This window comes from Paucilactobacillus vaccinostercus DSM 20634, from assembly GCF_001436295.1.
GTDB lineage: Bacteria > Bacillota > Bacilli > Lactobacillales > Lactobacillaceae > Paucilactobacillus > Paucilactobacillus vaccinostercus.
Map to the genome: position 1 here is coordinate 1 of NZ_AYYY01000007.1, position 91212 is coordinate 91212.

General features: G+C 41.5%; 85 protein-coding genes and 1 pseudogene. 16 read left to right on the forward strand and 70 right to left on the reverse strand.

Features of this window, described 5'->3' with window-relative positions:
* Positions 1 to 49 precede the first annotated feature (49 nt).
* The 4 genes from FC26_RS02415 (at position 50) to FC26_RS02430 (ending at position 2674) form a co-directional block, all read left to right on the forward strand.
* On the forward strand, positions 50 to 922 hold the full coding sequence (locus tag FC26_RS02415) for a site-specific integrase (RefSeq protein ID WP_057777576.1): 873 nt from the start codon (positions 50 to 52) through the stop codon (positions 920 to 922).
* The gene (locus FC26_RS02420; protein WP_057777578.1) at positions 923 to 1351 is read left to right on the forward strand and encodes an HIT family protein; all 429 of its coding nucleotides are present in this window, start codon (positions 923 to 925) and stop codon (positions 1349 to 1351) included.
* A gap of 1 nt (position 1352) precedes the next feature.
* Positions 1353 to 1592 (forward strand): hypothetical protein, encoded by a 240-nt coding sequence (locus FC26_RS02425; RefSeq protein ID WP_057777580.1) that lies wholly within the window; start codon positions 1353 to 1355, stop codon positions 1590 to 1592.
* Between the two features lie 143 nt (positions 1593 to 1735).
* Positions 1736 to 2674 (forward strand): peptidylprolyl isomerase PrsA, encoded by a 939-nt coding sequence (locus FC26_RS02430; protein ID WP_057777582.1) that lies wholly within the window; start codon positions 1736 to 1738, stop codon positions 2672 to 2674.
* 59 nt (positions 2675 to 2733) lie between these two features.
* Here the strand turns inward: FC26_RS02430 and FC26_RS02435 are convergent, their stop codons facing one another.
* From FC26_RS02435 to FC26_RS02470, 8 genes are all read right to left on the reverse strand, one after another.
* The gene (locus FC26_RS02435) at positions 2734 to 3693 is read right to left on the reverse strand and encodes a 3'-5' exoribonuclease YhaM family protein (protein WP_057777584.1); all 960 of its coding nucleotides are present in this window, start codon (positions 3691 to 3693) and stop codon (positions 2734 to 2736) included.
* A 9-nt stretch (positions 3694 to 3702) separates the two neighbouring features.
* Positions 3703 to 6213 carry an ATP-binding protein gene (locus FC26_RS02440; protein WP_057777586.1) on the reverse strand — a complete coding sequence of 837 codons (2511 nt, stop codon included), beginning with the start codon at positions 6211 to 6213 and terminating at the stop codon, positions 3703 to 3705.
* A gap of 1 nt (position 6214) precedes the next feature.
* On the reverse strand, positions 6215 to 7423 hold the full coding sequence (locus FC26_RS02445) for a metallophosphoesterase family protein (RefSeq protein WP_057777588.1): 1209 nt from the start codon (positions 7421 to 7423) through the stop codon (positions 6215 to 6217).
* Between the two features lie 61 nt (positions 7424 to 7484).
* Positions 7485 to 7829, reverse strand: coding sequence for a YlbF/YmcA family competence regulator (locus FC26_RS02450; protein WP_057777590.1), 345 nt, complete (start codon positions 7827 to 7829; stop codon positions 7485 to 7487).
* 87 nt (positions 7830 to 7916) lie between these two features.
* Positions 7917 to 10055, reverse strand: a complete 2139-nt coding sequence (locus tag FC26_RS02455; RefSeq protein WP_057777592.1) for a PBP1A family penicillin-binding protein — start codon at positions 10053 to 10055, stop codon at positions 7917 to 7919.
* 184 nt (positions 10056 to 10239) lie between these two features.
* Positions 10240 to 10713: an arginine repressor gene (locus tag FC26_RS02460; protein WP_057777594.1), complete on the reverse strand. Its 474-nt coding sequence runs from the start codon at positions 10711 to 10713 to the stop codon at positions 10240 to 10242.
* A 101-nt stretch (positions 10714 to 10814) separates the two neighbouring features.
* Positions 10815 to 12503, reverse strand: a complete 1689-nt coding sequence (argS, locus tag FC26_RS02465; protein ID WP_057777596.1) for an arginine--tRNA ligase — start codon at positions 12501 to 12503, stop codon at positions 10815 to 10817.
* A 303-nt stretch (positions 12504 to 12806) separates the two neighbouring features.
* A complete protein-coding gene (locus FC26_RS02470; RefSeq protein ID WP_057777598.1) occupies positions 12807 to 13646 on the reverse strand; it encodes a Cof-type HAD-IIB family hydrolase in 840 nt (279 codons plus the stop codon).
* A 157-nt stretch (positions 13647 to 13803) separates the two neighbouring features.
* Here FC26_RS02470 and FC26_RS02475 point away from each other — a divergent pair, with 157 nt between their 5' ends.
* Complete coding sequence (locus FC26_RS02475; RefSeq protein ID WP_057777600.1) at positions 13804 to 15510, forward strand: hypothetical protein; 1707 nt, start codon at positions 13804 to 13806, stop codon at positions 15508 to 15510.
* 53 nt (positions 15511 to 15563) lie between these two features.
* On the opposite strand, the gene FC26_RS02480 is transcribed toward FC26_RS02475, so the two are convergent.
* The 18 genes and pseudogenes from FC26_RS02480 to FC26_RS02565 all read right to left on the reverse strand — a co-directional run bounded on the left by FC26_RS02480 (position 15564) and on the right by FC26_RS02565 (position 35039).
* A complete protein-coding gene (locus tag FC26_RS02480) occupies positions 15564 to 17639 on the reverse strand; it encodes a DNA topoisomerase 3 (protein ID WP_057777603.1) in 2076 nt (691 codons plus the stop codon).
* Between the two features lie 109 nt (positions 17640 to 17748).
* Positions 17749 to 18210 (reverse strand): AP2 domain-containing protein, encoded by a 462-nt coding sequence (locus FC26_RS02485; RefSeq protein WP_057777604.1) that lies wholly within the window; start codon positions 18208 to 18210, stop codon positions 17749 to 17751.
* A gap of 176 nt (positions 18211 to 18386) precedes the next feature.
* Positions 18387 to 19781: pseudogene (locus FC26_RS02490) on the reverse strand (FAD-dependent oxidoreductase).
* 12 nt (positions 19782 to 19793) lie between these two features.
* Positions 19794 to 21248 carry a helix-turn-helix domain-containing protein gene (locus FC26_RS02495; RefSeq protein ID WP_057777606.1) on the reverse strand — a complete coding sequence of 485 codons (1455 nt, stop codon included), beginning with the start codon at positions 21246 to 21248 and terminating at the stop codon, positions 19794 to 19796.
* A gap of 180 nt (positions 21249 to 21428) precedes the next feature.
* Positions 21429 to 22628 (reverse strand): NRAMP family divalent metal transporter, encoded by a 1200-nt coding sequence (locus tag FC26_RS02500; RefSeq protein ID WP_057194632.1) that lies wholly within the window; start codon positions 22626 to 22628, stop codon positions 21429 to 21431.
* A gap of 21 nt (positions 22629 to 22649) precedes the next feature.
* Positions 22650 to 23399 carry a LamB/YcsF family protein gene (locus FC26_RS02505; protein ID WP_056988604.1) on the reverse strand — a complete coding sequence of 250 codons (750 nt, stop codon included), beginning with the start codon at positions 23397 to 23399 and terminating at the stop codon, positions 22650 to 22652.
* Between the two features lie 12 nt (positions 23400 to 23411).
* Positions 23412 to 24200: a putative hydro-lyase gene (locus tag FC26_RS02510; RefSeq protein WP_057777608.1), complete on the reverse strand. Its 789-nt coding sequence runs from the start codon at positions 24198 to 24200 to the stop codon at positions 23412 to 23414.
* Positions 24193 to 25518, reverse strand: a complete 1326-nt coding sequence (locus FC26_RS02515) for an acetyl-CoA carboxylase biotin carboxylase subunit (RefSeq protein WP_057777610.1) — start codon at positions 25516 to 25518, stop codon at positions 24193 to 24195. Before FC26_RS02515 ends, FC26_RS02510 begins: the two co-directional genes overlap by 8 nt.
* Before the next feature lie 17 nt (positions 25519 to 25535).
* On the reverse strand, positions 25536 to 25952 hold the full coding sequence (locus FC26_RS02520) for an acetyl-CoA carboxylase biotin carboxyl carrier protein (protein ID WP_057777612.1): 417 nt from the start codon (positions 25950 to 25952) through the stop codon (positions 25536 to 25538).
* 16 nt (positions 25953 to 25968) lie between these two features.
* Positions 25969 to 26970 carry a 5-oxoprolinase subunit C family protein gene (locus tag FC26_RS02525; RefSeq protein WP_057777614.1) on the reverse strand — a complete coding sequence of 334 codons (1002 nt, stop codon included), beginning with the start codon at positions 26968 to 26970 and terminating at the stop codon, positions 25969 to 25971.
* On the reverse strand, positions 26909 to 27703 hold the full coding sequence (pxpB, locus tag FC26_RS02530; RefSeq protein ID WP_076655075.1) for a 5-oxoprolinase subunit PxpB: 795 nt from the start codon (positions 27701 to 27703) through the stop codon (positions 26909 to 26911). The genes FC26_RS02525 and pxpB overlap by 62 nt, the downstream gene beginning before the upstream one ends.
* A gap of 307 nt (positions 27704 to 28010) precedes the next feature.
* Positions 28011 to 29336, reverse strand: coding sequence for a uracil-xanthine permease family protein (locus tag FC26_RS02535; RefSeq protein WP_057777616.1), 1326 nt, complete (start codon positions 29334 to 29336; stop codon positions 28011 to 28013).
* 13 nt (positions 29337 to 29349) lie between these two features.
* Entirely contained in the window at positions 29350 to 30687 is a 1338-nt protein-coding gene (guaD, locus tag FC26_RS02540) for a guanine deaminase (RefSeq protein WP_057777618.1), read from the reverse strand.
* Between the two features lie 132 nt (positions 30688 to 30819).
* Positions 30820 to 31473, reverse strand: coding sequence for a bifunctional 2-keto-4-hydroxyglutarate aldolase/2-keto-3-deoxy-6-phosphogluconate aldolase (locus FC26_RS02545; RefSeq protein ID WP_057777620.1), 654 nt, complete (start codon positions 31471 to 31473; stop codon positions 30820 to 30822).
* Complete coding sequence (locus tag FC26_RS02550; RefSeq protein ID WP_057777622.1) at positions 31470 to 32444, reverse strand: sugar kinase; 975 nt, start codon at positions 32442 to 32444, stop codon at positions 31470 to 31472. The genes FC26_RS02545 and FC26_RS02550 overlap by 4 nt, the downstream gene beginning before the upstream one ends.
* A 41-nt stretch (positions 32445 to 32485) precedes the next feature.
* Complete coding sequence (kduD, locus tag FC26_RS02555) at positions 32486 to 33310, reverse strand: 2-dehydro-3-deoxy-D-gluconate 5-dehydrogenase KduD (protein ID WP_057777624.1); 825 nt, start codon at positions 33308 to 33310, stop codon at positions 32486 to 32488.
* Positions 33311 to 33327: 17 nt separating this feature from the next.
* Complete coding sequence (gene kduI, locus FC26_RS02560) at positions 33328 to 34173, reverse strand: 5-dehydro-4-deoxy-D-glucuronate isomerase (RefSeq protein ID WP_057777626.1); 846 nt, start codon at positions 34171 to 34173, stop codon at positions 33328 to 33330.
* Between the two features lie 101 nt (positions 34174 to 34274).
* The gene (locus FC26_RS02565) at positions 34275 to 35039 is read right to left on the reverse strand and encodes an IclR family transcriptional regulator (protein WP_057777628.1); all 765 of its coding nucleotides are present in this window, start codon (positions 35037 to 35039) and stop codon (positions 34275 to 34277) included.
* 162 nt (positions 35040 to 35201) lie between these two features.
* Here FC26_RS02565 and FC26_RS02570 point away from each other — a divergent pair, with 162 nt between their 5' ends.
* Positions 35202 to 35885 (forward strand): GTP pyrophosphokinase, encoded by a 684-nt coding sequence (locus FC26_RS02570; protein WP_057777629.1) that lies wholly within the window; start codon positions 35202 to 35204, stop codon positions 35883 to 35885.
* A gap of 79 nt (positions 35886 to 35964) precedes the next feature.
* Here FC26_RS02570 and FC26_RS12955 read toward each other — a convergent pair whose 3' ends face one another.
* From FC26_RS12955 to FC26_RS02615, 8 genes are all read right to left on the reverse strand, one after another.
* Positions 35965 to 36780 (reverse strand): transporter substrate-binding domain-containing protein, encoded by an 816-nt coding sequence (locus FC26_RS12955; protein ID WP_057777631.1) that lies wholly within the window; start codon positions 36778 to 36780, stop codon positions 35965 to 35967.
* Between the two features lie 18 nt (positions 36781 to 36798).
* Positions 36799 to 37935, reverse strand: coding sequence for an aminotransferase (locus FC26_RS12960; protein ID WP_057777633.1), 1137 nt, complete (start codon positions 37933 to 37935; stop codon positions 36799 to 36801).
* A 240-nt stretch (positions 37936 to 38175) separates the two neighbouring features.
* A complete protein-coding gene (locus FC26_RS02585; RefSeq protein ID WP_057777635.1) occupies positions 38176 to 39867 on the reverse strand; it encodes an alpha-glucosidase in 1692 nt (563 codons plus the stop codon).
* Positions 39860 to 41203 carry an SLC45 family MFS transporter gene (locus FC26_RS02590; protein ID WP_420835215.1) on the reverse strand — a complete coding sequence of 448 codons (1344 nt, stop codon included), beginning with the start codon at positions 41201 to 41203 and terminating at the stop codon, positions 39860 to 39862. The genes FC26_RS02585 and FC26_RS02590 overlap by 8 nt, the downstream gene beginning before the upstream one ends.
* Positions 41204 to 41323: 120 nt before the next feature.
* Entirely contained in the window at positions 41324 to 42265 is a 942-nt protein-coding gene (locus FC26_RS02595) for a LacI family DNA-binding transcriptional regulator (RefSeq protein WP_057777639.1), read from the reverse strand.
* A gap of 165 nt (positions 42266 to 42430) precedes the next feature.
* Entirely contained in the window at positions 42431 to 44659 is a 2229-nt protein-coding gene (locus tag FC26_RS02600) for a glycoside hydrolase family 3 C-terminal domain-containing protein (RefSeq protein WP_057777641.1), read from the reverse strand.
* A gap of 104 nt (positions 44660 to 44763) precedes the next feature.
* On the reverse strand, positions 44764 to 45315 hold the full coding sequence (locus FC26_RS02605; RefSeq protein WP_057777643.1) for an NAD(P)H-dependent oxidoreductase: 552 nt from the start codon (positions 45313 to 45315) through the stop codon (positions 44764 to 44766).
* Positions 45316 to 45567: 252 nt separating this feature from the next.
* Entirely contained in the window at positions 45568 to 46293 is a 726-nt protein-coding gene (locus tag FC26_RS02615; protein ID WP_057777647.1) for a hypothetical protein, read from the reverse strand.
* A 122-nt stretch (positions 46294 to 46415) separates the two neighbouring features.
* Between FC26_RS02615 and FC26_RS12660 the strand changes: the two genes are divergently transcribed.
* Positions 46416 to 46574, forward strand: a complete 159-nt coding sequence (locus FC26_RS12660) for a hypothetical protein (RefSeq protein ID WP_157061013.1) — start codon at positions 46416 to 46418, stop codon at positions 46572 to 46574.
* A 12-nt stretch (positions 46575 to 46586) separates the two neighbouring features.
* Here the strand turns inward: FC26_RS12660 and FC26_RS02620 are convergent, their stop codons facing one another.
* The 4 genes from FC26_RS02620 to FC26_RS02635 form a co-directional block, all read right to left on the reverse strand.
* The gene (locus FC26_RS02620) at positions 46587 to 47078 is read right to left on the reverse strand and encodes an AP2 domain-containing protein (RefSeq protein WP_057777649.1); all 492 of its coding nucleotides are present in this window, start codon (positions 47076 to 47078) and stop codon (positions 46587 to 46589) included.
* A gap of 739 nt (positions 47079 to 47817) precedes the next feature.
* Positions 47818 to 48567 (reverse strand): LPXTG cell wall anchor domain-containing protein, encoded by a 750-nt coding sequence (locus tag FC26_RS02625; RefSeq protein WP_235809458.1) that lies wholly within the window; start codon positions 48565 to 48567, stop codon positions 47818 to 47820.
* A 44-nt stretch (positions 48568 to 48611) separates the two neighbouring features.
* Positions 48612 to 49562 (reverse strand): asparaginase, encoded by a 951-nt coding sequence (locus tag FC26_RS02630; protein ID WP_057777700.1) that lies wholly within the window; start codon positions 49560 to 49562, stop codon positions 48612 to 48614.
* A 119-nt stretch (positions 49563 to 49681) separates the two neighbouring features.
* Positions 49682 to 50614: a C40 family peptidase gene (locus FC26_RS02635; RefSeq protein WP_083483721.1), complete on the reverse strand. Its 933-nt coding sequence runs from the start codon at positions 50612 to 50614 to the stop codon at positions 49682 to 49684.
* Between the two features lie 462 nt (positions 50615 to 51076).
* On the opposite strand from FC26_RS02635, the gene FC26_RS02640 reads away from it, so the two are divergent.
* Complete coding sequence (locus FC26_RS02640) at positions 51077 to 51742, forward strand: response regulator transcription factor (protein ID WP_057777653.1); 666 nt, start codon at positions 51077 to 51079, stop codon at positions 51740 to 51742.
* Here FC26_RS02640 and FC26_RS02645 read toward each other — a convergent pair.
* Positions 51679 to 52362, reverse strand: a complete 684-nt coding sequence (locus FC26_RS02645) for an ABC transporter ATP-binding protein (protein WP_083483722.1) — start codon at positions 52360 to 52362, stop codon at positions 51679 to 51681. The two genes, FC26_RS02640 and FC26_RS02645, sit on opposite strands and share 64 nt — an antisense overlap.
* 204 nt (positions 52363 to 52566) lie before the next feature.
* On the opposite strand from FC26_RS02645, the gene FC26_RS02650 reads away from it, so the two are divergent.
* On the forward strand, positions 52567 to 53028 hold the full coding sequence (locus FC26_RS02650) for a hypothetical protein (RefSeq protein WP_057777655.1): 462 nt from the start codon (positions 52567 to 52569) through the stop codon (positions 53026 to 53028).
* A 62-nt stretch (positions 53029 to 53090) separates the two neighbouring features.
* Here the strand turns inward: FC26_RS02650 and FC26_RS02655 are convergent, their stop codons facing one another.
* From FC26_RS02655 to FC26_RS02730, 16 genes are all read right to left on the reverse strand, one after another.
* Positions 53091 to 53438, reverse strand: a complete 348-nt coding sequence (locus FC26_RS02655) for a hypothetical protein (RefSeq protein ID WP_057777657.1) — start codon at positions 53436 to 53438, stop codon at positions 53091 to 53093.
* 119 nt (positions 53439 to 53557) lie between these two features.
* Complete coding sequence (locus FC26_RS02660; RefSeq protein ID WP_057777659.1) at positions 53558 to 53923, reverse strand: hypothetical protein; 366 nt, start codon at positions 53921 to 53923, stop codon at positions 53558 to 53560.
* A 227-nt stretch (positions 53924 to 54150) separates the two neighbouring features.
* Positions 54151 to 55305 carry an MFS transporter gene (locus tag FC26_RS02665; RefSeq protein WP_420835216.1) on the reverse strand — a complete coding sequence of 385 codons (1155 nt, stop codon included), beginning with the start codon at positions 55303 to 55305 and terminating at the stop codon, positions 54151 to 54153.
* A 168-nt stretch (positions 55306 to 55473) separates the two neighbouring features.
* Positions 55474 to 55986, reverse strand: a complete 513-nt coding sequence (locus FC26_RS02670; RefSeq protein WP_057777661.1) for a transcription repressor NadR — start codon at positions 55984 to 55986, stop codon at positions 55474 to 55476.
* Positions 55987 to 56105: 119 nt separating this feature from the next.
* Entirely contained in the window at positions 56106 to 57341 is a 1236-nt protein-coding gene (locus tag FC26_RS02675; RefSeq protein ID WP_057777663.1) for a hypothetical protein, read from the reverse strand.
* Positions 57342 to 57408: 67 nt separating this feature from the next.
* Complete coding sequence (locus FC26_RS02680; protein WP_191978872.1) at positions 57409 to 58830, reverse strand: nicotinate phosphoribosyltransferase; 1422 nt, start codon at positions 58828 to 58830, stop codon at positions 57409 to 57411.
* Between the two features lie 88 nt (positions 58831 to 58918).
* Complete coding sequence (locus tag FC26_RS02685) at positions 58919 to 59722, reverse strand: fumarylacetoacetate hydrolase family protein (RefSeq protein WP_057777667.1); 804 nt, start codon at positions 59720 to 59722, stop codon at positions 58919 to 58921.
* Between the two features lie 108 nt (positions 59723 to 59830).
* Positions 59831 to 60754, reverse strand: a complete 924-nt coding sequence (locus FC26_RS02690) for an NADP-dependent oxidoreductase (RefSeq protein ID WP_057777669.1) — start codon at positions 60752 to 60754, stop codon at positions 59831 to 59833.
* A gap of 123 nt (positions 60755 to 60877) precedes the next feature.
* Positions 60878 to 62224 (reverse strand): NADP-specific glutamate dehydrogenase, encoded by a 1347-nt coding sequence (gene gdhA / locus FC26_RS02695; RefSeq protein WP_057777671.1) that lies wholly within the window; start codon positions 62222 to 62224, stop codon positions 60878 to 60880.
* A gap of 411 nt (positions 62225 to 62635) precedes the next feature.
* Positions 62636 to 64006, reverse strand: coding sequence for an FAD-binding oxidoreductase (locus tag FC26_RS02700; RefSeq protein ID WP_057777673.1), 1371 nt, complete (start codon positions 64004 to 64006; stop codon positions 62636 to 62638).
* A gap of 42 nt (positions 64007 to 64048) precedes the next feature.
* Positions 64049 to 64711, reverse strand: coding sequence for a methionine ABC transporter permease (locus FC26_RS02705; RefSeq protein WP_057777674.1), 663 nt, complete (start codon positions 64709 to 64711; stop codon positions 64049 to 64051).
* Positions 64708 to 65730, reverse strand: coding sequence for a methionine ABC transporter ATP-binding protein (locus tag FC26_RS02710; RefSeq protein ID WP_057777675.1), 1023 nt, complete (start codon positions 65728 to 65730; stop codon positions 64708 to 64710). The genes FC26_RS02705 and FC26_RS02710 overlap by 4 nt, the downstream gene beginning before the upstream one ends.
* A 10-nt stretch (positions 65731 to 65740) precedes the next feature.
* Positions 65741 to 66577, reverse strand: a complete 837-nt coding sequence (locus FC26_RS02715) for a MetQ/NlpA family ABC transporter substrate-binding protein (protein ID WP_057777676.1) — start codon at positions 66575 to 66577, stop codon at positions 65741 to 65743.
* Positions 66578 to 66973: 396 nt separating this feature from the next.
* Positions 66974 to 67600, reverse strand: coding sequence for an HAD family hydrolase (locus FC26_RS02720; RefSeq protein ID WP_057777677.1), 627 nt, complete (start codon positions 67598 to 67600; stop codon positions 66974 to 66976).
* Positions 67601 to 67618: 18 nt separating this feature from the next.
* Complete coding sequence (locus tag FC26_RS02725) at positions 67619 to 68620, reverse strand: LacI family DNA-binding transcriptional regulator (protein ID WP_057777678.1); 1002 nt, start codon at positions 68618 to 68620, stop codon at positions 67619 to 67621.
* A gap of 79 nt (positions 68621 to 68699) precedes the next feature.
* Entirely contained in the window at positions 68700 to 69989 is a 1290-nt protein-coding gene (locus tag FC26_RS02730; RefSeq protein WP_057777679.1) for a hypothetical protein, read from the reverse strand.
* Between the two features lie 254 nt (positions 69990 to 70243).
* Here FC26_RS02730 and FC26_RS02735 point away from each other — a divergent pair, with 254 nt between their 5' ends.
* The 3 genes from FC26_RS02735 (at position 70244) to FC26_RS02745 (ending at position 73182) form a co-directional block, all read left to right on the forward strand.
* Positions 70244 to 71110 (forward strand): DegV family protein, encoded by an 867-nt coding sequence (locus tag FC26_RS02735; RefSeq protein WP_057777680.1) that lies wholly within the window; start codon positions 70244 to 70246, stop codon positions 71108 to 71110.
* A gap of 101 nt (positions 71111 to 71211) precedes the next feature.
* On the forward strand, positions 71212 to 71619 hold the full coding sequence (locus FC26_RS02740; RefSeq protein WP_057777681.1) for a hypothetical protein: 408 nt from the start codon (positions 71212 to 71214) through the stop codon (positions 71617 to 71619).
* A gap of 78 nt (positions 71620 to 71697) precedes the next feature.
* On the forward strand, positions 71698 to 73182 hold the full coding sequence (locus FC26_RS02745; RefSeq protein WP_268872646.1) for an MFS transporter: 1485 nt from the start codon (positions 71698 to 71700) through the stop codon (positions 73180 to 73182).
* A 25-nt stretch (positions 73183 to 73207) separates the two neighbouring features.
* Here FC26_RS02745 and FC26_RS02750 read toward each other — a convergent pair whose 3' ends face one another.
* Positions 73208 to 73441, reverse strand: coding sequence for a hypothetical protein (locus tag FC26_RS02750; protein ID WP_057777682.1), 234 nt, complete (start codon positions 73439 to 73441; stop codon positions 73208 to 73210).
* 201 nt (positions 73442 to 73642) lie between these two features.
* Here FC26_RS02750 and FC26_RS02755 point away from each other — a divergent pair, with 201 nt between their 5' ends.
* Positions 73643 to 74581 carry a nucleoside hydrolase gene (locus FC26_RS02755; protein WP_057777683.1) on the forward strand — a complete coding sequence of 313 codons (939 nt, stop codon included), beginning with the start codon at positions 73643 to 73645 and terminating at the stop codon, positions 74579 to 74581.
* A gap of 111 nt (positions 74582 to 74692) precedes the next feature.
* On the opposite strand, the gene FC26_RS02760 is transcribed toward FC26_RS02755, so the two are convergent.
* From FC26_RS02760 to scrK, 6 genes are all read right to left on the reverse strand, one after another.
* Positions 74693 to 75145 (reverse strand): universal stress protein, encoded by a 453-nt coding sequence (locus FC26_RS02760; protein ID WP_057777684.1) that lies wholly within the window; start codon positions 75143 to 75145, stop codon positions 74693 to 74695.
* Between the two features lie 362 nt (positions 75146 to 75507).
* Positions 75508 to 76185, reverse strand: coding sequence for a ribose-5-phosphate isomerase RpiA (rpiA, locus tag FC26_RS02765; protein ID WP_057777685.1), 678 nt, complete (start codon positions 76183 to 76185; stop codon positions 75508 to 75510).
* 16 nt (positions 76186 to 76201) lie between these two features.
* Positions 76202 to 77122 carry a ribokinase gene (rbsK, locus tag FC26_RS02770; protein ID WP_057777686.1) on the reverse strand — a complete coding sequence of 307 codons (921 nt, stop codon included), beginning with the start codon at positions 77120 to 77122 and terminating at the stop codon, positions 76202 to 76204.
* A gap of 116 nt (positions 77123 to 77238) precedes the next feature.
* Entirely contained in the window at positions 77239 to 78252 is a 1014-nt protein-coding gene (rbsR, locus tag FC26_RS02775; RefSeq protein ID WP_057777687.1) for a ribose utilization transcriptional repressor RbsR, read from the reverse strand.
* A 78-nt stretch (positions 78253 to 78330) separates the two neighbouring features.
* Positions 78331 to 79662, reverse strand: a complete 1332-nt coding sequence (locus FC26_RS02780; RefSeq protein ID WP_057777688.1) for a replication-associated recombination protein A — start codon at positions 79660 to 79662, stop codon at positions 78331 to 78333.
* Positions 79663 to 79714: 52 nt separating this feature from the next.
* Positions 79715 to 80587, reverse strand: coding sequence for a fructokinase ScrK (gene scrK / locus FC26_RS02785; protein ID WP_057777689.1), 873 nt, complete (start codon positions 80585 to 80587; stop codon positions 79715 to 79717).
* A 105-nt stretch (positions 80588 to 80692) separates the two neighbouring features.
* Here scrK and FC26_RS02790 point away from each other — a divergent pair, with 105 nt between their 5' ends.
* Positions 80693 to 81034, forward strand: a complete 342-nt coding sequence (locus FC26_RS02790) for a DUF1648 domain-containing protein (protein ID WP_057777690.1) — start codon at positions 80693 to 80695, stop codon at positions 81032 to 81034.
* A gap of 45 nt (positions 81035 to 81079) precedes the next feature.
* Here the strand turns inward: FC26_RS02790 and FC26_RS02795 are convergent, their stop codons facing one another.
* From FC26_RS02795 to FC26_RS02810, 4 genes are all read right to left on the reverse strand, one after another.
* A complete protein-coding gene (locus FC26_RS02795) occupies positions 81080 to 82429 on the reverse strand; it encodes an FAD-dependent oxidoreductase (RefSeq protein WP_057777691.1) in 1350 nt (449 codons plus the stop codon).
* Positions 82430 to 82450: 21 nt separating this feature from the next.
* The gene (locus tag FC26_RS02800; protein ID WP_057777692.1) at positions 82451 to 83131 is read right to left on the reverse strand and encodes an EAL domain-containing protein; all 681 of its coding nucleotides are present in this window, start codon (positions 83129 to 83131) and stop codon (positions 82451 to 82453) included.
* A gap of 217 nt (positions 83132 to 83348) precedes the next feature.
* Entirely contained in the window at positions 83349 to 84134 is a 786-nt protein-coding gene (locus tag FC26_RS02805; protein ID WP_057777693.1) for an alpha/beta fold hydrolase, read from the reverse strand.
* Positions 84118 to 84837 (reverse strand): nucleoside/nucleotide kinase family protein, encoded by a 720-nt coding sequence (locus FC26_RS02810; RefSeq protein WP_057777694.1) that lies wholly within the window; start codon positions 84835 to 84837, stop codon positions 84118 to 84120. Before FC26_RS02810 ends, FC26_RS02805 begins: the two co-directional genes overlap by 17 nt.
* A 41-nt stretch (positions 84838 to 84878) precedes the next feature.
* Between FC26_RS02810 and FC26_RS02815 the strand changes: the two genes are divergently transcribed.
* Complete coding sequence (locus tag FC26_RS02815) at positions 84879 to 85781, forward strand: LysR family transcriptional regulator (protein WP_057777695.1); 903 nt, start codon at positions 84879 to 84881, stop codon at positions 85779 to 85781.
* On the opposite strand, the gene FC26_RS02820 is transcribed toward FC26_RS02815, so the two are convergent.
* The 4 genes from FC26_RS02820 to FC26_RS02835 all read right to left on the reverse strand — a co-directional run bounded on the left by FC26_RS02820 (position 85778) and on the right by FC26_RS02835 (position 90051).
* Positions 85778 to 87370, reverse strand: a complete 1593-nt coding sequence (locus FC26_RS02820; RefSeq protein ID WP_057777696.1) for an acyl CoA:acetate/3-ketoacid CoA transferase — start codon at positions 87368 to 87370, stop codon at positions 85778 to 85780. The genes FC26_RS02815 and FC26_RS02820 overlap by 4 nt on opposite strands.
* Positions 87371 to 87382: 12 nt before the next feature.
* On the reverse strand, positions 87383 to 88594 hold the full coding sequence (fabV, locus tag FC26_RS02825; protein WP_083483728.1) for an enoyl-ACP reductase FabV: 1212 nt from the start codon (positions 88592 to 88594) through the stop codon (positions 87383 to 87385).
* 74 nt (positions 88595 to 88668) lie between these two features.
* Positions 88669 to 89103, reverse strand: coding sequence for a MaoC family dehydratase (locus FC26_RS02830; RefSeq protein WP_057777697.1), 435 nt, complete (start codon positions 89101 to 89103; stop codon positions 88669 to 88671).
* A 207-nt stretch (positions 89104 to 89310) separates the two neighbouring features.
* Positions 89311 to 90051 (reverse strand): MIP/aquaporin family protein, encoded by a 741-nt coding sequence (locus tag FC26_RS02835; protein WP_057777698.1) that lies wholly within the window; start codon positions 90049 to 90051, stop codon positions 89311 to 89313.
* A 268-nt stretch (positions 90052 to 90319) separates the two neighbouring features.
* On the opposite strand from FC26_RS02835, the gene FC26_RS02840 reads away from it, so the two are divergent.
* The gene (locus FC26_RS02840; RefSeq protein WP_057777699.1) at positions 90320 to 91105 is read left to right on the forward strand and encodes an enoyl-CoA hydratase-related protein; all 786 of its coding nucleotides are present in this window, start codon (positions 90320 to 90322) and stop codon (positions 91103 to 91105) included.
* Positions 91106 to 91212 lie beyond the last annotated feature (107 nt).

The window sequence follows — 91212 nt, forward strand, 5'->3', positions numbered from 1 at the left end:
AAAAACCTACAATTTTAAACCGCCATAAAACGACATTTTATCGCCGCTATTGACAACGGAACATCTTTATAAGCATCGAATTGTCGTTATTCGTGATCTATTTGGCAATATTACCCTCTCACAGCTCTCTCACGCAATTCTGCAAAAGAAGATAGATGAGTATGGTGAAACACGTCAGAAGACGACAGTGAACGTTTTATTGATCACTGTGAAAGCGTCCTTGAAAGACGCATTATATGATGGCTATATCCCAAGAGATATTTTTTCGCGAGTAAAACCCCATAGTGATCTTGAACCAGTCAACAAGATTAAAGCTTTGTCAGCCACTGATTTTGAAAAACTACAAAATTATTTGTTTACTCACTACGCAGAATACGACGCAAACTTGGCGCTCCTAGTTTTATTGGAAACGGGTATGCGAGTTGGCGAAGCTCTTGCTTTGAATTATAATGACATTAATGCCTTATTTGATTCAATTGCGATTACTAAGACATATTCGACCGCAATCCACACAATGACCAAACCTAAGACTAAAACAAGCACACGTAACGTGAAAATAACTCATGAGTTGGCTCAACTACTGGTAGATCAGAAAGATCGTAAGAATTCAGAACGGTACTTCACAAGTACACTCTATCCAGTTGAGCAGCATCTTAAAAGCGTGTTAAAAGCTCTTAAACTTCCACAAATTACTGTGCACGGTTTACGTCACTCACATGCGTCATATCTGTTGTATAAAGGTGTCAGTGTTAATTATGTATCCGAAAGATTGGGACATGCAAACACTGCAATTACACAATTGGTATACTCGCACATGCTATCCGAGGAACGGTCAAAAGAAGCGGACAAAACGGTCAAAATATTGTCAAAGTCCCCAATTGTCCCCAAGGCACAATCAAAACACCGGAATGGAGCGATTTAAATGGACGATTGTATTTTTTGTAAAATTATCGCGGGTGAAATTCCCAGTTACACGGTTTATGAAGACGATGTTGTTAAAGCATTCTTAGATATTTCTCAAGGAACTCCTGGTCACACCCTTGTAATTCCGAAAAAACACGTTGCCAATATTTTTGAATATGATGCTGAACTAGCCAGTGAAGTGTTTGCGCGGATTCCAAAGATTGCTAAGGCACTGAAAGCATCTAATCCTGCTATTCAGGGACTTAATATTCTCAATAACAATGGCGAAGTAGCCTACCAGTCTGTTTTCCATTCACATTTCCACTTAATTCCACGTTACAGTGATGATGATGACTTTAAAATGATCTTCAAGGATAACTCCGGCAACTATGACACAGCTCAATATCAAAAGATTCAAAAATCAATTACTGATCAGTTAGGTGATTAATATGAACAAGCTTGTAAATACCGTTAAGGACCTTATTCAAGATATCAGTTCAGTTCAAAACGCGGGTCAGGACCTGAGTGAAAGTATCGCTCGGTTACAAAAAGCACTTGCAGATTCCCAGGAACAGGTGGACGCAATCAACCACAGCATTGATGAGTTTAAGTTCAAGACACAACCCCGACTTGAACATATTCAGCAATTGCAGGCTAAAATGCAAGACGAGCTTAATAAATTTGAGTAACGATAAGACGTTTATTTTATTAAACATTGAATTTTTTGTAAACTTTGGTATTAGTGCCTTAACCTTTCAGCAGATTGTGGTATATTGAATTGGTGAGTTTCACAGGTACCATACAAATTTTAAGAAATGGATGTGTTTAATACATGAAAAAATGGCTTGCAATATTAGCCGGGATTGTTTTGATGGTCCCTCTAGCAGCCTGCGGTAGCAAAGCCGTTGCGACAACTAGCGGTGGTAAAATTACTGAAAGTGCTTATTATAGTAGCTTAAAGGGAACTTCAAGTGGTAAACAAGTATTGCAACAAATGATTCTAAACAAAGTTTTGGAAAAGCAATACGGCAGCAAAGTTTCTAAGTCAGCAGTGACAAAGGAATACAACTCATACAAGAGTCAATATGGTTCATCATTTAGCAGTGTTCTCTCACAAAACGGAATGACTACCTCTCAATTAAAAGATGAGATTCGGTCTAACTTACTTTTGAAGGCCGCTGTTAAGGACCATACAACCATTACAACTAAGGATATCAACAAGCAGTGGAAGAAGTATCAGCCAAAGGTTCAAACTGCTGAAATTCTTGTTTCGAAAAAGGCCACTGCTCAAAGCATTATTGATCAATTGAACAGCGCTTCATCTGCTGATCGCTGGAAGACATTTAAGAAACTCGCTAAGAGCAAGTCAACCGATACAACCAACAAGAGCACTGGTGGTAAGGTATCGGCCTTTGACAACACTGACTCTTCACTAGATTCGTCTTACAAGAAAGCCGCTTTCGCACTCAAAACAAACGAATATACTACCTCACCTGTTAAGACCAGCAGTGGTTACCAAGTTATTTACATGATTAAGAACCCTGGTAAGGGAGCTAAGAGTCAACACATTGCCGACTTGAAAGAACAAATCATTGAAACTGACATGAGTAACAGTACCGTATTACACAATGTTGTTTCGAAGGTTTTGAAGAAGGGGAACGTTTCGATCAAGGATAACGATCTTAAGAATATTCTTGACGATTACCTCACTTCATCAAGCAGCAGTTCAACCACTACAACTACAACAACTAGTTCATCATCATCAAACTAATTGAATAGGTATCAAAAAGGACACGTCATATGTTGGACGTGTCCTTTTTGATATACTAATTAATTTTGATTCGGTTCTTCGGGTTTATAAAAACTCCGTTGATCCATGCCAAAAATTCGTTCAGAAAACTCACCAGACTCAGTATGCTCCAGTGCTCCTTTGACCATCATAATTGAAGCATCCATTTCGTCTAATCGGTGCAAGATCTCTGCCTCGAGCATTCTCGGCCGAACAGGAGAGCCATATTCTAACAAACCGTGATGGGATAAAATCATATGACGTAGCATCAACACATCTTCTTGATTGGGATCAATCTTGAGTGTCTGACATGCAGCCACAATCTCACCATCAACAATCGAAATATGACCAACTAGGTTGCCAGCAACCGTATAACTGGTTGAAACAGGGCCAGACAGTTCGGTTGTCTTACCGACATCATGCAAAATTGTGCCCGCATATAGTAATGGCGCATTAATTCCATCGTACTGATGGACCACCGCTTTTCCCAGTCTCAGCATCGATAGCGTATGAAATGACAATCCACCAGCAAATGCATGATGATTCGTCTTAGCTGCCGGATACGTAAAAAATGCTTCACGATGCTTTTGTAAAAGATTTCGAACGATTCGTGCCCATGTTGGTTGCGTGATTTCAAAAATATACTGGTTAATTTCATCTTCGATATCGTTGCGCTTTTCAGGAGCATGCTGCATAAAGTAACTTGGATCATGTGGTTCATTTTCGGTAGCAAGACGTAATCCCATTATTTTAACTTGTGGTTTGCCCTGGTAATTTTCTCGCTTAGCGGATAATCGCACTACTTTTCCAGGGACAAATAGCGCGACGTCCTCGTCACTCGCACCCCAATACATCCCCGGTAATTCTCCAGACTGATCCTCAAAAACAAGCGATAAAAATCGTTTGCCGTTTTTCGCAACCCGAACATCAACGCCTTTGATCAACACATAAATGTCCATCACTTCGTCTACCTTAAATTCATATAACTTTGCCTGTGTCATTTCTATCACCTACATTTGATTTAAATTAACAACGGTTCCATTTGAATATTGTAATGTCTGGCGATCAGTCGTTAAATAGATCACCTGTTGTTTTTCTCCAAGCAACTCTAGTAGTTGTAACACATTTGCCCGACGATCGGCATCAAAATCAACGAAGCCATCATCAATCAGTACTGGTAACTGAATCCCATTTTGATTACTGATCGACGTCACAAAACTCAATTTCAAGGCAACATACAATTGCTGAGCCGTTCCCTGAGATAACTCTCCGACTTGAAAAGCACTTCGATCTTGAGCAATCACGGAAATTCGATCATTCTCGAACTCAATCTTAGTATAGCGATGGTTGGTTAATGTTTCAAAATATTTTTGTGCTTGTTGAATAATCTTCGGAAAACGATCTGCCGAAGCTAATTGTAAGGCTCGATTAATCCAATGATAGCTCAGTTTATGCGTTAACCAGTCTCTTACCAGTTCCAAAATTTCAGTCTGAAGGTCAGCACGTTGTTGTCTTAGCATTGTCAGCGTCCCATTTTCGGAAAGCTGTTTGATTTCCAGTTGTGCAGCTGTTTGATTTTGTTGAAGTGTTTGTAAACTAACTTCTAAATGCTTAACGTCATTCGCTAAACTAGTCACTCGCTGTCTTAAGTCATCATTCGAGTTCACCATTTTCAGTGCACTAATCTGCTTGTCTGTTAGCTGACTTCCGAGCACTTGCGATCGTTCCTCGTTGGCGATTGATCGCAGCGCACTATCGTAATATTGGTCAAATTCATGATCATCCTGAACGTCATATCGGTGATACAGCGTTGCTTTCTTTTGAATAACCTCATTCAGTTTATCTGACAATTGCTGGGCCTGATCTTCAAGCAATCGTTTTTGTTGTCTTTGACGCTGCCAGACATCTCTGGCGCCTTGCTGCCGATCGATAAACATATTAATATGCTTAATCAACGCTTGTGGTGACTGCTGGACATCAATAACCTCGGCCGAAAATTGAACGTGTTCTCGATACTGTGTGGTCTGATTATCAATAGTTTTGATCTGAGTTGTTATCTGCTGAATTTGCCGATTTAGCTCTTCTAATCGCCGCAAATCTCCCTGCATTCGGAGCCACTGACTCTGTGGAAATTGATTAAACCCATGTTCAATTCCAAAATGACGCAACGCTTCATCAGATGTTCCTTGAACTGCATTGTGCAAAGTACCCCCACTACTTTGTTCTTGATACCAGATAGCCGCCGCACATCCCATTAGAATCAAACCTAATAGCTTCATGAGCCAAGCACTGCCAGTCACGAGTAATAAAACTCCGATTACACTCAGTATGATAAGCAATAAAGGACGTTTAGGCGTTGTTTGCTGCCGCTTGGTACGAGATTGATCCCCATGTTGACGATCATCAATTAACCGCTGCAGTCGATTTTCTTCAGAATAAGACAGTGCACTTGGTAAGTGCGAATCTGGATAACGTTGCAATAGCTCACGTCGCTCTTGTTGCCAACTTTGAAGTTGTGAAACAAGCTGATCATACTGATTCAGGTGCAACGTAAGTGTGGTTCCATCGTCTTTCAGCTTGGTAAATCTGTCAAGATTCTGGAAATAAAAGTCTTGCTGGTCTGTCAAGGAAGATTCCGCATCAATCACGCCCAATCGTGCGTTAACATCTGTGAGTTGACGATGATATTCATCTTGTTTAGCACGTAAAGATTGGATTACAGCAACGTCATTATTGCTTAGTGTGGATGATTTTTCTGTATCAATACTTTGCAAGCGTTGATACGTTGGCCACAACCGTAGTAGATCCTGCGCATCATGCCAGTCATTTCGTTTTTGAGGCAATTGCTGTTGAATCTCTTGGATTTGGCGATCACTTTGCCGAACATCATCCAACAAATGTCGATAATGTGTATATTTTTCAGACTGCTGATCAATTTGTTCATTCAAATCATGGTATTGTTCCAGTTTTTGATTGATGACTGGATTTCGCCCCCGCACCTTGTAAAGGCTATCTGCTTCCTTATCCAGATCCGTTAATTTTTCCAACCAGCGATCACTATTAACCGCACCAAAGTGCTGCAATTGATTCTGGAAGTCGTTTTTTGAAAGTGCAAAGATTTGACTAAGTTCCTGCGTATCTATCCGATAGATCGCATGAAATAGTCCCTGATCGACTTCGCCAAGCATCATTTTCAAGAAATGATTGGGCATCCGCTTTCCTGACTCATCGGTAATCGTCAGAAGACCACCGTTTTTTCCTTGTGTTCTCCTTAAGACATAGCGTCGATTACGGTGTTCAACAACTAGGAAGCCGCCATACTGGCCACCATTTTTTGGTAAATATTGCTCGTAAGGCTGATGTCCGTTCGCAAATCCAAACAAGATACTTTCAATAAATTTTGCTAATGTTGATTTACCTGCTTCATTATCTCCCAAAAATATTGTAATACTTGAGGCCAGATTGAAATCTCGATTTTGCCACTTTCCAAAACCATCGATATGAATTTGTTTAATTTTCATTTCAAAATCCCTTCGATTTTTTTCCATTTAGTTGTTCAATGGCGGCAAGTCGGACTTTTTCAATTGCCTCATTCGAACTAAAATATGATTCAATAAAATCATATGCAAATAATTTATCTGCCACAGTCGCAACCTGAGCCTTGGTAAATGTCTCTGTTTCAGCTTGCTGCCATGAATCATGATCAAAATCATCAAAACTCATTTTTTTCGGTGGCGTCTCCAAAACAAGTTCGTAAGGCCACATTTCTTTGTGCTGAGCGCCTAATTGCCGTTGAAGCCGCAAAAGCAATGTCCCATTGTCAAGTTGAATTTGAACCTCTTGCGAAAGAGCCTCAGCCTTAAGGACCACAGAAATTAAACTCAATTCATGAAACACACCATCCGTCTCAACAGCGGATTGCACGTCACTTAAAACATCGGACACCGTTTCTGTTGGCCTAACCATCACTTGGATAGATCGCCAAATTGCCGCCTCGCACTCATGAAATTCAGGTACTAGCGTATCACCTTGACTCGTCACCAAGTAATAGCCTTTTTTACCAGCTTCATTTTTATGACGTCCCTGGGTATTACCACTATATATGATAGGGGGCTGCTGATTCAGTACCTGACGTTTATGAATATGCCCAAGTGCCCAATAATCATATTTTTTTGCCAATAATTCTTTTAGCTGAAACGGCGCATAATTTGCGTGGGGACTTTTCAGTCCGCTTAATGCACCATGTAATAGACCAATCTGCCAATCCACTTGACGATTTCTCGATGGAAATTCAGAAAGGCGATCGTCGGTGATCCACCGTGTTTCATAGCTAAACCCTGAAATTGCAACTCGCTGTCCGTCAGCTAATTCCAACACTTTAGTTTCCACATGATTATCAAAAACAGTCACATTATCTGGAAATTGCAACTGATTGTCGACCTTCTGGTAATCATGATTCCCAAAACTTAAGTATACTGGGATACTAGCTTCTTCGAGTCGTAAACACTGCTCATTAAAGAAGCTTTCCGCCGCGATGCTATGCTGATCACGATCAAAAATATCACCGGAAATACAAATGAAATCCACCTTAAATTGAATCGCGTCATTCACTAAATTTTGAAATGCCTGAAATGTCGATTGATAAATTGTTTTCGCAAATTCTTGGGGAACATCCTTAAGCCCTAAAAACGGACTATCTAAGTGTAAATCCGCGCTATGAATAAATTTCATTAAAATCACCACTTTATTAGTTCAAAAAAGCTGAGCACGACTTCTCGCCTCAGCTTTTGTATTAGTCTTTATATAATTCTTGAATTGGCTTGGTAATCACATTGTTAATACCACTTAGTAATTCATCAATGCCACGTTCTTTTTCCATTAAGTTTTGAATTGACTTAACGTCGCGAACCTTATCAGCAACACCTTGGATTTCTTTAATTTCATCGTCCGTTGGTTGTTGACCGGAATATTGCTTTTGTTGTAACTGCATCTGCAGATTTTGGAATTGTCTGAATAACTTAAACGTTTCATCATCCTTCTTTAATTCTGCATATGCTTCTTCAAGCGCCTTAAATTCTTGTGTCCCGCGTAAATCCCGCTCCATTTGGTTAGCGGTATCGTAAATATTGACAACCATGTTGTTCCTCCTCAAAAATTGTTATATATCATTCTAACATAGTAACCGCTTAAATAGATATAGATTCCATGAAATCCAGCATATTATCTACTGTCCGATAATTGACTTCGCATTACTCCATAATTCTGATGCTTTTTGTTTGATGCTTTGCGCACCTTGGGCAACTTTATCGCCAAATTCAGATGTATTATTTTCAAGATTGTCCCAAATATTGGAAGAACTTGATGATTTGTTACCAGCAAGTGTTGCCGCATCTTTGGTATCAAAGCTGGTTTGTTTTGTATTAGGTAGCATTTGTGTCAATTCATCTTTAAATAAAGTGTTTGTGTTGGTATACGTTGTTTCTGCCAAGGTATGACTTTCATTTGTGCTATCATACCCTTCCCAAGTTGCAACTACGATATCGGGGGTATATCCAATAATCCACTTATCACGCTCTGAATTTTGACCATTCACAACGTCAGATTCAGTACTGCCAGTTTTCCCGGCCACGGAATATCCAGATGGTTTAGCCGTCTTACCTGTACCGTAATTGAAGACCCCAAGCATCATGCTCGTCATCTCCTTTGCAACTTTCTTAGAGATGATTTGCTTTCGTTTTACATTAGTATTATTAACAATCACTTTACCAGATGCATCCACAATTTTGGTGATGTAATGTGGCGTCGTCTTCTTACCATTGTTGGCAAAAGCAGTATAGGCGCCTGCCATCTGCTGAGGAGAAACACCGCTTGATAAACCGCCTAACCCTAAAGCAAGATTTTTATCTTTTTTGGTGACTGGCAATCCAAATTTTTTAACAGATTCGTAGCCTTTAGTAACACCAATTTTATTCAACAGCCAGACTGTCGGGGCATTCAAGCTTTCAGCCAGTGCCTTATACATGGTCACTTTACCACTGTATGTGTCATCGTAATTTTTAGGTGTGTAGTCATTCGTGCCATACGATTGCTTTTTATCCTGTAAAATCGAATCGTAGTAGTACCCATTTTCTAACGCCGGAGCATAGACTGCGATTGGCTTCAACGATGACCCTGGTTGACGTTTCATCTGTGTTGCACGGTTAAATCCTCGGAACACATGCGCACCACGGCCACCCACCACAGCTAAAACGCCGCCATTATTAGGGTTCACAGCGATCGAAGCAGATTGCACTTCGGTCCCGTCGGATGCATTACTTGGAAAGTTATTATCGTTTTTATAGATATTTTGCATGATCGTCTGCTGCGTTTGATCCAGCGTTGTATAGATTTTATATCCCTTATTCATAATTTCAGATTCGGTTAACCCATATTTACTGATTGCCTCGCTGATAACAGCATCAAAGAAATACGGATACTTATACGTATTGGTCTGCTTGTAGCCGTTCGAGACTGTCAGTGCTGTCTTCTTGTAACGGTTAGCCTGTGATTGCGTTAATTTACCATTTTCAACCATTAGTTGTAGAACAACATTTCTTCGCTGTTTGGAAGCCGTCGGATGGGCAACTGGATCATAACCACTCGGCGATGTTAGCATTCCCGCCAACACAGCAGCCTCTGGCACTGTCAGATCACTTGCATCCTTATCAAAATATCGTTTAGACGCGTCTTGAACACCCCAAACGCCATTACCAAAGTAAGCATTATTTAAATACATCGTCAAAATATCATTCTTGGAATAGATGTTTTCTACCTCAATGGAAATAAAGATTTCTTTTGCCTTTCGTGTAAAGGTCTGTTGCTGAGTCAGATAAGCGTTCTTAACAAGTTGCTGGGTTAGTGTACTCCCACCACCAGAAATGTAATTACGCCCTAAAACTTTATTTTTGGCATATAGCAAGGCTGCTCGGGCAATCCCCTTAACCGAAAAACCATGTTCATGATAAAAATCACGGTCTTCCGTCGAAAGCACAGCATTCGGAATATTCTTTGAAATTTTATTTAGCGAAACATAAGTTCCTTTTTGTGAGTATAAACTACCAGCTGACTTATTATGACGATCATAAATCATCGTTGGTGTTTCCAGTGTCGCCTTTAAATTGCTCACGTGCGACGTCTTGGCAATAAAGGTAAGATACCCGCTAACTAGTAAAAATAACGTCAAGCAGACAACAATGATCCACCTAGTTATTTGGAATCGGTGCCATCCTTTTTTCAGTAACCGTTTGAACTTTTGCCATAAGGGGGCAAACCAGTCCCTCAATTCTTGAAGCCACCGCTTAAACCGTGATGGTTGATCATTCATATCTCTATTCCCCATCTCTTAAGTAATCACCTTCCATTTTAGCATAATAACTTTAGACGCCACTTCTTGATGACCTTTTTTAGTGGAATTTAAGAAAAAATCGTTAATTTTTAAAATTGTATATAGCAACTAAATAAATTGCTATATACAAAAAGCCAAAAACTGCATTTTGCAATTTTTAGCTTTATTTTTCAAGATATAGATCAGCATTCACATGTTCAACGATTTTTTGATTAAATTGTTGCGCAATTTTCGTACTTGGACTCACAATAAAAATTGTGTCATGACCAGCTAAAGTTCCTGCAACCTCTGGTAAATTCAAATCGTCAATAATGGCAGCAAGTAAATTACCGTCACTCGGAAGCGTCCGAATAATATTCATAAACTCAACTTGCGACACATTTGTCACGACTTCATGAATCGTATCATATAGCCGTAACTCTTCACTTTTATTACCAGCTTTAAAAATGGTGTATCGCAAATTACCATTACCATCAGCGGCTTTCACAATTTGCATTTCGCGAATATCCCGTGAAATGGTCGCTTGAGTCGCAGTAATCTCATTATCCTTCAATCGTTGCATTAATTCTTCTTGCGTTGTAATCGTATATTGACTAATAAGTTGCTCAATTTTTGCTTGACGAGTCGATTTTTTCATTTCTAACCAATTCCTCCGTAAATCATGTCCATTAAGTTATTAGTTGAATAATAATACATTATTTACGAATAATCAAGCGAATAGATTAATATTTATACAAATTACATTTCATCGGGAGCTTGAACTCCCAACAATTCAAGGGCTGATTTCAGCACATCACTAACTGCTTCAACGAGTGCCAAGCGTGCCATTTTTTCATCATCTTCAACTAAAATCTTTGTGTGCGCGTAGTACTGGTTAAACTCTTTAGCCAGTTGTAATGCATATTTTGCAATCACTGATGGCTCGTATTCACGTGCGGCCCGTTGAATAATTTCACCAAACTGTCCTAGAGACTTGATGATTTCCCAAGCTGCTGGATCCCCCAATGCCAAGTTAGCCGTTGTAAGATCTGGGTTCCCAGCTTTTCGTAAAATACTTTGTGACCGTGCATGCGCATACTGAACATATGGTCCCGTTTCACCTTCGAAACGCACAACTTCTTCTAAATCAAAGTCAAAATTATTAAGCCGTTCATTCTTAAGATCATGGAATACAACGGCCCCCACTCCAACTTGTTGGGCAACTTCCTCAGCATTTTTAAGATCTGGATTCTTTTCGGCAATTTGTTTACGTGCTAACGAGATGGCATCATTCAGCACATTCTCCAGCAAGATCACGCGGCCCTCACGAGTTGAAAGTTTACGGCCACCTTGCGTAATCAAACCAAATGGAATGTGATGAATATCGTCTGCCCAGTCAAACCCTAATTCCTTTAGAACCGCCTTCAATTGTTTGAAGTGATTTTGTTGTTCATTTCCTACAACGTATAATGATTGAACAAAATCATAGGTCCGTTTTCGGTAAATAGCTGCCGCTAAGTCACGCGTAATATATAAAGTCGCACCATCAGTTTTCTTAATTAAGGCTGGATTCAGATTATACTTTTCAAGGTCAACAATTTCGGCACCCTTACTTTCTTGGAGTAAGCCTTTATCTTCCAACATTTGTACAACTTCGTCCATCTTATCATTGTAGAATGCTTCACCATTGTATGAATCAAAATCAATTCCAAGAAGATCGTAAATCTTCATAAACAATTTTAGTGATTCAGAACGGAACCACTTCCAAAGATGAGTCGCTTCCTCATCCCCGTCTTCCAGTTTTTTAAACCATGCACGCGCATCATCATCAAGCTCTGGGTTTTCCTTATCTTCTTGATGAAAACGAACATAATACTTCTGTAAGGTATTGATGGGATCCGCTTTGACTTCCTCTTCGCTTCCCCACATCTTGTAGGCAGCCATTAACTTTCCAAACTGAGTTCCCCAGTCTCCTAAATGGTTAATTTTAATTGGATTATAATTTACCTTCGTTAAAATTTTAGCAAGTGAATTTCCGATTACCGTTGAGCGTAAATGTCCCATCGACATTGGTTTAGCAATGTTTGGTGATGACATATCAATTGGTACGTTACCGGCATTGCCGAGATCCGAGTTACCATAATTTTCCGGATCAGCCAAAATTGCCTGTAAAATTTCAGCAGCAATTTGTCCTTTATCAAGGAAGAAGTTGACGTATGGTCCTGCAACAACGACCTTTTCAAATCCATTTTGATCGATTGCTTCAATTAAATCAGCAGCAATCATTTGTGGCGCTTTATGTTGCGTTTTTGCCAAAAAGAAAGTTGGAAAAGCGAAATCACCATTTTGACTATCTTTTGGCCGCTCAATTTTTGTTTCAATATCATGTGCATCTACATCTGGCAATGCTTGTGCTAGTGCCTGAACAACCTGCTGTTTTGCATCCATTGTAATTCCTCCAAATTAGTGTTTTTCAATCGTGATGAGACGAAAAAAGTCCCCAATAAGTCCTAGAACTTATCAGAGACGAGATTTCCCGCGGTACCACTCTACTTGAAATTAATCCACTTTAAATTATTCAACTAGTTATTAATCAGAGACACGCTTCGGTAAAGATCGTTATCTGCCTTTCACCATCACAGATTCGCTAAAACGATTTCGACACCTACTACTTCTCTGGCTTGAAACTTACATACCCGATTCATTATACCAAATTAACGCTTAAAAACAAGCGTATTCCCCAACTAATCATTACCCGTTAAATTGGCTCCCACCTAACAGTTCATCTATTACGGTCAAAACCCCGTCATGGTTATTGGATGGTGCTTGACGCGTTACAGCGCTTTTGATGCTATCGTTCGCATTTGCCATCGCAAATCCGTATGGCGTCATTGTTAACATCGCCAAATCATTTTCGTTATCCCCAAAGGTCATCACTTCTTGGTCGGCGATGTGATACTTAGCCTGTAACGTTTTTAATCCAGTTCGTTTATTAACACCCGCTGGTCCGATTAACTCAGTATTAAATCCTGAGTTCAAGCTCGCAAGGCCGCTAGGCAATAAATCTCGTAATAATTGAATTTGCTGCTTTGTATCATCACCTGGTGCAAAGGAAAGGCCCACTTTGACTAACTGATCCGCAAATTTGTCGGCCTCATACTCTAGTATTTCAGGAACCCGCTTTAACGTTGAATAGTAGCGATTTTTAAGATCAAAGTACGCCTGTGGTTCCTGATCATCAACATAGGCTGCTTTCTCACCAGTAATTGTCGTTGATGCAATTGGAATATTAAAATGCGTTTTGATAATTTTCAGTAATTCCTCTAGTAGGTTTATAGGAATTTCTTTAACAGACAATAATTTATCGCCGCTTGCAACAATTGAACCATTTTCGGAAATAAAATCAACAGCCCCCTCAAATCCACTAAATTGTTGTTTTAACCGGTCCAATTGCGACCCACTGGCAGCAACAAAATGGATGCCTCGATCTACCAACTGTTGTAGTTGACGACCAAATCGTTGTTTATCGTAACTATTATCATCTCTTAAAAATGTCCCATCCATATCAACAGCAATTAATTTAATTTTCATTGTTCCACGTCCTTTATATTCATGTCGTTCATTATACGTACTTTTCGTAAGTCATGCTAGTTATCCGCCAAATCTAACCGATCTCTAGTAGTATATCAGTCCGTGATCTATTATAATGAACTGTGGTACCGCATTCATTTACATTGGGAGGATTTACATGCTTTACATACTACTACTGAGTTTTATCGCACCCATTTTGGTGTATCTTACTTTCATTTTTCATTCGCGCGTCACTAAGACATTCGCCAAATACGGTCTTGGTATTTTAGTTGCCGAGGCCATTGTTTATTGCGTGGTCATTTACTTTGAATTACCGTCACGAAACGCACTCTCCATTTTAACGGTCAATCTCATGCTAGGGATCGTAACCACATTAATCATGAGCGCACTCACCCTTGTAATTAACGACCAAGGATTAGTTGTACCACGACTAGCCGCTGCAATTCTCTTGATCATCTTGATCGTATTTGTCGCTGGTGAATGGCACTCAAACTTTTTCATCAAACCAGTTGCCAAAAGCGTTCAGTCAACCATCAAGAAAAGTAGTCAGGCCCCTACTTTCAAGAAGGGGGTCACTCCCGTTGCGTTAGCTCCCAGCACGATTAAAAACCGGATGAACAAGAACATGAGTAAAGTGCCCAACTCACAGTACTACCATCTCGGTGAGATTCAGGCCCAATATTACCATGGTAAGCCAGTCTATATTGCACCAGTGGAGTTTGACACCATCTTCAAGTACTATTCGGCAGGACAAGCAACGCCTGGCTACTTCATTATCGATGCAACTTCACTCTCTGCAGAACCTAAATTTGTGAAAACCAAGCTAAACTATACTAATACTTCCTACTTCAACCGTAATGCCCAACGGATCATGTACCGCCACTTTCCAAGCTGGTTGGTTGCGGATAATAGCCAGCCACAGCTTGAAATCGATGAAAACGGCACCCCTTACTACGTTCAAACCATGTACAAACCAATTCCCCTCAGTCATCGGGTTAACTACTCAAAGCTTCACGTCGTGGTCTTAAACGCCAAGACTGGTAAGGCCAAGCTTTATCAACTCAAGCATCTTCCTAAATGGATTGATGAAGGAATCACAACTGAAGTAGCTGATTCAATGAATCAAGCATTCGGCGAGTATCAAGATGGCTGGTTTAACTTCACCTTCTTCAAAAAGGGTGTCCAACAGCCAACCAAAAAGAATGTTATCTCAACTTTCAACAATAAGGGCGAAGTTGAATACTTCACTGATTTTACCAACCCTAAAACCGAAGCAGATAGTGCGCTTGGTTATTCAATGATTAACGCCCGGACGGGTAAACTAAGCTATTACAAGACAAGCGGTATCATGGACTCTGACGGTGCTGCCGATAACGCCAACAATAACTATAAGGCACAGCAATGGACTGCAGCAATGCCCGTTATTTATAATATTTCCGGTCATCCAACTTGGGTGCTTTCAATTCTTGATAACACGCATGCCTTCCGAAATTATTACTACATTAATGCCGCTGATCAGTCCATTCATGCGACTGGCGACACCGCCAATGAAGCCTTGGAAAACTACAATCAGGCCTTAATTGATGGCAATGAAAGCAGTGCCGCCAACACCACTAACAGCACCAAGAAAACACTCACAGGAACCGTTGATCGTGCCCAAATCACTACGAGTGACAATAAATCATTGCTCCTCTTTACGCTCAAAGATGATTCTCACCAGACCATCTACACGGTTCAAAGCGATGACTATAAGAGTTCGGCCTTAACTCAATCTGGTGATAAAGTCTCCTTTAAAGTTCAAATTGAAAACAATAAGGCCGTCGGCTACGTTTCAAATTTCAAAAATACAAACTTTACTAAATAACCTTCAACGATAAAAGCCTACAGAAAAACACGTCAAATTTGACGTGTTTTTTATTAATTCTGATAAAAATTTTTCAAAGCTGCTGCTAATGGACTTTCTGCCTCATCATCTTCTTGATTAATTTGATTCATCAATCGTTGTGTTTCGTGCTTACCCATTTTCTTCTTACGGGTCTTTTTATCCATCATCTTCTCAGTCGTCCCATCGTACTTACACCGAAAGAACGCACCTTTTGGGCCGTCAATAATTTGCATTTTACGATGACAATTAGGGCACCGATGATTCGAAGTTTTGGGATCTTTTCGTCGCCGATACTTGCAGTCGGGATTGCTACAAATATAGATTTTTCCGTCTCGAGTATTCCGTTCACGCAATTTTTGACCACATTCTGGGCAAATTTTATTGGTCAATGCATAATCGTGATACTCTGCTGTCGAAGACTTAATTTCTTTCACCAGCTGTCGAGTATCAGCCTCAATCCCCTGGATAAATGTTTCTGGTGACTGATCACCCTGAGCAATTTTTTCTAAACTAGACTCCCAACGAGCCGTTAATTCTGGCGTCGCTAATGACGGATTCACTAATTTAAGTAGTTGTTGGCCTTTAGGGGTCACATGTAATTGTCGTCCTTGGCGCTCCATCAGCTCGGATTTAATTAACTTTTCAATGATTTCCGCGCGGGTTGCAGGTGTCCCCAAATGATGTTGGTCCATCTGACTTAACAGTTCACCTTCACTGATTAAGTTCGGTGCTTTGGTGTACTCCTTTTTAAATTCATACTTAGGCGTAACCGTTTGACCTTCAGTCAATTTTTTAACAATCGGTTGTGCCGTCTGTTCAAATTGCCATCCAGGTTCAACGATCCGCTGATATTGAAAATTAAATTGGTATTGGCCAGTTTTAATCGTTGTTTTTGTAATTTCCGAACGTTCTGGCTCAGCAAATAAGCCTAAAAAGCGCTCAACGATTAACCGATACATGCGTGTTTCATCGGTCGACATTTTATCAAACCGCGGCCGCTCCTCTGTCGGTATCAAGGCATAATGGTCACTGACCTTTTCATTGTTGAATACTGAAGTCAGTCGAATTTGGGCACCAGTCTTAAGCATTTGCTGTGCATCCTCGTTAAAACCGGCCACCACTCGTAAGCGATCTTTCATTGTTGCCTTCAAATCTGTTGATAAATACCGAGAATCCGTTCGTGGGTAACTGACGACCTTGTGAGTTTCATAAAGACTTTGAATCAAAGACAATGTCTTATGAGCTGAATATTGATACTTGACATTCGCCACCCGTTGAATCTCCGTTAAATCGTAGGGCAGTGGTGCGGGAATAGATTTTTGCTTCGTTACCACATGTTCTACAATTGCCTGACTCGATTTAAGCTGTTTAATCAAATCCTCTGCTTTTTCACGCGTATCAAGGTCTAACGCATGTTGCAACTGGACTTTGGTACGAGCGCCATCGACCAGCATGTATACCCCATAAAATTCCTGTGGCTTAAACTGTTCCACCTTTATCTGCGCCTGATTCACCAAACTGAGTGTCGGCGTCTGAACCCGGCCAGAATTTAAATTATCATCATACTTCAACGTTAGTGCTCGGGTCACATTCAACCCAATTAACCAGTCCGCCTTGGTTCGAGCTAACTCTGAACGATACAAATTATCGTAATTTTTAGCTGGTTTCAGATTGGCAAATCCAGCTTTCACAGCTTGTTCAGTCTGTGACGAAATCCAAAGGCGTTTCAACGGTTTATTAAATTTAACCCATTGTAATATCCAACGGGCCAATAGTTCACCTGCCCGGCCAGAATCAGTTGCAATAATGCCTTCGGTTACATCCGATCGCTTGGACAATTGTGCGATAGCCTTTAATTGGTTTCTAGTTTTAGGAAGTGGCTTAATTCCAATTTGTTTTGGAATCATTGGTAATTGTTCCATCTGCCACTGTTGCCAGTCCTGATTTAAATCTTCGGGCATTTTAAGAGTCAGCAAGTGACCAAAAGCCCAGGTCACAATGTATTGGTCACCTTCAAAATAGGTTTTGTGCTGCTGTGTTGCCTTCAATATTCGGGCTAAATCCTTGGCAACACTGGGCTTTTCAGCCAGAACTAAACGCTTTGTCATTTTTACCTCCACGGATCATTATTCAACTCTTCATACTACTGAATTTTAACGACAACCGCAAATTTCTTTAAAAAAAAGATATTCTTATTAACCAAGAATATCCGGAGTTCTACTTATATAAATATTTTTTTTCGGCGGTTTTCCGTGCGGCAACTGCCTCTTCAAATTGGTCAAAACTTTTTAATAATACGTACCGATTATGAATCATCAGGCGTGCAAACCACTTACCAGTTTTACGATCTAACGACACTCCTACGACACCGGTATGATTTCGTTTAGAAGCTCGTAACGATGAATAAGGTAATCCAGTTTCCGTATAAAAATGATCCCGCCGACCTTTGTTCCGACAAATTTTAGGATCTGTCTTGAACCTTTCTCGCGCAATCTCCGACCGCAAACACCCACAGCTACTTGTAATCCCACTTCGTAAACGGGTGCCATCGACCGTACAAACGACCCCACAATCACACTGACATAACCATCTTGCACCACCATTAGAGCTGTTGCCATCACGCTTTAATACAACCAACCGGCCATAGCGTTTACCAACCATATCAATCGCTTTTGACAAAATTTATCACCTACCAAATCATAATTGCATGTTCGTTATGCGTAGTTTTCCAATGAGTTTACTATAAAATAATAACCACTACTTATCAATTTTACGGTTAGTAATATAGTATAAATCCCGATTTTTCTGGTTAAGTGCCATAAAAATCGGGATTTTTTAATTTAGTTATTTAATTTTTAGTTGTGGAAATTGCCAAGTGCCGTATAGCGTGGATGATGATTCCCAGCTTGACGTTCTTTTTCAACTGCCATCTGTGCCACCAAATTTAAATAATTAAATGGATCATCGAAATGTGGTTGAAACAGCATATCAACAAACGCAAGATCATCAATTGTATTGTTGTTTTGAATTGCAATTGAAATGGCGTTCGCAGACTGCGATACATCGTGCTGACAATAAAGCTGAGCACCTAATATAAGACGACTTTTTTTATCATATACTAAAGTAATCGTCAATTTATCCGTGGTTGGCATGTATTCTGGCCGCCAAGTCCCTTCAAACTGGACACAGTCAGCATCAAATCCATTTTTACGCGCGTATTCAATCGTTAACCCAGTAGATGCAATGGTTTCACCAAATAGCGACATGGCTGACGTAGCCTGTGTCCCCACGTATGGCATTGTATTCCCAGCTACCACGTTATTACCAACGATCATCCCTTGGCGGACCGCATTCGTCGCTAACGGGGCATACACTGATTCGCCCGTTGGATTAAAATGACTGACACAGCAATCTCCCGCTGCATAGATGTCTGGATTGGACGTTTGACAAAACTCGTTAACTAAAATCGCACCGTGACGGTCCATATCCACCTGATATTCCAGTAATTCGGTCACTGGCATAAAACCAGTTGTCACAATCGCAATATCAGCTTCAAATTTTTCATGATTCGTATTAATTGCAATTTGATTCTCGTCGCCCTACTCGAAGGAACGAACACGATGATTTAAGTACACTTCAACCCCATGTTGATGTAATAAATCGATCAATCGTGTAGAACCATCACGATCAATATAATGTTTAAGTATTTGATCGTGTGATTGAAATAGCAACACCCGATGTCCCGTTCGAGCATAGCTTTCAGCTAATTCAACACCTACATAGCCGCCACCAATTAAAGCAATTGTGTCGGCATCTTCAGCAGATCGCTTAATTTCCTTTGCATGATCATATGTTTTACACATCAATACCCGTGAGGCATCAATTCCTCTTAATGGTGGTACAATCGCGTTCGATCCGGTGGTCATAATTAACTTGTCGTAATGATCGTCGAACACCTCATCAGTACGCATATTAACAATGCGTAACCGCTTCTTAGCTGCATCAATCTCTAGTACATTATGTTCAGTTTTAACAGCTACCCCCATTTTTTCAAGGGCTTCTGGAGATGAATAAAACATATCTTCCAGATGTTTAACCGTCTGATCTAGGTACAGAGCAATGCCACATGACAGAAATGAAATGTTAGTATCACGTTCATAAATTGTCACCTCTGCATCAGGATTCGCTGCAATAATCTGCTGTGCCGCCATCGTTCCTGCATGCGTACACCCAACAATAACAACTTTCACCGTAACCACTCCTCACAAGTTTTTAAACACGTTATATCGATATTTATTGATTAATAATAATAGCCTTGAGTAATTTTCAGTCGCCGGAAGCTGCTGAACCCATCTTAAACTAATCATGTTCGGATGAGCCGCTAAGAAACGATTTACTTTATCATTTTGTTGATTGTACACTAATATTGATACTACTTCTTCCGGTTCATACTCGTTGATCATTTTAACAGAAACGACGCCCTGAAATAAGTAACTAATAATATCCGTTTGTGCATCATATGCATCATCATTCACATAGACGGTAATCTTATGTGAAACGTCATCAATCACCTGCTCCAGTGCCTCAAATAGTTTTGCTAATGAATTAATCCCATCAACAGTCGTGATTTCCAACTGTAATTCTTTGATCATCGTGTTAACTTGATCATAATACTTTGAAATTCGCGAATCACTTACCTTTTGCAGATAATCATTCACATAATTATTACGTGAAATCGGAAAATTGCCAAAATAATCCAATGAAATAATACATCCCACTAATCGCAACTTCATTTTCGCTGTTAGGCCTGTGGGTGTACCGGTTTCAATTCGCCGCCAAAACTGCTGCCATTGCGGCGATGATTTCAACCAATCATCAATCATCCGTTTCTCATCATCACTAATTTCAATGATAAAATTAGGCCCAAATTTAAGGCTAAACTTTAATAAATTAAATTGGTTCTGAGCCTCAACATCCGTTAGATCACAACTAACCTTAATGTAGTCTTTAACGACACCATCGCTACCGTTAATAAATTTGAGCCCAAAGTGTTGATCAATTGGATGGGCAATCTGATATCGATGTCCCTGCGAAAGTCGTAAAAGTGCAATACCGACAAATCGTCGCCGTTGTGCAACTAAAATACTATTTTTAAACGCCATTGGTGTCAAAAAGCCATCAGTTAAATGACTAACTAGGGACTGCCAGCGGTCATCCAAAAATTCACTAATGTTAGTACCCGTTTCATTTAAGAACGCCAGTAGAAAATTTTGAATTAACGTCTCGTTTCCGGTTAAACAAAATTCAGATAAATTAACTGTTACCCCAAATTGCCCGATGTATTTTCGTAAATCAGAGGTTAATCGGTATAACTTGGTTCTTGAAATCTGTTGCCGCTCTAAAAATTCGTTAGTCGTGTGGTCGGTCTGTGTAATGAGAGACATTAGCATTTTATATCCAACTTGCCGGTTCATAATGATATGTGAGTACTGATCAAAATCGGCATCCGCAATAAGTTCCGCAATAGTTAAATCATCATCTTCGAATTCTCGTAAATCTGCAATCAATTTATGATAGATATACAACACTTTATTGTATGGCAAATCTTTAGCGAGGAAGAAATTATATAAACTACTACTGGGATTTTCTTTCAGAAAAACTAGCAGTTGAATTTTTTCATTGTCCTGTGATGACAACAAAATATTATTAATATTCATCCTGTCACCTTCTCTTTCTGTGTTAACTTAAAATTCACCCAGTTAACTATTGTATAATCCTTATAACATCATGATAGCATCTAACGATCATCAAAAAAATAGCTTAAGCGCAGAATTATACTAGACCGTCCTATTATGCACATAAAAAAAGCCATCTGCAACAGATGACTTGGATTTTATTTAAAATTGAATTGTTAATAATGTTCGAATACCAGCGTAGGCCATAAATAAAACAACAATCCAGCCTGTCACTAACAGCCACCGAGGGTGCCGGTATTGCGCCCCCATGATTTTATGACGTGTAGCTGCAATCAGCAAGATGGCAAGGGCGATTGGCAAAATCAGACCGTTCAACGCACCAACAATGACTAAGACCTTAGCGGGACTACCAATAAAGTAGAAAATAATTGTTGAAAGTGCGATGAATCCAACAATAATCCACGGACGCCAGCTTTCGTGGCCTTCCTTGTTCACATTGTAATCCAAAAATGAAATCGACGTAAACGTAGATCCAAGCGTTGAGGTCATACCCGCGGCAAACAGCAATAGTCCGAAGAATTTATACCCAAAATTGCCAGCAGCCACTTTAAAGATCGTAGCAGCCGGGTTAGTTGGATCCAACTGGTGTCCAGCCAAAACAACGGCTAAACCAGCTAAGAACAACATTACTCGAATTACTGACGCTACACCAATTCCAGTTAAAGCACCTTCGTTTACATACTTAATGTTGTTAATACCACGAACGCCGCCTTCAAGTAGTCGGTGACCACCAGAAAATGAAATGTAGCCGCCGACCGTACCACCAACAATCGTGACAATCGAGTAGAAATCGATGGATGTGGGCATAAAGGTATGGTGAACCGCACTCTGAAGAGGAACGGTCGTGACTGCCAAAATATAAATCAAAATCAGCACTTTAACAACGGCTAAAAGTTGAACCGTTCGATCAACAACCAGCATAGCATTACGTACTAAAAAAAGCACGATTGCAACGGCTGCTGCAATTAACGCACCGTTCTCTGGTGAGATACCAAAGAGTACATTCAACCCTAATCCAGCACCCCCAATATTACCAATATTGAAGAAAAAGCCTCCGATCACAATCAAAGCGGATAAAACATAACCCAATCCTGGCACAACCTCATTTGCCAAAACCTGCGCGTGGCGCCCTGAAACGATAATAATTCTCCAAATATTTAACTGAACCACGATATCAACTAAGATACAAATTAAAATTGCAAATCCAAAATCTGCCCCCATCTTACTGGTGAAGGTTGCTGTTTGGGTCAAAAATCCTGGACCAACCGCGGCCATCGCCATCATAAATGCGGCACCCATCGCTACGTTAAACGGTGATCGTTTTTTTGTTTTCTTTTCCATCTCTCAAATGCCTCCTCAAGCCTACATCGATTTCACTTCTATTCCTTCTTGATCTAATGCCGAATGGATTTTTTTGACAAAGGCCACCGCTTTAATGCCATCCCCGTGAACACATACCGTATCCGGGTTAATTGTCAAAATAGAACCATCAACTGCTTTAATTTGGTGTTCTTCTACCATTTGAATAACACGCTTAACAGCCACGTCCTCGTCAGTAATCACCGCATTAGGTTTCGTTCGTGAAACTAAGCTACCATCTGGTTCATATTGGCGATCGGCAAACACTTCTTGCGCGTATGGCAACCCAATTTCTTGAGCGGCACTTATTAACTCACTATTTGCTAGTCCAACCAAAATCAAAGTCGGATCAACGGCATAAATGCCTTCACAAATGGCTCGTGCCAGCTCGTGGTTAGCCGCTGCCATGTTGTACAATGCACCATGTGGCTTCACATGATGGAGTTTTCCATCTGGGGTGAAAGCCTGTAATGCACCCACTTGATATTGAACATCAGCTTTTGCAGCCAGCGCGCTAATTTGCATTCTTCGGCGACCGAAGCCCTCCAAATCATGTAATCCAGGATGCGCCCCCAACGCAACGTGATCCTTGGTTGCCAATGTGACTGTTTGTGCCATCACTTCAGGATCGCCAGCATGGAATCCGCAAGCGATATTAGCTGAAGTAATGTACGGTAATACGTCCTCATCTAATCCCAGCTTGTAACGTCCAAAACTTTCACCAAGATCACAATTCAAGTCGATTTTTGCCATCTGATTACCTCCCTACAAAATATCTGCCAATTGATTATCACGAATATCCGTTACTAACATATGTCCTGGTGCATGTGTAATCACAAATTCAGGCTTACTCTCCATCACCACCGCTTGAGGTGTCACCCCGCAGGCCCAAAATACTGGCACTTCCCCGGGGTAAATTTCAACAGCATCCCCAAAATCTGGTTGATCAAGATTTTGAATCCCGATGCGTTCGGGATCACCAATTTGAATTGGGGTCCCATGGACTTGTGGCAGCCGCTCTGTAATCGTGATCGCTTTAACGACCTGTTCTTCGGGAATTGGTCGCATACTGACAACATAATTACCATGAAATTGACCAGCAGATTTAGCCTTTATGTTAGTTTTATACATTGGTACATTTCGCTTCATAGTAATATGCCGCATTTCAATTCCAGCTGCAATGAGGGCTGCTTCGAACGAAAAACTGCATCCAATCAGGAAGCTAACAAGATCATCACGCCAAATATCGGTGACATCAGTAGGCTCAGACACTAATTCACCATTTTGGTAAACGCGATACTTTGGAAAATCCGTTGCCAGATCAACATCCTGTGCGAACGTTTGAAGTCGTTTAGATCCCGCATCCGCAACTTCCAAAATCGGACAGGGTTTGGGATTTCGTTGTGCAAATAACAAAAAATCGTATGCTTCTTTTTTCGGTAAAATGACTAAGTTAGCTTGTGTGTAGCCCGGGCACATGCCACTTGTTTGTCCCGTGAAAGCACCAATTCGTGCTTGTTGTCGAATCTGTTTTGGCGTGACGAATTCAGTCATGGGCATCCTCCTTTATCAATCGATCAATAAATTCAATATCAAACTTATTATCTAAAACATCCTGGTTATTAAGTAACCGATACAAGAAATCTAAGTTGGTACCAACCCCTTCAATTACGGTTTCATCGATCGCAACTTGCATCTTTTTTACCGCAATTTCTCTGGTCGGTGCATAGGTAATAATTTTTGCGAGCAGTGCATCATAGTTTGCCGGTACCTGATAGCCTTGATATAGTGCTGTATCAACCCGCACACCATTGCCACCTGGTAAGTGAAGCCCCTTAACGGTTCCCGGAACGGTTGCGGTAATCCGACACTCAAGGGCATACCCGTTTAAGGTAACTTTCTCCTGACTAATTCCCAGCGCCATTCCCGCAGCAATTCTCAGTTGGCCCCGAACGAGATCTACTCCAGTAATAAACTCGGTAATCGGATGTTCCACCTGAATTCGTGTGTTCATTTCCATAAAATAAAATTGACTGGGGCCAGCATATAAAAACTCGATCGTTCCAGCGCCCAAAAAGTTTAGCGCCTTAGCAGCTCGACGAGCGGTCGATAACATTTCATAGCGCGTTTTGTGATCAATTGCGCTCGGTGCTTCTTCCATCACTTTTTGGTGATATTGCTGTAAAGAACAGTCCCGTTCCCCAAGTGACACGGTATTACCAAAGCTGTCCGCTAAAATCTGCACTTCAATGTGTCTAGGACGGACAATAAACTTCTCTAAGTACATTTCGGGATTGCCAAATGCCTTTTGCGCTTCCCCTTGGGCCATCGTAAATTCATGCTTAAGTTGCGCTTCACTATGAATCAACCGCATTCCTTTACCACCGCCTCCCGCAGCAGCTTTTAGCATCACCGGATAGCCAATTTCATTGGCTTGATACAGGGCAGTACCAAGCTCGGTGAACCCTTCTGCACTTCCCGGAATCACTGGTACATTCGCATTTTGCATCACCTCACGCGCACGAGCTTTATCACCTAATAATGCAATTGTCTCTGAATGTGGCCCAATAAATGTAATTCCCTGAGTCTCACACAATTTTGCAAATTCCGCGTTTTCGGATAAAAAACCGTATCCGGGATGAATTGCGTCAGCTCCTGTCCGTCGAGCAGCCTCGATAATATTGGTTTGATTAAGATAACTTGCCTGTGGATTAGCTGGTCCAATACAAACCGCCTGATCAGCCATCTTAACATGTAGTGCCTCTCGATCAACGGTTGAATACACCGCAACCGTGCGCAAGCCAATTTCATGACAAGCACGAATAATTCGAACCGCAATTTCACCACGGTTCGCAATCAAAATTTTATGCATGTGATCACGTTCCTTATCTAATCGATTTCGATTTCAAATAACGGTTGGTCAAATTCCACGTTTTCCTCGTTGGCCACCAATACCTTGGTAATCTTTCCGGCGTGATCAGCGACGACATCATGCATCATTTTCATTGCTTCAATGACACCAATCGTCTGCCCCTTTTCAACTTGATCTCCAACCTTCACAAAAGCTTTCTCGTCCGGACTAGGTGCCTCATAAAAGATGCCAACCATCGTTGCGTTAATGGTCGTTGGTTCATCAGCCACCGGTGCCACCGCCTCTTCAACTGGAGCAACAGGTTGCGTAGTTGGGACCCCTTGCGTGCTACCACGCTTCAGTTTATAGCGTTGTTCGTCATTTTCGTATTCAAACTCTGTCACATCATTTTGCTTCATTAACGCCATTACAGCCTTTATTTCATCAAGGTTCATCGTATCTCCTCCTATTTTATCTAAACAGTCTACTAATCTTAGTGGCTGTTTTTCGACTTACTTTTGGGTTTAAGGCGTCAAACGTTTGTTTGATCTGCTTGAGTTGCGCTTTCTGGTCGGCTAGTGCTTGTTGACTCTGCGTCAAACTAATCATTTTGAATCGAACTACCTGACCTGGTACCAGCTGAGCTATCGTTGGTAAGTCGACAGATGCGACAACGCCAATGACGGGATACCCACCGGTCGTTTGCCGATCCGCCATCAAAACGATCGGTTGACCGTTCTTAGGAACCTGAATGCCGCCAGCCACCGTTGCTTCGGACAGCATCTCTGGCACATTAGCCACTGATAATGGTTGGCCCTCTAGCCGTAACCCCATTCGATCCGCATTCTTTGAAATTTTAAACTGTTGGTTTGTAAATGCTGTGATTGTTTCAGCCTCAAACTGAGCAAACTGCGGTCCTTCCGTCACACGAATTGAAACCGTTTGATCTGTATAATGTGAGCTAACAGCAATTTTTCGCTTTTCCGGTTCCGCAATCACAGGCTTCGGCTCTACCGTTGCTAGAAAATCCCCCGTTTTAAGTGCGCGGCCCTTAAATCCACCCAGTCCGTAACGCAAGCTAGTTGCCTTACTGGCCAAAATTGAATCTACTTGAAGTCCACCCGAAACCGCCAAATACCCATAGCGTCCCTGCGTCAAAGGACCAATTTCTAAAACATCCTCCGAATTAACCTCAATCGCCTGATTTTCATGAATCTGAGTACCATTTAGTTTGGCATTAACCACACCACCCGTCACAGCAATGACGGCCGGTGTTGAAAATGTCACAGTTGGTCCTAGAATGCTATATTCAAGGACGGCTTCATTTTCAACGTTATTAACGAGCAAGTTCCCCTGGATCGCGGACCACTGATCCATGACACCAGATGGTGAAAAGCCTTGCGCAAGGCCTTTAGTTCTTCCCAGATCCTGAACCGTCGTCAGTAATCCCGGCTGTGTCACTCGAATCCCCATCTTCAGTCACCTTCCTCGTCTCGATATATACTTGATAGTGCCCTTCATCCACCATTTTCTTTATCTGTTGATACTCAAAATCAGAAACTGGATCAAAGTGGATATAATCCCCAGCATGATAGTAAAATGGCTCATCTTGATCAGGCTGAAATAATCTTAATGGAGTTTGCCCAATAATTTGCCAGCCGCCTGGAGATTCAATCGGGTAAATTCCCGTCTGCTCCCCTGCAATTCCGACAGCACCGGGTTCAATTTTCAATCTGGGTGTTGCTAATCTGGGCGTCGCAAGTTGTGGATCTAGTCCTCCCAGATAGACAAACCCGGGTAAAAAACCCAGCATGTAAATCAGATAGTTGGGTTGGCAATGACGTTTAACAACTTCTCTCGGTGTCAATTTGGCATGATTAGCAACATTCTTCAAATCAGGACCAAAATCTTTCCCATAACAAACTGGAATATGCACGATACGAATTGCCTGCGTTTGAAGCGTAGATGCTTTCAATGATGCCTGATGAATCACACGCTTCAACTGTTCAAACGTCACCAGTATCGGATCATAAAATACCGTCAACGTTCGAAAAGCTGGAACAAACCCAGTAATTCCAGTCTGTTGCATAGACCGCAAATTTTCTTGAAGTTGCTGAATCGAACGATTAATTTGTGGGTCAACACGATTGCTAAACGTAACATTAATCGCACAGTCTCCAGCTGGATATAATTTATATTCGTCCAATTGTTATCACCTCATTTATCAACATTAAAAAAACATTAGAGAAAAGTTTAACATATTTTGATTAATAAAGCAGTTTACGATTCGATACAATCGTAAAAATGCAACGATTACATATCACTTTTATTTATAATCGAATGTTTAAAATAAAACTAATCACGGTAATTGCTTAACTATTTAAAGTAAAGACACCCTTTTACTTTAGAAATAACTTAAATCATCAATTAATTATCTCTATAACTATAGTTAATAAAAATGAGAGGGTTTTAACCTCTCATGATATTGAATTGACCTATTTAATTATCAGCTTTTAAACTAACGGGTGCCGTTTAGGCATTACCAAATTTAGAATAATTGCAGCAACTGCTGCCACTGCAATTGGGGAACCCAGTAAATATTGTACCATTTGGGGTGCCTCATTCATCACTTTTGATGGTAGTAAAACTAACGCAATCGTCAGAATAATTGGTAACCCAATCACGTAGAGGTCACTTTCGTTAGTTTTCAAGCGCCGAATCACATTTAACCCATTAAGCATAATGGTGACACAAATGATTGCAAATACCCCACCAATAACAGCAGCTGGAATCGCTGAAAGAAACGCAGAGACCTTACTAAAGAAGCCGAGTAAGATAAACCATAGTCCTGCAGCAATGAAAACCCGTTTACTGGCGATTCCCGTAATTGAAATGACACCAGCGTTAGTAGAATAACCCGTAACAGGTGTTGTTCCAGACAGTGCCGCAACCAAACAACTAATTCCTTCACCAATAATCCCGCGGTTCCACTGCTTGTCAGTAATCTTATGATCAATAACCGCGCCCATCGCAAACCAAGTTCCGGTCGTTTCTGTCGTTAAAATTGCATAGATAATAATGAAGGTAAGGGTTGCGGATAACGAAAAATGGACACCGTAATGAAAAATCGTACGGCTTGGTAGGCCAAACCAAGGGGCTGAGCTGACGGTCTGCCAGTCAAACCGGCCCATCAAAGCGGCAACACCAGAGCCAACCAACAACGCTAATATAATAGAACCCGTTTTGAAAACTCGTTGAAGCTGTGGAAAGCGAATACTAATTGCCACGGCCACCAGCAAGGTCAAAGCCGTAATTGAAGCTAACAAAATATTTTGATTAACATTGCCACTTGCTTCGAAAACATTGTCATTCAGGGCTGATGGAATTAATGATAATCCCACGCATGTAATAATCGTACCACCAACAATTGCCGGTACGAGCGCGGAAATAATTTTCTGGAACATTCCGCTAAGCCCTAACACGATCAATAACAGTGCACCAATAATGGAAGCTCCGATTAAAGTTCCCATCCCTTGATTAACACCCCCAGAAGCCAACACTATTCCAGCTGCCGCCCCCAATGGTACAAATGACGGTCCCTGAGAAACCGGCATCTTCATAAACAGCCATGTTTGAATAATCGTCCCAATTCCGGCCGCCAAGAAGGTGGATTGCAGCAAGCCCGATGTATCTGCCGCTCCCATTGATAGCGCACCAGCCAAAATTACCGGTGGCACATAAACATCCATAGCCAATACATGCTGCAGGCCAAGCAAGCCAGCTTGACTGGTTTTGATTTTATCATCTGGTCCAATTAAAATTCCGTTTTCAACTTCCATGTCAATTCTCTCCCTAATTTTGATATACCAAGGTTCCACCAATGAAAACTTGTTTAATATCACTACGCTCTGTTTGGTAAATTAGCTGTTCAAAGATATCGTCAGCTTGCGTTTCGATTAAACTAGTCCGTTTATTGATGACCTGCATATCTGCTTTACAGCCGACCTTGATCGCGCCAGCATTTAAATGTAGCGCTTTAGCACCGCCTAACGTTGCCAGATAAAACGCATTTTTAATTGAAATTCGTGAATCAGTAACCCCACGATGATCCGCAACAATGGTCTGATCAACACCATCTTCCAGCATTTGGGAGGCCATTACCGCCTGCTGCATATTACGGTACAAACTTGGTGAATAACCGCCAGAAATATCGGTTCCCAAGCCCACTTTATTACCGTTTTTCAAGATTCGTTTTGTTGGTAACACCGCATTACCGAAAAAGGCGTTAGAGATTGGGCAATGGGCGATGGCCGTACCCCGAGCCTTAAACAAATCAACATCATCATGATCGAGCATTGTCGTATGAGCCATCACAGAGCGCTCCGTTAACAGGCCAAAATGGTCAAGGACTTGAGCATCCGTCATTTTGAAGCGCGCCATTGCGTATCCATGTTCCCAATCACTTTCGCTACAATGTGACTGGATCGGCAAATCATATTTATGCGCCAAACGCCCCAGTCCCGCCAATAAATCGTCGGTGCAGCTGGGAACAAATCTTGGGGTGATTACCGGAACCAAGGTTCCACCAACTTTAGATTGTAGCTCTTGGATCGCAAAAATAAATTCTTCAGTGTTCAGCAGAGCTTGTTTTGCGGACAAATCGCGATAGTATTCCGGTGTCTGATCTGGGTTATCCATCGCCACTTTGCCAATATATCCTCGTAATCCGAGTTGTGCACACTGCTTGGCCAGTAATAAATTGGACTCATTAAAAATTGTGCCGAAAAACATGACGGTTGTCGTCCCATTAGCCAGCAGTTCCATAATAAGTTGTGAATAGACTCGTCTAGCAAAATTAACATCACTAAATTTTGCTTCCAGTGGAAATGTGTATGTATTTAGCCACTCATTCAGTGGTCGATCTAATGCGAGTCCTGCTTGTGCCCACTGTGGCGCATGAACGTGTAGGTCGATAAGCCCTGGTAAAATATATTGAGAATCGGAGAGCCGAGTTAATATATTTTGTGCCTCCGCCTGTCGTCGAACTTCTCCAAACTTTGGATCGTCATGATTAACGATTCGACTGATAATTCCCTCCGAATCAATGCAGATAAGTGCATCTTGATTAAAGTCAACCTGATCACAATCTCGTGCCGTAAAGTAAGAACCTTCGATTACCTGTGAGATCATTATAGTGAATTCCTCTCCATCACGAACAAATTTTTAAAGCATCACTAGTATAACACGAACTTTATTTGAAGTTAACCATAAATTTGTTCGTATTTAAAATAAGCAAAAAAAGAAAGGACGTTAGTCCCTTCCCTACTGCTCAGAATTTAATTTAATTGTTCGGTATTTCGCAATATAATCATGTGCTCGCTCAGTCACTCGAGCATAGTCACCGACGTCGGCAGGTGCTGTGATTCCACGACCCGCACCAACTACTGACGCACCAGATTGAAACCACTGACCCATGTTTTTAAGATCAACACCTCCGGAAGGCATCACGTTTAAATAAGGAAATGGTCCATGGTAGGCTGCAATTGTTGCCGGTCCCGCAAGTTCACCCGGAAATAGTTTAACCATTTCCGAACCATATTTCAGTGCCGTTTGTGCTTCAGTAATCGTATACGTCCCAGGAACGTATGGGACTTGATAAAGATTACACATCAACGCAACTTCCTTGTCAAAAGCCGGACTCACAATAAAGTTTGCCCCCGCAATAATTGCTAATCGCGCCGATGTTGCATCCAATACCGTTCCCGCACCTATCAACACGTTGGTTCCAGCATATTTATCGACCAACTGTGCAATTACCGCGTCAGCACGTGGCACGCTGTAGGTCAGCTCAATGCCAGTAACATCGCCAGCGATAACTGCATCTGCGATCTTAATTGCTTCCGGATCATTATCAGCACGAATGACGCAAATGACACCTGTATCAATCATTCGTTGTAGCAATTTAGCTCTTTTCATAGTTTGGCGATCCTCCCACCGACATGCTGTCGGTAAAAATTTTCCAACTGTTCTTTTGTGGGATAGCCATCATTGTCACCATGGCTCATGACCGCCATCGCCCCAATAGCACATCCCCGTTTCGCAGCATCGATCATCGACATATTCTCTAATAGTGCTGTAATCACGCCTGTTGCAAACCCATCCCCAGCACCAACTGTGTCTACAACTGATTCAATCGGGTAGCCACTCACTTTGATTCCGGCACCATTTCGATCAACGACAACCGCACCACTGGGTCCCATCTTAATGATTACGGTTGTGGTTACGACACTTTGATTGAAATAAAATTGAGCAATTTCGGCTGGGTCCGTTAATCCAGTTAAAATTTTAGCTTCATTTAGTCCTGGGATAACAATTTGTGCCTGACTGGCCAAGTTATTGGTCACCTGAATCATATCTTCAGTACTTTGCCACAGTGTGGGCCGCAAGTTAGGATCAAAGATCACTGGAATTTGATGTTCATTCAGTTGCTGATTTAATCGCTTGTAGACGGCTAAATCATGTTCGGACAACGCCGCAAAGATCCCAGATAAGTGGGCCAATCGCAGGTCATTGAAATTAATGTTGTCCAGTACCGACGACGAAAAATGGGCCGCAGCTGAATCACGACGAAAATAGGCAATTTCCGGATCACCGTGACTAACTAATTGTTTTAAATAAAATCCCGTCCAGTGATCGGGATCCGTCAATAAATAGGTCGTAGCGATTCCGTTATCTTTAATTTCTCGACTAAGATATTTACCGAATGGGTCATCCCCCACCGCAGATACGTACTCAACACGGTGTGCCAATCGTGCAACCCCAATCGCGACATTCAGTTCTGCACCTGCCGAATATTTTGAAAAATGTGTTGCTTGATCAAGCGTTACATCCTCTTCATCTGACGCAAAGAGGACCATTGGCTCCCCAATCGTTAATAATTCAGTCACGTCTTTCCCTCGCTTTAGTCTATAAAGTCTCTGATATGATCTTACCTTACTAGATAGCCACCATCAACTGGAATTACCGCACCATTAATGTAGTTAGACGCATTACTTGCCAGATAAACGGCAATGCCCATCAGTTCGTATGGTTCACCCCAGTGTCCAGCGGCAATCCGGCCAAGAATTTCATTATTTCTAGACTCATCAGCCCGAATTGGCGCCGTATTCGCCGTCTTAATATATCCAGGTGCAATTGCATTAACCTGCACATTGTAGGCTGCCATTTCGCTGGCAAACGCCTTCGTCAATCCCGCAACACCGTGCTTGGCTGCGGTATAGGATGGAATAAACTTACCACCCTGGAAAGAAAGCATTGAACCAATGTTGATAATCTTACCAGACTTTTGTTTTGCAAAGACTTTGGATGCCGCCAAAGACAACCGGTAAACCGCCGACAAGTTAATTGCAATGACACGATCCCAGTCTTCATCCTTAGACTCCAGAATTGGATTTCGCTTAATCATTCCGGCATTGTTGACCAAAATGTCGAGATGACCAAATAGTTCTAGTGCTTTTGCAACAACCTTGGGGGCAATGCCATCTTCCGTTAAATCAGCTTGATAAAATTCAACTCGCTGCCCTTTTTCTTCAATCAACTTTCTGGTTTCATCACGACCCTGTGTTCCGTGATTAACCACTAAAATATCGGCCCCAGCTTCGGCCAGCGCGACAGCATAGCCTTGTCCAAGTCCAGTATTACCACCAGTCACGATCGCAACCTTACCCTTTAAACTGAACCAGTCCATTTTAAACTGTTGAAGTGCCTCTGAATTATGATTAATTTCTTCTTGTGATTGTGCCATTTTCTTCAACTCCCATCACCCTTAGTCTAGCGAAGATCATGCATATCCACGGCATCCATATCATCGTATGTTTGATTTTCGCCGCACATTGCCCAAATAAACGCATAGTTAGTCGTACCAACCCCGCAATGAATGGAATAGCTTGGATTAACGACAGCTTGTTCCGGTTCCAACCAAATATGCTTCGTATTTTCTGGGGTTCCCATAAAGTGCGAGACCCGAGTATCGGCTGAACCAAACTCAAGGTATAAGTATGTTTCCATCCGTCGTGCATGAGTATGTGCTGGCATCGTATTCCATGAATTACCAGGTTCCAACACAGTATATCCCATCTGAAGTTGACAAGTATCCATGATCGAAGCATCAATATATTTATGAATCGTCCGCTTATTCATATGTTCTTGATCCCCCATCGGCATCGCAATTGAATCCTTATAAGCTAATTTCTTGGTCGGATACGTTTTATGTGCCGGTGTGGATACAACGTAAAATTTGGCTGGATGTACTTGATCGACCGATTCAAAACAGACGTGCTTCGTCCCCATTCCAACGTAATAGCCATCATGCGGTTCAATTGTCTGGCGATCCCCATCAATGGTGACAATTCCTTGACCGCCAACATTAATGAAACCTAATTCACGACGTTGCAGGAAATAATCAACACCCAAGTCTTTATCTAAAATAATCTCCAACGGTTGGGTAACCGGCGTGACACCACCAAAAATCATCCGATCATTATAGGTATAGGTCAACAGAATATCGCCGGGATTGAAAATTTTTTCCATCAAAAATTCTTGCCTCATTTGATCCGTATTGTAATGATCAATATCCTCAGGACTATGTGCATACTTCGTAACCATGCTAAATGACATTATTAATTCCTCCATTTTCTTATATGGAAATTCAAATTTCTTTTTTACGGTTATAGAATAGAACGCTTACATCAAAAATGCAACTCTTTTAAAATACTTAGTTACTTGTTTTTGCTTAGTCGTCCTTCAATTCGTTGTTTGGCTTTCATTAATTCTTGAATGATTAAGTTGCGATACTGCGGCGTAACTCGAAATTTGGGGACACTAATACTCATTGCCCCCAGTAGTTGATCATTTTCACATAAGGTAGTCGCAACACAAAAACAATCTTTCTCCTGTTCTTCATCGTCAATTGCGTATCCAATCAACTGTGCTTGATGAACAGAGCGCCGCAACTGCATTTCATCCGTAATTGTAAAGTCAGTAAACGGTACTAATTTCGTTACACTTAAATAATGCGCCAACGCCGTCTCGTCGAAGGTCGCAAGCATCGCCTTTCCCATCCCCGAGCTATATAATTCTCTGGCAATCCCAACTTTGGATGTCATAAAAATATTTTGATGCTGCGGTTCCATTTTTCGAACATAAACCGCCTTATTGTTCTCCAAAACTGATAGATGAATTGTCTCGTCAATCTTGGCCTGTAACCGATCGAGATCAAGATGTGTCAGTTCAATCAAGTCCGTTGCCCCAGTCTGAACTTGTCCAAATTGAATTAATTTTGCGCCGAGGTGAAATCGTTTATTCGTATCGCTTTTAGTCACATAATGCATGTGGCTTAATGTCGTTAAAATTTTAGAAACTGTTGAGGCTGAAATACCTGTGCTAGTCGCGATTTGTTGCAGCGATTTACTTTTGCCATCACTCAAAACATCCAATATTTTATCTGCTTTTAGAAGAACCGTGCCATACAGTTTATTGCCCAAATTTTAACCCCCTTCATCGACTTCTTTAACACTTATTATAAATTCTACACTGTTTTAAACCGTTTTCAACTTTATTAGTAAAGCGTTAACAATTAGTAAAGAAACCATACTTACATATTCAAATAGGGTATGATAGAAGTAACATTAACGACGGAGGAAATTATGATACTAGAACGAGACAACTTCTTCAACTTGAAAAAATCGTCATCTGAAATTCGACAAATTTTGGATGATCATGATTTTAAAGACTTTGAAGATTTTATTAGCTACTACCACCTATGCACAGAGGGTGCGAACGAAATTGGCACAAAATTGGAAAATTTAGACAGTGAATTCCAGTTTAAATATGATCACAATCCAATCCACCACATGGAAGAACGCATCAAAGAAGTGCCGAGTCTTTTTGAAAAAATCAAGCGCAAAGGGTATGACCTAAGCGCTCAGAGTGTTCAAGATAATATTTATGATATTGCTGGTATCCGTGTAATTACTAACTATCTTGATGATGTTTATTCTGTTGAAAAAATGCTGCTTCAGCAAAGCGACGTCGAGTTGATTCGCCGCCGAGATTATATCAAGGACCCTAAAGCAAGTGGCTATCGCAGTCTGCACATTGTCGTTTCCGTTCCCGTATTTGAAACTCATGGCGTTCAAAATACACCTGTTGAGGTGCAAATCAGAACCGTTGGCATGGATATGTGGGCAAGTCTTGAACATAAACTACGTTATAAAACAAAAGCCAACCCGACCCTCGTCGATAAATATGGCGAACAGCTACGGTCCTATTCCGAAGAATTAAACCAAATTGAGCAAAATATGCAGGGAATTTTTCATCATCTGTCCTAATTAACATGCCCCACACCAAAAGAGATCGACACAAACATCTATATGTCTGTATCGATCTCTTTTGTAACAATTCAATTTTTTACTTATTATATTTAACTTGAATTGTTTCTGCTTGGTCAAACATCTTATCAAGTTTTCCAGTCTTATCCAAATGGGTAATTACCTTGTTAGTCTTCTTCATCAAAGCCTTATCACCCTTGCGGCCGGCGACACAAATCTGACTTGCTTGTTTAGGCGTTGTCAGCTTAACCTTTGCAATCGCATATTTTTCTGGATACTTGCGTACGTAGTTATCTGAAATAGCCTTTTCCACGACGACGCCGTCCAATTTACCGTTCTGTAATTCGGTAGTCATTCCAGTTACCAAACTTTCAGTCACAACATTGCTATTCTTCAACTGTTTCTTCGCAATTGTTTCTTGTGTGGAACTCTGTTGTGCACCCACGGACTTACCCTTTAAATCTGCAATTGTATTGAATTTATTGGCATCCGCTTTCCGAACTAATAACGTGTTACTGGTGTAGTAGTAAGGTTTCGAGAAAGCAATCGACTTACGCCGCTGTGCGGTAGGTGTCATTCCGGCAATTACCAAATCAACCTTATTATTCTTTAGTTCTGGTAGCAAATCAGGGTAGTCAGTATTAACGATTTTCACTTTTACACCCAATTCTTTACCAATTTGTTTTGCAAGCAAAATATCAAACCCAACAATTTGCTTTTTCCCATTTTGCATGATTGGAAATTCAAATGGTGCGTAGTCAGCGGAGGTTCCCACGACTAAAGTTTTTTTGTCTTGAACCTTTTGAACACTAGTATCCTTTTTATTGCCACAACCAGCTAACACAATTGTCAGTGCTGCCATAACACTTAATAATACCAAAAAACGCTTTTTCATTTTAAAACTCTCCCCATATTATAATGATGCCTGATTTTCTGAAATGAATGCAGCCACTTCAGCAAGTCCATTTCTTAATTGCGCTGTTTCAAACGCATACCCAATTCGAACCGCGCGTTCAATGTCAAATTCTGCCCCTGGGACCAGCAATACCCCTTTTTGTTGATATAACTGATCACAAAACGGCTCACTATTCGTTGTGAAATCATAGTGCAACAATGCCGTTGTCCCAGCCGCTGGTTTAACCCATGAAATATGAGGCTGCGTTTTAACCCACTCTTCTAAAACTACTAAATTTTGACGAATAATCTTGCGATTTCGCTCAATAATGATTTCCGCGTGTGATAGTGCGACATTGGCAATCATCTCATTTAAGACACCACTACTAATCGTATCGTAATCACGATGGCTGTGAATCGTGGCCATCACTTCTGCATCACGCGTTACGATCCAGCCCAACCGTAAACCAGCAAGAGAAAAGACCTTCGACATGCTACTTGTCGCAATACCATGTTCATATAGATCGACGATCGACGGTGAGTACTGATCATCTTGCGTTAAATGCCGGTACACTTCGTCACACATAACGTATGCATCAACTTTTTGCGCAACCGCAACAATATTCCGTAACACTTCTTCTGACATTAAGGCACCGGAAGGATTATTAGGATTATTCAAAATAATTAACTTGGTCTTTGAACTAACTAGCTGACGCAACTCATTAATATCCGGCAAATAGTTGTGCTCCGCCGTTAATTGTAACAATTTAACGGTGGCCCCCAATGCCTCTGGGATGGATTGCATTTGCTGGTAAGTTGGCGCCACAACCACCACCTCATCATCCGGTGCGACAAGAGAATTTAGGACCAAATTATTAGCCCCAATTGCGCCATGCGTCGTCACAATTTGGTCCGGTTTCAGCGCCGTTTGATACAATCGCGCAATGTTTTGCTTCAGTTCAACATTACCAAAAATATCCCCATAGGTAAGCCGTTTATGCAACAATTCATGCATAAATTTCGGTTCATCAACATGCGTCACCATCAATAAATCATGAAGCGATAGTGGTGAGACACAGGTTTCACCCAAATTGAACTGTGCATCATCTTCATAGTCATTCATCCATTGTTCGACGCCAAACTCTTTAATTTTCAATTACGCTACCTCCCCCTGTAATTCTGATAAATCGTACATTGGTACCCTTTTCAATACAAAAGCACCCATACTGTAACCCTTATGGCGCTCGTACACGCCGTACCTGCGGTTTACAGTACAGATGCCCAAAGTAATTTCTACCCGGTGATAGAAATACCGATGACGATTAATGTACTTGTATTATATTCACAATATTAAATACTGTCAACATTTTTTGAATATTAATTCATTTACGCTGTATTATTTACCCTGATTAAATAATACAACTGCTTCATAAGGTCGTAATTCCAATTGTTCTGGCTTCATTGAAATAAATTCTCTTGAGTTAGTTAAAACAAGCTCATAATTACCTGTGTAGTTAATTGTTTCTGTTTCTTCGCCTAAATTTACAAAGACTACTAGTTCTTGATCATCTGTCAGTCGTTGGTAGCCAACGACGTTATCCGGTGTCTTCAGTTGTTCCAGCTCACCATTCACAATAACGTCTTGATAACGCTCATTTTGGCGCATTTGATTGAGTTTGCGATAATAATTAAGCACTGAGTTTTCGTCTTTACTTTCATCCATCACATTGATTGCTTCACGATCATTGCCCATTGCTAACCATGGTTCATGGTCTGAAAAGCCACCAAACTGGTCACCGGTCCATTGCATTGGTACACGCGCATTATCACGTGATTTAAAGTTAACCAAATCTAGCACCTGCTCCGGATCCATCCCCAACTTAAGCCCCATCTTGTAATTATTAACAGAAGATAAGTCATTAAATTGATTGATGTTTGTCCGCTTAAAATTTTTGGCACCTAGTTCCTGACCTTGATAGATGAACGGAATCCCCCGCAAAAAGTAGTACATTGTGGCAAGGGCTTTAGCCGCTAGCGGTGTCTGATACTGTGGATTTTTGATCCACTTTGAAACCGCACGAGACTGGTCATGATTTTCAATTACATTGGCCGTCCAACCATCGGCTGTCTTAATTGACCGCTGACTTTCAAACAACAGTTGTTTCAAATCTTTTACTTGCCAATTTGAGCGGCCACGATACCATTCATCCACATTGTTCACTTCGATATTAAAATATGAAAAATCGAAGATCATGGAGAAATAGCCGTCAGGTCCGATAAAGTTAGGCATATCTGTCGCTGGGACCCCATATGCTTCACCAACCGTCATGGCATTGTATTTATCAAATGTTTTCGCCTTTAATTCAGTTAAGAAAGCGCCAAGTCCAGGACGGTTCTGCCCTTTTTTCACAACATTAGCTAATCCATCTTCACCATCTGGTTCAATACTAGCCCAGTCTAGATCCTTTTTAAGATGCGTAATGGCATCAATTCGGAACCCTGAAATTCCTTTTGCCAACCACCAGTTAATCATGGTATAAATTTCTTCACGTAATACCGGATTTTCCCAGTTCAGATCGGGTTGCTGTGGTGCAAACGTGTGAAAGTAGTACGTTCCGGGCTCACTTGGAACCTCTGTCCACGTTGAGCCACCAAAAATGGAACGCCAATTATTTGGCACCTGACCATCGTCAGAATGTTTAAAAATGTAATAATCACGATATTTACTCTGTGGATCCGCTAATGCTTGTTGGAACCAATCGTGCTGGTCTGAAGTATGGTTGACGACTAGGTCCATAATAATCTTCATTCCACGCTTCTTGGCTTCTGCCAATAAGTGATCGAAATCCGCCATTGTGCCGAATTGTGGGTCAATTGCTTGATAATCCGAAATATCATACCCCATATCGACCATCGGGGATTTGTAAACGGGAGAAACCCAAATAGTGGTTACCCCTAAGTTCTTCAAATAGTCCAGATGCGCTGTGATCCCATTTAAATCACCGATACCATCATTATTCGTATCTTGAAATGAACGTGGATAAACTTGGTAAACTACCTCGTTTTTCCACCATCGTGTGCTAGCCATTAATTTTTTCCTCCTTCTTGTCGTTTACCCAACTTACTGATAGTGCACCAAACGCCATAATCACGGCTGCCAATATGAACATGTTCAGTTGTGACGATCCCAACAGTGGGAAAAGTGCAAATGAAGCCACCGAGGCAACGATTTGTGGTAAACAAATTGAACCATTAAATAGACCTAAGTAAGTACCCATATGGGCCCCTGAAAGTGCATTCGTCACCATTGCCAACGGATAGGTGTTAGTTGCTGCCCAAGCGAAACCAATTAAAACAAATGATAGAATCAGTGGATATTCCGTGTGAATAAAGAAGACGGAAATAAATCCGATCGCTCCTAATAATAGGCTTCCGGCATAGGCGATCTTCGCCATTTTAGGCGGTAATTTTGCCAACAAATATGACCACGCAACAGCAGCTAATGCTTGAATTGCGGCAAGAATACCGTACCAGTTACCGGCTGCTTGATAGCCAGCTGAACTGGCATTGGTGGTATGCCAAACATTTTGTGCAATTGCCCCTGCTGAATACGTCCAGAGATATTGAAAAGCCATCCAGCAAAAGAACTGAACCAATGAAACTTTCCAAAACGTCTTCGGTGCTTGTTTCAAGAGCGTAAACCAGTTACCGCCCGATTTATTATCGTCTTCAGAAATTCCATGATACAAAGCATACGTTTGTGGATCGTATTCCTGAACTTTGAAAACACTAAATAAACTTGTAAAGATCAGTAAAGCCGCACCGATGTAAAACGACCAAACCACAGAATCTGGAACAACACCTTTTTCAGCGATGTTAGAAACACCAACTGCAGTTAACACAAACGGAAAAATTGCAGCAATCACAGAACCAGCGTTTGAAAGGAAACTTTGAATACCATAAGCATAATCCTTTTGCTGTTCATTCACCATATCACCAACCATCATCTTAAATGGTTGCATCGCCATATTTGAAGAAACATCCAAAAATGCCACGGTAATGGCACCGAACAATAGTGCTGCAAAAGAAGCATAACCAAAACCCAAACTACCAGAATTTGGTAATAATAGCATAACAATTACGGCCACTAATGCACCGATTAAAAGATAAGGTAGTCTTCTACCGCCAAGTTTTGGTGCCCACGTACGATCAGAATATGTCCCCACGATTGGCTGCACGAGCAAACCAGCTAACGGTGGTAAAATAAAGAACCATCCTAAATTATTTGGATTCGCACCAATTGTTTGAAAAATACGACTCATTTGAGAACTCTGCAACGTAAACGCAACTTGAACACCCAAAAAGCCAAAATTCATTAACCAAATTTTACTTGCGGGTAGTGTTGGTAACCCCTTTTTTTCCATCATAACTCACGTCCCTTTCCATTTTACCAAAAGTAAAACCTGTCGACGCCCCTTATTATAGTAAACGCTTCCACACAATGCAACCGGTTGCACAAATTTTATAAAAAAAAGACTCACAACTTAAATTGTGAATCCAACGTAGTTAGCCTTTTTAACCTGTGCAAATTCCCCTTCAAAGAGGAGTTCAGCCGCTTTGCTTCCCATTTCATGGGGATGGAGATCAACCGACTTAATATTTTGACTGATCGGTTGAATAAAGATGGAATTGTTAAAACTAATAATTGTTTGTTCAGCATTAAAGTTTAAAATTCCATATAGTTTTGCCAATAAATCATCACTGGAAACAATGATAGGTCGGTTCTCGTACCCCAACTGTTTCAGCTGAGACGTCACAGCTGAATTGGTTTCGTCAAACTCGATTGTTTGCAACTGGCAATTGTGGTCCTGCAAATAAGAAATAATGCCCCGTTGACGGTCCATTTCAAATTTCCATTTACGTTGCGACATGATATAAACCGGCGTCTGCTGTTTGTCTTGCAACAGCGTCTGGGCTACTGCCCGACCAACCTGATAATTATCATTGTCAACAAACACAACTTGGTCATTTAACGGATTCCCAATGACAACCAAGTTGACATCTTGCCGATCAAATTTACCAATCAAGGGATCATTCGGTAAATTATACAACATGATAAATTTGCGAACCTTCCCCTGAGCCATCATCATGTCAATTTTTTGTCCCAGTTCATCTGGATTTTGTGCCAAAATAACAGAAATCATATAGTTATATTTAGCGGCCACATAGGATGCCTGCTTGATAATCTCAATGTAAAATGGATTATTAATGTTCATATAATCTTCCGGGGGAAAAATCACGGCCAGGATATTTGATTCCTGATGATTTAAATTCATAGCAGCAAAATCCTTTTGGTAGTTTAGCTTAGTCGCCATTTCTTGAATGAGTTTCGTTGTTCGGTCGCTAATTCGCGGATCATTATTCAACGCTCTAGAAACTGTCGATTCAGAATACCCCGTCTTCTGTGCAATACTTTTAATATTCAACGTCTTCTCCCCCTACATCATCGTCCCGACTATTATATCATTTATCAAAGCCATAAAACCATGATGATCGCCCTCTCGATAACCAATCCAAATTAAAGAGATCAGAAGAAATTTCTTCCGACCTCTTTAATGAACTTATACACCATATACTCAAACATGTTAACTTTAGCCATTATAACCGTTATTTTGATTTGCCAGTTGTAAAAAGCGACTCACCATTGCCCGATCAATACCAATCATCACACCTGCTCGGAGTGGCATGTTTTCAAGCAAACGTGCACTATCACTTTCCTGTGTCACCCGCTGGATTACCGCGTCCAATCCTGAATCAATCAGTGCCGATTGCAATTCGGGATATTTTTGGAGTTCTCCAACATACGTATTTTCGGTAATTTGAACGTGTGGCTGCCTGATTGGCGTAAATTTAATAACCTGAGACAACACCAAATTCCGTGACGAAGTCCCAATCTGAATGGCATAATTTCCTGCATCACACTGCCATCGTCCCTGATCTTGGTTATACCAACTTAGATCACGATCCGTCAGAATAGCGGTCACTGTTCGTGTTTCACCTGGTGCCAAATCGACCTTGTCAAAGTTTTTCAACTCTCGAATTGGTTTTTCAACTTCGCTGACCTGGTTGGCAACGTAAATTTCAGCAACTGCTTGGCCAGATCGGTCGCCAACATTAGTGACATCAAACTGAACCCTGACACGATTTCCCGTCACTCGAATACGTATGTTTTGGTAATCAAACTTTGTATAGCTCAAGCCATAGCCAAATGGAAATAGAACATTTTTTTGCTTCACATCGTAATACCGATACCCGACATAAATTCCTTCATGATAGCGTTCGTGATCGTGATCCATCCCAAATGTGCCAAAGGTCGGGTTATCCTCCAACTTAAGCGGGAATGTTTCAGCAAGCTTACCAGATGGATTGACGTCCCCGTATAAAACATCCGCAGTTGCTTCTCCAACGGTCTCTCCGGCAAGATAAGTTTCAAGTACCGCGGAGACTTGATCGATCCACGGCATTTCGACTGCCGAGCCATTCTGCAGAACCACAACAACCGGCTTACCCATTTGCGACACCGCCTTAATCAACTCAATTTGATTAGTAGGCAGTGTCATTTTTTGTTTATCAAATCCCTCAGATTCATACGACTCGGGATATCCGGCAAAAATAATAACCTTATCTGCATCTTTAGCCACTTCAAGAGCTTGCTCAATAAGTGCTTCATGAGTCGTTTCGTCCGCCAACTGATATCCCTGCCCATAAATCGCATTCGATCGTTGACTAATTTCGTCATACGGTATTGAAACTCGGTAAGCATTGACGTGTGAACTACCACCACCTTGGAAACGTGGTTTAACAGCTAATTCTCCTAAAACAGCCACAGTTTCATTTTGGTCAATTGGCAATGTCTGATTTTTATTTTTAAGTAACACCATACTGTTAGCTGCCAATTGACGGGCAAATTGATGTTGCTCTTCCAAATCATAATCCATGGATGATTCAGGTGCTGGCCATTGGTGCACAGTTCGTAGCACTCGTCGAACTGAATTATCTAGCTGATGTTCATCTAACGTCCCATCATGAACGGCATCAATAATTTCTTGTTCGGACTCAGCTCCTTTTCCCGGCATCTCTAAATCAAGCCCCGCCTTAATTGCCGCCGTGTGATCTGCAACGGCACCCCAGTCAGACATGACCAGTCCGTCAAAGCCCCACTCCTGTCTCAAAACATCCGTCAGTAACCAATGATTCTGCGAATTAAGGGTACCATTCAAAGCATTGTATGAGCACATTAAGGTAGCTGGAGCAGCTTTTTTAACTATTTTTTCAAAGGCCGCCAAGTAAATCTCTCGCAATGACCGTTCGTCAACATCCGAAGAAGCCGTAAACCGCTGATTTTCACGATTATTCGCAGCAAAATGCTTCACACTAACACCAACATGTTGTGACTGCACACCGTTCACATAGGCGACACCCATCTCACCAGTCAAATAAGGATCTTCCGAAAAATATTCGAAATTTCGACCGGCCAACGGGCTTCGCTTAATATTAACTCCCGGTCCTAATAACAGACTGATCTGTTCTGCCCGAGCCGCTTGTCCTAAATGTTCACCTAACGCTTCAATCGAACGACGATCAAATGAACATGCCGTCAGTGCCGAAGCCGGGAAACTAACGGCTTGGACACTATTATTAATGCCTAACGCATCCCCGCTACTCGATTGCTTGCGGAGTCCTGAAGGGCCATCCGTCATCATCACTTTTTTTATACCATACTTTAAATTTTCATGAGTAAACCAAAAATGATGTCCGCAAACGATTGCCGCCTTATCTTGTAAGGGAAGTTGGTTCAAAAACGATTGTGTAATTTCCATTGTGAGCCCCCATCTGAATTAAGTTTATGTAAGCGCTATTTTATTTATCATAACGCAGTAAACTTGTACCCACAAGATGAAACTCTCATTCTTTGAGAATGACATTACTCAGGGTCAATTGATCCAATTACCCCTTTAATTACGGCCTCATAATCTGTTTTCACGGTCTTATCATGCACTCCCCAAAAACTAACTGGGACTTCTTTTACTTTTTCTATTCCGCAAAACTTCATTGTTAACGCCAAAGGTAAGAAAATTTCTTCTAATGAATGCCGCGCAAGAAATCCACCCGCTTTAGTGGCTGTTTCAGGTGCCGCCCACGTTGTGGAGATTAAATAGCGTTTACCAGTTAACGCAGGACCGTGGGCATATTCTTCACTCGCATAATACGCAAAATCCATCGTTAAAATCTCATCTAAATAGCGTTTCAATCCCGATGGCACCTGATACCAATAGACCGGAAACTGAAAAATGATCAAATCTGCCCGCGTTATTTTAGCTTGTTCTTCTACAATATCAAATGAACCGGTCAAACTTGTTTCAACAGACCATCCTCGTTGTTCGCAACATTGTTGGTACTGTTGTACTAATGCAGCCGTCAACGCGCCCTTCGCATCGGGATAAGGTGTAGAACCGTTAACTATTAGAATATGCATTATCTTTCTCCCTAAATAGTTATTTCGAATGATGAATTAGCCGCCAACTAAGCGTTCCAAATATGCAAAACAATACGACGCAGTATCCTGATGATAGCCACGCGACATACGTCAGAATTGGCCATGGCATTAACAATTGTAAAATATAAAAACTAATCGTCATCACAATCCAGATAGCCAGTTTGGTTTGGATGTGTTTTTTTGCTTGTACTAATTGGTCATGTCGCAATCAGAGCCCTCCAATCAGCGCCATCAATCGACAATATCACCAATCAGAATTTCACTAAGTTCACTTTCAATCGTTTTTTCAGCCTGCGTTAACATGGCATCGCATTCGAGACAACGCCCATTACTCACATCTCGTTGAAATTCTTGTTGTATTTTGTGCCATTGATCGATTAACTGGTTAACATTATGTTTCAAATACTGTTGTTGTTCCATACTTTTTCCAAGCACGTTTCGATAATAGCTCCGTGCTGCCTGATAGCGTGTCAAGTTATCTGGTACCGCATGTTTTCCAGCCGCTTTTAGTGACTGATATCGCTTGAGGCTAACTTGATGGCTGATTAAGACGTGCAATTTTACCGGCACAGATGCATTGGCGTGTGGCGATCGTTCAGCAGCTAGCTGCCAATCACCTTCAGTCAAGTCATGATCGATAACTGACTTTTTATACTCTGTACAAATTTGATCAACGAGATCCGTATAATTGATGTATTGATTAACAAACTCATTAGAAAACGGCAGATTATAATGTTCATACAAGAATGTCACCAACAAATCAGTAATTGCTTCTTGCTTTTCTTGATTCAGCATCCAGTTAATCGGATCAAATAATGGCAGCGCCTTGTTTATAAACATTGCAATAAACTGTTTTATTTCAACAACCGAAGCCTCAGCCAACCGATCGCCATCGATTGTGGCTACTAACTGCTCTAATTTGTACGCTTGCTGGGCCGTTAAAAAGCCATAAATCATATCCGCGAATACCTCACTATCATTCATTGATCTACATTTATTTTAATCAATTCAAATTTAAACACAAGAAATTCTATTTCATGGTATAATTCCTTTAAAATGTTTAATTGGAGGGGCTTTCAATGACAGTCAAAAAAGCGTATACAGCAATCGCCTTACCAGCAGATTTGTCCGAAGAAATTGATACCGTTGCTAAGGGACTTGGCTTACATCGATCAGAATTTGTTGAGCAAGTCATCACTGAAGCAATTCAAAATTATAATCAAAAAAAAGAAGACTAACCGTCTTCTTTTTTAGTTCTTGCTTGTTTGTTTTGTACCGCGATTCTTCTTCAGGTACTTTGCTTCAGCTTGTTGACGGGCTTCAGCAGCTTCATCGAAGGTTTCAAAGCTCTTCAACAAAACATACTTACCATGAAACATTAACCGTGCCAACCAGCGATCCGTTTTTTCATCATAAGAAACTCCAATAATCCCAGAACGGTTCCGCTTAGAACGTTTAATCGAAGCATAGGAAACCCCATCCTTATTGTAGAAGCTATCAGACTTTCCACGGTAAACATCCATTGCTGGATTTTCACGATATTGTTTCCGCATCACTTCACGCCGTAGGCAGCCACAGCTTTTACTGTCGCCTCTTCTGAGTTGTACGCCATCAACTTCAGTGTAGTTTCCGCAATCACAACGGCATAGCCAGCGTAGATTGCCGTTCGTGCTTTTTCCCTGTGGCTTAATTGCGACTAATCTACCGAATCTCTGGCCGGATAAGTCGATTGCTTTAGTCATTTCTGGTTCCCCCTCTTGGTTAATGTTTATCAGCTAAGTTTACGAAGATTATGTATCAATCTTTTCAAATTAAATTCTCAGCTCTAACATTTGGAGCCGTAGTTTATTTACTCAATTTAATTAGTAACCATTTCGCTTACATTCAATGTAGAATGATATACTATATCGTTGCGTTTTTCAACTACTTTAGATGAATTTTTACTTGATCAAATCATAAGTTAATTCTATTAATTACTGAAAATTAGTTTTTGGTTTTCATTTTTAGTAAACTCAAATTACACCTGTTAATCAACTGATATTCACGTTTATGTTCTAAAAAAATATAATTTCATTCCAATAATTAGACTATTTCTTGCAAATCATGTTGATTATTATCAAATACTACCCAGGATTTTACATGGCTTATATATCAACACAGCGCTAATTTGACCTTATTTTCGCAATTAATATATCGATTGATAAATGATTAATTCTGTTTAAAACCCATTATTTATCTGAATTATTTTTTCAAATTTTATATTTTTGTAATATTTGATTTTTTATTTTTTTAATGTTCTATTGTTTATCTGAAATGTAAGCATTTCCTGTATTCTTGCCCGCTTAATTCTAATCCGCACCATCATTCCGCAATATTTTTAAAGGCCCTGTTGATCAGATCACATTCCATATATATTTTAGAGCAATTAAAAAAAATAAAGACCAGATTGAGAAAATTTTCTATGTTTTCCCAGTCTGGTCTTTAATGTTTACGCGTTTTGATTACAACACCTACACCTGCCACAATTATAATGGCTCCCACTCCGGTCATTAAAGTAGATTGTTGTGTGTGGCCCGTTTTTGGTAATTGGTTTTGCGGTGCATACAAATGGCGGGTACTCCCACGATCAGAAGACAAATGTTGCTTTTGAGTGACAATCACACTTTCATATCTTTTTTTAGAATTCGCACTTGTACCTGCACTTTTCTTGTTACCACTGGTTTGCACAAGTTGGTTAGTAGTAACCTGCTTATCTGCCTTTAAATTAGAATTCTTAAGCGTTGGAATTTGCGTTTCCTTCACGTTACTAGTTTGCGTATCATCAGTATGCCCCTGTGCGGGATGCTCAGCAGGAGTTGCTGGTTGTTTCAGCTGAGTAGTGCTTACTTGAGAAGACGTACTACTCGACTGGACTATTTTACTTAAGGCCACATTAGGATCCTGTGTTGCATTTGGCAAATGATTATAGTACCCGGCCTTCGTAACGCTTGTCGCACCGTCCACACGAATTCTAATTCGAATTCCCGGTTCCGATTGACTGCTTGCCATTGATTCACTTTGGCTATTTGTTACTTCGGCGCTACTTTCTGCTTCAACTTCATCAGCCCAAACTGATCTGCTACATACAGCCATCCACGCCCATATTATACCAATTATCATCACGATCAATAATATCTTTTTTTGTGGTTGCCCCAATAACCCTTTCAACCTGTTCATCACTAATTCACTCACTCCCAAAATTAAATACTCCCTTAAACGATTACTAAATCACATATTCAATTATCATTACTCATGAAGCGCCCTAATTCTGAGTGGTCCAAACCGGCGCTTAATCCAATCACCAATCGAACCATTGCCTTCTGACCATTTAAACCGTGGCAAAGAAGCAGCCACATTTTTTGCAGGTTGACGCCCCCACCAACATATGAATATACCGGCGCTACACTACCATTAAAACACCGTGAAACTAATACAACCGGTATATTCTGTGCAATTAATTTCTGAATTGCTGGTAACGTCTGAGGCGGCAAATTGCCAGCTCCCATTCCTTCAATTACGACACCATCAGTCGTCTCGGGAGTCAACAATTGGAACAACTGCCCGTCCATTCCGGCGTACGCTTTAAATAAATATACGCGATCAATTAATTGATGCATGTCTAGCGTGCGCTGTTGATTTAGCGCCATCAAAAATGACACCTGCGACTGGTGAACCATCCCAATTGGTCCAGTCATCGGCGCTTGAAATGTGGCTAAATTCGTTGTATGCGATTTAGTCACATATCGTGCTGGAAAAATTTGGTCATTCAATACAACCAAAACGCCTTGATTTTGCGAGTTTGCATCCCGTGCAACCGCCAAAGATGCTGCTATATTTGCCAATGCATCCGTGCCAATTTGATCGGTTGATTTCATCGCCCCAGTGACAACTACTGCACACTTCACATGCACCGTTAAATCAAGAAAATAGGCTGTTTCTTCCAAGGTATCCGTCCCATGTGTGACGACCACGCCATCATATTGATCAGCTACCTCATTAATTTTACGACTTAACTGCCACATTAACCGATACGTCATATGCGGTGATGGAATATTAAATAATTCGACTTGTTCGATCGTTAAATCTTTGAATGTTTGAACTAATTGAACAAGTGGATTTTGTTCAGTATCTGCAATGTCCCCATCATCATTGGTTTTCATTGCAATCGTGCCACCTGTATGGATCATTAAAATCTTTGCCACTTATTCTCACCTTTATATTTAGACTTCAATCATCATTTTACACATTTTTACACAAAAAAGGGAGTATCAAATTAGTATCTGATACTCCCTACGTAAAATAAAGCTTAATAATTGATGTAGAAGTCAGGGGTACTCCATGATTGCGTAAAGACACCAATCCCAGTACTTGAATTTTCAGCGGCAACGTATGAGCCGTTACCTAATGAAATAGCCACGTGATATGGTGCACTATCACTGCCCCAGAACAACAATGAACCGTATGGTGCGTTCGCCACATCAGTATGATGAGTCCCTAAGGTAGCTTGTTGGTAGGTTGTCCGGTAGCTGGAACTCAAGCCGTACACATATTGAACAAGGCCCGAGCAGTCAAACCCAGTCGATAACGAACTTCCACCATAAAGATACCCAATACCACCATTAGCAATTGCTAAGGCTGCAGACACACCGCCGCCACGAGCCATGCTACCAGTACTGGTCGTTGTGGTGGTAGAAGATGACGAGCTACTACTTGTAGTGGTAGTTGTCGTCGTTGCACTAGCACTGGTGGCAGTTGCCGTCGTTGAACTGGTCGTAGCACTTGAAGTGGTTGCTGAGCTGGTTGAAACAGCGCTGCTAGTTGCTGATGATGCAACACTTGAGCTTGTCGCTGCCGTTGAACTCGTAGCCGTAGCTAAACTTGAGGCTGCACTGGTGGCCACCGCAGAACTGGCTACAGATGAACTCGCAGCGCTAACACTAGTAGCACTTGAGGCTGCAACCGTTGCCGATGAAGTTCCACTAACGGTCGATGTTGTTGCAGCGTTCGACGTTGTCGCTGCGCTTGAACCGGTAGATACACCTGGAATATTAATTGTTTGACCTGCAATGATTAAGTTAGCATCAGCTAATTTGTTAGATTTTACAATGTCATCAATTGAAACGTGATACTTTTGTGAATAGCCCCAAACAGTATCTCCCTTTTGAATTTGTAATGAGTCAGCATGTGCAACTTGTGTGCCAGCCACCAATAATGCTGCTGCGCCCAAGGTCCCGACCATTGTTTTTTTGACTGCTGAGTTAATAATAAATCACTCCTAAGAATATTTTTATATTTAGTCCAACCGAACGTACTCAGTTGATGGGATCATGTTAGCGCTGTTAGATTTCATTTAAATGCCATCCTGATTACATATTTTTACAAATATTACAACAAAACTTAAAATCAAGTTCAAAAGTGCATGATAACGGGACAGTGTTTGTAACAAAGTCACAAAAAATTCAATAAATTCATTATTTCTTAAATAATTATGCATTTTTAATCAGAAAGTTAATAATTATATAAAATTCGTCTATTTATTAATAGGTAAATCTAAGCAGTTAAATTATTTTTTTGTGTTTAAGTTCCGTTTTCTTTTTTTATGACCATTAGATTGCATTTAAAATTATGGCCTCTTCATTTAACATTTAAGATATTCTATAATAAAAGTAAGCTTATAGATGGCACATAAGAAGGGATTGCTATGGAAAAAATATTAGTCATTGAAGACAGTAGTGATATGCAGGAAATGCTTGTCAATCTATTATCACCAAAATATCAAATTACAAGTGCCTATTCCGGCACCGAGGGCCTACTTCTGTTCAACCAAGTTCCCTTTTCGCTAATCATCCTAGATCGAATGCTCCCCGGAAAAAGTGGTGCAGAGGTACTGGCTGCTATCCGACTAACATCGCAGATTCCCGTTATTATTCTAACGGCCCTTGACGATGCCAGCGAAATCGCACAATTTCTTCTTGCTGGTGCCAATGATTATATTACGAAACCATTTAATATTGATGAACTAAGTGCCAGAATTACCGTTCAACTAAGAAATACCGCGCCGCAACAGTCCAAAGTTCTTACTTATCGAAAAATCACACTCAATTCTGCCCAGTTCATCATTTCTAATGGGCAGCATCAGTGCTCCTTAAAGAAAAAAGAACTTGCAATCATTCAACTTCTTTTTTCACATCCCAATACTATTTTCACAAAGGAACACCTCTACGAAACTATCTGGAACGAACCATTCTTGGATAACGAAAATACGATCAATGTTCATCTAAGTAATTTAAGACATAAACTAAATCAACTAGATCCGACGCACAAGTATATTGAAACCATTGTAAGTTCTTTAATAATTTTACCGTGATTAAGAATACCAAACTTTGTCACCATTTGATAAAGTTCGCCCAAAATATGACTCGAAATTAAAATTGTAATTTGCCTTGTTTGGTTCAGCCTGATCAGTAAATTGCGGAACTCAACGATCGCAATCGGATCTAAACCATTAATTGGTTCATCCAAAATTAAAAAATCAGGCTGATTTAATAATGCGATTGCTAGTCCCAATTTCTGTCGCATACCAAGCGAAAAATTTTTAAACTTTTTATTTTTAGTATCCGACAGTCCCACAAAGTCTAATGCTTCATCCACGGCATTACGATTAACGATTCCTTTAACCTTACAGTAATACTTCAAATTTTGACGTGCAGTCAATTCATTATTAGCAACCGAGGTTTCAATAACGCTCCCCGTTCGTGTCAGTTGTTTCATATACCCTTCACCATGAGTTCGGCCAAATAGCAAGATTTCTCCCTTATCTTGATGAATCAAACTGACAATTGTTTTCAAAATAGTTGTTTTTCCTGCGCCATTCCGACCGATTAACCCGTAAATGTCACCCTGATGAATGGTTAAATTTATATCATCCAAAACGACCTGTTTTCCAAAGGATTTTCTAACATTCCGTAATTCCAAAACACTATCCATAATGCTCGCCTCACTTTCATCCTAATCATAACCAATAACTATTAACGGTCTATTAACCCAAATCTTAATTATTTATTAACTGATTTATTTGCAAAAATTTCATTTGTGTATTTTTTAACAAGAAAATAGTGACAAGCACTTTTTTGCATGATATACTTATGCCAATCATTAGTTATGAAGTTAAAATTAATTGGAGGGATTATCATGGAAAATACCTTATTCGAAATAATCGACTTTTCCGACACTCGTGTGATTATTAAAGTCACTGCCCTTAACGCGCTGGATGTCGCCTTTCATCCATTTTTAGATAGCAAGATGGCATACATTTCCGTTCAACGTGGAGCCCAGCCAACCTTCTCAGTTATTAATCATGATGGTCATGTCACAACTCGATTCACTCTCACGACTGATGATCGTCATGTTGAACCCGTTGAACGCGAATTAGCCAGTGCTGTAAAAAATTTCGCCGCTCAGAAGCCAATTTTTATTAACCAATGTACGGATGCGCTACCTGAATCCATTCGGCCAATTATCAATCAAGACACAGAGTTACCTTATTCGCTTGTATTACACTTCGAAAACTATCAGGACCTCACACTTGATTTCAAAACTAAATTTGATCGTCAACAATACATCGACACCAAATTACCCCAATTTGCCAACTAAAAAGGCTCGTTACCTGCCACCTTATCTTTTCGGTGTCAGATAACGAGCCTTTTAAATGGCATCTACCATAACGAAGTCCCGTGCGCAGTACCAATCTTAAATGCAATAATACCACCAATAATAAACAAAGCAGCTAAAAGCAGTACCCACAAAAAGCCCCAGTCATGGCGCGGTGGTTGCTTTTCCGAATTTGCTTCCTTGGCAGAAGCGTAGTTGGCATTCGGATTTTGCTGCGATAGATTATTGTCATGCTTCACGGCTGGTCGTGGATTCGACTGTGTTTGACGCTGACGTTGAGCCTCAACGTTTCTTTCGATTCTTTTTTTAGCGCTTTCAAATTCTTCGTCAGTTGGCTGACGGCCATTTTTACTCTCGAACCGAGCGCTCCATTTTTTTAATTCATCATCCATGACAATCTAATTCCCTTCTGAATTGCGGTCATTAATTCATGCTTCAATTATATAATACAACGGTCAAAATTAATAAGAAAAAATGGTTTCGAATGTGTCATCCAAAACCATTTGTCGTTTTATTTATGTTTTAGATAGACTTCATAAAGTTGAGCATAGACATCAAGATTATTGTCTAACAATTGTCGATAGGCATGTGCCGTACTTGCATACGGTTCTTCTTCACCAGAACTCAATGTACTCTTAATCTTATTAAGGACCGTAATAAATTCCGGATCCTTTGCAGCCTGCTCCGCCAAGTAATAAACATATTCCTTGGCCACCTTAATCACCAGATCAGTAGGCATTTGCCAAACGCTGGGCGCTTTTTTCATCATGCTGATATCGCCCATTGAAAAACCATCATCCTTTAAAATCGCTGCGAACTCATGTTCATGCCCCTGGTATACCCCCATGAACTTATTCGCATTATCATAGTAATCCATAATATAATCTCCATTCAACAACAGTCAACTGTATGTATTTGATATCCCGTACTCCGTCCCCAAACGGTACAAGTATAAATCATTATATACTCAATCCCCTTGATGATTCAAATACTTATTCAATTAACATTTACTTTACTATCTGACACATTAAAAAGCCAGTTATTTAGCATAATTTCACTAATTCGGCAAAAAAATAGTGAGCACTCTCGCTCACTAATCATCTGTTATCTTTGTGGTGCCGTCGTACGATCGAGTACCTTACCCATTGTTTCTTGTCCTAATACCAAAATAGCGATCACGGCGATTAAAATCGCACCGAAAAAGATGCCGAAAATTAACGTCAAACTAACTTTTTGTGCGATTAGCTGACCAACTAGTAACGGACCCACAATTCCACCGAGACGTCCGACACCGGCTGCAAAACCTGTTCCGGTTCCCCGGACACTTGCAGTGTACTGTTCCGGTGAATAAGCGTACAACGTTCCCCAAGCACCTAGATTGAAAAACGACAACAGTATGCCCGTCGTTAATAACATCGGCAAGCCAGCCGCATTTCCAAATCCCAGCGCGCTAATTGCAGTCCCCGCTAAAAATAACGCCAACACAGTTTTACGGCCCCAACGTTCAATCAACCATGCGGCAACAAAGTATCCAGGTAACTGAGCCAAGGTCATAATCAATACATAGCCAAAACTATTCACAACGCTGTACCCTTTTAAAACCATCACACTCGGTAACCAAAGAAACATTCCGTAATATGAAAACACAACCATGAACCAAACGATCCATAGCATCAGCGTGGATTTGGCATTCTCCGGTCGCCAGATAGCCTTAACACGTTGCACAAATCCTGGCCGTTGTTTAGCCTCCTGCCGAACTTCATTTAAGGAATCATGAATACTGTAGCGTAAATAAAACGCATAGAGGGCCGTCAAAGAGGCTCCAATTAGTGCGACACGCCAGCTCCATCGTGGAATCACAAAGTACGAAATAACCGCCGCAATGAGCCAGCCGCCGGCCCAAAAGCTCTCTAGCAAAACAACAATCCGGCCCCGCTCTTCTACGTCCACACTTTCAGACACGAGCGTAGATGCGACAGGCAATTCTCCGCCAAGGCCCATTCCAACAATAAAACGAATGATAATAAAGATCAGATAGCTAGTAGCTAATGCGGACAGCCCACTTCCAACCGAAAAGATCAGTAACGTTAGGATCAAGATATCCTTACGACCAAACCGATCTGCTAGTGCACCAAATAAAACAGCTCCGACTGCCATGCCAATGGAACTAACGCTTCCTATCCAGCCCATCTGAACACTCGTCAAATGCCACTGCGGTGCGACCGCGGCAATCACGAAGGACAGCATCCCCACATCCATCGCATCAAACAGCCACGCAAATCCCGACGCGGCAAGTAACTTGTTTTGACCAACTTTTTTAATTAGAATCTCCCCCAAATTTTTATATTGATCACATTTTGCATGTGTCTTGACACCATAGGTGCAACTCATATCCTACTTTGCTTGGGGGTGTCTTGTCAATCCTAATTATTCATATAGAATTTCGTTATCTCTTAATTTCTGTCTAATTTCATCCATTTGTGAAGCTTGTTGCACCGCGATCAAATGACTATGAACACCATCTGTTAACTCAGACAGGAGATGGCCCTTAAAGCGTTGTAGGTGATACATAAACTGATGAACATCGGATTCATTCCGGATTGTCAGCTGTCCACTAAGTTGTCCGTATATCGGATGGTCAACAGCCACATTTAACACAGTCCCACCAGCATGAATAATCAATAGCAGTTCTTGTTCAGTCTGGGCCAACGTATGCTGACAAACAACCGTAAATTGCAGCGGTTCTACTGGTTCGGCATATTCATACCCCATCGGTGTCGCTAAAATATCCTCACCACCCGCACGAAGCAGTGCAATATCGCCCACAATGGTTTGACGACTCACACCAAACTCTTTGGCAAAATGAGTTGCACTAACTGCCTTTTTAGCGGATAACAAAGTGCTTTTAATTTTTTCTTGTCTTACTTTTCCATTTTCCATAAAATTGCCTACCTAACACTTAAATAATTACAACTTAATAGCTATTATTTTACCATTAAGTCACTGCCAGCCACCACTTCAATCCAAAAAATACCCGTCCAATTAAGACGGGTACGACATTATTCAGATAAAGCTTCCAGCGCAAACCGATTAATTAACTCCGCTGTTGCTCTGGCTAAAGCCATGCCAAACGTATACTCGGTTTGCGTACCATTCATATTGAACGCCAATGTTAACCGATTACCAAACGTCCCAGCGGCAATTTGATACATTGGTGCCTGACGAAATCCACCCGTCATAACAAATGACGTAATGTGATGACCGGTAAACTTTAATCGCTGATCATCAATGACGCCGAAATTTGTGTAAGCAACTTCTCGCACATGATAGTTGTCTTCCACGATTTGCTGCAGTTTTGCTAACGGTTCGTGCTGGTATTGTTTCAGCAGACCCGCTACCGAATCTAAGCACTGCATTTCTTGTTTACGCGTAATCATGGCTTGATGGAATCGTTCCACCAGCGTGGTGAACGGTTCATCTAGCTCAGTCACAAGTGACAAATTATAGCGGGATGTCATATTAGCGATTTGCACCGTCTGCTCTGGACAAGTCGTAAATTGACGCATATCCGTTGGGCACGCTAATGCAATTGAATGCGTTCCTGAAAAGCTTTGCATTACGCGACCAAACGCCGCCATCACAACATCATTAACCGTTACGTGCTGTTGATGAGTTGCCCGAAGGAGCCGTTTCGTTTCAAGTGTAGCTAACTGCACCCGCCCGACTTGATATTGCGATCCACCATCTGATTTCAATCGCGGCAATTTTAGTGCCTCGTCTGGATGATCAGTTTGCTGTGCAGCTGCTGGATGATAATCACGCACCAGTGTCTCAAGCCAATCTAAATTTTGACTATTAGTCACAGACTCAACTGCAGATGGTCCAGCTGAATAGGCCTGAGCAATAAGATAGAGCAACTGTTTACTGCCAGCACCATCCGTCAAAATATGACTAATGTATAGTGTCAACTTTGTTGCATCGCCAGTATCATTCCAATACACCCGCAATTGTGGCTCACGCATCAGATCCCAATTCTGGCCATCTTGATCAACATCCTTAATTGCTGGAAAAATTAAATCGGTCACATCATCCGTAACCTGAACCCACTGGTTAGTCTTCATCTCGTAACGACACAGTAACTCCGGTACAATCTGGCTCACAGCGGTCAAAGCGGTTTTAAAGCGCGGCAAATCTAGTTGTGGCTCAATTTGCATCTCCACTCGTACAACCGGATATAAAATGTCGAGTCCGATTGTATGCAAAATATTCAGTGGTTCACCTTCATACGTTTGCATCTGCTCATCTTCTTTACAAGTTTCCCTTATTGTATCACGATTCATGAAATCGTTTTATGAAGAATTCCTATAGTCGTTGATCCAACAGAGCTTGTTGTAAGTCGGCCAATGATTTACTCATAAACACCATATAACGGTCTGGATTGGTTAACCGTTGCGTTTCGTCTGGTAACTGCGCCAACCGGCCTTTTGAAAAGCGTTGAATTTCAAAAACACTTTTATCGGTTGACTGCGCTAAATTGACCGTTTGTTGTAACTCGCGTGCATCAAAATCCTGGATGACTGTCGGATTTTTAACACTCAGTGGATCACTGTTGATGACTTCCAGTGGTCGGCCATCAATACGCTCATCGGCCAAGGCAATCACATCCGCAAAGGCTTTATCCGTTCCGGGATAAAATAAACGATACGTCCGCTTACGACCTGGTAGCGTTATCTTCTCGCGACTGCCGCTAATTTTAATCTTCGGAATTATTCTCCCGTCACGTTCGATTGCAGCCATTTTATACACACCACTCAATACCGGAGACGACGAACTTGTGATCAGCTTCTCGCCAATGCCAAAGTTATCAATCGGCGCCTGTTCTTGAAGTAATGCCGTAATCACATTTTCATCTAAAGCATTCGATACCGTAATTTTAGCCTGCATAAAACCTGCTTGGTCCAGCATCTGACGCGCTTTTTTGGTCAGATAACCAATATCACCGGAATCAATTCGAATGCCCACCGGTTGATGACCGGTAGCAACCAACTGCTGAAATACTTTGATTGCATTTGGAATTCCTGATTTGAGCACATCATAGGTATCGACTAGTAATGCACTATTATCTGGATATATTTCAGCCCACTTTTGAAAGGCTGTCAATTCATCATCAAATGCTTCTACCCAGCTATGCGCCATGGTGCCAGCGGCTGGAATCTGAAATTGCTTGGCGGCTAAAACATTCGATGTACTACTGCAACCACCAATAATCGCTGCTCGAGCACCGTATGTCGCACTATCTGGTCCCTGAGCACGGCGCGCACCAAATTCCATTACCGGCCGCCCAGCGGCAGCATAGTTAATGCGCCGTGCTTTAGTCGCAATCAAAGATTGATGGTTAAGGATATTTAAAACTAGGGTTTCTAACATTTGCACTTGAACTAACGGGCCTTCAATCGTCATCAACGGTTCGCGTGGAAAGATTGGCGTCCCTTCTGGAACCGCTGTAATTTCACAGTCCAATTTAAAATTCGCCAAGTAGTCAATAAAAGCCTCATCGTAAAGCTTCAACTGTTTAAAATAGGCAATATCTGACGCATCGAAATGTAATTTTTGCAGTTCCCCCACTACTTGCTGTAATCCAGCCGCGATCACAAAACTGCCCTCATCAGGAACCCGTCGGAAAAAGATATCAAAAGTAGCCCGGTCCTTTGGTAACTGCTGCAAAAAACCATTGGCCATAGAATACTCGTATAAATCAGTTAATAATGCCAAATTCCTCAAAATGAATCCTCCTCAGTAGGTGTAAAGACACCTAAATGTTGGATTAATTATAGCACTGTTCGAAATTACTTGGCAAAAAACAATAGTTTCACTACGCAATGACGTCAATATCTAGGCGGCCTAAATTGGTAATTTCGGCACGCAAATGATCGCCGTCCTTTAAATATTGTTCTGGTTCACGTCCGACACCCGTGCCACTGGGCGTCCCAGTAAAAATTAAGTCTCCCGCTTGTAACTTAATAATTGATGAAAAATAATGAATCAGTGCTGCTGGATCAAAAATCATCTGCTTTAGCTGCGCCCGCTGCACCTCTCGATCATTCACCAAGGTTCGAATTTCTTGATAACCTAAATCATCAATTTCATCTGGTGTCGTCAAGTACGGCCCAATTGGTGAATAATGTTCAAATGACTTTCCGAGTGAAAATTGCGCGGGTGAATTTGCAAACTGCACGTCGCGATCCGACAAATCTTCCCCAACCATGTACCCTGCAATATGATCTGCAGCATCGGCGGTCGAAATGTTGCGACCAGCCTTGCCAACCACCACTACTAATTCAGTTTCCCAGTCGGTGCGTGGCCCATGACGGCGAATCGTAGTTGTTGGCCCAGTTAGTGAACTTGAAAATTTGGTGAAGGTACTCGGCGTTTGTGGCAGTGCTAAATGGATTTCTTTCGAATGATCAAGATAGTTCATTCCCACCGCTAAAATTTGATGTGGTTGCTTGATTGGTTGCTGTAATGTAGCCATTTGAAAGGTTTCAATTGGTCCCAACTTCAGCTCTGGCTCGGACATCAAAGCGGCCGCTACGACACTGTTACAATTAAGAATCGGACGTCCATGGTCGGCATCCAAAATTAAAAATGGTGATCCCTGTTTTCTGCCAATTTTCATTTAACTCTCTTCTTTCCAATAAGTTCCCAATTAGTTCGGCAACTTCTCCTCATAAATAGCGTGATCCAATTTGGCACTTACCGCCATTCATTGGACCACGCTATCATTTTACTTCATTAAAATTATCCGACCCGGCGCATGCCTTTGTTCGAGTAAGTCATGGCCTTTCACTACACCTTGCAATGTCAGTGGTAACGTCTTAAAAATTGGTACTTGCAACGTTTTATCAGATAACATCGTGGCCAGTTTTTGAAGGGCGATTCGATCATGTTGCGCATCTAGTGGGCGAATATGTTCGAACAGGACTTGAGGTTTGTCCTGCAAATTATTAGCTTCACCAACGGAAGCAGCTCGACCACCATCACGAATAACGGCACTGATTAGCGCTTCATTATTGCCGTTCATTGCCGCGTTAATCACAACATCAAATTGATCGGCAAACTTCTCATTAATATCTTCTTGATCATAAAATGCGAGCTGATCCAGTGCTAATGATTGGAGTGTGGTGTGATTCTTTGATGATCCCACACCGACAACATAGGCGCCAAGGTGTTTGGCGACTTGCGCTGCAATCATACCAACACCGCCGGTTGCTCCGTTAACTAGAACCCGATCGCCAGCCCGCACATGAGTAAATTCGGTCACAGCATTATATGCCGTAATACCTGGTGTAATAATAGCTGCGGCCTGCTCAAGCGAGACATTTTGTGGTTTTTTGATTAATCGATTAACCGAGAGTTTTGCAAATTGGGCGTACGCAGGTCCTGCATGGCCAATAATCACGTCATCGAGTTGAATCGTCGTCACGTCATCACTTTTAGCAACCACTCGCCCCACAATATCACGGCCCGGAATCACTGGAAAATGATTCCCACCAATAACCCCCATTCGCTGAATGCGTTCAAAGTTGTTAATTCCAACAGCCAATGTTTCAACAATTACTTGATTCTGACCCGTAATCTTTGGTTGATCAACTTCTAATTCTTCAAAAACGTCCGGTTTACCAAACGATTGGTATCCAAATGCTTTCATTGCATCACCTCCATGTTACGTACATTGTACACGTTTTCACTCTAAAAATCCTATTCCTAGTCTCCAACTTTAAAAAGATCAAAAAAGAGAATCCCGAGGATTCCCTTCTTTTGATCTTTTTAACTAAATTACACCTTGAGCCAACATGGCATCGGCAACTTTCTTAAAGCCGGCAATATTGGCACCTGCTAAGTAGTCTTTACCAAAGCCATATTGCTTAGCGGCTTCAGCCGATTCGGTGTAGATATTTTGCATAATTTTTTCTAATCGCTGATCAACTTCTTCAAACGTCCATGACAGGCGTTCACCATTTTGACTCATTTCCAACGCTGAAACGGCAACTCCACCGGCATTAGCGGCTTTGGCTGGTCCCAGTAAAACATCGGATTTATGGAAAATTTCAACAGCTTCCGGAGTACATGGCATGTTGGATCCACAGTTGACAACTGTCGCACCATTTTGTGCAATCCGTGCAGCACGGCCACCGTCAATTTCATTTTGGGTCGCACATGGCAAAGCAATATCGTAGTCTAAATCAAAGTCCCAAACTGAGCCTTCGTGGTATTCAGCCGTATCAACACGGTCAGCATAATCTTTAATTCGACCGCGTTCCACTTCTTTAATTTGTTGCACAATCTTGTAGTCGATACCATTTGGATCGTACACAAATCCATTTGAATCTGAAGCTGTTAAAACAGTGGCTCCCAGCTCAGCGGCCTTTTGAATGGCGTAAATAGCAACATTTCCGGCCCCAGAAACTTTGATCTTCTTACCGTCTAATGACTCATCCTGATCAGCAAGTAATGCTTGCGTAAAGTAGAGTAACCCGAACCCTGTTGCTTCGGTTCGAGCCAAACTACCACCATAACTCAGGCCTTTACCAGTCAACACACCAGCCTGGTAGCCACGAATCTTCCGGTACTGGCCGTATAGATAACCAATTTCACGACCACCAACACCAATATCACCAGCAGGGACATCAATATCTGGTCCAATATGGCGTTGTAATTCAGTCATGAAACTTTGAGCGAAGCGCATAACTTCGCCGTCTGACTTCCCCTTAGGGTTAAAGTCACTTCCACCTTTACCACCACCAATTGGGAGGCCGGTTAAGCTGTTTTTAAAGATTTGTTCAAATCCTAAGAATTTGACAATTGATAAGTTGACACTGGGATGGAACCGCAGTCCACCTTTGTAAGGTCCGATTGCAGCGCTAAATTGTACACGGAATCCACGGTTTACTTGAACGTTACCTTTATCATCGACCCATGGAACACGGAATTGAAAGGCCCGTTCTGGTTCAATCAGCCGTTCGATTAAGTTGGCCTGAATGTATTCGGGATGTTTTTCTAAAACCGGAGTGATTGTGTGGAAAAAGTTATCCACGGCTTCTAAAAACTCTGGTTGATTAGGATCTCTCTTTACAAGTGACGCACGTACGTTAGCTAAATATTCTTTTGCTTCTGACATCTACACATCATCCTTTCAATTCAAATTATTAAAATTATATCATATTAGAGAATTCTAAAAATATATTTTTCGCTAAAATTTATAATTCCTTGATTTAACAAGGAAAGCAATCATTATACTTTTATTTCTCTCATCAAATATTAATAATTCTTCATAATTTTAAGTGTGACTCTCATATTAATTCCAACTTGCTATCAAACTTAATAAGTTAAATATTGTTCGGAATCGCTTACAATATTTAAAAAATATGTTATCACTTTTTAAAACATTCTACATCAGGAAAAGCAAAAATGACCAATTTTTATACTTTTCTATCAGCAGCATGTATTAAATATTACCAAACATGGTTCTGTCACCCGCGGACATAAAAAAAGCGATGCATTTTTTCACTGCATCGCTAAAATTTAAGAACTAAATTTTACGACCCGGATTTAAAATGTTATTCGGATCAAACGTTAACTTAACTCGTCTTTGTAGATCAACAAGCTCCTGTCCTAATTGCGGCAAAACCCATTGCTTTTTAATTTCACCAATTCCATGTTCGGCCGAAATCGTGCCCTCAATGGACTGAACATACTTGAAAATTTTTGAAATTGCATCCTGCACGTCAGCTGGTATCGAGTCCGAATCTCGTGGAATCGCAATGTTGGGATGAAAGTTACCGTCGCCAGCATGACCACCTAAAAATGCCGTCACATCGGTAGTAAACGTTAGCTGTTCCACAAAATCAGCTAGATCTGGTAATTTTGACAATGGAACGGCTACATCTTCAACGATTAACCGACCATATGCCGCCTCAGCACGATAGTAGTCCTGACGAATTTGAATAATCTTTTGTGCATATTCCGCATCATCAGTCACTGAAACGTGCAATGCGCCTGCGTCACCTAAAATTTCTTGCAACGCTTCTACGGCCCCTGCCGGCGCCCCTTCAAGTTTGAAGATCAAGAGGGCCTTGGCAACACCACCATTGCCTAGATCCGTTTTCTCCAAACGGTCCAGCGCTTCAATCGAAGTATCATTTAAAGCTTCCATCATCGATGGATACAGCCCGCTGGCTGAAATTTTTTGAACGCCAATGCTCAATTGCTTCATGTCAGCAAAAGTAGCCAAGCCAGTGACAGGTTTGCCAAACGGAATCGGCAATAACTTGACAGTGGCTGCGACAATTACTGCTAACGTGCCTTCTGACCCCACAAGCAGATCGGTTAAATCGTATCCAACATTATCTTTAAACGTCTTACTTCCCGTATTAATTAGCGTACCATCGGCCAATACAATTTGTAAGCCAATCACGGACTGCTTAGTTGTGCCATACTTTAATGAACTCATGCCACCGGCGTTAGTGGCAATATTTCCACCAATGGAACTAATTGGTTTTGAGCCTGGATCTGGTGCAAAGAAATAGCCTTGCTTACGCACTTCCTTATCCAGATCAGCATTCAAGACGCCCGCCTGAACCACTGCGTACTGATTAGGAATATTAATTTCTAAAATTTGATTTAATTGCGATAAATCCAAAACGATACCGTCATCCAACCCTGCAGAACTGTTCACAATAGAACTACCAGCTCCCCATGCCGTCACCGGGATCTTGTGATGATTTGCAAATCTTAGCGTTGCCTGAACATCCTCAACACTGTGAGCTTCAACCACTGCGAGCGGCTTATATACTTTAACCACCTCTTGCGTGGAATCATCTTTCCCAAATTTTGCTAATGTTTCTGAGTCGGTAATTATCCGACCATCCTTTAATGACAATTCACTAATATCTGCCATCATCACGTCATCTCCTACTAAAATTTAAAGTTCTTAAATCAAAACCTAACCCCGGGTATAGTGTACCGCTAAACGGTCACCAATCCACTGAATAATTTGCACAATAATCACTAAAATGACGATTACGCTGATTAAAACACCTGTTTCATAGCGATTATACCCAAATTGAATAGCGAGATTACCAATTCCACCAGCCCCAATCGTTCCGACCATGGCTGAATAACCAATCAAACTAATAATTGTTAAAACAATTCCCCGAATTAATGAAGGCAGCGCTTCTGGGAATAAAACATCGGAAAAAATGAGGAAAAATCCAGCACCCGTTGAACGCGCCGCTTCGATCACCCCTTGATCAATCTCGGCAAATGAGCTTTCCGCAATGCGGGCAAAGAATGGAACCGCAGCAACGGATAATGACACAGCACCCCCCATTGGCGTATATGGATCACCAGCCACTAGTTTGGCGAACGGGATCAAAACAATCATTAGGATCAAGAACGGGAATGATCGGACAGCGTTGATGATAAACCCAACAACATTGTTCACGGCTGCCCGCGGTGAGAACAAAGGATTAGAGTAGTAGTACAACACTAACCCGAGAAGGGTTCCCAAAACAACCCCAATGATCCCAGAAATCACGACCATCTCAAACGTTTCCCAGAGCGCTTGGCCAAGGTTCTCTTGTAAAATTGTAATTGTTTCGCTCATTGTTCGTCCTCCTCAACACCATCAACCTTTTCATGAAATAGCCGAACCGCTTGATTGATCGCCTGTGGCTCCCCGGTAATAAAAATCCCCAGCGTCCCAATAGCGTTTGATTGAATAAACTCAATCCGCCCTTGCAAAATACTAATATCAACTCCGGCTGTTCCAGCAATCTCAGTAATTACGGGATCCAACGAGTCATCCCCGTGATACTTCAGTGATAGGAAACGTCCGTTTGATTTTCGTAGTTTAAAGCGCACCTCATCGGGTAGTTCATCATCTAAGAAGCGATTGACCAACCGTTTTGCCATATCTGATTGTGGGTCTGCGAATAGTTTATAGGCGGTTGTCTGTTCAACTAACTCGCCGTTTTCCATCACTGCCACCCGATCAAACAGGTTCTTAGCGACCTCCAACTGGTGGGTAATGAAAACAATTGTGATATGCAATCGTTCATTAATATCCTTTAAAATCGTAATGATTTCTTCGGCAGTTTCGAGATCCAACGCACTTGTGGCCTCATCACACAACAGAATATCGGGATCATTGGCTAGCGCCCGTGCAATGCCCACCCGTTGTTTTTGACCACCAGAAAGTTGGGCGGGATAATTAGCCTTTCGATCCTGTAAACCGACTAAGGCCAACAACTGATCAATTTTTTCAGGTTGTTGTTTCTCCGGATATCCTCCAGCAGTCAACGCAAACCCAATGTTTTGGGCAATTGTTCGATTGTTAATGAGATTAAAGTTTTGAAAAATAAAGCCAATTTTCTTCCGGGCTTGGGCAAGTTGTGACTTGTTGGCCTTATTGATTTCAACTCCGCTCACAGTTACTTCCCCGGTCGTCGGCTGTTGAAGTCCGTTAATTGTTCGTACCAGCGTTGATTTACCAGCACCGGATAATCCCACAATACCGAAGATTTCACCCTTTTCGATACTTAACGATACGTCCTTAACAGCATTAATCGTCGTCCTTTTTTGTTCAAAAGTAACTGAAACATTTTTGAGTTCAATTTGGCTCATAGTTTACCTCCTAGTTCCAAGATGCTGGCTTGTCAAAGTCTTTAAACTTGGAATCATTGATTGCTTTCTTAAATTTGTCACTCTTCAAAACTGATTTAACGGCCTTGGCAAATTTGGAATTCTTTTGACTAGTCTTTACAACAAAGACTTCCTTATAATCTTCTTGCAGTTTTTCAAGTGCCAATGCTGAACTTGGCTTGATTTTAGCATTCCATGAGTAGTTACCAGGAATTAATGCAATTGTCACATTGTCACGAGATTGTGGTAATTGGGCCGCATCCAAAGTCTTGAATTGCAGATTCTTTGGGTTAGACGCAATGTCTGACAAACTGGCCTTAGAAACATCGACATTCGCTTTCAGCGTAATGAGTTTGTTAGCTTGCAATAATTGCAACGAACGCGCTAAGTTGGATGGATCATTAGCCAACGAAACTTTATCGCCGTCTTTCAAATCGCTTAAGGATTTAATTTTCTTAGAGTAGATTCCCATTCCCAAGGTTGGTGTTTCACCTAATGCTGTCAGCTTTAAGTGGTTCGCCTTTGAGAAAGTCTTCAAATAAGCAGTGTGCTGGAACAAGTTGGCATCAATTTCGCCTGAAGATAATGATTTATTTGGTTGAACATAATCATTAAATTCTTTGATTTTAACGTTATAACCCTTTTCTTTTAATAGCGGCCCCATCACGTCTTTTGCCATATCACCATAAGGTCCTGGTGCTACCCCAATCGTGACATCCTTCAACTTAGCGTTTGAATTAGACGAGTTTAATCGTGTAATCCCAAAAATTGCTACAAATAAAACAATAATCACACCTAATCCCAATAACCACTTTGTATTTCTTCTCATAACGTAACTCCCCTTTTCCAATATGCTTTCTATTCCTTAAATTAAAAAATCGCCCTTTATCATTACTGATAAAGGACGACAGAGCCGTGGTACCACCTTACTGAGTGCACGTCTGCACCCACTCAATTCTAAGGTAACGGTTAGAAAACCGACATTAGCTCACCGGAGGCTCGCCAACATGATATTTTCATTAAGACCATATTCTTAATACTCAACACGTCCATCTCTCAGCAGTTAATGGCTCTCTGTATCCAGCGAAATATTAATACTCATCTTTTAATTTAATGTGACCATTATGAATTTTACGTGGCATTTTGTCAATGGATTTTTAATTAAAACATCATTATTCTCTAAATAATAATCATTTATATAACATAAAGTCGAACAAAGCCACGTCTAAAGTAAGGCCACCAACTCGGCTGGATGCCTTAAAATGATAGTTGCTCGATCGAATTCTCTTGGATCTTTTGCACCCCACACCGCCGCCTTAAATTGAATTCCGGCTGCACGGGCTGCCTGCTCATCGACGCGATCATCACCAATATATACCGTTTTTCGATGAACGCTGTCAGCCTTAGCTATCGCTAAATTCAGCGGAGCAGGATCTGGTTTATGCATGTGCGTTTCATCCGCCGTTACAACGACTGTCATCATTCGCAAAACCGCTGGATCCACACTTTTCAAATCCGCCCGACTTCGCGACGTTACAATTCCTAATGGTATGCCGGCCTCATAACACTGCTGAAGCACGCGCAGGATTCCTGGAAACAACGGTTCTGAAAATTGAGGAGTGCCTGCCAACTCTCCATACGCCTGCTCAACAGCTTGAAATTTATCTGGGGAAACTTGTAAAAAAGTTAAGGCTTGGTCGACTGGCATCGCAAACGATTGCCGCAACATTGGTAAAGAAACACGAATCCCATAGGACGGTAAAACTGTTTGCATAATTTTTTGATAAGCATCGAAACTATCTATCAACGTACCATCGACATCAAAAAGAATTAATTCCAGTTTTGATTGCATATCAGTCTCCATTTCTCACTAGATTGAAGCACGAACGTTAAGTGTTGAGGCGATAATTTGATCTTTGACCACTTGATCAGGTCGTTCCAGTTGGTTGATCACCGTTGTCATCGCTGCTTGCCCTACTCCAACCGCATCTTGCTCAATGCTTGCAATTGGCGGATTGGTAAGGGCCGTCCAATGCCAATCATCAAACCCACATAGGCCAATATCCGCCGGAATTCGTAATTGCAAATCATTAATCAACTGCATCACCTGCATTAGTAGTCGACTATTACTAGCAAAAATCACTGCCGGTTCCTGATTTTGTGTCAGTGTGCCAATCTTTTGTTTGATTTCATGGCGTATTTCTGGCGGTACAGATTCGGTAATCTCTAGCAATTCACATTGAATTTTGTTGCGACGAGCAATTTCTTTAACGCCCCGAACCCGATCAAATCGTGCCTGAGACACATCAATGGGTTCTGAAATGATCAAAATTCGCTGATAACCCCTTTTGGCAATCAAACTCCCCAAATGTCGCGTTGCTTCATAATTATCAACACCCACAAATGGCCATTGGTTAGAATCCGTCACTCGATCCACAAACACTGTTGGCAATTCTCCAATAATTTCTTGATAGTCGGTGCTCTTCCGACTCATCGGTTGAATAATAAGACCCTCTAATGACTGATCCTGCAATTGTCTGAGCGACTCATGCTCTTGCTCGAATGAATTATTCGAATCCATAATCAACAATTGATACTGGTGCACTCGTGCAACTTTCCCCGCGCCACTAATCATCTTAGCCGAATACAAATTTGCCATATCAGCCACGACAACACCAATTAACCCTGTTTTTTTGGTTTTTAACGTCTGTGCTTGACGATTGGGATGATAATTCAAATCCCGAATTGTTGCTTGAATTCGCTCACGAGTGCTATCAGACATCTTTTGAAAGTTACCATTCAGATATCTCGATACTGTTGATTTAGAAACACCGGCAGCAGTCGCTACTTGGTCAATCGTCATTTTTTTCATGAGGAATATCCTTTCCGTTTTGGTTATGATACCTTCATTTTACGCGTTCCCGACAAGTGGTGAAAGAGACTTCATGGATTTAGCCAAACATTTTCCACGCAATGAGTTCGTTAATAATCGCCACTAACCAAACAACTGGTAGGCCAGTCTTCATGAAGAGCCGATTGTCGACCTTGGTATAGGTTAATGCCCAAATATTCCAGGACTGGGTGACATCTATGGCCACGGCCAATAATGTTGGCACGTATAAAACCGGCAGTAAAAACCATTGCGAAAATAATCCGGTAGCAGTCAGTACTGCGGCTGTGGCAGCACCTGCACCCCACACATGAAGCGGCCCTCGGAAAAGGGCCAAGGGGGCCAATATGCCAAGACCAACTGCTAGCCACAACGTTTGATGCGGCAACAACAATTCAAAAATTGATTTAAACCGTGGTGTATTGGCCGTTGCCGACGCGGTAAACATTGCTAGTGCTAGTAGGAAAAAAATTAAATCCGCAATATCCGCAACCGCCCGTTTCATTGTCTGATTCATAAAGGTCAATCCTTGTCGCCCATGAGCTAAATGGCCGGTTAACAACATCGCTAACACAGTTGACAGAATCAAAGCCGGAACCGCATCCCAATGGAGCAGCATATTTAATAACACTGGCACCAACGGTATTATGTACGTTATATATTGCCACCGATGTGTGATCACCAGATTCGCCGCCTGTGAAGACTCATTGTTAATTTGTGAAATTTCATTGTTATGGATGTCTTTGGCATGCCAGAGTAAAAAAAGAATAACGGCGATCAACTGTACGCCCATTCCGATCCAGCCAAATTTTAAGTATCGAGTCCCATAACTAACCGCTGGAAAGAAAGTTTTAATTTGATTAAATAACACCACATTAATATACATGGGTGCACCAATTGACAGTGTAAATGCGACAACCGCAATATGTTTAGGTAGACCAAGTGAAAATAAAATTGGAATCAAAATCACACCAATTGCAATGACTGATCCAACACCGTAAGCGCTCACAAAAATCAGCATTGTGACCAAGCAGACCAAGATGGCCGCCAAAATAGGCCGTTTACTCCCCACCCGTTGTGTCTGGTGACTAATATTCCCCGCAATACCACTATCAACCAGTACGCGACCAAACCAAGAACCAAATACAATGTATATAATCGTTGGCCCATAGTTTAAAGCTGGTTGCGCAAAAATTGTGTTAATTGCTTTAGTAATTGGAATTTGCCCGATGACCGTCCATAAAATTGCCATTCCGATAAATCCAATCGTTAAATTGCCACCCTTTGTGATAAAAATGATGAAAAAGATAAAACTGATAAGTAATAAACAACCAGTCAATATATCCATCATATTGCCATCTCCCAAATAAAAGTTTAAAATTAAGGAAACCGGTTTCCTAACTTGCTTGCGCTTAGTATAAGCATCTTGGTAAGCGTTGTCAATTTTGTATTTAATTGCACTTTATCGACTCTGTTCAGTACCAAACAATTGACAGCTACGGTTTAAAATGATCAAATGGACTATGGAAATTAGTGGTTTTATTACAGAGAAGGCCTCGTTTATTGAGCTTAGGCCTCAAAATATGAATGAAGTGGGGAATCATCATGTTTAAAATTATTACCGATTCTGCTTGCGACGTACCAACGGAGCTCATCGCAGCAGAGCAGTTACAACTTATTCCGTTACATATTACCATTCACGGGCAGACCCTCGAGGATACAAAAAATGCCCAACAAGTTAGCGATTTTTATAAACAGTTGCAGGCTGGCAGTCCTGCAACCACCTCGCAAATTAATGTTGGTGAGTTTGTTGCTTGTTTCACGGAAGCTCTCAAAGGCCAGCAAAAGTTGCTATACCTAGGCTTTTCATCAGCCATGAGTGGCACCTTTAGTAGTGCGGTTGCCGCGCGCGAACTCGTCCTCGCTAAAAATCCACAAGCTGAAATTGAACTCGTTGATTCACGAGCGGCATGTGGGGCCATGGGGTTGATGGTTATGCGTGCCTGTCAGATGCGTGCCAACGGCCAATCCTTAAAAGCCACTGCAGATTGGCTGACTGAGCATCGGCTAATGTTTAATCACCTCTTCACCCTTAGTAACTTGGACTATCTCGTTCGCGGTGGTCGGCTCTCTAAATCGAGTGCCATGATGGGCCAATTACTTCATATTCAGCCGATATTGGGAATTAACCCAGACGGTAAAATTGAACCGCTTCGCAAAACACGGTCAATGAAGAAAAGCCTGCAATCAATGGCGGATCAGGCCTTAGCCGAAATTCGTTCTGACAGGCCAGCCCAACTATTAATTGCCACCAGTGATGATCAACAAGTCGCTGAGCAGTTGAAGCAACTTATTCTTGCCCAGCTACCAGATGCAAAAATTGCGATCACGCCGATTGGCATTACCTTGGCCAGTCATACTGGGCCAAACTGTACGGCTATTTTTTATGAAAGTTTAGCAGCACGTCAATAATGAAATTTAGTGGCTGGGAAAAACTCCCAGCCATTTGTTTTGCTTGTGCTATGATGATCTTGAACTTAGTTCACTGATTTTCACAAGAAAGGAACTTCAATATGCAAGCACACCCTTACTTTGATCTTTCACTGCTCGAACCAAAGCGGTTCTACACTCGTACCAAAGCCTGCACCATTCTTGATATTGATCCTGACGTGTTTGATACCATCATTTTTGCTAACATTCAATCATACTCAAATACGGATTCGGAAACTCGAATTTTTACCGGCGCCGAAATTATTGGAGCTGTCGATAAATACTATCTCAAAATTCTGCAACAAGCTATTGTTACCGACCTTTCGAGTCTCACTAACCTGAACGACTCAGACTTTCAAGCCAAGTATGGGGTTACTCGTCAGCGGGCCGCAGACATCACCGACGATCCACAGCTACTACGGCACATCTACGATCACATTTTACTTGAGAATTACTATCCAGTCCCCAAGGGCGAGCGAAAACGACACTAACCAAAAGTTTATTGTTAAATCTTCCCATTTAGTTGTACCATGTTAAACGGTAACTTATTTGAGGAAGAAGAGAATACATTGTCTAAACACAACATTTTGATTGTCACCTGTGCCCTGTTACTGTCCAACGCCATGAGTGGGTTGGATAGTACGATCATCAACACCGCGCTCCCCGCAATTATATCCGACCTTCACGGGATAGAGCTCATGGGGTGGATCGTTGCCGTTTTTCTCTTAGGAACTGCGGTTAGTACGCCCCTTTGGAGCAAACTCGGTGAACACCTTGGCAATCAGGTCAGCTATCAAATTGCTGCCCTCCTTTTTGTCGTCGGATCATTACTACAAGGACTATCGACAAATATTACATTTTTAATTATTACGCGGACCATTGCCGGTATTGGAAATGGCGGCATGATCTCGTTACCCTATATTATTTACGCAACGATGTATAAAAATCCCCGTAAAAGGATGCAAGTCCTTGGCTTCGTTTCTGCCAGCTATAGTACGGCAACAATTATTGGCCCATTAGTGGGGGGCTTTATCGTCGATGCATTCAGTTGGCACTGGATTTTCTTTTTGAATGTGCCAATTGGGCTTCTTTCTGCGCTCCTCGTGAAACTGTACTACCGGGGTGCTAAGGAAGTCCGTAAGACGAGCCCCATCGATTACGTGGGGGCTACACTAATGACGATTGGTCTTGTTAGTCTGTTGACCGGCATTGAACTGATTGGCATTGCGAGTTGGCATTTAATTGCCCTGACCCTTATCGTGACCATCATCTGCTTTATTGCCATGCATCACTTTGAACAGCATGTACCTGATCCGATCATCCCCGGCCGTCTGTTCAAAAATCGTTCCTTAGTAATTGACTTTAGTCTGTTTGCATTGATCTGGGGGGCCTTTATCGGTTTTTTGATATACAGTCCGATGTGGGCCCAAGGGTTACTTGGCACTACGGCACTCATTGGTGGTGCCACCCAGATTCCCAGCTCCGTAACAGACTTCTTAGGTTCGGGGTCCGTCGCTCCCATGCGTAAATATTTTACCCCACAAAAAGTGATCGCGATTGGGATTATTACCTTGATCGTTTCATTCGTTTTACTGCTTGTAATGGGAATTAAAACACCCTACTGGTTAATCCTGATTGCTGCAGCATTTGAAGGATTTGGCAACGGTGTCTGCTTTAATGAGCTACAAGTCAAAGTTCAGCAGGATGCGGCCGTAGACGACATCCCCGTGGCAACCTCATTTAGCTTTTTAATTCGAATGCTGAGCCAAACATTTATGGCTTCCATCTTTGGCATCATCATGAACCATGCCCTCCGAGATGGTGTTGCCGCCGCAAATGGTAAAATCACCATTGCAATGATGAATAAACTCAGTGATGCAACCAATCTAGCCTCACTGCCCACCCAATTGATTCCGCAAATGCGTGTTATCTTACATGCTGGCCTGCAAAACATCATGCTAGTGTCGTTAGTTTTAATGTTCATCGCACTGATTATCAATCTCTGGGCGCAATCAATTGAGAAGACTAAAATCGCAATCAATTTGGCCAAATAAAAAAATCCTGATTTTTCAGGATTTTTTATTTACGCCGATTTTTCTGAAATTCATAGAAGCTATACCGGACGGTTCTGTTTAGGTAATACGTCAATAATCCCATCACAACCAGCCATAGGATCAAGAATATTAAGGCTACTCCAGCGCTAATGTTCATCGCACCAAATGCAATCAACGATACGATTCCAAAGACAATCACTAGAGCAGGATAAAAGGTTCCCCAAAACTTTGCCTGTTTCTGCATTGTTTGTTCATCCATAACTTTATCCTCCTTTGTTCACATGTTTACGCCTTCATTATATCGCTAAAACGCATGCATAAACAAAAATTTCAACTTAATTTCCCTGAATTTGCGTCTTTGATCACTCTTAAATGATAATTTAGTTAAACCGATCCGCCATCTGTTGACTATTGTGTGAAAACCCTTTATCATTTTTCAAAAATACTTGGAGGTTTTGCCATGCAAAACGTTTATTTTAACCATGACGGTAACGTTGATGATCTCGTCTCACTACTATTACTACTACAAATGCCTAATGTTAACCTTCTTGGAGTCGGCGTGATCGATGCAGACGGCTATGTTGACCCCGCATCATCAGCATCCCGCAAAATTGTCGATCGTTTTGGTCACCCTGATCGCAAACCAGCAGCCATTGCAAAATCGAATTCACGTGCAGCGCATCAATTTCCCAAGGAGTGGCGCTTAAGTGCCTTTTCATTCGATGACTTTCCAATTCTTAACGAACATGGTCAACCCGAAACACCACTTGCCCAACTCCCTGCTCACCTAGATATGGTCGAAAAAATTAACCAATCCGATCAAAAAGTTAAGCTTGTCATGACGGGACCACTTACTGATTTAGCACGGGCCCTCCAAGCTGATCCCACCATTGTCAATAACATTGATGCACTCTACTGGATGGGTGGTGCGATGAATAGTCAGGGAAACGTCGCCGAGCCCGGACAGGATGGAACAATGGAATGGAACGCCTATTGGGATGCCGAAGCCGTCAAAACTGTTTGGGACTCACCGATCAACATCACCATGGTTGGTCTCGACAGTACAGATCAAGTACCGCTCACGCGTGAATTGCGGAGTCGCTGGGCGCGCCAAAGAAAACACCCAGCCCTAGATCTCATTGGTCAGGGATACTCACTCGTCCATTCGTTTGAAGCCAACTCGACTTACTACTTGTGGGATGTGCTGACAACACTTGTCAGCAATTACCCAGACTTAGTTGATTCAATTAACGTTAAAAGTGACGTAATCAGTACCGGCGCCGCACAAGGTCGGACATTCATCACTGATCAAGGACGCGACATTACCTTTGTTACCAATGTTCACGCTGAACAATTCTTTGATAAGATCGATGAACTAGCTAAGTTAGCTGACCATTAATCACACATCACATATAAATGGACCACGAAGAATGAAATCCCCCACAATCACTAGACCTTTGATCTAATCATTGTGGGGGACTGTAGCCTTAAAATTCTTCGTGGTCCATTATTATTCTCTTACTAAAATAACATCACAAGGCGCATTTTGAACAACATAGTTTGAATTAGATCCGACAATCATTCGCTCAAATCGGTTCAACCCGGTTGCACCCATCACGATCAAATCCACCTGTTTTTCCTTTGGTAGTCGATCTGCTAATTCCGTCCGCGCATTACCATAGTAAATCATTGATTCAGCCATCACGCCTTCTGACTTGGCATACGCAACCGACTCATTCATGATTGTTTGAATTTTATCGCGTACTCCACGGATCAGATTGGCATCAAGCTGTGATGATACAACACTGCCAGTTACCAATGGTACAAAGCGACCATCATCCTCGATTGTGACTAACAATAGTTCTGCTCGATAAAGTTTTGCCAATTCTACGCCACGTTCCAACGCTAATTTTGACTGATCTGAGCCATCAATTCCGACCATTATCTTCTTATATGCTTTCATAGTAGTTGCCTCCTATTTCATAAAACAATGGTAGCTATCGTTGTCTTTATTTTAACAGGTATTCTTTTATAAACATAATGATATGAATAACACTCATCTAATTTTACTATGATTATGAAAGTAAACAAAAAACATCAGGCCCACACGACTGATGTCTAAAAATAACTTTCTTATTTTTCACTACAAGAATTTCTCTTATATGTTTGAGACGAATTGAGTACCTCAGAACATAAATATTATGACATAATGAAAGCGTTTTTACAAGGTGCTTTCATTAATTATCATAACTTTCTAAGAAACTAAATCAAAAATAGCACAGTCCCTCGTGGATGTCCCCCACGTTAGATGCTGTGCTATTCTCATCATTTTTTAACCGTCTTAACACCGTGCTGAGTTCCCACAATAACTAAATCAACGATCCCAAGAAATAATCCATGTTCTACCACACCAACCATTGAATCTAACTGTTTAGCCAATGTTTCCGGATGATCGATCTTGCCTAAGTGCAGGTCAATCAGATAGTTTTTAGAATCCGTTAATACATGTTTGCCATCACGCATTCTAAATTCGGGATGAAACCCAAGTTGTTCTAATTTTTCAAAAACATGGCTAGAACCGAATGGAATCACTTCTAATGGAAGTGGAAATGCTCCCAACTGATCAACCATCTTGCTCTCATCAACTATCCACATATTCCGGCGAGAATTGATTGCTACAATTTTTTCCCACAGATGGGCGGCACCGCCACCTTTAATTCCATTAAAATCTTTACTGATTTCATCAGCACCGTCGATTGTCAGATCAATCTGGTCGACCTCGTCAATTGACTTAACGGTCATTCCAAGGGCACGTGCTTGATCTTCGGTTTTGTTGGAAGTCGCAACACAGACGATATCCATCTGTTCTTCTTGCACTCGTTTTCCCAGTGCATCGACCATGTATTGAACTGTTGAACCACTACCCAGTCCAACAATCATGCCATCTTCCACGTACTTTACGGCTTCTTGTCCAACCATTTGTTTTAATGCATTTTGATCCATGATCTACCTCCGTAGCCTACTTTTTACTTGCAGCGATAATATCCGCTAACCTAGGAATTGATGGCATAGCCCCTAATCCCTGAACGGTAATCGAGCTAGCGCGCTGTGCAAATGTGATTGCTTCCGTTAGGTTACTCATATCCTGTTTTAATTGTGAACTTAGTGCCCCAATGAATGTATCCCCAGCAGCCGTCGTATCCACTGCTTTAACCTTAAAGGCTGGGATGAATGAATGCTCACGATCGTTGGCAAAGAAAGCCCCTTTACTCCCAACCGTAATAATTAAATTCTTAACCCCCATCTTCTTGAAGGCCGCAAAATTATCTAACATTGACTGTTCATCCGTAACTTCAATACCCGTCAAACTGGCACTTTCAGTTTCATTAGGTACTAAAATATCTGTGTATTGAAGCAATTCTGGGTTAATTGACGCCGCTGGTGCAGGATTTAAAATAGTTTGAACGCCATTTTCCTTTGCAAACTTAAAGGCTGCTAAGGTCGCATCTTGTGGCGTTTCAAATTGCGATACAATAAAATCTGATTGTTTAATCTGTTCGTGAGCAGCTGCAACTTCCTTGGGTGTAAGTTTTTGGTTTGAACCGCCATAGATTACTATACTATTTTGTCCCTTTTCGTCCAACAAAATAATTGCAGATCCCGTACCGATTAGTGGGTCGACCGAGACATGTGTTGTATCAACATGATCTTCCTTTAAACATTCAATCATGAACTTGCCTTCGTCATCTTCACCAACTCGACCAATGAAACTCACATCGGCCCCAGCACGAACAGCAGCAATTGCTTGGTTAGCCCCTTTACCACCAGCAGCACTACTCTTATTTTCCGAGGCGATTGTTTCGCCTGGTTGGGGAATTCTTTTGATGGTTACTGTTGTGTCAACATTCAAACTACCAAGAACTGTTACTTTATTTGTCATAATTAAATTCTCCTCACTTATTTTTATAGTAAAACGTTTTACTACACCCATAAAGCAGTTGTGCTTTATTACAATTATAAGGTTACCATAATCAGTAACCGTTTACAACTACTTTGCTATATTTTGGGAGCCGTCGTACTACTTCTCTGAATTAACCGTACAGGTAATTCTACCACTTGTTGCTCAATTCTAGGATTGTTAATTCGGTTAATTAGTAATTCAGTCGCTAACTCACCCATTCGTGAAATGGGTTGTTGAATTGTTGTCAATGCTGGTGAAACATACTCATCCAAATCAATTCCATCATAGCCAATCACTGACACGTCGGTTGGAATTTGATACCCCAATTGTGTTAACCCCCGGTATAATCCGATGGCCATCTCATCATTGATGGCAAACACCGCTGTCGCCTGACTATCGACAACAGCTTGTGCACTTTCAAAACCACCTTTTTTAGTTAGTGGTCGGTAAATGGTCGTCACGTGACACACTTTCTGCGCATCTTGGGCGACAATCTCTGCCTTGAATCCTTTGACCCGGTACAAGATATTATCCGTTGCATTTTCAGGCATTACAATCGTAATATTGCGATGGCCCAACTCAAGTAAATGATCGGCGACTAACTTACCACCTAGCGTATCATTTGTACGCACTTGATCCCCATCCGATAACGGGCTCTGGTCCATCAGCAAGTACGGGATCGCATTTTTCTTGAGCGTATCATTCAACGTTTCCGAAGTAATTGTCGAACTGGCAATAATCATCCCATCCGCACCACGACTAATTAGTCGCTTCATATAATAATTTTCTAGTTCCGGATCATTACTGCCACTAAAGTTGAATGGCAAGTACTCAAACTCACGGGATACCCGTTGAATACCAGCAATAAAACTACTAAAAAATGGATTACCAATATTGGGTACCAATACGCCAATCGTTTTGGCATTGTTTAAAATTAAATTGCGGGCATTAAAGTTTGGAACATAATTGAGCTTTTTTTGATAATCTCTAACCTTTTTACGAGTATCCGAGCTGAAGCGGTCACCCTTACCGTTTAGGATCTGAGAAACCGTTGTAACAGATACTCCAGCTGCCTCGGCCAGTTCCTTAATTGTTGCTTTGTGTGCCATTGTTAAATTACTCCCCGCGAATTATTGTAATCGGTTCCAGTTAATGATACCATGCCAAGATTCAATGAAAAAGCCCTTTTACTGATCTTTCTGATCATGGGCTTCATGCCACTGCTTGATATAAGCCAGCCGTTGCTTAAACCGCTTCTCATTTCCTTGTTCAGTAGGCTGATAGTACTCACTTTTAGCCAATTCAGAGGGCATCGTTTGCATGGTTGTTAATTTATCGTCTGTCTCGTGTGCATACTGATAGTCCTTGCCGTAATCTAAATCTTTCATCAACTTAGTCGGTGCATTTCTGATTTGCAATGGTACGGGCAAATTTCCCGTTTTCTTAATATCACTTTTAGCCGCTAATCGCGCCTTGTAAATTGCATTTGACTTTGGCGCAAGCGACAGATAAACAACCGCCTCAGTCAAATGCACATCACACTCAGGCATGCCAATTAGCTGACACGCTTGAAATACATCGATTGTTAAGGAAAGGGCCCGCGTATCTGCCAATCCAATATCTTCACTGGCAAATCGAACCAACCGCCGGGCAATATAAATCGGATCTTCGCCACCATCAAGCATCCGTGAAAGCCAATAAATAGCAGCGTTGGCATCACTGTTGCGCATGGCCTTATGTAACGCAGAAATTAAATTATAATGTTCTTCACCATTTTTATCGTAACGTAACGACTTCGTATTAATTAATTGATTCAACGTTGCGGTATGGATCGTGACCTGTGCTTGCTGATGATCACTATTGAGCACGGCCATCTCCAGTGTATTGAGTGCGACTCTGGCATCCCCATTTGCAAATTCGGCGATCATTGTGATTGCATCAGTATCAATTTGAACATCTAAATTTGGAAAACCATTCGGATGTTTTAAAGCCTGCTGTAATAATTGAATAATTTCTGAGGTACTCAATTGGTGCAATACAAAAACTTTGCACCTTGAGAGAAGGGCCGCGTTAATCTGAAATGACGGATTTTCTGTGGTGGCTCCAATCAGGATAATGCTTCCCTTCTCGACAAATGGCAAAAAAGCATCCTGCTGTGCCTTGTTAAATCGATGAATTTCATCCACAAAAACAAGTGTCCGTTCTCCAAACTTGCGATTATCTTCGGCCTCCTCCATAATTTGACGAATTTCCTTGATGCCACTTGTAACGGCACTAAACGTCACAAAATGAGACCGAGTCTGATTAGCAATAATTTTTGCCAAGCTTGTCTTACCAACTCCTGGCGGCCCCCAAAAGATCATTGATGAAAGCTGGTCCGAATCAATAATCTCACGTAAAATTTTGCCCGGCGCAATCAAGTTAGACTGACCAACAAATTCATCTAATGTCTGTGGCCGAACCCGGTTTGCAAGCGGCGTATTTTGCACCTGATCAGAAAATAAAGACTCCTGCTCCATCAGAACCACCTCCTCAGCAATCATTTTACCAGCATTATTAGAAAACCGACAACTAATCCAGCTGACGAGCAGCCAAAGCAAAGTTCCCCACCGTTGCAGAGCCATTGCCCGTAATCGATGGCATTACAATATAATCTTCGAGTGCGCCAACATCGATATAATCATTCATCAACTGATGAAATGCGACACGAACCTTGACCAGGAAGGGTTCGCTAACAACCCCGCCACCAAATACAATTCGCGTTGGCCGCAGGAAAAGTGTCGATTGAAGTGCTGCTTGTGCAACGTAATAGGCCATAATATCCCAAACATGGTCACTCATTGGTACATCCATCCCCTTATGGCCAGTCCGCACTTCAAAGGTCGGACCAGCAACTAGGCCCTCCAGACAGTCTCGATGATACGGGCAGATGCCGTCAAATGCCAAATCATCAGGATGGCGTTTCAATCGAACATGACCGACTTCAGGATGCCCTTGGCTACCTAAAAAATGGCCAGCGCTAATCATCCCCGCACCCACACCAGTACCAATTGTGAAATAAACCAGTGAATCAACCGAATGGCCGGTATGTTGCGCAAACCAGTATTCACCATAGGCCGAACCATTCACATCAGTCGTCCAATAAATGGGGAATTCAAAGTTTTGCTTTAAAAACCCTAGAAAATCAATATTGGACCAGCCTACTTTCGGGGTCTCAGTAATATATCCGTACCGTGCGGCTGATGGTCGAATTTCAATTGGGCCAAAGGAGGCTACCGATAGTGCAACAACCTCCTCAAACTGTTTGAAATACGCGACTGCTCGTTGCAAGGTTTCGGTTGGTGTAGTTGTGGGAAACTGAATCCGATCAACTACTTCACACTGAGCATTCCCCACGGCACACACAAACTTTGTACCACCCGCTTCAATACTTCCAAATAACATGATAGCCTCCAATACCACATGAGATCGTAACCCTTTGATCATTTCAATATCAGCCTTTGATAAATCTAATTTTCATATTATAATATGCTTATCAGAGGTGATTTGATGAAAAAGTTAACAATCCTCATCCGTAGTCTAAGTATTATTTTATTTGTCGTTGCGCTTGTCGTTTTCTTCCAGGCGCCGGCATTAGTTGCGACCCACATCGACGATTTGGGACACGCCGATGCATTTGGTAATCGTAGCTACCTGTTCATATTACCAATCATCTTCATTTTTTTAAATGAATTAATTTTGATGGTTTTGAAACATCAGCGGTACAAAGCACGCCTGGAAAAGCTTCCGATGCTACAGCCCAAAGAATGGTACTGGTTTGCCGCGCTGGTGGTCGTATTAGTTATTTTTGCTGGTTTAATCGTTCAGCAAAGCATGCTTGGCCACTCATAGTTATTAATGCTAAAAAGCTCGTACCTTCATATCGTGGGTACGAGTTTACTTATTAGGCGTCTGTTCCTGTTTGATTGCCAGTTGTGCGACTAAATTTAAATAGTTAAACGCTTGATCATAATTTGGATTAAATAACATATCCACAAAGGCCAACTCGTCAATTGTATTATGATTTTGAATGGCTAATGAAATTGTATTGGCAGACTGTGCAATTTCATGACGACTGAATAGCTGGGCACCCAATACTTCTCGATTCTGACGATCATAAACTAATACGATGGTAACTTTTATTGGTGTTCCCATAAAACTATAACGATAGTTGCCTTGATAACAAACAGACGCAACGTGATCATTGATCTTTTGAGCATTTTTCAGGGTAATGCCGGTCGTTGCAATATGATAATCAAAAATTTTCAACGCTGCTGTAGCTTGAGTTCCCATCGACTGCCGCCGATTACCAAGCACGTTATGTCCAGCTAAAATACCAGATCGAACAGCATTGGTTGCCAGTGGGATGTAGGCATCTGCATTCGTGGGATTATAGTGAGTCACACAAGCATCACCCGCTGCATATACATCTGGATCAGACGTTTGCATATAGCAATTGGTAATGATCGCATCATGTCGATCAACTTCAACCTGATCACTAACCAGTTCTGTATTCGCACTAAATCCGGTACATACAATTGCCAAATCGGCGCGGAGTAATTCATGCTGTGTTTGAATACCAACATGATCACCATCACTGATAAATGCATTAACACGATCATTGATCAAAACCTTCACTTGATGTTCACGTAGTAACGTTACCACCTCTTGTGATAAAAAAGGATCAACATAATTGTTAAGTAATTGATCATTGCCTTGAATCAGGATCACGTCATGTCCCGTGGTTGCGAAGCTTTCAGCGATTTCAACACCCGAATATCCACCACCAATTACGGCAATGGTATGGCTTTTTTCAGCTTGACGTTTGATTCTTTGCGCCTGTTCATAGCCCTTACAAAACAGAACTCGTGAATCGTCAACACCAATAATCGGTGGTACATTCACATATGAACCGGTTGCAATAATCAGCTTATCATAATGGTCCTGAAAGATGACCTTCGTCGTCATATCCTGACAAAGCAGTACTTTTCGTTTCGTATTAACTTTTAAGACGTCGTGTCGAATTTTCACTCGGGCCCCTAATTCACTCAGCTGCTCTGGTGAAAAATACATCATATCTTGAAGCTCTGCGACTTGCTGGCTTAAATAAAGGGCGATGCCGCATGACAAAAAAGAAACATTATCATTTCTTTCATATACCGTTACCTGAGCACTTGGTTGCTCAGTCAAAATCTGAATTGCGGCGGATAGCCCCGCATGTGTGCATCCAATGATTGCAACTCTCATAACTACTTTATCCTCAAATCTTCATTCATGGTCCGTTTTTTCAATTTTTAATAAGTGTGGTTTTCCATAGTAATATCCCTGCCGGTATTTAATCTCCAATTCATCAGCAACTTGATCGTCAGTGCGATCCTCAATTCCCTCAATAATGAATCGCTGCCGATTATCATGAGCAATTTTTTGCCATCGTCTAATCCGGCGCTGTAGTGAACGATCTTGGATATGTTCATCAAAATTCTGTAATGCAAATTTTAATTCCGCAGTAATTGGCAAAAAATCTTTAATATGCTCATAACTATTTTCACCAGTGCCAACGTCATCAAGTGAAATGTCCATTCCGTGTTCCCAAAACCGGCTCAACATGCCTAATAATTCCTGATTAGAGATCTTTTCATCCCCTGGTTCTTCTGTCACCTCAATAATTAGTTTCAGGGGTCTCAGTCGATCTTGACATCGCATTAAGGCATCATCAACTGCCTCGTTCATGATTTGAGTTCGGTTCAAGTTAAAGGACACTGCACCAACTTTTAGCGCTAGGGACGCGGTCGTTTTCAATAACGTATCCACCATAATGTCAGTCGGAATATCAGAAAAATACTGTGGTAGCTTCCATCGATCATCAATCAACTCTCGAATGAGCAATTCATAGCCAATAATCGAATTATTAAATTTATTCAGTTGCGGTTGAATGAAATATCGATACATTTTTTACCCTCAAATATGTTTCATTTAATTAATGTATGTATAGCTGTGTAAATACTATAGTATTTTACTCCGTTCATCCGTATATGAATAGTACTCATTTTTAATCTGACACTTTCATCGCCTTTAATTCAGACCATCATGGCCTCACTTTCTACCGTTGTGGCAATCAATAAAAAACACTTCTCCGATTCTCACGAATTTTAGAAGTGTGTTCAAATTATTGCTCATCAAAAAAATTAACCATCAATTCATTAAATTGACGTGTCTGTTCAGCCATCACAATATGGCCTGCATGTTCCACCACTACGGCTTGGCCTCTTAAACTTAAATCCGCTGCGGCCTGCGCATGATCACTTGACCAAAATGGGCTTTGTGCCCCCGCCACAAAGAGCAGCGGACAGGTTATTTCACTAATCACATCTCGCCAATCCTGAAATGCATGGTCATACAGCAGTGGCCGATTTAAATCATAATCAAATTGATAGCCACGTTGTGCACGTTTGAGTGTTCGATAAGTATCGTCATCGATTCGTTTCACAGTTGTTTTTACGCCATACATTTTTTCAGATGCGCGTGGAAAATTTTGCCAAGTTAAGTCGAGAAGGCCATAGGGCCAACTACTATCCGTAATCATTTTTGGTGATTGATCCACGGAGATCATTTTATTGAGTTTTTGATCACCAAATAAGGAACAATATGCCCAAAAAGCCGCAGCGCCCATAGAATTTCCCATCGCATTAAAGCGTGAAATTCTAAGATAACCTAATAATTCCTGAATATCCTTTCCCTGACGGCTCATCCGCAATCCCTTAGACGTTGGCTGCGAGCGTCCATGATTCCGCCGATCTAAGTTAATAACCCGATAGCCGTGCGTCAGCAGGCATTTAACTTGTTGCGCCCATATTTCTTTAAAGCCCGCATAGCCGGTCGTGATCACAACCGGCATTCCGTGCCCCTGATCTGTATACTCCAATGACACCCCATCACTAGTTATAAACTGCATCACAATGTCCTCCTTTCATCGGCTGTTGCCGATACATATCGATTAATTGGTGATCGCGATCAAAAGTTAGTACAACATCCGCATATTGTTTGGTAGGTGCTACATATTGCTGATAATTAGGAACATCCACTTCCGCCCATGCAGTCGCAACCATTTGCTGAAAGTTCTTAGATTGCCATTCATTCATATGAGCTTTTTGACAACGTTCTTGATACCACTGGTAGGTATCATCGGCTGCAGCTTCTAAAAAAACACCAACATCCAGCAATTCATAAAAGGGCGCCTGCATCGCCATTAGCCCCTCCACCACCACAATATCGGGACAATTAATGTAAGTAAGACGAGCACTAACATCGTTAATTCGGTGATCGTAAATCGGTAGCACAATCGATTGATGAGTTGCCAATGCTGCAATAAAATCATCAACTAACTTCAAATCATAGCTTTCTGGAAATCCTTTCCGGTCAAACAACGCTTTTTGTCTCAAAACTTGATTGGCAAACAAAAAATCATCGGTACAGATTAACTCAATTTTTTTATCGGTCAGTGTCTGTTGTAATCGTCTCACTAATCGTTTGGCAAATGTTGATTTTCCAACTGCCACGTTGCCCGATATACCAATAATTATAGGGTTTGTAGCTGTTTGATCATGTATAATAGAGGCGAGTAAATCGTTATAATAAATGGATTCTAACTGTTTCATAATTAGACACGCATCCCTTCGAAAAAGACATGGAGGCCATCATGGATATTAAGCATATCGAGTATTTAATCTGCATTGTTGATAGCGGTTACAATTTAACAAAGGCAGCGACTCGTTTACACATTTCACAACCAGCACTTAGTAAATTTATCAGTGAACTTGAGCGAACAGAAGATAACGCCGTTTTTACCCGAAAACGCAACCGCATTATTGGCTTAACCGACTCCGGTGAAGAACTCATTGATCGTGGTCGAAAACTTGACCACGAATTTAACCAAATGCTGGCGGCATTTCATTCCACCGCTCAGGAAAATCAAGGTACCGTTCGAATCGGGATTGCCCCAGTCATTATTTCCACGCTCTTCAATGAAGCTATTCCACACTTTATTCAAGAAAATCCGTTAATCGATCTCAAAGTGGTCGAAACTGGTGCTTATGAACTTCAAAAAATGCTCATGTTACAAGATATTGATATCGCAGTCCTAGTTTCACCAGCCACCTATCCTGGTATCCACGAAGACATTATTGTGCGCGATTCAGTTTCAGTTTGGTTTAATAAACACCATCGATTCCATGATTTTGCTGGATCGATCCCCTTTGAAGAAATTGCTAAAGAAAAAATTGTGTCCCTCGATGACAGCTTCATGGTGACCTATCAATGGAAACAGCGGTTACGTAAACTTCAAATTGAACCACACTTTTTCTTCCAATCAGGTTCATGGGATTTAATTCTCAATATGTGTGAGAAACTAAACGTTGTGACCTTAATGGCCTCGCCAATTGGTCGTAATTTTGCCGGCACAGCCATTGAACACCGGCAGGTTAAACCGTTCTTCCCGTGGAATATCAGCCTATGTACCCTGGATAATGCCAAACACGAACCCGTTGTTGACTTCACCCAGGAATGGTTCCATAACTTTTTTATGCATTCAGATAAGCACTAATTTGTCACAGCAACGGATTGTGTCGCCTCATTCACAACACTTCCCATTTTTGCTGGTTCGAAAATACGCTTATCCATGTACTTAAGGTCGTCGCTAATTAATGGCTTAAACGCCATATGATTTAGCACATCACGGTACAAATCAACTCCCGGTGCAATTTCAATCAATTCGATACCATCCGCAACTAGTTTAAATACGGCTCTTTCAGTCACATAGTAGACATTTTGTCCATTCTCATAGGCAACATGACCGCTAAACGTAATTTGCTCAACGTCCTGAACCAGTTTATCTTTCTTACCTTCCTGCGTGATCTTTAGTTGGCCATCTGCAACTGTTGCGCAGAATCCGCCCGCAGTGAAGGTCCCCGTGTACACAGTCGTTTTGGTGTTTTGTGTAATATTGACAAATCCACCAACTCCGGCAATTTTAGGACCAAATTTTGATACATTGATGTTGCCATGCTGATCTAACTCGGCTAGACCCAAGAATGTGATATCAATTCCCCCACCATCATAGAAATCGAACATATATGGCTGATCAATTGTTGACTGTGGTGAAATCGCACACCCAAAGTCACCGCCCCCAAGCGGCACCCCACCAAAGGTCCCAGGTTCAACTGTCGTAATAATATGGTTGGCGGCATTTTCTTCCTTGAGTACTAAAGATACCGTTTCTGGATACTTACCAATCCCATAGTTCACGACGCGATCTTCAGGCTGTAAAAACATTGCTGCCCGCCGTGCAATCACCTTTTTAACATCTAATGGTACATTAATTGCTCCAGCCGCCTTAATAACGGATGCCTTAACAAAGTCTGGATTATAGTTGGTAGCCGTGCTTTGCTGTGTCATCGTTTCATCATTCGTTTCACAGACACAATCCACCAGTAACCCGGGAATTCGAATGTCCTTTGGCGCCATTGATCCCCGTTTAACAATCCGTTTCACAGACACGATCACCTTACCACCGTTATTGTGAGCGGCCATTGCGATTGCCGTCGATTCCAATGTTAATGGTTCATCTTCAAAGGTGATATTGCCATCCTCATCAGCGTACGATCCTCTGAGTAAGGCTACGTTGGGGCGCGGTACTTCATATGCCAAATACGCCTTACCCTTGATAATCATTTTGGAGACTAGATCTTCTTTAGCCGCGGTATTAAGTTTGCCCCCTTGTAAATCAGGATCAATAAAGGTACCTAATCCAACACGGGTAATATGCAGTGGCTTGTGCGCCGCAGAGTCCCGAAAAATCTGTGAGAGAACTCCCTGGGGGAAGCAGTACGCTTCAATTTTATTTTCTTCGACGAGCGGTTCTAGTTTAGGTGCGAGTGCCCAATGTCCGCCAACGATCCGTTTAATCATCCCTGGCTCTGCTAGATTATTAGTTCCCCGATTCTTCCCATCGCCAATCCCAGAGGCATGATACACCGTCAAATCACGCGGATGTCCAGTTTCAAGATAGGTTTGATGCAAGTTTTCCAGAATTTCTTCCGGTACATCTGATCCTAGAAATCCTTCCAGAGCGATGGTTGCACCGTCAGGAATTTCACTAATGACTGCTTTACTATTAACAAATTTCACTGACATATTGAACATCTCCTATGGCCGTAATTGCGTAATTTCATCGTAGTCAACACTGTCGTTGTCCGCACCCTCAACTTCAAATCCGTTGATTTGCATGAATTCTTTTCTAAACGTATCGTAAGCTGTCAAATCCGTGTTGAAGTTCTCAGGTGTGATCTGTTTCATTAATGCTACTGTTTTGGCTTGGGTATCCGCATCTTGTTCCCAAGCATCTGGACGGAGTCGGCCACGATCATCGATTTCAGGCTTGTCTCCATAAACCATATCTCTAAATAAACGATCCTTATGCATGATCGGTGTCTCATGGGTGCCTTTTTCAAGCATTACTTTATATAGTGCAATGCAGTACACTGGGAAGATTGGAATCACAACCGAAGCTTTCGTTGTCACAGCTTTTGAGACACTAATTAACGACTTTCCATGAATATCATCAATCATTTTTTGAATCTTGTGTGATGATGCTTCAGCAGCATCCTTCGCCTTTCCTAAGGTACCTTCGTGGTAAAATTCGTACGTAACGGGAGAGCCAATGTACGAATACAAAATGGTTTTAAACCCGTCAGCCAATACACCTGCATCCTTCAAAAATTGAACCCAAAGTTCCCAATCTTCACCACCCATCACGTGAATCGTTGCGTCAATTTCATCCTGGGTTGCGCCTTCAATACTTTGTTCAAATAGTTCATTTTTTTCAAGATTAACGTTATAGCCCGTCACCGTCTTGCCCACGGGCTTAATCTGTGAGCGCCATACTTCATTGGGGTTCTCCGGATTCGTTCGTTTTGGTGCCGCGACAGAATAAACGAGTAAATCAATTTTGCCACCAAATTCTGACTTAATATAGTCTGTCACCTGTTGTTTCATGTCCTTAGTAAAGCAATCTCCATTGAAGTTCTTCGCAATTAACCCCGCCTTCTCGGCTTCCTGCTTGAAATAGATATTATTCCACCAACCAGCTGTCCCAAGCATTGTTTCATCTTTTACTGGCCGTTCAAAGGCTACACTAATGGTATCTGCACCCGATCCAAAGGCTTGTGTAATTCGACTGGCAAGGCCGTAGCTAGATGAACCACCAATGATTAACGCCTTCTTCGCACCATCGTAGTGCCCCTTATTCTCAACATAACTGATTTGGTTGAGAATCTCTTGACGACACCCATAAGGATTAACACTCCGAGCGACATTTCCCATGAATTTTTGATTGATTTTAACCATTTTTCCTGACATGCTGATTACCCCTTTGTTTTAGACTGTGGTTTTTAAACTGGAAAGTGTTTATGAACCATCTTAAACGAGTTAGTTTATTTTTTCGCAGGAATGACAGTTGCCCGTCCATCGGTAACAATCGTTCCATTTTGATTTGTAACCTTTGTCTCAATCTCAACAATTTTAAACTTGGCTTTTGTAACAATTTTTGCGACTGTCGCTTGTGCAACCAGTACATCTCCAAAATGAACTGGTGCCTTGAAATTCAGCGTCTGACCAAGATACACTGCACCCGGCCCGGGCATCTTCATTCCAATCACTGCCGAAATCAGTGATGCAGAATACATTCCGTGTGCAATTCGCCCACCAAACTGGGTTTGACTCGCAAATTCATCATCCATATGAAGCGGATTCTCATCGCCCGTAATCTGCGCAAATCGTTCGATATTCTCTTGAGTTACCTCCTTACAAAATTCACTTGTCATCCCAACTTCAATCTCGTCTTCTGTAATTGTATGGTACTTTTCCATGAGATTCGCCGCCTTAATTCGAGCATTCACAAGTGACAGTAATCAAACAAGCTTGTCTGTTATTCTTAGATAATTATCTCTGCCCTAAATGTAACCGCTTTCTATATTTTTCACAAATACTCAATTTTCATATCGTCGATAACCATATGTTATGAGCTTGAATTATCAAGCATTGAGCCAGATTTTAACGTATATTTTTCACAAAGTTTATTTAACAGGGAAAAAGGTCACGAATAAAATAGCACCGAGAATTCCACCGACAATTGGTGCGACGACTGGCACCCAACTATACCGCCAATTTGATGTCCCCTTATTTGGAATTGGTAATAGTGCATGCACCATCCGTGGCCCCAGATCCCGTGCTGGATTCAGCGCTGGTCCCGTGGCACCGCCCATCGAAATCACTAGTGTCATAATCAATAACCCAACCGCAATATTGGCTAAGTCGATGTTCGTTTTAACAAACATTCCGTGATAAGCACCTAGTGCACCGAATACTAAAAATAATGTCCCTAAAGCTTCGTTCACAAATCCGTTCGTCGCACTATCGGCGCCGTCTCCTGTTGCAAACGTCATTAAAACCGCGGCTTCGTCATGAGTTCGTCGATAAAACGGCCAGTAACAACTAATGACAATCAATTGTCCCACAATTGCGCCCGCAAACTGGGCACTAATGTAGCCGATTACCTCGTTCCATGGAAATAACCCCACGCTAGCAAACGCAATTGTAATTGCAGGATTTAGATGATTACCTGAAATTGAACCGAACATAAATGCTGGAATCATAACCCCAAATCCATACCCTAGTGCTACGAATAACCAACCACCATCGTGCCGTCCGGTAGTTGTCTCCAGGGCCATGTTAGCCACCGCGCCATTTCCAAATACAATCAATATCATCGTTCCAAAAAATTCCGCTGCTAGTCTCATCTCCAAATCGCCCGACATTGAAATCCCTCCTTCTGATATTTTGCAACTATTTGCACATGCAACTTATCATGATTCACCATCACACGTAAATCTGTATTTTAATTCATGCAATCCATAACATTATGTTATAAACGCAAAATAGCCTTAATATAAAGCCATTTCCCTATATTTAAAACTCATATATCACTCATAAAAACAAATTTTCGGTCTATGCAAATGATTGTGAAATAGATATCATAAAGTTGGAAAGTGTTTATGATTCACGTCTCCCGAAAGGATGTTAATCATGAAAGAATATCAAAACTTATTATTTACTGTTGAAGATGGAATCGGCACACTAACGATTAATCGACCTAAGTCACTTAATGCGCTTAATTCGGATACGCTTGCCGAAATTGGCGAAGCACTCGCAGAAATTAAGACCGATCCAACCGTCAAAGTACTCGTCATCACTGGATCAGGTCAAAAAGCATTCGTCGCCGGTGCAGACATTTCGCAAATGGTCTCGATGAACTCGATTGAAGCTGCTGCCCTATCCGAATTGGCACATAATGCCTTCCGTACAATCGAGTCCTTGCCACAAATTACCATTGCTGCCGTTAATGGATACTGCCTCGGTGGTGGTTTTGAGTTAGCCAACTCCTGTGACATCCGTGTTGCAGCCACTAGTGCTAAGTTCGGCCAACCCGAAGTCGGTTTAGGTATTGTACCGGGATTTGGCGGCACTCAACGGCTTACCCGACTAGTTGGTCGTGGAAAGGCAAAAGAAATTATTGCAACAGGTAGCCAAATTACGGCCAAAGAAGCACACGCAATCGGCGCGGTTGAAGAAGTTGTCGAACTTGACCAACTCATGGATAAAGTTAATGAAATCGCTCATAAGATCATGAAAAATGGACCAGTTGCCGTACGAATGGCTAAATACGTGATTGATCAAGGAGCCGATCTTGAGCTCAACACCGCCATTTCGTTTGAAACTCAGATGTGGGCTCAAACGTTTGCCACTAAAGATCAAACTGAAGGTATGCAAGCATTTCTTGAAAAACGGCATGCTAAGTTTACTGGTGAATAAGCTATAGGGCTAATAAGTAAAAAAATAAGCAGAATCTCTTGAATTGATTTTCGGCTATACTCCTTCTTGGGTAGACAAGCAAATAATTAAAGCTTGCCTTCCTAGGA

Excerpts from the sequence above, each read along its gene's own strand:
- FC26_RS02420 (WP_057777578.1), top strand. The coding sequence starts at position 923 with ATGGACGATTGTATTTTTTGTAAAATTATCGCGGGTGAAATTCCCAGT.
- FC26_RS02425 (WP_057777580.1), top strand. The coding sequence starts at position 1,353 with ATGAACAAGCTTGTAAATACCGTTAAGGACCTTATTCAAGATATCAGT.
- FC26_RS02430 (WP_057777582.1), top strand. The coding sequence starts at position 1,736 with ATGAAAAAATGGCTTGCAATATTAGCCGGGATTGTTTTGATGGTCCCT.
- FC26_RS02435 (WP_057777584.1), bottom strand. The coding sequence starts at position 3,693 with ATGACACAGGCAAAGTTATATGAATTTAAGGTAGACGAAGTGATGGAC.
- FC26_RS02440 (WP_057777586.1), bottom strand. The coding sequence starts at position 6,213 with ATGAAAATTAAACAAATTCATATCGATGGTTTTGGAAAGTGGCAAAAT.
- FC26_RS02445 (WP_057777588.1), bottom strand. The coding sequence starts at position 7,423 with ATGAAATTTATTCATAGCGCGGATTTACACTTAGATAGTCCGTTTTTA.
- FC26_RS02450 (WP_057777590.1), bottom strand. The coding sequence starts at position 7,829 with ATGGTTGTCAATATTTACGATACCGCTAACCAAATGGAGCGGGATTTA.
- FC26_RS02455 (WP_057777592.1), bottom strand. The coding sequence starts at position 10,055 with ATGAATGATCAACCATCACGGTTTAAGCGGTGGCTTCAAGAATTGAGG.
- FC26_RS02460 (WP_057777594.1), bottom strand. The coding sequence starts at position 10,713 with ATGAAAAAATCGACTCGTCAAGCAAAAATTGAGCAACTTATTAGTCAA.
- argS (WP_057777596.1), bottom strand. The coding sequence starts at position 12,503 with ATGGATGCAAAACAGCAGGTTGTTCAGGCACTAGCACAAGCATTGCCA.
- FC26_RS02470 (WP_057777598.1), bottom strand. The coding sequence starts at position 13,646 with ATGAAAATTAAATTAATTGCTGTTGATATGGATGGGACATTTTTAAGA.
- FC26_RS02475 (WP_057777600.1), top strand. The coding sequence starts at position 13,804 with ATGCTTTACATACTACTACTGAGTTTTATCGCACCCATTTTGGTGTAT.
- FC26_RS02480 (WP_057777603.1), bottom strand. The coding sequence starts at position 17,639 with ATGACAAAGCGTTTAGTTCTGGCTGAAAAGCCCAGTGTTGCCAAGGAT.
- FC26_RS02495 (WP_057777606.1), bottom strand. The coding sequence starts at position 21,248 with ATGAATATTAATAATATTTTGTTGTCATCACAGGACAATGAAAAAATT.
- FC26_RS02500 (WP_057194632.1), bottom strand. The coding sequence starts at position 22,628 with ATGGAAAAGAAAACAAAAAAACGATCACCGTTTAACGTAGCGATGGGT.
- FC26_RS02505 (WP_056988604.1), bottom strand. The coding sequence starts at position 23,399 with ATGGCAAAAATCGACTTGAATTGTGATCTTGGTGAAAGTTTTGGACGT.
- FC26_RS02510 (WP_057777608.1), bottom strand. The coding sequence starts at position 24,200 with ATGACTGAATTCGTCACGCCAAAACAGATTCGACAACAAGCACGAATT.
- FC26_RS02515 (WP_057777610.1), bottom strand. The coding sequence starts at position 25,518 with ATGCATAAAATTTTGATTGCGAACCGTGGTGAAATTGCGGTTCGAATT.
- FC26_RS02520 (WP_057777612.1), bottom strand. The coding sequence starts at position 25,952 with ATGAACCTTGATGAAATAAAGGCTGTAATGGCGTTAATGAAGCAAAAT.
- FC26_RS02525 (WP_057777614.1), bottom strand. The coding sequence starts at position 26,970 with ATGGGGATTCGAGTGACACAGCCGGGATTACTGACGACGGTTCAGGAT.
- FC26_RS02535 (WP_057777616.1), bottom strand. The coding sequence starts at position 29,336 with ATGGAAGTTGAAAACGGAATTTTAATTGGACCAGATGATAAAATCAAA.
- guaD (WP_057777618.1), bottom strand. The coding sequence starts at position 30,687 with ATGATCTCACAGGTAATCGAAGGTTCTTACTTTACGGCACGAGATTGT.
- FC26_RS02545 (WP_057777620.1), bottom strand. The coding sequence starts at position 31,473 with ATGAAAAGAGCTAAATTGCTACAACGAATGATTGATACAGGTGTCATT.
- kduI (WP_057777626.1), bottom strand. The coding sequence starts at position 34,173 with ATGTCATTTAGCATGGTTACGAAGTATGCACATAGTCCTGAGGATATT.
- FC26_RS02570 (WP_057777629.1), top strand. The coding sequence starts at position 35,202 with ATGATACTAGAACGAGACAACTTCTTCAACTTGAAAAAATCGTCATCT.
- FC26_RS12955 (WP_057777631.1), bottom strand. The coding sequence starts at position 36,780 with ATGAAAAAGCGTTTTTTGGTATTATTAAGTGTTATGGCAGCACTGACA.
- FC26_RS02585 (WP_057777635.1), bottom strand. The coding sequence starts at position 39,867 with ATGGCTAGCACACGATGGTGGAAAAACGAGGTAGTTTACCAAGTTTAT.
- FC26_RS02590 (WP_420835215.1), bottom strand. The coding sequence starts at position 41,203 with ATGGAAAAAAAGGGGTTACCAACACTACCCGCAAGTAAAATTTGGTTA.
- FC26_RS02600 (WP_057777641.1), bottom strand. The coding sequence starts at position 44,659 with ATGGAAATTACACAATCGTTTTTGAACCAACTTCCCTTACAAGATAAG.
- FC26_RS02605 (WP_057777643.1), bottom strand. The coding sequence starts at position 45,315 with ATGCATATTCTAATAGTTAACGGTTCTACACCTTATCCCGATGCGAAG.
- FC26_RS02615 (WP_057777647.1), bottom strand. The coding sequence starts at position 46,293 with ATGATTTATGGCTTTTTAACGGCCCAGCAAGCGTACAAATTAGAGCAG.
- FC26_RS12660 (WP_157061013.1), top strand. The coding sequence starts at position 46,416 with ATGACAGTCAAAAAAGCGTATACAGCAATCGCCTTACCAGCAGATTTG.
- FC26_RS02620 (WP_057777649.1), bottom strand. The coding sequence starts at position 47,078 with ATGACTAAAGCAATCGACTTATCCGGCCAGAGATTCGGTAGATTAGTC.
- FC26_RS02630 (WP_057777700.1), bottom strand. The coding sequence starts at position 49,562 with ATGATCCATACAGGTGGCACGATTGCAATGAAAACCAATGATGATGGG.
- FC26_RS02635 (WP_083483721.1), bottom strand. The coding sequence starts at position 50,614 with ATGGTCGGGACCTTGGGCGCAGCAGCATTATTGGTGGCTGGCACACAA.
- FC26_RS02640 (WP_057777653.1), top strand. The coding sequence starts at position 51,077 with ATGGAAAAAATATTAGTCATTGAAGACAGTAGTGATATGCAGGAAATG.
- FC26_RS02645 (WP_083483722.1), bottom strand. The coding sequence starts at position 52,362 with ATGGATAGTGTTTTGGAATTACGGAATGTTAGAAAATCCTTTGGAAAA.
- FC26_RS02650 (WP_057777655.1), top strand. The coding sequence starts at position 52,567 with ATGGAAAATACCTTATTCGAAATAATCGACTTTTCCGACACTCGTGTG.
- FC26_RS02655 (WP_057777657.1), bottom strand. The coding sequence starts at position 53,438 with ATGGATGATGAATTAAAAAAATGGAGCGCTCGGTTCGAGAGTAAAAAT.
- FC26_RS02660 (WP_057777659.1), bottom strand. The coding sequence starts at position 53,923 with ATGGATTACTATGATAATGCGAATAAGTTCATGGGGGTATACCAGGGG.
- FC26_RS02665 (WP_420835216.1), bottom strand. The coding sequence starts at position 55,305 with ATGGATGTGGGGATGCTGTCCTTCGTGATTGCCGCGGTCGCACCGCAG.
- FC26_RS02670 (WP_057777661.1), bottom strand. The coding sequence starts at position 55,986 with ATGGAAAATGGAAAAGTAAGACAAGAAAAAATTAAAAGCACTTTGTTA.
- FC26_RS02675 (WP_057777663.1), bottom strand. The coding sequence starts at position 57,341 with ATGCAAACGTATGAAGGTGAACCACTGAATATTTTGCATACAATCGGA.
- FC26_RS02685 (WP_057777667.1), bottom strand. The coding sequence starts at position 59,722 with ATGAAAATTGGCAGAAAACAGGGATCACCATTTTTAATTTTGGATGCC.
- FC26_RS02690 (WP_057777669.1), bottom strand. The coding sequence starts at position 60,754 with ATGAAAGCATTTGGATACCAATCGTTTGGTAAACCGGACGTTTTTGAA.
- gdhA (WP_057777671.1), bottom strand. The coding sequence starts at position 62,224 with ATGTCAGAAGCAAAAGAATATTTAGCTAACGTACGTGCGTCACTTGTA.
- FC26_RS02700 (WP_057777673.1), bottom strand. The coding sequence starts at position 64,006 with ATGATGGCAGATATTAGTGAATTGTCATTAAAGGATGGTCGGATAATT.
- FC26_RS02705 (WP_057777674.1), bottom strand. The coding sequence starts at position 64,711 with ATGAGCGAAACAATTACAATTTTACAAGAGAACCTTGGCCAAGCGCTC.
- FC26_RS02710 (WP_057777675.1), bottom strand. The coding sequence starts at position 65,730 with ATGAGCCAAATTGAACTCAAAAATGTTTCAGTTACTTTTGAACAAAAA.
- FC26_RS02715 (WP_057777676.1), bottom strand. The coding sequence starts at position 66,577 with ATGAGAAGAAATACAAAGTGGTTATTGGGATTAGGTGTGATTATTGTT.
- FC26_RS02720 (WP_057777677.1), bottom strand. The coding sequence starts at position 67,600 with ATGCAATCAAAACTGGAATTAATTCTTTTTGATGTCGATGGTACGTTG.
- FC26_RS02725 (WP_057777678.1), bottom strand. The coding sequence starts at position 68,620 with ATGAAAAAAATGACGATTGACCAAGTAGCGACTGCTGCCGGTGTTTCT.
- FC26_RS02730 (WP_057777679.1), bottom strand. The coding sequence starts at position 69,989 with ATGATGGATATATTGACTGGTTGTTTATTACTTATCAGTTTTATCTTT.
- FC26_RS02735 (WP_057777680.1), top strand. The coding sequence starts at position 70,244 with ATGTTTAAAATTATTACCGATTCTGCTTGCGACGTACCAACGGAGCTC.
- FC26_RS02740 (WP_057777681.1), top strand. The coding sequence starts at position 71,212 with ATGCAAGCACACCCTTACTTTGATCTTTCACTGCTCGAACCAAAGCGG.
- FC26_RS02750 (WP_057777682.1), bottom strand. The coding sequence starts at position 73,441 with ATGGATGAACAAACAATGCAGAAACAGGCAAAGTTTTGGGGAACCTTT.
- FC26_RS02755 (WP_057777683.1), top strand. The coding sequence starts at position 73,643 with ATGCAAAACGTTTATTTTAACCATGACGGTAACGTTGATGATCTCGTC.
- FC26_RS02760 (WP_057777684.1), bottom strand. The coding sequence starts at position 75,145 with ATGAAAGCATATAAGAAGATAATGGTCGGAATTGATGGCTCAGATCAG.
- rpiA (WP_057777685.1), bottom strand. The coding sequence starts at position 76,185 with ATGGATCAAAATGCATTAAAACAAATGGTTGGACAAGAAGCCGTAAAG.
- rbsK (WP_057777686.1), bottom strand. The coding sequence starts at position 77,122 with ATGACAAATAAAGTAACAGTTCTTGGTAGTTTGAATGTTGACACAACA.
- rbsR (WP_057777687.1), bottom strand. The coding sequence starts at position 78,252 with ATGGCACACAAAGCAACAATTAAGGAACTGGCCGAGGCAGCTGGAGTA.
- FC26_RS02780 (WP_057777688.1), bottom strand. The coding sequence starts at position 79,662 with ATGGAGCAGGAGTCTTTATTTTCTGATCAGGTGCAAAATACGCCGCTT.
- scrK (WP_057777689.1), bottom strand. The coding sequence starts at position 80,587 with ATGTTATTTGGAAGTATTGAAGCGGGTGGTACAAAGTTTGTGTGTGCC.
- FC26_RS02790 (WP_057777690.1), top strand. The coding sequence starts at position 80,693 with ATGAAAAAGTTAACAATCCTCATCCGTAGTCTAAGTATTATTTTATTT.
- FC26_RS02795 (WP_057777691.1), bottom strand. The coding sequence starts at position 82,429 with ATGAGAGTTGCAATCATTGGATGCACACATGCGGGGCTATCCGCCGCA.
- FC26_RS02800 (WP_057777692.1), bottom strand. The coding sequence starts at position 83,131 with ATGTATCGATATTTCATTCAACCGCAACTGAATAAATTTAATAATTCG.
- FC26_RS02805 (WP_057777693.1), bottom strand. The coding sequence starts at position 84,134 with ATGCAGTTTATAACTAGTGATGGGGTGTCATTGGAGTATACAGATCAG.
- FC26_RS02810 (WP_057777694.1), bottom strand. The coding sequence starts at position 84,837 with ATGAAACAGTTAGAATCCATTTATTATAACGATTTACTCGCCTCTATT.
- FC26_RS02815 (WP_057777695.1), top strand. The coding sequence starts at position 84,879 with ATGGATATTAAGCATATCGAGTATTTAATCTGCATTGTTGATAGCGGT.
- FC26_RS02820 (WP_057777696.1), bottom strand. The coding sequence starts at position 87,370 with ATGTCAGTGAAATTTGTTAATAGTAAAGCAGTCATTAGTGAAATTCCT.
- fabV (WP_083483728.1), bottom strand. The coding sequence starts at position 88,594 with ATGTCAGGAAAAATGGTTAAAATCAATCAAAAATTCATGGGAAATGTC.
- FC26_RS02830 (WP_057777697.1), bottom strand. The coding sequence starts at position 89,103 with ATGGAAAAGTACCATACAATTACAGAAGACGAGATTGAAGTTGGGATG.
- FC26_RS02835 (WP_057777698.1), bottom strand. The coding sequence starts at position 90,051 with ATGTCGGGCGATTTGGAGATGAGACTAGCAGCGGAATTTTTTGGAACG.
- FC26_RS02840 (WP_057777699.1), top strand. The coding sequence starts at position 90,320 with ATGAAAGAATATCAAAACTTATTATTTACTGTTGAAGATGGAATCGGC.